Here is a 115343-nt window from a genome sequence, read left to right as displayed (position 1 = left end):
CATCATCTCGCGCGAATGGCGTTTCGCCTCCGCATGAGCAGCTTCCTTCTCCATGCCTTCCTTAATTGCCGTATTATAAAATGCCGCATAATAGCCGTTAGCCTTGCGAGTCTTGTAGCCGTCCACATCGATTCTCGAATCGCGCGGAATCGACACAACTGTCGCCGTCTTGGACGTTGGATTGAATGCTGCAACCATCATGACATCCGTATTCAAGCCTCCGCCGTGAGAGCGCGAATCAAGCCCCATGATCACGAGGCCGACAGGCTTCTCCTTAACCGATTCACCTTTAGGTATGACTACAGTGTTGTTGTCTGCCCCAATCTGTTTGATCGCGTCATCCGTCTTGAACACTAAATAAACAAGAGCCGCCGCAACGAGAAGCAGCAGCCCGAACAGCAGAACGAAAAACGTTTTTAGAATCGAACGTTTCTTCTTCGGTTTCTGCTTTTTAGGTTGATTGGACGGCGTTTGACGCGAGCTCGATCTTGGAGGCAATGAAGTCGATCCTTGACTCATAGTATCCACCTTCAAGCTAGTTGTATTTGGGATTGGATTCGATGTCCGCCAGCAGTTGCTCAGCCGCTTCACGCGGAAAGAGCTGCAGCTTCGAGCGTCCATCCTTCTCGTACCTCAGATGAATCATCGTATCGTCCGTCTTCATGATCTCGAAACGGTCGAGCTGATGATCCTCTACCAATATTTGCGCAAAAAAGGCAAGCGTATCGGCGGCGGCACCATCTTCGGGTCTAGCCGCTGATACGATCTGAATTTGCAGCCAATTGAATAGAGCGTCCTCAAGCTTCATTTGCCAGGCTCCGCCTTCTGCGAGGATGCATCATCCGGCCTGTTGCCTTTCCATTTGTCGTAGAGTTGGCGGCCCCGAAGCATAAGCATCATAAGAACGGCAATACCCATGCATTGAATAATCGGCAGCTTATCCACCTGCAAGATCATCAAGACGAAAGAACCAAATGCAATGAGCGCATAAACGAGTATTTCCTTAAACAACGGCAGCTTCTGCTGTGCCCGGAACACCTTGTTGAAAATATAAATTGTAAATCCGAGTATAAGCAGATAAGAAACGAGTTTATGGTCGCTTAGCCATTCCTGCATAATTCGAACTTCCTCCTTAAGTACAAGCTAAGGTTTTGCATGATGCAAAACCTTAGCTCCATCTTCATTATTAAACGCCTGCTTGAGCTGTTTTGCGGTGTTTCTCCGCACGCTCGCGCTCGCTCTTATTCAAGATCTTCTTACGAAGACGAATCGACTTCGGCGTAATTTCGCAATACTCGTCATCGTTCAAATACTCAAGCGCTTGCTCTAGAGAGAATAGGCGCGGAGTTTTCAGCGTAACGGTATCGTCCTTACCTGCGGAACGAATGTTGTTAAGCTGCTTCACTTTACAGATGTTGACGATAATGTCGTTCTCGCGCGTGTGTTCGCCTACGATCATACCTTCGTAGATTTCAGCACCCGGCTCCAAGAACTGGATACCGCGATCCTCTACGCCCATCATGCCGTAGAATGTCGATACTCCGTTCTCGCTTGCCACGAGTACGCCTTGGTGACGTCCGCCGACATTAGAGCCCGCAAGCGGACCATAGCTGTCGAATGCGCTGTTCATAATGCCGTAACCGCGAGTCATTGTTAGGAATTGTGTACGGTAGCCGATCAAGCCGCGTGCTGGAATAATGAACTCCAGACGAACTTGGCCATTGCCGTTGTTGATCATGTTGACCATCTCGGCTTTGCGAGTTCCAAGGCTCTCCATAACCGCGCCCATGCTTTCCTCAGGCACGTCAATTAGCAAGCGCTCGTAAGGCTCTCTCTTCTGACCGTCAATTTCCTTGATAATAACTTCCGGCTTCGATACTTGAAGCTCGTAACCTTCACGACGCATATTCTCAATCAAGATGCCGAGGTGAAGCTCGCCGCGACCGGATACGATGAACGCGTCCGGGCTGTCTGTTTCTTCAACGCGAAGCGCTACGTCCGTCTCAAGCTCCTTGAACAGACGTTCGCGAAGCTTACGGGATGTAACCCATTTGCCTTCACGTCCCGCGAACGGGCTGTTGTTAACAAGGAACGTCATTTGGAGTGTCGGCTCATCGATCTTCAGAACAGGAAGCGCCTCAGGGTTCGTCGGATCAGCGATCGTCTCGCCGATATTGATCTCACGGATACCTGCGATAGCGACGATGTCGCCAGCGCCTGCTTCAGCAATCTCAACACGCTTCAAGCCTTGGAAGCCGAACAGCTTCTCGATTCTTGCTTGCTTCGTGCCGCCTTCGCGCGTCATAACGGCAACCGGTTGACCTTGACGAATAATACCGCGGTTTACGCGGCCGATCGCAATACGTCCCAAGTATTCGTTGTAGTCGAGCAGAGTTACCAGGAATTGAAGCGGTTGTTCTACGTCTTCCGTAGGCGATGGGATATGGCTGACGATCGTTTCGTACATCGCTTCCATGTTCTCATCTTGTTTCTCAGGATCAAGACTGGACGTACCCATCAACGCCGATGCGTATACGACAGGGAATTCAAGCTGCTCGTCATTCGCGCCAAGCTCGATGAACAGGTCAAGCACTTCATCAACCACTTCAGAAGGTCTTGCGTTCGGACGGTCGATCTTGTTCACGACAACGATCGGAGTCAGCTTCGATTCAAGCGCCTTGCGCAATACGAATTTTGTTTGCGGCATGCAGCCTTCGAAAGCGTCGACTACGAGCAATACGCCGTCAACCATTTTCATAATCCGTTCAACCTCGCCGCCAAAGTCGGCATGTCCAGGTGTATCCACGATGTTGATCAGGTAGTCTTTGTAATTGATTGCCGTGTTCTTCGCTAGAATCGTAATTCCGCGTTCACGTTCCAGATCGTTGGAATCCATTGCTCTTTCTTGTACCGCTTCATGCTCGCGGAAAGTACCCGATTGTTGAAGCAGTTTGTCGACCAATGTTGTTTTACCATGGTCAACGTGGGCAATAATGGCGATATTCCGTAAATTCTCTCTTGCTTGCATAACTTGTAATCCACTCCATTTTGTTTTTATTTATTACCTTACCAACGCCTGCGACTTCCTCTGCCGATCGTCATCCATGCGCCTGCCCCGATCAATACGACAGCAATTGCATAGATTCCCCAGCTCCACATCAATACAAGAACCATAAATACGGCCGAAGCGGCTGCAAGCGCAATAGCCGCCCTGAACACAACCTGTTGCCTGGATGAACCGAACAAATAATATTCGTAAAGGCCTGCTGCTACGCCGAAAATGAACAGCGGCCACAAATATTTCAGATTATCCCATCCAAATAAATTGCAAACGACGAACAACAGGGCATAGACGACAAGCATCCCGCCTGGGACAAGAGCAGCTGCTGGTAGAAGTCTGCCGAAATAAAGCACATGCAGCAGAACTCCAGGAATTAAGACGAGCAGCGGCCAAAAGATAGCCCCCATAAAGCTGAATACTCCTAATTTGCCCAACAAAATAACGACCCCGGCTAACAGCAAAATAATTCCAGCGGAATATTTGTTATTAGGCATTCTCGTTCCGCTCCTTACGAGTCATTCGCAGATGTTGACGAAAGACGACAGTTTTTATCTATACTAGTTTAATGGAACGGCGACGAAAATACCAGTGTGAACAATACCTGTTCACAAAAAAAACCGTTCAAGCCGTCTTTGGCTCCGAACGGTAATGACAACAAAGCCTGTTACCACTGCTTTCTGCTGACGGTTGCGAGTGCAATTACGAGCGGGATACAGAGCAGCGGAATCGCCTCAGCAAGCACCTTCGAGCCGTGGAATAGCAGGTTATTCAGTCCCGGATCATGCATTAGCATGTCGCCTGCCGCATATCCGAGCAGCGCTGCGCCAATGTATGAAAGTGCCGGAAACTTCTGCAGCAGCACGCCCAGCATTTGGCTGCCCCATATGATCATCGGGATGCTGATTGCAATGCCAAGCAGAATGAGAATGAGATCGCCATTCGCAACCGCTGCGATCGCGAGCACATTATCAAGGCTCATAATGAAGTCAGCAGTGACAATGGTCCAGACGGCTTGTCCGAGGTTCCCCGCCTTTTTGACTGTATGTCCGTCATGCCCGCTCCCCGCGTCTGCAAGCAGCTTCACGGCAATATATAGAAGCAATATCGCTCCGGCAGCTTGCAAATACGGAATTTGCAATAGCTTGATGGCCACGAGCGTAATTATAATCCGCAGTCCGACGGCTGCCAGCGTTCCCCACCATATCGCCCGCTTCCGCTGATGAGGCGGCAGCTGTCCGCTCGCCATCGCAATTACAATCGCGTTATCTCCGCTTAACAACACATTTATCAATACGATCTGCAAAAAAATAAGTACGCTGTCCAATGCTCATTCCCCCTCTTATCAGTGGTATGAACAAGCTATGGCGAATATGTCCATGATTGATGAATATACTTTCCACAGGGCTGAATTCAGGCGGCAGACGCCGCAGCAAGATATCAAGTTGGAGGGGGCGGTCAAATGGATCTGTTCTCGGTCGATTTCTGGTCGGCGCTCGCCACGATCATTTTCATTGACCTGATCCTCGCTGGCGACAATGCGATCGTCATCGGACTTGCAGCAAGAAATTTGCCTAAGGAGCAGCAGCGAAGGGCGGTCATTTGGGGGACAGTTGGCGCAGTCGGCATTCGAGTTATTGCGACATTGCTTGTCGTACAATTGCTGGCTGTTCCATGGTTGAATTTACTTGGCGGGCTTCTGCTTATATGGATTGCTTACAAGCTTCTTGTTCAGGAGGATGCACACGAGAATATTCAGGCAGGCAATACGCTGTGGCAGTCGATTCGCACAATTATTATTGCCGATGCGGCAATGGGCATCGATAATGTTATCGCCGTTGCCGGCGCGGCGCATGGCGATACGCTGCTCGTCATTATCGGCCTGCTCATTAGCGTGCCAGTCGTCGTATGGGGCAGTACGTTGTTCATTAAGCTTATTAATCGCTTCGAGTGGATCGTTTATATCGGCTCTGGCGTCCTCGCCTATACGGCAGCCAAAATGATTACGCACGAGAAATCATTCGCCGAATATTTTGATCGGTATCCGCTGATCAACTGGGCTTTCATCATCGCTATTATCGTAATCGTTATAGGAGCAGGCTGGCTTACGAATCGCAGTCAGAGGAAAAAGATCCAAAACCTACAAAGCGATAAATAATCCCGCATAAAGTCAAAGAGCCCCACCATTAGGTGAGGGCTCTTTGACTTTATCGTTACACCTGCGCTTGTGTGTAACGGCGTATTTGAGGATGTGGTAATTAGAACCAGTCGTCCTCGCCTTCGGTATGGACCGTCTGTACGCCGCTCGGGGTAAGAACGAGCACCTCTGTCCCTTCAACGGCAGCATTAATCATGTCCCCAAGCTCCGGAATGAGCGATTCGACTTTTTCTACGATGCGCAAATTCGGATTCGTGCTTGGCGACTTCGGCAGGAACAGCGTACAGCAATCCTCATAGGGCAAGATCGATGTCTCGAAGGTGCCGATCTTCTCCGCTTCGCGAATAATTTCTTGCTTGTCCATCATCACGAGCGGCTTGAGAAGCGGCAGCTCCGTTGCCCGCCCAATGACGTTCATGCTAGCAAGCGTCTGGCTGGCGACTTGACCGAGGCTTTCACCCGTTACGATACCGCCGGCCCCATTCCGCTCAGCCAGCTTGTCCGTAATCCGAAGCATTGCGCGGCGCATAAGGGTAATGATGATATTATCGCTCTTCTGCTGTGCCAGCCTCGTCTGAATGTCGGTAAACGGAACGAGATGAAGCTTGAGCGGCGCGCCGCTGTAATAAGACAACCGCGTTGCCAAATCCACGACCTTATCCTTCGCCTTCTCGCTTGTGAACGGATAGCTGTGGAAGTGAACCGCCTCGATCTCCAGCCCTTTGCGCAGCGCCATCCACCCTGCAACGGGACTATCGATGCCGCCTGACAGCAGCAGCATGGCCTTTCCGTTCGTTGCGAACGGGAATCCTCCGCCTGCTTGAATCACTTCCCAGAAGACATAGGTACCTTCCTCCTGGATATCAACCTTCAGTTCGACCTCAGGCTTGCGGACGTCGACTTTCAGATCTTCCATGGCCCGCAGCACATGGCCCCCTACGAGATGATTCATCTCTTGGGAGCTATGTGGAAACCCTTTCCACGCACGCTTCACGCTTACTTTGAAGGTTGCGGGCGGCTTTTCTATAGATTGCATAAGCGTCAAGGCAGCAGCCCGAATCGCTTCCAGCTCCGACTGTACACTGACGACCGGACTGATCGTCGTAATGCCGAACAGATCCTTCAAGCGATCTGCAACGGGCTCATAGGGCTGGCCGTTCAACAAGACGTACAAGCGTCCGAACGACTTGAAGTACGAGACGCGCTCGAACGGCGTCAATGCCTGCTTAACCTGCTGAAGCATCCGCTTCTCGAACTGATTGCGGTTGCGCCCCTTCATCGTCAAGTCGCCGTAGCGCACAATAATTTGATCGTATAACAATCTTAAGTCAATCTCCTCTCGAGCGGCTTAAGCTCCGCGACAATCTGCCGCAGCGCCTTGCCTACACTATCGATGTCCTGGGTACGGTGTTCATCGCCGAAGCTGAGCCGAATGCCGCTGGAAGCATGCTCCGTGCTCGCTCCAAGCGCAAGCAGCACCTGGCTTGGCTTATTGTCCTTCGACGAACAAGCCGACTTCGTTGAAGCCATTATACCATGCTGCTCCAGCTTATGGATGACGACCTCCGGCTTCATGCCGGGATAAGAGAAATGGACGATGTTCGGCGCAAGCGGCGCGCCGCCATTCAGCTTCAGTTCTGGAATGGAAGCCACGATAGATACCAGCTGCTCTCTTAATTCCGACATGCTTGCTCGTCTTACGGATTCGGTCTCACGGGTCAATCGAAGAGCTTTCGCTGCAGCGACAATCGAAGGTACATTTTGCGTTCCTGAACGCATGCCCTCCTCCTGAGAGCCGCCTGTCAGCAGCGGGTACAGCGTTATTCCGTTTCTTACATAGAGCAAGCCGACGCCTCTCGGCCCGCGGAACTTATGCGCCGATCCGCTGACAAGATCGATACCCCACCGTTCAATTTCAATCGGCAGCTTGCCTATGCTTTGCACCGCATCAACATGGAAGAATACTTTCGGAAATTGCTTCAGCCATTGTCCGATCTGCTCGATTGGCTGAATTGTACCGATTTCATTATTCACATGCATAACACTGACCAGAACCGTATCATCCGTCAATGCCTCTGCGACCTGTTCCGCGCTCACATGACCGCTGGCGCTGACCGGCAAGTACGTAACGTTAAAGCCCTCTTGCTCAAGCTGCGCAAAGGTTTCGGACACTGAAGCATGCTCGATTGCGGTCGTGATCAGATGTTTGCCTCGCCCGCTATATTGTTTGGCGATGCCTTTGATCGCGATATTATTCGATTCGGTACCGCCTGAAGTAAATATCCACTCGCCGCCGCGCGTGCCGAATTGCTCCGACACAAGTGAGCGTGCCCGCTCGATCAGCTTGCCCGCTGCCGAGCCTCTCTGATGCAGTGATGAAGGGTTCGCATAATGCGCCTTCATTACTTCCATCATCGTCTGTATGACCTCTTCATAGGGCGGTGTAGACGCGCAATGGTCAAAATACAGCATCGTTATTCCCTCCTTCTCACGCTCTTCCTACAATAAAAACAAAAAGATCAGCGACAGCCGCTCGCAGCTAGCGATGCGGCAACTGTCGTGATCTCAAGCAGGAGCGACTCCGCCTCCAAGCTGCGGCATGCACAATCGTTCCACGGATAAATTAAATGAATTATTGCATAGCTTGAAGCACTTTTACAACATAACGTTGGGTTTCTTCCGGCAAGCTGTCGATAGCCAATTGAAGCTCTTCGTTCGTTCCGATGCCCAAACGGTCGATTCTGCCCGGTCCGGCATTATACGCGGCAAGCGCGACTTGCTCATTGCCGTTATACTTGCCCAAAAGCAGCGACAAATACTTCGTTCCCCCGTTAATGTTCTGCTCCGGGTCGAACACGTCGCCTACGCCAAGTCCTCTAGCTGTTCCATCCATCAGCTGCATAAGCCCTTTCGCTCCTGAGGAAGATACCGCATCGCTTTGGAAGCCGGACTCGGTCTTGATTACCGCTTCGATCAAGGATGGATCGACGCCGAATCTAGCCGAGGCTTGCTGGATTAGCGAATCATATTGTCCAGAGCCCGTCCATTCTGCATCCGGATAGCTGTCGGAAAGGCCAAGCTCGGATAAGCTGCTTAGACCGCTAAGGCTGCCAAGCGACGATAGCTGCGATAACAGATCAGTCGGGAGCGTCGAAGCAACATCTGTGCCTGTCTCCGTCGCGCCGCTCATATATTGCGATAATAACGTATCGAATAAGGAAGGTGTGCCGTCCGTCTCCGTCTTCGTAAGCGGATTGGAATTCGCTTTAAAGTCAACGCTCGGAGCAAGCTGAAGCTGCAGTAAAGCTTTCATCTGTCGTGGGTCAATGCTCATAATTACCTCCCTAGCTATGTACCTTCATATGTTAAAGGATATTTGCGTATGTCTGTTATATCGGTTTTTATTGTATCGCTTTTTAGAGCGGACCGCCAGTTGCAAATAAAAATCGCCGCTCAAAGCGATCACGCTTCGAACGGCGACTTGATTACTTGAAGATTTTGACACGCTCTTCGATCGGCTTGTATTCCTTCTCTCCTGCAGGTGAGGTTGGTTTGCCGAATGGCAGCTGTGCAACCAGCTTCCAAGAATCTGCAATGGACCATGCCGCCTTGACCTGATCGTCAATGAGCGGATTATAATGTTGGAGAGATGCTCCGAATCCTTCATTCTCGAGCGCTGTCCACACGACAAATTGATGCATGCCGGATGATTGCTGGGACCATAGCGGAAAGTTCTCCGCATAAGCGGGAAAGCTGTTCATAAGACCGTCAATGACTGTCTGATCCTCGAAAAACAATACGGTGCCATAACCGTTCTTGAAGCTCCCCATCTTCTGCTGGGTTGGCTCGAAATTATCGGCAGGAACGACGCCTTGCAGCGTACTCGTCGTAAGATCCCAGAGCTTATCATGGTTTGCCCCGAGCAGCAGAACAATTCGCGCACTCTGCGAGTTGAAGGCAGATGGCGTATGCTTAATGGCATCTTGCACGATCTGAGCGATCTTCTCGTCTGAAATATCGGATTGCTTGCTTATGCCGTAAATACTGCGACGGTGCTTTACGGCTTCCATGAAAGCAGCCGATGTCCCCGTCTCATTCAATGTGGTGTTAGCTGTCATTGCCTCTCCTGCCTTTCGGTTCAATGTTTAGGACGACAATTTATTTTCCCCAGCCTTTTCGCCATTAGTCTAGAAAGGATAAGCATTCCTCACAGGATTAGATCCGAGCTTTAATGCCTTTCAATCTATAAATCCTGCGAACCAATGCCACACCCCATAAGAGCAATACACACAGCATTGCAACAACGATCTCCAGCTGCAAAATATACCAAGGCCATGGCGCAAGCATATCCAGCAATGATGCCGTACCAGGCTTACGCGCCAAAAACATAAAGTTCGTATAGCCCGTCAAATAATTCGTTAACGCTGCCGGAATCGCCAATACGTGCAGCCAGACCCATGCGCGCAAGATGGACTTATATGTCGGCTTGTAACGTTCAATGACAAGGATAAACAATCCAGCGGCAATGATGCCAATATGCGCAATGAAGAAATGGAAGTACCTAAAGTGCGGGAAACCCCAATCGAGATTCGGCGTTATTAACGCTTGCATCGCTCCCAGGATCCCAAGGAAAAAGACGATGTCATACAACCGTTTGCTGCCGGTCAAGAGAAGTACTGCCGCAATAAGCAGTGTAATACTGCACAGCTGAAGCGGAAGCGATCCGAATGACCACTCGTCTTCGATGATGTAAGAAGCCTGGAGCGCGACTTCACAGCTTATAAGCACCACTGCCAACGTAATGCGGAAATATCGGTTAACAACAGGTACGCGAAGCCTCTTGCGCATCAAGAAGATGCTTGCGAAGACAATAATCGCCGACAGCAACGCAGCGTAGTGCGCAGCGGTAAACATTTCGAACGACATGGCACACGATCCTTCCCTTTACGGAACTTATCTTTGTACTTCTTTCCTTATTTTTGCAATATTAGGACAAAAAAAATAGTACCAAGTTTATTTGGTACCATCCTCCTTATTTAACAGCCCTAAATCCTTTACTTTCTTGGCCGCTTCCTTCGATCCGGGCAGGTGCAGCTTCTTTAATATATGGTTGACATGATTTTTTACTGTTCGCAGCGACACGACGAGCTTATCGGCGATCTGTGTCTGCGAATAACCTTGGTCGATCAAATTCAGGAGCTGTAGCTCCGAAGGAGTGATCAAATCTTCAACCTTTTTCACCTCGAACTCACGCTCGACAAGCTTCAGCCTTCGGAATTCCTCCCGCATCTGCTCGGCTGCCGCTGCGCTAATCGTCGACTGCTTCGCATAAGCTGCCCTAACAGCTGCCGGCAACGTCTCAAAGTCCGACTTGATCTGATAATCGATCGCGCCAGCTTGGAATGAACGAAAGATGAGCTCCTTCTCTTCCATGGACGTCAGCATGATGATGCGGGCTCCTGTTCGCCTGCTCGCCTCGTCGGCAAGCTCAATTCCTTCTGGCCGCCCTTCCATCATTATGTCCATCAAGATCACATCTGCGGCATCCATCGTCTGTGACTGAATCATTTGACGAGCTTGCTGCGGATCGGATTCGGTCCATACGACCTCGATATCCTGCTCTTTGTTCAAGAAAGCCGTCAAACCCCGAAGCCAATCCAGATCGTCTTCTATTATCCATACTTTAATCGACGGCATGAGCTTCCTCCCCCTTCTTCATGAGCGATTCTGTCTTCGCTGCCTGAATCGCTTTCTTAGGAAACGCCATAAGCACCGATGTGCCTTGCCCCGGTCTGCTCATCACATGAAGCGCTCCCTTATGCTTTCGCATCACTTGGAACGCATATGGCAAACCTAATCCGAAGTTCGAACCGCTGCCGGCTTTCGTTGTATAGAAAGGTTCAAACGCTTTGGCTATTTGGCTTTTGTCCATTCCCGCACCTGAATCACGGACTTCAATGACAAGCTCGCGCTTCTGCTCGCTTAATGTAATGCGCAGTTCGCCCTCGCCCTTCATTGCCTCCACCCCATTTACAACAAGGTTGCCAAGAGCTTCGCCGATCTGAGCCGAATCAATCATGCCGCTCCAACCTTCCGTAAGTGCAAGCTGGAAGCTCGCGCGGGGATAGAGCGCCTCAATGGGCTTCACCGTTCTGGCCACTACATCGGTAATCAGCTCCCGGTGAGGTTTTAACGTCAAGTCTTCCGTACGCCGATGCACTCTTCCTACCATATCCTGCATATGCTTCGACGCTGACAGCACCGTCTCGATATCGGCCAGCAGCTCTGCTTGATTTGTCTCGATTGCATACGCCTTCATTTTCTCGGAGAACAATCGCATCTTTGCAGCATCGTTCTTGATTGCATGGTTCAAGATCGCCGTGCCTGAAGTGACTGCACGATACGTCGTATCGAATCTTCGCCGGTCAATCAATACTCTCACTCCCATAAAGCCGTAAGTGAACAAACCTACGACAAATACGGTTGCGCCTAGTCCTACGAACCATGTATTATATACCCACATTCGAAGCATCCCCATACTTGGAAGCACGTAATTCATCACCATGCTGAACAAGACGGGCGGCAATACAGCCGAACATACGATCCAATGCTTTCTGGACAAAGCCGCATAAGGCTGACGCTTCAGCAATATGAGCACTGTTCCGAACAAGATATACGGAACGGCCCACCATACAACTAGCTTGAACGTAATCGGATACATTTCGTTGTAAAACGGCGTGAATAGGATACAGCACAAAATGGGGAGTGTAAGGAGCCCTTGCACCAGCTTATATAAAACGAGAGGCATACGAATGCGATGATAGGCAAGTGCGAATAATAGGAAAAAATACGGCAGACCGTAATAAGACGTCAAGGACGATACGGCCTGCACGTAATAGAGCATCTGCTGGCCGCTGACGCTCATTCCAGCCTCTGTCGCTGCCGGAATCCAGCTTAAATCAAGAACGGCCGCCAGCGCACCTGCGCCGCCGGTGAATGCAACGGCGCCTAATCGACGATTAATGTCCGAGCGGCGATCGGATAACCATAAGATGGCCGCTATGGCCCATAATGCGATTAGAACGAACAGCATGCGTTAGCTCCTTTGCGTATCTGATGCTATGAACCTATCTCGATCGTTACCGGCGACCATTCTCCGATAACCGTCTGGCCGTGTACGGAGACGCTGCCTTCAGGCGTGAGATCTTTCTCGGTCATAATCCCGAGCGCGACTACGAATTGATTGAACTTAACCGGAACGTTCTGCTCGCGGCGCACTTCTCTGCCGTTTACATAAAACACGACTTCATCCTTGGCTTGGCTGTATACGATCTTATACGTATTGAACTGTCCGGCATCGAAGTCGGTATCTTCTTTAAATACGCAGAAATACCGCGTTTGGTCGGTCTCAGGCACCTTCACACCCGGAAACGGCAATACGGCATATACGCTTGCATACTTGTCCGGGGATGCGAAGAAATCTAGCGCCCCGCCTGTTGTGAAATCGAGCAGGTTCAAGGATACGAAGCCGTCGTACAGATCGTCCTTAGCCGTATTTTGCGCGCGTGCTCGTATCTGAAGCTCGAAGCTGATTTCTCCGCCCTCCGGCACGATAACCGGTTCTGCCGAGTAATACATATGCTTGGCGTTGTCTAGAATTTGGATACGGTCATGGCTTCGGCTGAGCGGTGCCCGTACATAGAGCAGTCCATTGCGGACGATAACTACCGCGTCAGGCTCGCGATATTGCCAGAAGCTGCCGTCAGGCAATGGAAAACCGCCCATTTTCCAAACTTCGCCTTCGTTTAGAATCGTATGAAAGTCGCCTAATACCCATTGCTTGTCCATGATGTGTACCTCTTTCTTCGTTGTGTAATGATATTATTGGATGATGCCTTGAATGAATAACGAAACGATCATAATAACGCCGCATTGCATAGTTGCCTTCAAAGAGCCGCCCATTAATGGCAAATACGCCTTCGATTCATTGCGAGTTCCCAGCTTACCGTATACGAGATAAAGCGGAATAGCCGTTAGAATGCCCAGCAGAGCATAAACAGGAAGCGCTTCTTGAATGACGCATATTGCGAGTGCACAATAAGCCAAATACATAAGCACCTGCGAGAAAAGCAGCGCTTTGCGCTCGCCCCAAACGACAACTAGCGTCCGTTTGCCGGCTTCGCGGTCAGCCTGCCAATGCAGGAAGTGATGATTGAACAAGATGAGCGTCGTCAAGAAGCCGATCGGCAGCGACAGCAGCAACGCCCGCGTATCGAGCAGCAGCGTCTGTACATAGTACGAGCCTACTACCGGCAAAATGCCGAATGAAAAAAGAATAGCAAGCTCGCTGTAGCCTTTGCCGCGATAACCGAAGCGAATCGGCGGCGCTACATAGAAGTAAGCCAGCAGCGCGCCAAGAACGGCGAACACCATAACTTCCCAGCCGCTGTAAATACTTAGAACGATACCGCACACCGCTGCAATAAAGAACAGCAGCCAAGTGACGAAAGCGAACTTTTTGACGCTCCATGTACCGCCCGTCAAATAACCGGAGTTCGTCGAGATGGCATCCTTGTTAGCATGAGCAGCCTCATCGGTCCCATTGTAGTAATCCCATAGATCATTGATCATATTGGAGAACAGATGCGCGCATGCCGCGCCAATCAAGGTCAATAAGAAGAGCCATGCATCGAACACGCCGTCCCATACATAAGCAGCCAGCGATCCCATAACGATTGGTATGAGCATGACCGGAATTACGCGAATTCGTGAAGCTTTCAAAAATTGTTTCAACATATCGAATCATTACCCTCTCTGCTGTCGTTATTACAATTGAACCACTACCATTCGATTGTCGTCAACAGTCCGATCAATGAGTACGACGCTTCCAAACTTGATTTATCTTTTGCGCTAGCTGCACCTGACAATAATCATTGCCGTTGCGAGTATCGAAAGCCCTTGCCAGCCTTTCACTTTCGGCTTCTACCCATTCGCTTGTGAAAGAATTGTGAACAAGCAGTTTCCTTCTCCGCTTCTTCTCATTCCACAGCGTAAAGAACGCTCTAGCCCCGATCAAATATTGGAATCGATTCCAGTCTGTTTTGTTGCTCAACACATATTCGGCTGTGCTCTCCAACAGTTTAGCCGCTTTGTTCAAGTCCGTTGCAGAATAATAACCGATCAGTCTGCCGTATTCTTCTAAGTAGCCGGGACCATTCAGCATCCGCGCGCCTTTGCGTGCAAGCTTGGCCGCCTCTTCCTGCTGATCGGTCTCGAGCAACGGCATGAGGACATGGCTGTACGTATTTTGCGGGATCGAACGGCAGGACATCTTGCCGCTTAATATCGGCTTCAATGTCTGCAGTCCCCTCTTATAACGACCAGTTGTTAAGTGGAAATAGCCGAATAAATTTTGCTCGCAAGCCCGGCAATCGGACATTTGGTCATATGGCGCTTTTTTCCACTGCTCGTAATACGTTTGGGCAAGCTCGGCATGCCCGCCCGCTAGCGCATAAAGATGAACTTTCGAATAATAAGGCCGCAGGCTGTGTCCGTATTGTAGGCATTTTCGTTTAAAATCATCAAAGATGTCTTCGATCTGGGCAGCTCCAAATTGCGGAAACCGCCATATAATACCGACCAACCACTTGTAATGCCAAATGATCTGGTGATTATCGTATAGATCCGGCTGTTTCTCGAATTGCGATAAGCACCAGGCGAAGGAGACGATGAAGCGTTCCTCGAATCCTGACACTAATGCCGCCTCCGAATACGTCATTCTTGCGTGATAGGCTTCTTCCTTCGACATGTACAGATCGGCGATGCGAACAGCCTCTTCCAGCACCGTCACCTTCTGCTTGCCGTCCGGCAGGCTCCAAGCCTCATTGCGCAGCTCATCGTATCGTTGCTTCATCCCTGATTGCCACCTGCCTGACCAAGTCCGATCGAGAGAGAACGCATGAATGACTCGTTCATCAGCTGCATCTCCTCCGAGCTCATTGGATAATGCCCTAGCAGCAGCGACTGGGTATACAACGTCTCGATACTTAGCTTCTGCATCTCCGGGTTGCCGCATGTAATGGCCTGCTGCACGATCGGATTATTGTAATTAAAGCAAAGCCTTGCATAAGGCACATCGTGGATTTGATGAATGACAACATCTAGAACACTGTCGAACAGCTCATTCGACTCGGCTCTCGTCTGCTCCGCCATCCGCAAGAAGTTGAATTCTTCATTCGTATTATATAGAACGGCAAGCTCTTTGGGCTCGAACCGCTTCACCGCGCTGCGGCATTGGAATCGCTCTAGAAGCTTGTCCGCAAGCGCTAGGAAGGGCGAAGCTAAGCGAAGCTCAAGCGCCGTTAAATCTTGGAACAGATTAGAGAAGTTAATCGGATCAAGGACCCCTACCTGGATCTCCCCGTCATACTCCTCAAGCTTGCGTACGAGTTCAAAGTCATGCACGTAGCCGCCATTAATGACCATTACTTTCTGCGCTTTCGCCACGCGAACCACTTGGCGGAACTCGTCTAAAGTCGACGAGACTACGATATTGGAGCTGTGTTGCAAAATATCTCCCATGCGCATCATGCCGTAAGGCGTCTCGAACGAGAGATGGCGAATGAACAGCTGGTACAACTCGTTATCCTCAACAGCCAAAGCCTTCAACGAAACGTAATGAATCTTCACGATTTTCTCGAACAAATCGGGATCAGTCAGAGCAAGCATCATCAGATGGCGCTTCAGACATTGTCCCAGCTCATCCCGGACGGTATAGAACAGCTCGTTCTCAATAAATGACTCCCGCGATGCGGTAGGCTTCAGCCCCCCCACATTCACGATGCATGTGACGAAAAAAGCCCATTCGGGCAATATTTGACTCATCTGATCGGAGAGCAGCATCCGTTTCACATATACTTTATGCTTCTTCTCTGCTTGCAGACTTACAGCAAAGGGGAGAATGTAGGCCGTGCCTTCCGCTTCGCCAATCAGCGACTTGATCGGAATGGCCTCTAGAAACCGGTGGCCGAGCTGAGCCTCGCCATATTCCAGCGCATGCTGAGCGTCCAATTGCCAAGGCGGCAGCGCACCGTTAATCTTTCGTTCATAGCGGTCCTCGGACAAACTAATCGGCACCGGCAGAAACTCGCCGTAATGCGACATAAGCTGCTCTAATTTATACCATTCATAATATTCCTCGTAGTCTTCCTTGCACGTCAAATAAATCGTTGTCCCGATCGGCGCTTCGCGCTTCAGCTTGCGGATCGTATACGTGCCGTCTTGTCGGCCGCGCCATTCCAGCGCATCGCCCTCCAGCGCAGAACGAGTAATAAGCACGATCTCAGCGCTTACGACGAAGCAGGATAGCATGCCGACTCCGAACTGGCCGATATAGTCGTCATCCCCATCCAACTCCTCGCGTTTAGACGTGCTTCCGATCTGCGAGAGGAAGCGGTGAATTTCGGGCTCCGTCAGGCCGATGCCGTTGTCATGAATCGCAATTGTTTTCGATGCGTATAGCTCGAATAATATTTTCGGCTCAAATTGATGCCCAAGCTTCCTGCGGGCTGTGATAGCGTCGACGCCATTTTGTAGCAGCTCTCTTACGAACACGCCCGGATTCGAATATAGATGCTTGGAGAGCAGTTCAATCATGCCCTGTAAATTTACTTGAAAGTTCATTTCGCTCATCGTATCACCTGTCTCCAATATGTAAGTTAAACTTAGCTCAAAGGCAATGCCGTCTGTATACGTTCATCATTCGCTGTTCTTGAACGTTATCCTTCTTTATCGACATATTGATCGATGTCCGACACTCTTTGCCGCTTATAAATAAAAAGAGTGCAGAGCGGCTATCGCTCTGCACTCCCTGACCTGACTGCCCTGTCCTATATTTTGAATACCGAAGCGCGTTCCTTGAGCGCCTCCGATGATTCCGTCAACCGCTTCGACAACTCGCCCAGCTCGTCGGAAATGCCGTTCTGCATGTCGGACAGACCGCTTATTCCTTCCATCTGGCCGTTCACTTCCGTCGATTTCTCCAGCAGCTTATCGACGGCCGTAACGATATGCGTCATGCCTTGCGTAATCTCATTGATCGCAGTCGATATTTCACTCACTTGATCAGATAATACTCCGCTCTGCGCTTCAATTGCCTGGAACGTTTCGCTGGCCGTTTCCGACGTCTCTCGAGTAGACTTGATGACATCCGAGAATTGGCTTATCGTTCGGCCGCTGGCTGCGACATCCGCTTGAATAAGCGCCAGCTCCTTCGTAATCTGCTTCGAGATCGCGTCGGTCTGCCCCGACATCTTGCGAATTTCTTCTGCAACGACCGCGAAGCCGCGGCCGTGCTCGCCTGCGCGTGCCGATTCGATCGATGCGTTAAGCGATAATAGATTCGTCTGCGTATTAATATCTTGAATGCCTGCAAGGAACTTCGCAACATTGCCGTAGCGTTCATTCATCGATTCGAATGCGGCCGTCAGTTTATCGAACTGCTGTGCCGTCTCATTCACTTTCAGCACAACGCCCGCCATCTGCTCAGAGCCGTTAAGCGATGCTTGCTTCATCTTCTGCATATCGCCATTTATGTACTCACTGGACGCGGCGATCTCTTCCGAGCTTGCCGAGATTTGCTCGGTTACCGCCGAAATCGAAGATGCGTCGTCATACTGGGCTTGCAATGACGTCTTGCCATATTCGATCTGGCCTTTGACCTGCTCGGAAGCATCACGGTTGCTGCCGATCTTCTCCGTCATCTGGTTCGATACGCCTAGCACCGTACCGCTCACATCAATCGTCGCTTTGATCGTCTCGCGCAGGTTGCTGCCCATGTCGGCGAGCGATGCGTCGATATCTCCGAATTCATCGGCGCGCTGCAGCTTCGACTGCTCCGTGAATTGATTGTTCCGGTACGCTTCGATCCGTTTCATAATGCCGGACAAGCCGGTCTTAATCGAACGTGTAATGCCAAATATCATAAAGGCAGGCAATACCGCCAATAGGATGACATTCACGAGAATGATTACATTCGCGCTATCGACGCTTTTGTTAAGCGACTTCTGCGTAGCCTGCGTATCCTCAGACAATTTTTTCTCCATCGCTTCTTTCGAAAAATCAATAATGATCGTATAAACGCTGATCAGATCCGACACGCGCAGCGACTTTTCTTCGGCCGTTAACGCATTGACATCGATAGAAGTCGTGCTCAAATTCGTATAGGCAAGATCCAGCACCTTGATCTGATTCACATATTTTTGAGCATTCTCTTCGGCTGGATATTTAATATCCATAGCTTCAAATTGTTTACTTAATTGCTCTAAGCTAGTCGGGATTGTCGCTAACTCCGTCTTAATCGCAATTGCGTTCTCTTCCTCGGTACCGTTCTCGATCGCATCGATCATTTTCAGCATCGTCTTCAGCAGCTTGCCCGACACCGCTTGGTAATTACGCTCAGCTTCGGACAGCTTCTCGGACTCATCTACCGCGTTTGCTACCGACAAGTTCTGGGTATAGATGAATGCCCCAGCACCTAAGTTAAATAGGGTAATAATGGCGGAGATAATAAACAACTTCGTCGTAATCTTCTTCCCGTTCAACTTTTTCAAGCTTACTTGCCTTACTGTTTGCAGTGCTTTCCCAAGCCATGCTTTTCCTGTTGTTGCCCACGATGCTGCCTTCATGCTGATTCTCCCGCTCCCTCTGTCTACTCGAAAAATAGCAAAAAAGCTATCCAGGCCCCAGTCGGCGGATAGCTAAATAAAGCTAATCTAACCAGCTGGCGGTCTGGCAGCCATAGCGTCTTGCCCCTTAGGCCCATAACTTTGCGTCCTTGCCTTTCGACAAGTTTGCCTTTTTCAGTTTGTCTGTTTTTTACATCAGCTTACATTATAGGACAGATTTCCTCTCATGTACATCCCTTTTTCCTATTTTTTCATGGCGAATTCAGGAACAGGGTCGCATTGCAATACCTTCTTGCGAGAGTATGAAAATAGGACGTTTGAATCGATATGACGGCTACCAGCAAAATATTGCGTATCGCTTCCCGCTGCTTGTCCGTCAATCCCGACAGCCTGTCCGCAAACCGATTGGCCGCTCCTCGAATGACCTCCTCTGTAAGCAGGTCCTGATGCGGCTGCCCCTTCAGATGGCCGGTAATATCGAGCAGTTGGTCGTTATTCGCGTCGAGCTCCTCGAACATCTTCGTATAAGTGGCGTACAGTTCGATCGGACCGACAAGATCTTCGGACTCGTCTTCCGGCTTACCGAGCACGATCTCGAACAGCTTACGAATCGACTCGAAGTCGAGATTCGACTTCAGATCATCGATAATGAACAACAGCGCAGCTTGATTAAGGGAATATTTCTTTCCAGCCTTCGGACAGTCAAAATACGACTTAAAGTCTCTTTTGACCCAATTTTGCATAGAAGTAATGGAAAGGTTCGAATATTCAATGAGCTGGCCAAGCGCCGATATTTCCTGCAGCGAGAAGCCTTTCACCTCACTGCCCTTAATTAACTTCTCTATTATAGGCGGCAGAAGCGTGGCGAGAAAGGCAGGCAATGTCGTCCCCTTCTCCAGATCGTACCGATGCGACTTCGCCCAAGCGCTCTGCAGCACTTGAATCGGCTTCTGACTGCTGCTGCCGCGTAAGGATAGTAACAGCTCCGCCATCTCTTTTCGAGTAAGCGTAAAGGACTCCATATTCCTTCCTCCTCGCATTCACGACTTCGTCAAATTTGCTTACAAGTTCTTATGAACTTATCATATGCTCGCATTAGAGGGTTGTAAAGGGACGATATTCAATGAAAACAAGCTATCGTGCTTTCCAAAATACCGTTTATCGTGCAAAAACGGCGCTTAACGTTTCATACGACGGTTGTCATATGTTGTAATCATTCGGTATAGTTTAATTACCACACTCCTAACGTTAGGAGATGTACAGATTGGTTAACTAAAAAATTCAAAAAACAAAGGGTAGTGAGAAACGAAAATGGGTATAGGATTCAATTTATTCATGGTTGCTCTTCTTATTTTATTAACTGCTTTTTTCGTGGCAACGGAGTTCGCGATTATCCGGCTTCGCTCCAGTAGAATCGATCAGTTAGTGCTTGAGGGCCGGAAGAACGCGCTTGCCGTTCAACGGGTTACGAGCAATCTGGATGCCTACTTGTCAGCCTGCCAACTAGGTATAACAATTACTGCGCTCGGGCTGGGCTGGTTGGGAGAACCGACCGTTGAAAAAATGCTTTTACCCTTATTTGAACGATTTGAGCTCAATAGTGATATTAGCCATATCTTATCCTTTATTATCGCTTTCGTTTCAGTAACGTTTCTACACGTCGTTGTCGGTGAACTTGCACCGAAAACCTGGGCCATCCAGAAAGCCGAGTTTATCAGCTTCCTAACGGCTAAGCCAATCATTTTCTTCCATACCATTATGTACCCGTTCATCTGGTTGCTTAACGGCTCAGCGAACGGAATCGTACGATTGTTCGGCCTTAAGCCGGCCAAGGAGCACGAAGAAGCTCATTCCGAGGAAGAAATTCAGATTATTCTTAATGAGAGTTATCAGAGCGGGAAGATCAACAATACCGAATACGGTTATGTGAGCCGAATCTTCGCATTCGACGAGCTGCTAGCCAAGGAAATTATGGTTCCCCGCACAGATATGATCTGTTTATATACGAACAAATCGTTGCAAGAAAATATGGAAATCATTCGCAAAGAACAATATACCCGCTTCCCGGTCGCTCTGGAGAGCAAAGATAATATTGTAGGCATGATCAATACGAAGCAGCTTTTCCTAGAATATGAATCGAACAGCAACTTTGAATTCAAGAAGCTTGTTCATCCGGTACTTAGCGTATCTGAGGTAACGCCAGTTAAGTCGCTGCTGAAGAGAATGCAACAGGAACGCGTCCATATCGCTATCTTGGTTGATGAATACGGCGGAACGTCGGGACTCATTACAATTGAAGATATATTAGAAGAGATCGTTGGCGAGATTCGCGATGAATTCGATGCCGATGAACGCAAGGACGTAGAGCAGCTGGCAGATAATTGCTACTTGCTGGACGGAAAAGTATCGCTTGATGAACTAGCGGACCTTACGGGAACGATCTTCGAGGACGAGGATGTCGATACGGTGGGCGGCTGGCTATACAGTCAAGTGCAAGATCCGAAGCCGGGCAAGGAGCATCATTACGAGAACCTGATGTTCATTATCCGCGAGACGAGCAAAAACCGCATTCGTAAAGTAGAGATGCTTATTCAACAGAACGAGCCCGTTGTCGAGGGCGAATTGGCCTAATTTTATCCTAATCAGCAAGAGGATGCATTCTCCGTGAATCCAATGGATTCGCAGAGCAGCATCCTCTTTTTTTTGCCAGATTGAACTTGCCATTGCTTCCGGCTAACTCTTAGCCTGGTCGACTGTTAGTCCCGGCTTGTACATCCTACCCTCGGCGGTCGCATTTTCCTTAGCGGTCAGCGTCTCACAGCTTACTTTGTACACATGGGTTGCGCTGCCTTTGGAGGAGCGATAGCGCTCCAGATGCGTTCTCGCCAGCGGATCCTTATAGAAGCCTGGCACATACTTGTCAAGGAGCGCCTGCATCGCCGCGTGCGCCTCTTCCCGCTCCGTTACATGCTCCGCTTTACCGAAGATCATAACGCTCATATACGCGGTATCGGTATGCGCAGGTACTGGATGCGTAATCGTCCCGTAATTTTCGCTAACCGTAAAGCATGCTTCGTTATTGTCCGCAATGATCGTCACCTTCCTCCCCTCCTCGGCTCCGTGAAAATAAATCGCTCCATTCCACCAAACGAAATTAAGAGGTACTACATACGGCAGCTTGCCGTCCGATAGACCAAGAAATCCGGTCTGTGCTTGATTCAGAAAAAAATCGATCTTTGATTGATCGCTGCATGCTCTTACATCGAGACGTACGGTAAACATGTGCTTCACCTTCCCAAGTGGAATAGATATGTGTTACTGTCATGTTATACAATCATTGTCACTGCGAAAAGTGACAAAAACTATAATTTCAAAGGGGGCAGTGAAAGTCGTGACAATGATCGCCATCTCTCCCATACTCGATAAACGAAGCAGCCAGCCGGTTTACATGCAGCTGTACAAATATATTAGATCCCAGATTGAAGCGGGGTCGCTTGCCGAAGGGGTCCAATTGCCGGCTATCCGGCAGCTTGCGCTTCATCTTGGCCTCAGCAAAAATACGATAGAATCGGCTTACCAGCAGCTTCTGTCGGAAGGCTATGTGGACAGCAAGGAACGAGGCGGTTACCGCGTATTACCGCTGGAGGAGCTCGTATGGCCTTTAAAGACCGATAAGACGGAGATGGATTCGGAGCTTGAGAACACGGCTGACGAGCCTATTTTGCCGCGCAAAGTCGATTATGACTTCCAGTATGGGGATATGGAGATCGAACGGTTTCCTCACGAAGTATGGAAAAGCTGTCTCGTCGAAGCCGTCTCGAGCAGGTCAAGCGAGGTGCTTGGCTACGGACACTATCAAGGGGATGTTGAGTTGCGTGCAGAGATTGCCCGCTACGCTTTCGAATCACGCGGAGTCCATTGTCATCCCAACCAAATTATCGTATGCGCGGGAACACAACATGCTGTGAGCATGCTGTGTCAGTTGCTGTCGCTGCGAGAGCAACGCATTGGCATGGAAGAACCCGGCTATGCGGGTGTTAAGAACGTGTTGCGCAATCACGGCTGTTCCTTAACGCCTATTCCTTTGGAGCATGACGGCATTCAGATTGAACGTCTTTATACGGCTGGCGTGCAGGTCGCTTACGTGACTCCCTCCCATCAATTCCCTGTCGGCATGGTGCTTCCTATTCATAAGCGAACAAGGCTGCTGCAATGGGCGATTGATTGTGACGGGCTTATATTGGAAGACGATTACGACAGCGAGTTCCGCTATTACGGTCAACCTGTTCCTGCGCTCAAAGCGCTTGATACGGCCGACAAGGTCATTTATATGGGAACGTTCTCCAAGTCCTTCCTGCCTGCTGCACGCTTAAGCTATCTTGTCCTTCCCCCAACCTTGATGGCAGCCGTTCAAGGCAAGCTTGCAAGTTACAGTCAGCCCGTCTCCCCTATTATTCAGAAGGCGGTTACGCTATTCATGAGTCGGGGACATTTCGCCAGGCATATCCGTAAGATGAGGCGCATCTATCAAGGGAAACATAAAGCAGTTACGGCCGCTATTCAGCGCTGGATGGGAGAACACGTCGAAGTGATCGGCGACCGTTCCGGTCTTCATCTATTGCTACATGTGAAGGGCCGTCAAAGCGAGGACTTGCTTCGGCTTGGAGAACTGGCGGGCTGCCGTGTCTATTCCCCTTCCCGCCATTGGAATCATGCTGCTGATTGTCCGGGGGGTTATATTATGATTGGATTTGGAGGCATGGAGGAGGCCCAGCTTACAGAGGGTATTCGGCTCTTAAGCGAGGCATGGTTCGGCGGCAAAAGCTAGCTTGAGAATTAGATCAAAATTTTTTTAAAAAAAAGCTTGCATAAAGGACGAGTTGTGTGTAATAATACATCTTGTGTCAAAGAGAAAAACGCGCCGTTGTAGCTCAATTGGTAGAGCAACTGACTTGTAATCAGTAGGTTGGGGGTTCAAGTCCTCTCGACGGCACCATCTCTTTCACGGGACGTAGCTCAGCTTGGTAGAGCACCTGGTTTGGGACCAGGGGGTCGCATGTTCAAATCGTGTCGTCCCGACCATAGTGAACCTATGAAGGTACAGCAATCATACATAGCTTTAACAAAGAAAGAGAAGCTTGAGCAATCAAGCTTCTCTTTCTTTGTTATGATGAAGCGGGAGAAACAGCTAAGCTGCCTCTCCTATTCCCGGCTTCAACTTCTCGGCCAGCTCCTCGTAACCTGATTCTAACGCATAGTCAGAAGCATTCCAGCCCGAATCGTCTATCGTAGACGGTTCAGCACCATATTCGAGCAGCAGCATAACCGCACTCTCATCACCGTGTGATGCGGCAGTCATCAGAGGCGTCCATCCATAGCTGTCCTGCAGATTCGGGTCTGCCTGATGGTCAAGCAGCAACCTAGCCATTTCAACATAGCCGCCTGTTATGGCTACCGTCAATGCTGTATTCTCATATTCTTCCTCGATCATATCAATCGATGCCCCTGACTCAAGCAGCGCTTTTGCCATTTCTAAGTTATTCTGATCAGCGGCACTCATAAGCACGGTCCATCCACCATAATCGGTAGTATTAGGATCAGCGCCTGCCTGCAGCAGCTCCGTAACGCGAAGAGTTTCCCCGTTCAATGCGGCATCCAGCAGTTCCTCGTTTTGCGTACTGTCCTCAAACGCGCCAGTCGCCACTTTGAAAAGCGAAGCGGATAAAACAATTCCGGTAATAAACATAACTAAGATCGCAACACAGACGGAGCCAATTATAATGTACGTCATCCTCGACGACCGGTAGCGCGGAGCCAGATGCGGATCGACATACCTCTGAATCGCATCGATTCGCTTAGGAAGCGGAGGATGAGTTGACAGCTTCTCCGCGAGCCATACGAAAAGTCCGCGCTCACTGCTGCTCTGAAGCAAATAATCTTCACGGTCCACCTGTTTGTATAAGCTCTTGCCCACTGCAAGTACGGTTAGTCCGTTCATTGCCGCTTCAGCGTCCTCTGTGAAATGAGCAGCCATTCGGTCGCATGTGTACTCACATGCTCGCGAGTAGGCGTCGCCAAGGAACGGCAGCCACATGGCTGGAATGATGAACAGGTGTTTCGTTAGATGCCTCCGCTGCAAGTGCGCAAGCTCGTGACTGATGACGAACGTCAGCTCCTTGCTCCCGCCTCTGTTCATCAGTTCGAATAAATCCGAATAAAGCACGACCATATTTCGGCCAAAGAACCGGGTTGCGAAGGCGTTCAATACCCCGCTTGATTCCATGATATAGACATCCGGCAACGATGGAAGCCCCATCCGCAAGCTCTGTTGATAGACGATTTCGTATATCTCAGGAAATTGCTTTTGCGTAATTCGCACGCCATTTATTCGAATGCTCGCATTCAGTATCGCTTGAGCAATGAGCGGCACGACGACAATAAACAATAAAATATAAATGCCTATAATCGAAATCAACAATACGAGCGAAGCTATAATACTAAATACGAGCGCTATTACATAGTACGTTTTTTCTTTCTTGTGCACCAACGACGGATCTACATACATCCCTTTAAGCAACCCCTTCTATAAACAATACCAACAGTATACATGAACTGGTAGATTTGGGGTATAGCCAATAACAAGAAAGAGAGCTTGCTTCTTGCGAAGCTAGCTCTCTTCCTATCATTAAACGCATCCAATATATCCACATCTAACGCTATCACCATTCGTTAGCCGCTAATAGCTCACACCTATAGTATTTCATAATCATTTTGTAATCTGACTAGTGAGCACCTCGGAAGTAATCCATTTACGGAATACGAGCAGCAGAATGATCGGCGGCAAACTCATAATCGCGCAATATTGCCAAACGCTTGGATCAGAAAAGTTCGCTGGATCGCTCATGAGCAACCGAAATCCCTTAGCAACTGGTGAGAATCCATCTTCTCGAGCATTGTAAATAATGGAAGGTAAATAAGCATTCCACAATGAAATGAATTGCAGTACGCCAAGCGCCAACAGCGGCTTCCATATCTTCGGAATATACAGCGTGAAGAACGTATGCAGCTCGCCGCGTCCGCCTGCCTCCGCCTGTTCCTTCAGGTCGCTGTAACGGCTATTGAAAATCGACTTCAGCACGAAGACAGAAGCGAGCGCAAAAAATCCGATGAACATTTGAGGAAATATCGTATTCACCATGCTAAGTTCCAAGTAAAACATATATTCACTAATCAGATTCGAGCCGAAGAGCAGCACGAAGAGCAGAAACAGTTTATAGATGCTGCGGCCAGGTAGTCTTTTTACGGTCAGTGGATACGCAAGCGTTACGGTAATGAGCATAAAGACGACAGCAGCAACCAAATAAATAATCGTAAACCCGACTATATTCCACACCGATATATGATCCCATAAACTGACGCCCGAGGCGCTGTTTCTCGTGAAAGGATCCACCAGCAGGAAATACAAGAATAGCAGCACTGCCGCTGCATATATCGCGGAGATAGCCGTCCCCCACCACGAAATCTTCTTATTAGCGTCTTGCTTTGCATTCCGATGTTGGATCCCGCTAAACAAATCGCGCAGAAATTTGCCTCTCACTAGCAGGTAGGCCAGCAGCACAAGAACGAATTGGATAACCGATACAATTGCTCCCGCAGCCGAAGATAAGCTGTATTTAGCCATCATCAGCCCGTTCGTCATGATGTAATTGTCGATCGTGTTGCCGGTTTCCATCGACAAAGGATAGACTAAATTCGCCGTCAGCTCAAGCTGGCCGGATAGAAGGAACGATAGGCAGAGAATCGAATATGCAGCTATCGCTCTTGCTGCAGCAGCAAGATTCGATCTGACGCGCTCTCCTGCCGCTTGTGCCGCGCGATTGGATAAGATGGCAGCAAGAGCGATTAGTACCGGAATGCCTAAGCTTCGGAACACCTCAATCGTTATGATGATCGGCTTCGTCCAAAGCGGGTTTGCAAGAAGCAGCTGATCGGTCAGATTGAGAGGCGAATGATCCGGCGACAATAAAAGCATGGCGATTCCGGCAATAAAGATCGACGGCACCGCGTAAGGAATGAGGAAAATCGTATGAAACACGGCTCTAACCGCCCTTGAAGCTATGGCCCCCAGCGCAAGAGCCAGCAACAAAGCAATAAGAGCGCTTACGAATACGAAACCAAACTGAATGACAACGGTGTTGCGAAGCGTTTGCCAGAAAAAATCTTCCTCGAACAGCGCCTTGAAATTGCCGAAGCCGACCCAAGGACTGCTCCATAAGCCGCGAAACGGCTTATAGTCCACGAACGATAAAATGATATTTTGGAACAGCGGAATTAGCTTGAAGATAACAATAAGCAGTAATGCCGGCAATACGATAAGGTAATGAAACTTGTACTTCCAAATGCGATCCATCAATTCGGGTGCACCCTCGCTCTCTTCCTTATGAATAGGTATAATGAGTATTAACGATGATTAATAGATACTTAAGATTGGGGACTACGAAAATGGATTTCCGCTTGGATTTATTGGATACGAAAATCGAGTTTTTTGAAGCGACGGATTTGAAGTCGCTGGAGCGTATGGTTAATAGTCAGATCGATATGAACAAGGCGCTTATGCTTGATGTCCATTCCATCAGCCATCAGGTTACGTTCCATCCTAAGATGGAAAAAATGGTATACAGCGCCGTCGTACACTTTAAAGTTAAGCGTTAGCCTGCGTTGCAGCAGACCTTAGACGTAACTCTTAAGCGACGGCGGCTTGCGGACGAGCGAGCTTTGCTCGTAATCATAGGCCAGCTTAATAAGCGTCGGCTCGCTGTATGCCGCTCCGGCGAACGTCACGCCGAACGGTACGCCTTCGGATGTGTAGCCTGCAGGTACGATGATACTCGGATATCCGGCGCGTGACGTAATTCTAGCGCCGAAGTCGGCCGGGAAGAGCAAGGCGTCGAGCTGATGTTCAGCAAGCGTCGCATCGATGCCCTCGTCCTTGCAGAGCCGCAGATCGGCGGCGCGATCCCGCAAGTACGGCGTTTCGGTCAACATCCCCGTTGTCGTCGTCTCTGCCGCAAGCAGCGTCGTCTGACCGTAACGCAGCGCTTCAATGGGATGCTCATTATTGAAGGCGATAATATCCTTGAGCGACCTCAGCTTCGCACCTGCCGGCAGCTTGCTTAAGTAAGCATTAAGCGCCGACTTGAATTCATTAAGCACAACCGAGGAATAAACGATTTGACGAGCTGTCTTAATATTGGCGGCATCAACGATAATTGCCCCCTGCCCCCTCATCGCTTCGACGGCAGCATCGAATGTCGCAAGCTGCTCCTCCGTCAGCTCCTCGAAATAATAATCTCTTGGTATACCGATTCTAGCACCTTTCAAACCGCCTCGCGCCAAATAATGCGTGTAATCGCCATGCCCCTTCCACTGCATCGCCCCTGTCGCCGCATCCGATTCATCATAGCCAGTTATGGCGCTCAAGACGATAGCCGCATCCGTCACCGTCCGAGCGATTGGTCCAACCGTATCTTGGCTCGTCGATAACGGGAGAACGCCGGAACGGCTAACGAGCCCCACAGTAGGCTTGATCCCGACCGTCGAGCTCAGATTCGCCGGATTAAGTATCGAGCCAGACGTCTCCGTTCCAATAGAGACCATACAGAAGTTGCACGCAACGGCAACGCCGGAGCCTGCGCTCGAGCCGCCAGTCGGCTTGGAGATGTTATACGGATTGAGCGTCTGGCCACCGCGCGAGCTGTATCCCGAAGGCATGCCGTCTGTCATAAAGTTCGCGAACTCCGTCATATTAGCTTTGCCGAGTATAATGGCGCCCGCTTCCCGCAATTTCTTCACAACCGTTGCGTCTTCTCCCGCATAGGAGCCCGCCAGCGCCAGCGAACCTGCGCTTGTGCTCATCTGATCCTTTGTATTGATGTTGTCCTTAAGTAGAATAGGAATACCGTGCAACGGCCCTCGAACTCCTCGGGAAGCTCGCTCGGCATCAAGCGCCGAAGCAATAAGTAACGCCTCCGGATTAACACACAGAACCGAATTGATCGTTAGCCCATTTTTGTCATGAGCTGCTATTCGGTCTAGATAGATAAGCGTAAGTTGTCTAGAGGTAATCTCTCCTGATGTCAGTGCAGCCTGCATAGACGTAATCGTCGCTTCGATAACCTCAAAGCTCATAGGATCGCTCATCTCCATTAGTACCAAGGTATATTTTGGAATTAATATACCATATCATCCTGCCCGCTACTACTTGAATCTATGAATCTAACTAAAACAACCGCTCACAGAAACTTTTTTCCGCAACTTCACGTCTAAATGGAAAAATATCCAATTTCAAGGGAGAGTTCATATGGATAGTCCTCATCGCCAGCCACAACGGTTACGTATCATTCTCATAGTCATGCTTATCTCCGCTCTTCTTCTGACGATCGGGTGCAAATCAGAAGATCTGCCTGTTGCTTCCCCGTCCACTGACGCGACACCCAAGCCTACTCTTGCGCCGACGGCTGCGCCGCTTCAATTGCTTACGGTAGACGGCCAAGTGACACTCAGCTCCCTAGCACCGATCTTCGCAGGAGAAGCAGACACTACGTCAATCCCGCTTGAAGCCAGTCACTACGGCAAAGCTGGCGATACATTCAAAGTGTCCGAGCAGCGAGGCGAATGGATTGCCTTCACTACCGATGAAGTTGGGCTCATCCGGCTACCGATCTGGTACGGTACAGACGCCGCCAAGGAGATTCGGGTAAGTCAACCGGTCAAGCTGAATGTGAAGCCTGGTGCAAAGTATTCTTTATTCCCCGGCAGCACGTTGGCAACGGACGGCATTCATCTTGGCGAGTCGATCTACAGCGCTATCCGCTGGAACGACTGGTACGGCATTCTTCAATCGCCGGTTAACCCCTATGGTGAATATCAGCCCAATCGTCCTGTGTTGCTATGGATCCCTTCTGCACAGATTGAATCGAGCGAAGGCGTGCAAGGCGGCATCCTTGATGCGAATAGTTCGCTCCCGATTACCGAAGCAATCTCCATTATCGAGGCTGTTATATCCAAAGGAACGGATGCAGAAGCGGTGAGACAGTTGCTGGGCGAACCGAATATGATCGAAACGTCGCGCAATATGAGCACGACGGATGAAGCGATGCGACTTGGCGTTACATGGCGCTATGAGCTGGGAGAAGTCCATTTTACGATTACGTTTAATAAGGAGAAGAAGGTTGTGGAATGGAGTCTGATTCAGACAGCAACCTTAGATGAACATAAGAAATTAAGTAGTTATACGTATCCTGCGGAATACATGCACGAATACCGGGAACTTCCGCCAAGCTCTACCAAAGCTGTGAATTGGACATGGCGCAACGAATACAATCTAGGTTATACGTACTTGCAAGCTGTTACGGATCGCATCCTGCTGCTCAAAGGGGATGACGGCGGTTATAGCGGCATGCATAATAACGGAGGTCTGTACGCGGTCGATCGGAAAACCGGCGAGACGTTGTGGCGGATTGATGCGGGGTTTGGCGGTTTCAACGCTTACTTGGACAGCGATAACGACCATGCCACCGTGTTCATTGACTATGATCCCGTTACACAACAATACGTAAATCGCTTAAGCCGCGTGAAGCTGTCAGACGGCAAGCCCGTATGGACATATGACAGCACAAAGCTGGGTGAGCCCTTCAGTGTGGCCAGAGCGCGAAACACTATTATCCTCTATACCGGATCATCCGTTCCCAATGCCGAAGGCAAGATTATCGCCCTTGATGCTGTGACCGGTAAAGAAAGGTGGACCAAGTCAACGAATGACAGCTATGAGATTATAAACGATAGTGATCGTTATGCCGCCATTATGCTTATTCAATACAATACATTGCAGGCATTCGATCCGCTTACGGGCGAACTCATGTGGGAAGAAGCATCGCAAGGCACACAAGCCGAGCCGGCAAGCTATTATTCGCGCCCGTTCATCGAGTCGCCAATCAACCCCTTCGAGCCGGAGAAGACCGATCAATGGATTATGCTTGGCAATGAGATCCTATTAGTGAATACGAGCACGAAAACAAAGCAGGTTAAAGCGAGGTATACGATACGCGACCATGAATTCGTGTTTGCGCTCGAGGGACAATACCTGCTCATTCAACAGCCTGCAGATGACAATACGGAGGTCGAGCCGACGCAGTATAAGTCAGCGTTATACGACGCGGTAAACGGCAAGACGTTATGGTCTATTCCAGGCAAAGCAGCAGGAGCGGTCTTCGATGGCGATGTCGTCTACATGACCGTGGATGGCATACCAACGGCTGTTAGCCAAGCAGATGGCAAAATGCTATGGAAAACGAAAGAGTCCTCTTTCACGGGTTCGGTATCCTACTACGGAGCAAACAAGTTCATCGTGCTGGATAACAAGCTACTGCTTTCTTACGGCGAAGATCTATTGCTCCTTGACAAGCAAACCGGCAAGCAATTGAACCGATTACAGGACGTCATATTAGGGTATCCCGACTTGCGCTTAAAGGACATTTTGAATGGCTTAATCAATCGTAATGGCGATGAGCTGTATATCGGCTCAAGCAACGGCTACTTCTCGCGAATGAAGCTAGACTTCTAATAACGATTACACATACAAAAAGAAGCTGACTCCTGCACTGGAGTCAGCTTCTTACTTTAATATTACAAATCCTGAGACAGCCGAACCATATCGATAACTTGGATACCGTTCTCGTAGATCGGCTCATGATAGTGGCGGATAAAAAAGTCTCTATCGATGCCGACCATTCTGAAACCGCATTTCTGATAAAGCGCCAGTTGGCCGACTCCCGAATTGCCCGTTCCAATCTCGATTGTCTTGTAGCCAAGCTGCTTCGCGGTGTCAATCGCATGTTTGACCAGCTGCTTGCCGATTCCTTGCCCCTGCTCGCTCTCGGCGACTGCCACATTCACGATCTCGATAGTCTCCGGCCGAGTAGGCAGCAACACATACACCCCTATAATCAAACCGCCGTCTTCGGCAACCATACATTGACCCCGGTTCAAATATTCGTTCACCAGCTTCTCCGAAGGATCGGCCATCAGCAGCAGTTCCATCGGCGGAGGCTCGCGGTAAGCCAGCATTCTAATTTGCATCCTATACTCTCCTTGCCCATTCAGTCGCTATGGTATTCTAGCTTCTCCTATACGCTTGTTATTAAGACGTAGTTGGGAATGGCAAGGTTTCAAATAATTACTGGCAAAGCCTCTCTCAAGCTGCGGCACTATGCGTGAGCTGCTTGCGATAGACGAGCTTAGAGATCGTAATGCTAATCTCGTATAACAGGAATAGAGGCACAATAACGATCAGATCGGATAAAATGTCAGGCGGCGTTATCGTAATCGCAACAATAGCCAAAATAAAATAAGCAAGCTTGCGCGCTTTCGCCAGCCTCGTCGGATTCAATATCCCAAGCTTCGTTAGAAACATAACGATCGCCGGCATCTCGAACAGCAACCCGAACGGGACAGTCATATGGATCATAAAGGTGAAATATTTATCCGCCGTATACATCGTATTGAAATCTCCGGCAGCCATCTGCGTCATGAAATGAAGAACCATTGGGAAAAGGATGAAGTAACCAAAGCAAATGCCAATAATGAACAACAGGCATATGCTGGGTATGAAAAGTAGCGTTGCTTGCTGCGCTTGCTTCGGTACGGCCGGCTGCACGAACTTCCATATTTGATAAGCTGCGATCGGCAGCGTAATTGCGATCGCCACGACTCCCGCAATCATCATATACACCCATACGACATCCGACGGTCCCAGCAATACGAGCTGGTGATCCATATCTCGCACGAGCCAGCGGTAAATATCCTTGACATAAATGAATGCTGCGGCCATCGCAACGACGAATGAGACGAGCGTGCGAATCAGACGCTGCCGCAGCTCGCCTAGATGTCCGATCAGACTTTGCTCATTCGGATTCGCGTTCGCCATTATTTGCTCGATACCGCCTGCGCTTGCGCGTCCTGCGGTTCTCCGTCTTTGCGTTCTTCTGTGCCGTTGTCACCGCTGCCGTTAACAAGTCCGCGCGTAGCACTCTTGAATTCCGTTAGCGTCCGTCCGAAGGCGCGGCCTAGCTCAGGAAGTTTCGAAGGCCCGAACAAAATAAGCGCAATCACCAATATCAACACTAATCCCCCGATACCAATCTGACCAAATGGCATATGAATCTCTCCTTATTATCAGAACTTTAATAACCACCTCAGCCGCAGTCTCGTTCACGTACGGCTGGGTGGCTTTAATCATTGATTAACCAAGCTTGAATCCGCTAATCGCGACGACTGCGCATCTTGCTTTGCTGTCGCCGGCGCGGTGAGGCCATCTGCTCGTCGGATTGTTCAGATCGGTCGTATTCTCTCCCGGATGCTGCACCGACAGGAACAACGTCTGCTCGTCCGGCGTGAAGAACGGACCGGTCAGCTCGCTCTCTACCGGCGCCGATGCGAACTGGAGCGCGATCGCCTGATCAGGTCCGCTCGTCGGAATAACGAACAAGCCGTTATTCTTGAACGGTTTGTGCACGCCTTTATTTTGGCTGCTGCTGGAGATGTCGGTTACGACCCACAGATGCCCGTTGGAATCAAACGCCAGGTTGTCCGGCGAGCTAAAGCCCGATTGGCGGCCGCCGGCGGCGAAAATTTCGAAGTCGAACGTTAGCGAACCAAGATCGTTGTCGGTCTCGAATATACGCGTAATATGCCCATGAATATTGCCATGGTTGTCGTTGTTCGTGTGACAGATGAAGATGGTATTATCGAAAGGAGAGATTTCGATATCTTCCGGACGATCTGTCGGCGTACCGCCAACGAGAAGAGCCGCTTCCTGGCAATAAGTGACGACGTCGCCTTGCGTGACGTATTTCTTAAGCAGCTCAGGCTTGTCCTTCACTGCCTTCTGCACCGCTTCGAGCGTGACAGGCGCCCATTCGCCTTTCTTCAGGTTAGCTACGTATAGCGTGCCTTCTTCAAGAAGTGCGGAGTTGCCGCGTCCAAGCGACTTGTTGTACTTGCCCTTGGATATAAACTTATAGACGCAAGCGTCCTTCTTGTCATCGCCCATATAGACGACTACGCGGCCGTCCTTCGCGATGCCCATTGCCGTGTTCTCGTGATTGAAGCGTCCAAGCGCCGTATGTTTCTTCAAATACTTCTTGTCGAACGGATCGATCTCGATGACCCATCCGTAATGCGTGTCAGGCAGGCTGGAAGCGGCTGCCGTCTCGGCGAAGTTCTCCTCGCATGACAGAACCGTATTCCACAGCGTAACGCCGCCGGAGCAGTTCGCGAACGTGCCAATTGCCGTCGTTGCCCCGCCAAGAGCCGCAGCGCCTTTGGCCGGACCGGTCAGATCAAACTTCGTGTATCCGTTTATTCTGCGAGCGTGGGATGAATTAATGTCCATCTTCCATACGCCTTTATCATCGCGATACACTTCGATAACGGACATGCCTTGGTAATAAAGATTGTTGTGCAGTTGCTCCTTCGTCATCTTGCCGTCCTTAACCGGGCCGATGGAGAAGATCGTGCTATATTCATGGTTATTGACGAGAAGCCCTCTTACATTAGAGCCCTCAAGCGGGAAAAAAGCGTTGTAGTCGCAGCCGGAGCCGAAACGCTCGCCTGCTGCATTGATGACATCGTCGAATGCCGCTACAACGTCATATTTGAAGTTTTTGGGGAGCAGAAGCTTATCTTCCGAGGATGGTGCAATCGGCTCGAAATAGCCGCTGACACGATTCGTGTTGAAGCCAAAAAGGTGATCAGCCGTGGATGACATCGCGGAAGCTTTGCCATTCAATGTTCCGAGGCCGGCGGAAGCTGCCGCCAGGGCAGCAGCGCCCGTACCTAAGTAAGACAGAAATGTTTTACGGTCAATCGTTTTGTTCAACTTGTCCACTCCTTATTCATCATTTGATCTACAAGATCAAGTGTAATAAGGAATTGTTAGTGTAATATCACCTTCATTTGTAACTATTGTAAATTGGCATTATTATTAGCCGATTCGAGCAGCTCGCTTACCGTCACAAACTGGTAGCCCTGCTTCTTCAAATCGATCAATAGCAGCCTTACGGCCCCCACCGTCTGCGAACGATTGCCATACCCGTCATGGAATAGGAGTATGCCGCCTTCCCTCACTTGCTCCATCGTCTTGTTTACGATATGGTCCACGCCGGGATTCGCCCAATCACTCGCGTCCATATTAACGGCGCCGATCATCCGATAGTTCATACCGGCCGATTCTGCAGCTACGTCTTCGTCGAAGTCGATATAAGGCGGCCTGAATGTCGCCGGGCTGCTCCCCGTTAATTCCTTGATCAAGGCATCCGTCCGCTCGAGCTGTTCCTTGCGCTCCGCAGGGGCAATCTTCGTTAAGTGAGGGTGGTTATAGGTATGATTGCCAATCTCATGTCCTTGACTATGAACCTCTCTAGCAACATCCGAATAAGCCTCTATTGAACTTCCTATCATGTAAAAGGTCGCCTTCGCTCCGTACTCCGCCAGCACCTGCAGCAATTGAGTCGTATACGTCTCATCCGGCCCATCATCAAACGTAAATGCAAGCAGACGTTTCTTCGTCGCCACTTCATGAATAATACCGTTAATCGCCATACCACTAACCACCATCCCTATCTTCTAATAGCAGAAATAGCCTGTCAGCGACAGGCTACTCTAACTGCATCTGATATTCTACTATTAACCCTTCACACCGCCAAGTGTCAAGCCTTTGACGAAATAACGCTGAAGGAACGGATATACCATGATGATCGGCAAGCTTGCTACAATCGTCATTGTTGCCCGAATCGAAGTTGGCGTTACATAATTGCCGCCGCCCTGACTGGCATTCGCTGCCGCTCCTGCCGCGTCCCCGGTGCTGACGGCAGCGTTGGAGTTTTGCAGCATTTTCATCAACTCGTATTGCAATGTACTTAGCTCGACATGCGAGGAATTGTACAAGAACACGTCAAACCATGAATTCCAATGATACACCGCTGTGAACAACGAAGTAGTCGCTAGAACCGGCATCGACAATGGCAGAACGATGCGAAGAAAAGTTGTGAACTCGCCCGCTCCATCCATTCTGGCCGACTCCAGGATGCCCTCCGGTAATCCTTCGATGAATGAACGGATAACAATAATATTGAATACGCCGATAATGCCTGGAATGATGTACACCCAGAAGGTCCCCATCAAATGCAGATCCCGCACGAGCAGGAAGTTCGGAATCAAGCCGCCGTTGAAATACATCGTCAGAACGAAAGCAATGGATACGAATTTGCGAAGCACGTATTCCGGACGGCTGATCGTGAACGCGACCATGGCCGAACAGAAGGTCGAGATTATCGTGCCGATCACCGTACGCAGCACCGAGATACCGGTTGCGCCGATGATTGTCGCTTCATTGAATACATACTTGTAATTGTCCAACGACCATACCCGCGGCCAGAAATAGATGCCGCCTCGAACGGAATCGCTCGCATGGTTAAAGGAAACAGCCATCATATTGATGAACGGATAGATCGTGACGATCATGAGCAGGATCATGAACGTAATGTTAGCCGCATCGAACAGCCGGTCTCCCGGCGATTGCAAACGTTTATAGCTTGTTTTTGCGTTAGCCATGATGGATCCCCCTTTCTAGAACAGCCGTTCTTGCCCGAACCGCTTAGCCAGAGCGTTCGCCGAGAACAACAGAATGATGCTAATAACCGTCTTGAATATGCCTGCCGCTACCGACAACGAATAGTTTCCTAAATTCATGCCGTATTTCAGTATGAATATTTCGAGGTTTTCCGAGAAATCGATATTAAGCCCGTTGCCAAGCAAATATTGAGGCTCGAAACCTGTCTCCAATATTTGACCAAGATTCAGAATAATCAAAATAATGATGACGGATTTGATACCAGGCAATGTGACATGCCAGATGCGCTGGAATCGGCCCGCTCCATCTATTTCTGCCGCTTCGTATTGAGCGGGATCGATCGTAGTCATGGCGGCTAGATAAATAATCGTATTCCAGCCTACGTTTTTCCACACTTCGGATGCACCCATAATACTCCAGAAATACTTCCCTACGCCCAGCCATAAGATCGGCTCATTGATTAAGCCTAAACCTAACAATATCTCGTTTATAATTCCGCCGTCAGCAGACAGCACGCTTTGTATGATCGTCGCAGCGACGACCCAAGATAGGAAATGAGGTAAGTAACTGATCGTCTGAACGACCCGCTTGAACATGACATTTCGCAGTTCATTAAGTAATATGGCAAGAATGATAGCCGTTACAAATCCGAGCACGAAGTTGATTAAGCTCATCGCTAACGTATTGCGCAGCACGAGAAAAAAACGCTCATCTTCAAACATAAATTTGAATTGCTTGAGTCCAACCCATTCCTGTTCGCCGAACGACCTTCTAGGCTTATAATTTTGGAATGCTATTGTCCAGCCCCAGAGCGGTACGTACTTGAATACGAACAGCCATAACAGGAACGGGATCGACATGAATACGAGCGTACGCTGCTTCACCAGCATTTTTAGAAATCGGACTGCTTTAGCAGGCTCTTTTAGAGGCAAGCTGACGCTATCGGATGTTTTCATTTCATTGTGAATGGACAATCTAATCGCTCTCCTCTCTCGGCGTCAGGCAGGGAAGAAGGAAGGGGCAAAGCCGTTAACGCTTGGGCTTGCCCAGCTTTGCCCCACTTCTTCATGCTTCATTAACCTTTAATTTTCGCAACTTTTTTCTTAATCTCTTCCGTCATCGTTTTTTCATATTCGGCAACAGTAAGCTTATTGTATTCAGCTACATACTCATCCCATAGCTTGTCGAAATCAGATGCCGGAGCAAGAACGATTTTGGCAAAATATTTGCGAAGCAAATCTGTTTTCTTAACGCCATAGATTTGAGCATCCGATCCTTGCTCCAGAGCGATACTCCATGCTGGGTACCAAGGGCGTTCATCTGGTGCAGCGAACATCTCGGCATACGTTTTCACGCCGTATTTCTCTAAACGTTCCTTCTCCGCTGCCGAATACGATGCTTGCGCCACTTCAGGCTGTCTGCCTGGATCGACTGCATTGCCGTCAGCGAACGACGAGCCTTGACCATACATTGGCCAGTAGTATTCGTAGTAGCCAATACCGCTTTCTCTTTTGTAGTCGTTATTTTGCAATTGAGCAATTTGCTCAGCTGTACGATACAGACGGCCGTTCGCGTCTTTCGTATAATGTTTGCCTTCAATACCCCAACGCGTAAGAAGCTGGTTCTCGTCGGTCAAGAGATTATCGAAGTACTTAATGATACGTTCAGGATCTTTAGCGCTTACCGTAATTCCGATACCGCGGTTGTTAACGAATGATGCCGGTTCCAAATATTGATCTTTGATGCTGCCATCGAATACGATTGGAAGCGGGAAGTACTCAAGATCATCATTGCCGTTAGCCTTAAGCGTTTGCGTAGCTTGGTTGATCTGCCAGCCGTAATCGAAGAAGCCTAGTACTTTACCGCCTGTCAGCTTCGCCAAGTATTGGTCGTAGTTGTCTACGACAGAAGACTTGTCGAACAGCTTCGCTGTATTCAGATCGTTCAGCGTCTTCATCCAACGCTTCGTATCTTCGTTGTTGCCGTATACTTTGGCATCCATCGTAGCCAAATCGACTTGTACTTCGCCGTCGTTCGGGTAACCGGCCATGTGGTTCGGAGGATTCGTAGCCGCGAAGAAGCGCCAGTCATGCGTCAGCGTCGTCATGCCGATCAAGTTCTCGTCTGCATGAGCTGCAGCGTAGTCAGTGATGAGCTTGATGTACTCGTCAAGCGTCTTCACCTTCGGATAACCGGCTTCCTTCAGTACGCGGTTTTGAATCCAGAAAGCGCCTTGATCGATGTTCGGTGCAGGGATGAATTCACCAACAAGCGGGCTGAATGGCAGGAAGTAGATGTTGCCGTCTTCCGCTTTCATCAAGTTGTAGTATTGTTCGTATACACGTTTAATGTTAGGAGCGAATTGGTCGATCAGATCGTTCAGCGGGATTAGCGCTTCCGCTTCAACAATTTTGTCGATGCCTGCGTCAGGCGAAATAACATCCGGGTATTCGTTACTAGCGATCATCGTTCCGATTTTTGTATTCAAATCGCCAACAAGAAACTCCATTTTAAAGTTTACGCCCGTTTGATCTTCAAGAACTTTGCCGACTTCGGTTTTGTTCGAATCGGTGTCTTTGTTCGCAGTTGCGTTAAAGTACGTGAACGTCACTGGCTCCGGTTTCGCTGCCTCCGGTTCAGCCGTTGCAGCGTTGTTTGCAGGGTCATTCGTTGCGGCAGGTGTGTTGTTGCCGCCGTTGTTGCTCGAGCAACCGATCAGCGAGATTGCAATTACGGATGCGAACGTTGCCATCAGCCATCTTTTTTTAGTCATACAAGTTGTTTCCCCTTTCGCTATCTTGTAATTTGTAAGCACTTTCAGTGTATAAGAGGATGGCTGCGCTGTTTACCTAGCAAACTTTATGTTTTACTCTCAAAAACTTATATCATTTTGAAAACGCTGTCACTTTTTGACCATCTGAGGTCAAATGTCATGATTTTCGGCTATCACAATCGTGATTTCGGTCCCTTGACCCGGCTCGCTCTTGATTTGGAAGTCTGCCTTGTCTCCATAAAATCCTTTGAACCGCAAATAGACGTTACGCATACCTACATTGTCAGAAACCGCATCATCCTTATCAAGTCCAGCGAGCATGTGCGCTAGCTTCTCCTGGGGAATGCCTACGCCATTATCCTTAATTACATAGGCAAGCCCCGTTGCCCTTCTCTCGATATGGATGTGTATCCATCCAGCCTCCTTGAGCGGTTCGATCCCGTGAATGCTTGCGTTCTCAACAAGCGGCTGCAGCGTCATCTTCGGAATCATCGTGGAAAGTACACCTTCTTCGGCATGAATCGTATAGTTCAACTTGTCGCCGAACCGGTATTTCTGAATTTCAAGGAAACACGCGACAAGGTCTAGCTCGTCCATGAGCGTAATCCAGTCCTTGCCCCAACTAAGCGATTTGCGGAAGATCTTGGCCATATTATGAATGATCTTCGCCGTCTCAAGCTCGTCCTTCATCAAGCTTCGCATCCGAATCGTCTCCAATGAATTGAACAGGAAATGCGGATTGATCTGGCTTTGCAGCGCATGAAGCTGCGATTGATTGCGGCTCAGCTGAAGCTCTTTCTTCTGAATGTCGGCGATATAGACATCGTCGATCAAAGACTTGATCTGCCGTGTCATCCGATTAAACTCCTCAGTGAGCTGGCCGATCTCATCCGCTGACGGGGGATCGTTGATCGTCTCAAACGAATGGTTCTTCACCCGCTTCATCTGCTTAAGAATGCGGACAAGCCGATCGCTTAGCGACCGAGTGAACCATACGAGTATAAGCGTCGGAACGAGAATATTGGCAATGGACATATACACAACGAATAGCTTCGATTTGTTAACGTCCTCCAGCACCTCGCGCTCCTTGAACTCGCCAACGATTTTCCAGCCATCCAGATAAGTAACATTGCCAAAATCTTTTTCCAGCACGATCATTTCACCGGAGGAATCCGGCTGGTCATAGTGTATGCTTCGTCCACTTCCGTCATTAAGCGGCTGCTTCGGATCCGACGAATATTGAATTTCATTATCGCGAATTAAATAGACCGTTCCCTCGAGCGTAACGTTTTGCAGCATTTCTCTTATCGTTTGGGGATGCATATCGATCTTAATCAGCTTTTCTACCGTACCATTAACACCAGAATCGACCATTTTCCGGATGATGCTCAGCGTATTAGGCGCTAGTCCCGGATACTCAGGATCATTGCGTTCCAGAGCCGGCTGCGCCGACAATTTGCTCATCACGCTTTTGTACCAATTTTGCTCACGAACGTGACTGTTGATTCTTTGCACGCGCCCGCCATATAGAATCGTATCATTGGTGGAATAGATCGTGACCGCCTGAATAGCCTCATACACCGGACTGTATTTATCAAGCAAGTTGATCATATACGTATGGTAATTTTCTACATAATCGGACTGATTGCTATACTGTCTCTCAATATACTCATTCAATAACGTGTCATTGTATAACACGGTCGATATGCCTACCGCCGACTCGATCTGATCATTAACTTCATTTCGTATTTGCTCAAGCCCCCGGTTGATATCAGCCAGCTTCTGCTTCTTCACGCTGCTCGTCGTCAAGTTAAAGAAGATGACGTTCGTCAACACCACCGGGATGAATACGGCAAGGATGAACACGATGACCATTTTATTGCGCAGCCGAATATCGTTCATTCGTTGGAACATGCACTCACCTACCGACTTTATTATGTTTTGCTGCGAGCAATTAACGCTTGCTTATATTCCGTTGGCGTCTTGCCTTCAACCTTCTCGAACTGGGTGACGAAATAATCGGCGTTGCTGAAGCCAACCTTCGCTGCGATCTCATATACTTTGCAGTCGGTCTGTCTGAGAAGACGCTTAGCTTCCTGCACCCTAAGACCGAGCACATAATCATTGAAGTACACCTGATATGTCTTCTTGAACAACTGGCCTAAGTAAACGGGATTCATATAAAAAAGTTTGGCTATACTCTTAAGACTCATATTCTCCCGATAATTCGCATCAATGTACAGCTTGATCTTATGAATGCCTCCGCTTGCCTTCTCGCAGCGCAGCTCGCTTAAATATTCGGCGCTTTCTTCGATGAAGTCGAGGAACAGCCCCTTCACGCCAGCGGCCGTCATCGGACGCAGCGTCCAGTCCAAAATCGGTTTCATCGAACGCAAATGGCTTTCTTGGCCATCCATTCTAGAGATAATCCCGGCTATGCTTAACACGCATTTGGATAAAAAAGCATTAACGGATTGCCCCGCTAAACGATCGTATTGAAAGGAATGAAAGGCGGCGTCCACCGTCTGCTTGACAGCCGCGAGGTCATTCTCCTCTAATTTATCTATGAGGATATCGGCTAATTGAGCGTCGGCATCCTTGTACTGCAAAGTTAGCAGCATCGCTTCTTCCGCGAAAATAATCTTTTGATCCCCTAGCGCAAGCTTGCGCAGCATCGCCTGACGGGTGCTCTCGTATGAAGCTTTCAGTTGCTCCGGCTTGCGGAAGGGGATGCCTGCATAAAGCTGTAATTGTGCCTCATCTGCATACACCGCAAGCTCGCGAATCAACCTGTCCGCGAGCCGCTCCCATGAATGCGAATAAGGACCAAGCAGGCCGGAATGAAGAAACATACCAAATGCATAGCTGCCCCGATCATGGATAATCATATCAGGAGGACTGCTTAAGAACGTTAGCGCCGCAAGCTTCAGCTTCTCCAGATTGGCAATCGCTTGCTGCTGCTCCTCCTCTGGCGCATTATTTCTCTCGACTAACAAATAGCGATACTCATGGCCTCCCTTGCACAAGCCAAGCTCCAGCACAAGCTCTTCATTTCGTTTCTGATCGAGATTCCCATGCAATAACTGATCCAGTAAATCTACCGCATTTCGCTCTCTAATCGCTTCCTTCTGCTTCGAGGATTGCTCCAGCTTGACCGACAGCCGCTTCAGCGTCTCGATCATTTCGTCCTCGTCAATCGGCTTCAGAATGATGTCTTCTACGCCGTATCTCAGCGATTGCTGCGCATACGAAAAGTCGTTATAGCCGGTAATTACGATAAATTTCGCCTGCGACAATCGCTCTTCTTTCACTAGATTGATCAATTTCAAGCCGTCAATAACCGGCATCCGAATATCCGTCACGACTAAATCAGGCTGAATGTCTTCGATTAGCTTCAGCGCTTCTTCTCCATCAGACGCTTCTGCTACAATCGTATATCCGAGATCCTGCCAAGGAATAAGGACTCGCAAGCCTTTCCGCGCAAAAACTTCATCATCGACGAGAATGACCTTTTTCATCCTGCACCACTCCCAGCTAAAGTTATGGATTCATGTAAACGCATACAAAATGTTCGAGCCCCGCAATTCAGAAGCACCGATTATTATAACTTCTAGACGGCATAGGCGTAACCCTAAAATGATTAGTTTTTGGTGCAAAATATTTAGAATCTTTGCTTTCCTTTTCAGAAAGCAGAAAAAAAGCCCAGGAAAGATACTCCTGAGCCGTTATTATTTACTTAATAGATCGTTCTGCCTTGCGTATCGGCAATGCCGGATTTGCGGTAGAAATAAGTGTTCAGCATATCGCGCCATTCCTTTGCATGATCCGCTTGCTCGCAGAGCCGCTCCCACACTAGCTTATAAATTTCCCCATTAACATCAGCTTTTATGGTTTCCCATCTCGCGACTAACAACGCCGCGCGCTCCGCGCCTTCGAAGCGCGTATCATAAATATGCTGGATGACGGTTTTGCCGGAATGAAGAATATGCGTATAAGGGACATGATGGAAGAACAGCAGCAGCTCATCCGGACATTGCTCAAGCGTCTCGTATTTTTCAAATTGACGCGTTGTATATTGCCCCGAGTAACCCGTTCCCGAACGAACGGTTCGATCAACGCCAATACCGTAGCAATCCGCGAAGTGGTATGTGCCCCACTTGGAATACTCATAGCCGTCTACGTTCGGGCCGTAATGATGGTTAGGATTAACCATCCAGCCAACTCCAAGGGGCGCTGTATACGACTCATAGATGGAAATCGAATCAAGCAGCATCTCGGTTATCGTGCGATTCACTTCCGGGTCGTTCCCGAACGTCATGGCCGTCCATTCTGCCGCAATTTCGTCCGCGCCTAAGGAAGGATTCCACGCCAGCCTTGCAAACCCGTACAAATTCGCCCCGGCTAGCGGATGTCCCGTCCAGCAGTCATCATTGCCCACATTGGATACCGCAGCCATGCCCCCGAGCTTCCTGCCGAACAGCGCTCCGCTTGCAGCAGACGCAACGGTTGAGCCTTCGCCTCGCGCGAAGGTATCGAACTCCAATACCTCTTTCCACTGCGGGACGAGATAACATAAATGACGCTGTTGTCCGGTATACTCCTGCGTAATCTGCAGCTCAAGCAGTTGGTTCGTCTCCGCCAACCCGCCGAATAGAGGCGATACCGGCTCGCGCACTTGAAAGTCCATTGGACCGTTCTTGATTTGAAGCAGCACGTTATCGCGGAATTGTCCATCCAGCGGCTTGAAGTGATCGTATGCCGCACGCGCACGGTCCGTCGATCGATCGCGCCAATCCTGCAGGCAATTGTAGACGAAGCAACGCCAGATCACATTCCCTCCGAATGGAGCAAGCGCATCCGCCAGCATATTCGCGCCATCCGCATGATTGCGGCCGTACGTGAATGGTCCCGGCCGGAATTCGGAATCGGCCTTAACAACGAAACCTCCGAACGTCGGCACGAAACGGTAGATCTCTTCCGCCTTCGCAGACCACCACGCGGCCACACCAGGATGAAGCGGATCTGCCGTATCCAGTCCTCCGATCTCGATCGTGCTTGCATAGTTGACGCTTAAATAAAGTCGAATACCGTAAGCGCCGAACAGCTCGGCTACCTTGGCAACGTCCGGCAGGAATTGTTCCGTAATAAGCTTCGTTTCCTCACGATGGACATTGACATTATTGATTGCAACGGCGTTAATGCCCACGGAGGCAAGCAGACGAGCGTAATCGCTAATTCGCGTCATATCGGCTACAAAGCGATTGTCCTCGAAAAAGATACTATTGCCCGCATATCCTCGCTCAATCGTACCGTCCATATTGTCCCAATGATCAAGCATCCGCAGCCCGTTAACCGAACTCTCCCGAATGAGCACCTTCTCTAAAGACTGTCCCGTCTGCAGCAATCGCAGCAAGTGATAAGTACCGTACAACACACCGTTATCGGACGCCGCAACGATCTGTATCGGTCCGCTCTCCTCCGCATAGATCGTGTAGCCGTCTTCACCCGTCTCCTCCAAACGGAAATCCACAGGCAGTGTGCCGACTTCCAGCAGCGGATCACTTCCGCGGACACCGGCGATAATCCCTTTGAAGTCCGAACCCGCTTCAACACTGCCGATTATTCGCGGCTGCTTGCCAAGCAATGCAGCCAGCGCGTGACCAATCTCCTCTCGAGCCGTTCGTATAACAGGCGAATCGCCGATCATTAGCAGCTGAGAGCACCGTTTCTCATAGGCGTCCCGTTTGTAAGCGTCTTCAATATAAGTAAACCGAAGCCATCCCTCATAGCCTCTGCTTCGTCGCTTTGTCGTCATTTGTTTCTTATGCCTCCTATCGATTCGTATTTATTCATAATAACGAAATGTCGATCATACACAACCTGTGAAAGAATAGTTTTCACTTAGAAAATAATAGATCGACAGCTCAGCTGTATGCTATACGATTCTGAATAGCGGCGTTTGCTTCACAAACGATACGGGCACCTGATGGAACTCGCGTTCAAGTATGGATGCCAAATAATGCATTCCTGGTTCCTCACTCTCCGCATGACCAAGCAGCAGAAACGCCTTGTTAGCCCCCTGATGCATGGCGTCGCGCACATACTCTGGCGTCTCCCACTCCTGTCCTTCGCCGGATATGATGAGGTCAAGGGCGTACTGATGGAATAATGGGATGCATACAGCTCCGCCTCCCCGGTAGCCTGCCGAAAGGCCGATCCGCCGGCATGTCGCCGAAGCCTCGCCGACGACCCGCACGTATGACAAGCCGAGCTTGTCTTTCGCGGCGTACGCGATTTCATCTAGCGAACATTCCGCCGGCAGCTCAATAATAGAAGCATACGACAGCACTTCTTTGACGTACTCGCTCCACCCTAATAGCTGGGTAAGCCCTTCCGTAATTCCGTCCGGCCTGTACGCATGCCAATAATCATGGAAACGGTAGATCGCAATGCCCGACTGTTCGATCAAGCGACTCTTCTCCATTACGATGGGATCGTACCGCCACTGTTCTTGTCCGCCGCGATGACTGAAATATTCGCCTTCATGAGTAATGAGCAGATTAGCTCCCCGAGCAATCGCTTTTTCGATCGCTTGCTGCGACGCCATGAAAGTGACGGCTATGCCGGATACTTCCATGGAAGACACCCCAGCATTCAACCCATCCACGGTGTTGTCTATCGTATCAACCGCTCTCTCTAAATATTCGATAACGTCATGAACTTTAATGGCCATTTTTGCATCTCGCTTTCCCATACATAATAAACGCGCATAGACGCTGCTTTCTTGCATCTTACAACAGAACCATCATCCATTCAAAGGGCAAATAAAAAGCGGTCTCTCGCAATATGCGAAAAACCGCTGCTTAGAATGTAATAGCTTAACCTTTACGAACGCGGCGTCAACACGACGTTCATATCGTCCAAATACAAAGTTGTAAGCCCTTCGTATCCGGAATCGCTGCCGATGATTACGAACAGCTCTCCTGCCGCATTCGCCTTCAGTGTTGCGGAATGTTTCATCGGCTTCGGCTGAAAGCCTTCTACCCCGTCATCCGGCTTCACCATATTGCCGACGATCTTCATATCAGCGCCTTCTACCGACTGGTTGCCCTTATCCACGTTTACCTTATAATAGACATTTCCTTCTTCGCCCTCTTGCACGATCTTCGGCTCTTGCGATACGAAGCCAGCCTTGATGCTGACCGCTTCGCCCGGTGCCCCGCCAACCCCCATCATGCCGCCGGCTTGGTTCGTATATAGAGTAAACGATAACGAGGCATCATATGTCGCGTTCGGCTTTAAGCCCGTTATCTTCTTAGTCGCGTACATAAATAAATCGTCGCTGCGATTCATGCCATTCAGCTTCAATCCATAATTCATCCCATTGTCCTTAAGCGGCAATAGTTCTCTTGCGTAGAGAAGCTCGTAGATCTCCGGATCGTAACCAACTGGCAGATCAGCAAATCCGCCTTGCCAGCCTTCATCACCGGCATTGAAATTGTAAGATTCCGAGATGACGCCTGTTTCTTCGCCGTTTACCTTAATGGTTACCTTCTTCGACTTAGCTTCCCATACCGTATCGGCACCTAAAAGCCCTGCCACGCTCTTCGCGGGAACGAAAGCTTGTCCGCGTATGATCGCGACCTTTGCAGGCAGCTTAATGTTCTTCACGAATGTTCCGATGATGGAATCGTCTCCCGCTTTGAGCGAAACGGTTAATCCGCTTCTCTCCAGCCTGATGGACTTCTCGGCGGCATTCCACTCCAGCTGCGCTTCAAGCCCGTCAGCCAGCGCGCGCACGGGTACCATCGCGACGCCTTTCTCGATGTAAGGCGCATTCGTAAGCTTGACCTGTCCGTTATTATTTGCTGCCGTAAGGCTGCCTATTTGGAATTGTACAGTCGGCGCTGCTTGCGCCGCCCCAAAAGCCGCTGTTGCCGGAAGCGTTGCGGTTAGCGCCGCAGCCGCCACTAGAGCAGCGATACCTCTTCGATTACGATGTTTCTTTAGAAATGACATGAGATGCACCTGCCTTATTAGATTCGTATGCGTTCTTCTTCTAAACGCGCCTTCGGCCCATAATGTTGCCGCTCGAATAAATTCCAATAATCGCCTTAACTGCAAGAGGCAGCCCGCAAGATCCGATTGGATTTTGCCAAGCTGCCTCTTATCGTTAAGCTTCAAAAAACTTAGGCAAATACGCCTTATTTTGCTCCAGCATTTCCGTTAGCATCTCTTCCGCCGCGTTCGCGGAATCAACAAGCGGATGGCTGACCAATGCAAGCAGCGCCGTATCGCGGTTGCCAGTAACGGCCGCCTTGATCGCTAATGACTCGTACGTCTTCACCGCGTGAATAAGTCCTTTCACCGACTCGGGAACAATCTGGACCTGCTGCGGAATCGGTCCATCCTTCGTCACTTTGCAGTTGACTTCGATGCAGGCATCATCCGGCAGGAAGTCAAGAATGCCGCCGTTGCGAACGTTCAACGTCTGAATGTCTCCGATGTCGTTGTAGAGCGAGTTCATTAGCTTAACGGCCGCCTCGGAATAATAAGCCCCGCCGCGCTGTTCAAGCTGCTTCGGCTTCTCGGCAAGCTCTGGGTTTTTGTAAATTTCGAACAGCTCATCCTCCAGCCGCTTCACCGTCTCTGCTCGCGATTCGCCTTTCGCGGCTGCTGCCTTCTGCTCAGTGAGCATCTCACGGTGCAGATAGAAATACTTCAAGTAATATGACGGAATCGCTCCAACCGACTTAATCAGACTCTCGTTCCACGCGAACTGCGGCACATTCGCCGCGGTGTATCCGCTGCGGCTGTCCAACAATTCTTCCAGCTTCGATTCGCCGTCAATCGTAATTCGGCTTACCCAATGAAGATGGTTAAGTCCGGCGAACTCGCAATATATGCGGTCAATAGGGATGTTGTACAAACCCGACAGCCACTTGTAAGCGGCGATCGGCGAGTTGCATAATCCTATCGACTTGATCGTCGAATGCTTATGAATCGCTTCGGTCACCATTCCCGCCGGATTCGTGAAGTTCAGCAGCCAAGCATCCGGGCAAAGCTCCTCCATATCCTTGCAAATATCGAGCAAGACGGGAATCGTGCGAAGCGCCTTCATCATGCCTCCGGCGCCTGTCGTCTCTTGCCCGATCATATCGTACTTGAGCGGAATGGACTCGTCCCATCCCCGTGCCTCAAGCAGCCCGATCCGCATCTGGGTCGATACGAAGTCAGCCCCGACCAGCGCGCTGCGACGATCAAGGGTCAATGACAGGTTGATCGGCAAGCCCGATTTCTCAATCATGCGCAGGGCAAGCTGTCCTACGATAGCCAGCTTATGCCTGCCCTCTGGAATATCGACAAGGACTATTTCCGTTACCGGAAATGTAGCGTAGTTTAATATAAAGCCTTCTATAAGTTCAGGGGTATAAGACGAACCGCCTCCTATAACTGCAACTTTCAATCGAGTGCCCATTCCGCGTTTCTCTCCTTTACCGCCAGATTGGCGTTCAAATGATCGTATACCGTAGATTCCACCTGCTGTCCGCTTTTCTCCATCGCCAACAATATCGCTCCCGCAACCGGCTCCATCTCTAGAACGCGCAGCGTGCAATGTGGAGCAACCGCTTTCACTTGCTCCTCGATATAGGGCTTAATATACCTGCTGTCCCCGCGAGTCAGCACACTGCCGACCATGACGAGATCGAACGTATCATGAGTCATGTTCAGCCTGCGAATAACCGCGCTAGCCGAGATGCCTAACTCCATGCCTTGCCTTTGCAATATTGCCCGTGCCGCTTCATCGCGATCCGCTGCTTCGAACAGCAGCTTCGCCAGCGTATGCGGCGCTCTCTTGTAATCATCAAGATAATCATGAAACATTGCTTCTACCGAATCGAAACCAAGCATCTCAAGCGTCAGCTCCGTCAGTGCAGTCGGCTTTTCCCGGCCTTCCCATGAACGGATTACGGTACGGAACGCTTCGACAGCCAAGTCTCCGCCGCCTCCGAAGTCACCGAACGAATATCCGAATCCTCCCACTTGTATCTCTTCGCCTAATGCATTGACGCCATAACAATTCGTACCGCTGCCGCAGATGACGACGACACCGTCCTGCTGCTTCGTGCCTGCTCGTAAGCCGATAACCGTATCGCAAACGATTTGATGGTGTTCGAATCCCATTGCAGCGACCATGGGCCTCAATATTTGAAAGTCGGCTTCGCGGTCAGCTCCTGCCAGTCCGAACGTCGCGAACCGTATATCCTCGTGCTTTACTTTCGCTTGCTCCATGGCCGCATGGATCGCTGCTCGAATGTTTCCGTCAGCAAGCTCTACGCTGATCTGATGATTGCCGCATCCGCTAACGCCGCGACCTATGACATGCCCTGAACGGTCGGTTACGACCGCCAGCGTCTTGCTCCCTCCGCCATCGATTCCCAAGTAATATGTCAAATATGATCTCTCCTATGCGGTTACTAGGCTATTAGAGACCGGCCCTCCGCTCGTGCCGCGCCTCCATCCAGGAGGCGCATGCTCGAGAAGCGATAGCCGGTCTCATCAACCTTATTGTCTCTCTTTCACGCTACTTGCTTAGTTTTGCTACGTTTTCTTGCCATCTTTCCGTTTTGTATGCGAGAAGCTTGTCGTAGCCAGCTTTCTGCGCGTCATTCTCAGCTTTGTCAAGAATGGCGATAACCTCTTCATCCGAGCCTGCATTCATTACCGCTTTCGCCCTTGCTTGCTCATAGATGGAAAGAATGCTTTGTGCGATAATGCCTTCCTCGGAATCGCCTGCCGGATCAAGATTTACATATTCAGTCGTATTGAATTGAGTTTTCCACGTGATCTCCGACTGCCAGTACGTTTCCCAGCTGCGTTTCTCGGCTGGCAAAGTGGATTCGAATTTCGTTTTGGAATTGTCGACATAAACCGTGTTGCCGTTCCATTGGAAGTTGACCGTTGAGTTCATCAGCTCATCGCGGCCTTTCGTGTCGCTTGTGAATTTGTCCGTGAAGAGCGGAGCTTCATCAGCATCTACACCGTCCCAATACAAGCCTTCAGGCCCCCACATAATCGTACGTTGTCCTTCCGGACCTGTGAACCAATCGAGGAATGCGAAGATCGCTTCCGGATTTTTAGCGTTTTTCGTAATGACGTTGACGTTCCAACCCAACTGCTTGTAATCGCCAGGGAAAATTTTGTTTTTGTCCAAGCCTGCTTTATGAACCGGCCATACCATGATGTAGCCTGCTTCCGGATCTTGTGCGCTAAGCTGCGAGTTGCCGATAGAACCGAACTCCGTCGGGCTTGAAGCGACATATACCGCAACTTTGCCGCCTACAACTTTGGACTCCACTTGCTCCAGCTTTTGCGTGAACGAATCTTGCGAGATCAGCTTCTCGCGGTACAGCTTGCTAGTGAATTGCACCAGCTCGCGATACACGGGGTCAGCGAACAAGGATACAAGCTTGTCGCCTTGCGGCACAGCCATCATGGTGTTGAACGTGAACGGACGGTTCTCTGCGAAGGCCGATACCATAACGTCCATGCCGGCAGCCGTCTGACCAAGCTCAAGCGGCACTACATCCGGGTACTTCTCCTTGACTTGCTTCAGGTACGCATACAAGTCATCAACCGTTTCCAGACTTGGAGCACCAAGCTCGTTGTATATTTTTTTGTTAACGAGGTAACCCGAGTTGCCGTTCGGCTGCGTCGTATACCAGTTCGGGAACTGATACAGCTTGCCGTCCGGGGAACGAAGCATATCGAGCGTCGACTCGCCAGCCCATTTTTTCAAATTCGGATATTTATCCAAATAATCGTCGAACGGTACAAGCAGACCTTCTGCGCGAAGCTTCTCTACGTCTGCGCCGCGCTCCATCCACATCACGTCAGGAAGTTCCTTGGAGACGATCATCGTGCTTAGCTTGTTTTTCGCAGCACCGCCCGAACTGATTGGCACGACGTTGACTTTTTTGTTCTCTTTGATCCATTTGGTCGCCAAATCTTCGCCCCAGACAGGCATCGTGTACCAGTCATAGTGGCCATAGAAGGAAAATTCCAGCGGCTCTTTGCCAAGCTCGTACACCTCGCTGACCTGCTCGGAGCCTTCATTCCCGCCGTTGTTGCCCTTGTTAGCCGGCGGCTCATTGTCGGCATTGTTAGAGCCCGAACATCCTGCAAGTGCGAGTGCAGTAACGACTGTGACTGACAATGTTGAAAGAAACGCTTTGTTCACCTTTTTCATGTTATTAAGCTCCCTTCCCCTCACTTATCTATGGTTAAGACTAATGCCTTATACCCTCGCCTATTCCTTAAGAGAACCAATTAACACGCCTTTGACAAAGTATTTCTGAACGAATGGATACACGCACAGGATGGGTACAGTAGCGACCATCATCGTTGCCATTGATAATGATTTGCTCGTTACGGTTCGCATCTTGTTCAATCTGCCTTGCGCCGCCGAGTCCATATTCTGCATTTGCTCGAGCATAATGTTCGAGTTCAGTATTTGGTTCAGCTTCGTTTGGATCGGCAGCAGATCCGTATTGGTAATGTAAATACTTGGCGTGAACCAATCATTCCAATGATAGACGGCAGTGAACAATGCCAATGTAGCGATAACAGGACCCGACAGCGGCAATACGATCCGGAAAAAAATACCCCAGTTCGACGAGCCGTCAATTTGCGCCGACTCTTCAAGTCCTTGCGGAATGCCGTTGAAGAAGGTGCGGAATATGATCATATTCCATACGCTGATAATGCCAGGGATTACCATGACCTCGAAGGTGTCCATCAGATTCAAGCTTTGAATAAGCAAATAGCTAGGGATTAGACCGCCGCCGAAGTACATCGTGATGACGCACATGATCATATAGAATTTGCGGCCGATCAATCCTCGCTTCGTCATGCCGTAAGCGAAGATTGCCGTAGCTGCAATGGATAATACAGTACCTATAACAGTACGCTTGACAGATATGAAGAAGGCGTCAATGAGACGTTTATCCTTGAATACAACCTCATAGTTCTGCAGCGTGAACTCCCTTGGCCAGAACGTTATACCGCCAAGCATCGTATCGGAACCCGAGTTGAACGAAATGACTGCTGCGTTCCAGAATGGATATAGTGCCGTAAAACCAAGTACAGCGAGAACGATATAGATCAATGAGACAAACATTTTATCTTCCATTGCCAGCTTCATGCCGTCACACGCCCCTTCCCTTTACCATAAGCTGTTGCCTGATTTGCGAGCCATATAGTTTGCTCCGGCCAAGAGTCCAACGCTGATCAACGCTTTGAACAACCCGGCTGCCGTAGCATAGGAATACCTGGCATTAAGGACGCCTACACGGTACACATACGTGTCGATAACCTCGCTCACTTCACGCAGTCCCGGATTCGTTGCCAGCAGCAAAATGTCATCAAAGCCGGCATTCAGCAGATTGCCGATTGCAAGGATGGAGAAGACGACAATGACCGGCATGATAGAAGGAATCGTAATCGTCAACATCTGTCTGATTCGGCTTGCGCCGTCAATGGATGCCGCTTCATAAAGATGAGGGTTAATGCCAGCAATGGCTGCCAGATAAACGATGGATGAAAATCCTATTTCCTTCCACACACCCGTCGTTACGAGAATCGACCAGAAGTACTTCGACTCAGCGAGAAAGTTAATCGGCTCGTCGATAATATTCAATGCTTGAAGCAGCATGTTCACACTGCCGTTGTCTGTCGATAGCAGCGAGATGACGAAACCCGAAACGATGACCCACGAGAGGAAGTGGGGCAAATAACTGATCGTTTGAATGAGCCGCTTGAACACCCGCCCCCCGATCTCGTTCAACATGAGCGCTAGCAGGATCGGAGCAGGAAATCCGATTCCAAGCTTCAACAAGCTGATTACGAGCGTGTTGCGCATCACCGTCCAAAACTCTGGTGCGTTGAAGAACATTTCGAAATGTTTCGTGCCAACCCACGGACTATTCATGAACCCTTTGAACAAGCTGTAATCCTGGAATGACATCAGCACCCCGTACATCGGAATGTAGCAGAACACAATGATAAAGATCAGCGCCGGCACGACCATGAGTTGAATATCCCACTGTCTGCCGATTCTTTGGAGCAGATTCGGCTTTCTGTACACTTCTTCCACCGTCTTCATGCTCAATTGCGGCATAACATTCCCTCCCCTTCCTAGTTGCATGTAACACTCGAGTTAGTTTTCATAACATTTGCGGTTAACTTGATATATTCCTATTGTAAAGCCAAGTTATAGCCTATTCCTCGCCTATACGTTTGAAAACTAACACTATCTTACTGGTCAAGAGCCGTGAAAGCGTCTAGACTGCTTAGGCGATGCGCCTATATGTTTTTTGAACAGTCTATTGAAATTCGATAACGTGCGAAATCCGCATTCGAGGGCAACGTCCGTTATTTTCAATTGATTATTTTCGAGCATCGCGACAGCTCTCTCAAGTCGTATATGAATGAGGTATAACAGGGGCGGCATACCGACCGTCCGCTTGAAAATATCACTGAATCGCGAAGGGCTGAGATAGACGAGCGCCGCCAGCTCTTCCAGCGTCCACGGGTGGGCGAAGTTCTGTTCCATCTCGTGAATGACATATCGCATTTTATCGAGCTGGCGCTCGCTGATCTGACTTGCGGCGATAGCAGCCCCTTCGATTCTGAATTCCCGGTTGACGATCGCGAGAAACCGCAGCAGAAGTGCATATACGATCGTCGTGTAAGAACGCAGTCCACTTTCATGCTCTTCCTGCAGTTCTAATAAAAGCGCTCTCATTGTGTGCATTCGCGGATGCTCGCGATCGAGCAAATTCGAGAAATGAACTCCCATTTCGCGGAATGGACTAAGCAGTTCCGGATCGAGGCGCAAGCTGCTGATGAGCCATGAGGGATCGAATGAGGCCACTTGCATAATGAGATCCTTCGTCTCATAAGCGCAGTGCAAATCATTGGAGTTGATAAGCAAAATATCGCCTTCCTGAAACTCGAATTTCTGTCCGTTAATGATATAGTAGCCCGTGCCTGATTTAATGAAATTTATCTCTAGCACATCATGCCAATGGAGCTTCTGATAATAGCTTGTCACGCCTATCGTATCCCCGATATAGAACGGATAATGCTTAGCCATTTTTACTTTTTCCCGCGGAATGTCTCCGCCTTTGAACTTCGTCATGAGCGTTGCTCCTTTACAATGTTTTCAGATTAGTAAGATAATTGTTAGGCTCATGATGTCACAAAAACTATCATTCGACAAGGGGAGTATTTACTAAAATCCGAACACTCTCACCTTTCGCCTTTATTCAACATGTTCTGCGCCGCATTAACGCGGTTATTGGCCATAGCAACAAAAAGGCTAACCCGCCAGGTCTATTAGGACCTGGCAGGTTAGCCTCTATCAGCAGCTCTATGCTGCGAACTAACGTATGCGTAATACAGTGACGGAATGGGCAGGGAACGTTTGGGTAAAGCCGCTGCCGTCGAACGAGAACTCGCTTTGAACGGGTGCAATCTTCTGCGGCTGCTCGAAGCTATTCTCGTCCTGGGGCAAATGACCTGACAATTCGTAACTGACAACATGGCGCACCCCATCCACCGCTTGCAAATCTTCCAAAGCGATTTCTGCACATACTGCCGCTTCCTGCATATTGACGACTTTGACGATCGTATCTCCTGTAGCATCTTCTGTGCTGGAGGAATAGTAGAGCGGCTGGATTACGGCAATCTTGTCCTCCGTCTCGTGCATAAGCTCGCCGTTAATGAAGGCGCGGATCTTCCTTCCCGACACTTCAAGCGCGAGCTTGTAGGTGACGTCATTCTCGACGGTGAACAAGCTTTGGGTTAAGCAGGAACCGCGCCCGTTCACGCGGGAGCTGATCATGGAGTCTTGATTTTGCCAGCCGCTGATTTCCCAGTATAAGCGGTTATCGTCATCCGACTGGCCAAACGATAGGACGAAGCCTTTCGGGCCACCCGTTCTCACTGCCGTCGCATACAGCGTATAGGTCGACCAATCTACAACGTCCAATCGTTCAAAACGCTTATCCGTACCCGCAAGACGAGCTTCCGCGGTATCCGACAGCTCGGCCGTCCAGCCCTCGAATGTCCGCTCCTCTCCGGTATCGTCATTGACGATACGCACATCGGAATAAACAACGCTGCTGCCGTCTGTCCCGAGCTCGATTGCGCCTTGAATCGGCTTGATCTCTGTGGAGTCCAGCTTCTCAAAGCCGCTCGCTTCGATGGCGAGCAGCCGGTCGCCTTGATGGTGCATGAACAGCTTCTGCACGTAATAGTTGGCTGTGCCAAACACCTCATGGTTGTTGAACCAAATAAGATCCGGCTTCCAGTTCACATAATCGACATTGCAGAGCATTGGCGCATAGCAGGCAAGACCGACCGCATGAGCGTTACGCTCTAATCCGGTCATGAATGCCGCTTCCGCGAGCGCATTGTAATACGTATTGCCCCAAGAGGCGTATTCCCCTAGAAACACCTTCGGATCGTTAGCCTTGAATCCGTCATAACGGTCTACATGGGCTAAAAACCATTCCGGCGATTGATAGTAATGCTCGTCAACGAGATCCGAGCCGTTCTCCCGCGCCGACTGCCAGCCTCGCTCGTATTCGCCGCCGGCGGCGAAAGGACCGCTGGAATTGATCACTTTGATAGCAGGATATTTCGCTTTAATCGCTTGATGGAAGTACGTATATCGCTCGAAGAACGGTTCGCCGACCTCCTCGTTGCCGATGCCGATATACTCGAGTCCGAACGGCTCTGGATGGCCAAGCTCAGCTCGAATTGCTCCCCACTCCGAAGCAGCATCGCCATTGGCGAACTCGATCAGATCAAGCGCGTCGTCGATCCAAGGACCAAGCTCGTCTATCGGCACAATCCGCTTATGATGCGGGTCGTACCCGCCCGGCAGGATTGGTATCGCCTTCGCGCCAATATCCTCGCAGAAGAGAAAATACTCGTAATAACCTAAGCCAAGCGTTTGATTATAGCTCCAATTGTTCCTTCTCGAAGGGCGCTGTTCGACTGGGCCAATCGTGTTCTTCCATCGGTACATCGAATTGCGGTCATCTGGATTCAACGAGCCGTCATGCACGAGGCAGCCGCCCGGGAAGCGCATAAACTTTGGCTTCAGATCAGCTAATAGAGTAGCAATATCTTCGCGCAGCCCGTTCGTACGTCCTCTGAATGTGCGAACAGGGAACAACGAGACCATATCCACATATAGATTGCCTGTGCCGCCCGTCGTAACCACAAGCCTGCTGCTATAGTCCGTTTCGCCGGCCGTTATCGAAGCTTCGTACCGTTTCCACTCCGTTGAATTCACGATAACGGTTGCTTTCCCGTGTACGATGCCCTCTTTGCTTTCAATGGCAATGACGACTGGCTCGCCCAGACTCGCGTCACGCCTTGCGTAGAAAGAGAACCGATATTCCTCACCGGCTTGTACCGGAATGCCTGAATTAAAGCCCCTATTCGCGATACCGACACCGTCGCCTGCTTCATGAATCGTAATAACGGCGTAATGCGGATTCCTTCGGTTCATCGGATCCGATTGCTCAATCGATAGCTCCGCCTGTCCGCCGCCTCGCTCTACCTTCCCCCATGCGGTAAGCGCATGGAAATCCCGGTGGTCGATCGGATCGAACTCGAAGGAACGGTTGCGCACCAGTTCCGCATATAACCCGCCGTCGGCTGCATGATTCAAATCCTCGAAGAAAATGCCGAACAAATCGCCAAGCTCAGCTCCCCGCTGCTGCGTGCAAATCGTCAGTTTTCCTTGCGGCTTGCTCATTCCGCTTCTCCTCCATCAGCATTTAACCAGTGATCTACATCAACAACCGGCTTGCCATCGATGAATTCGACTTTGCTTATGCATGTTTCACGCAAAACGCCAGTCGCCGGGTCAATAAGACGGTGGTAGCACAAGTACCAATCGCCTTTATATTCCGCCATCGAAGCATGGCCTGTGCCGAAGTACGTCTCGGATGGACGGGTTACGCGATTATCTTGCGGAATCTCGTAAGGACCATAGATATGGTCGGCCGTTGCGTAACAAATTCGGTATCTTGGATCGCGCGTGTCATAGTTGCTCCATGTAAGCAGATACTTTCCGTTAATCTTCTGCATATGCGGTCCTTCGTTGTAGACGCCGCTGTCGAATACTTCAGGATCTTGGCCGCGCTGCTCATAGAACTGGTTCGACACCAGCACCGGTTTCGACTTGAAAGAAACCATATCGTCGCCCAGCGGAACGATCCAGCACTTGCCTTGCCCCCAAAGCAAATAAGGCTGACCGTCGTCGTCGACGAACAGATCGGCGTCGATGCTTTGGCAAGCATACTCATCCTTCGTGAGTAGCGGTTTGCCTAGCAGATCCTTAAACGGCCCGAGCGGCGAGTCGGATACGGCAACACCGATCTGCGCTTCCGCAGAGAAGTACATATAATATTTGCCTTTATACTTGTTGATGCCAGGAGCCCAAGCACTCGTCTTTGCCCATTCGACATCGTTCAGATCAAGCGCCAAGTAAGGACCGTCCCAGTTCACCAAGTCTTTGCTATGGAAAACATGGAATTTCTCATATACCCATCCTGGGCTGTCCCCTGTCGGGTACATATAATAATCATCGCCATCCCTGAGTAAGAACGGGTCCGCCCACTTGCCTATAATTGTAGGTTGCTGTTGTTTATTCATCCGATTAACCCCCATATGTTTGTAATAACCGATCGTATTCGGACTGCGTAACCGGAATAACCGAGCCGTGGCGCGGCGAAGCCGGCAATGCATAGCCGTTAGGCAACGACCATATGCCTGAGCTTAAATCCGTCGTTTCCAGCGGAATATAACCTCGATCTACATATTCATCAATGAATGCATACCACTTTTCTTCCGTATTTGACTTGAAAATAATCGGACCTTCGCCCTGACGCAAATGCGGCTGTTCTACGCTTTCATTTATAAGTACAAAGCTTGTATCGTGGAAGGAGCTTCCCGACTCTTGCATAATGTTATGTCCTTTGCTTATCCGGTACACGCTGCCCTTGTCTTCAATCATCGTTGTGTCGATAACCGAATACCCGTAATCCATATATACTTTCGGCTTGCTGAACGCAACAAAATCTTTGGTCTCGGACACCATCATGCGATGATACCGCCCCTCCGAATTGCCGCCCACATCACTGCCGTCAAGCATGGAAGCCCAGAACACGCAATACACGTCGGCCCCTTTATCCAGAAAAACCTCCGGCGCCCATGTGCAGCCCGCCCCCTCCGGAGCCAGCTCAACCATCGACTGCTCGGACCAATCTACGAGATTGGAAGACTTCCACACCATGATGGATCGACTGCCCGTGGTCACAGCTCGTCCCCAATCACCGTTGCCGTGAATCCGCAGATCGGTCGCTACCATATAGAACGAATCGCCCTGCGGCGAACGAACGATATACGGATCGCGAACGCCCTTCTCTCCCAGCGTAGATGTAAGGACCGGCCGGCCTCCGTTCAGCTCTCTCCATGCAAGAGCGTTATTGCCTTCGCTAAGCGCAAAATAAACCTGTTCCCCGTCTTCGTACCGCTCGCCCTTGAAATAAGCGAACAAATATCCCGCATACTTCTCTGTGTTCGCGCCCATCTGTTTCACTCATCCTCTTAACTGAAATATCATCCATCCTTTTCGGCTGGTTCAATTCCTATTTTCTATCTTTATTTCATCTTCGTAAATGATGTATGATAGGTATTAACTGATATATTGTCCAGTCACGAACGGAGGAATAGGCTTGATTCAAATTAAACGATGCGGTTATAACATCACCCATGAGAATGGATTTACCGTCGATCGGCCCGACGGCTCAGGGGACTTCCTATTCGTTCTGTTCCGCAGCAAGATGGAAGTCGAATTGCATGGTAAAACCGTTATCACTGAACAAAACAGCTATATTCTTTATGGCCGCAACAGCAAGCAATATTACAAAGTAATCGAGCAGCCTATGGTTCATGACTGGTTCCACTTCGATTCCGATGAAATGGACGAGCTGTGCAGGCAGCTTGGGCTGCCGCTCGATATGATCATAACCGCTCACGACCCTTTTTACATTTCCAGAAAGGTGAACGAGCTTCAAACCGAACACATTCATAACGGCCCTTACAAGCGAGAGATTATGGATGCCACCGTACGCTGCCTATTAATGAAGCTTAGCGAGATGCGTACGCGCATCGACTCCAACCATCACATCAGCAAGCATTATGATCAGTTCATTAATCTTCGGAACGTCATCTACAACTCGCCTTCGGTTTCGTATTCGATCGACGAGCTGGCGACAAGCATGAATATGAGCCGATCCCATTTCCAACAGCTGTACAAGGAAATATTCGGCGTGTCCGTAATGAACGACATCATCCGTAACCGGCTTGAATTCGCGCTGCATTTGCTGGAGAACTCCGTCCACGACATCAAGACGATCGCCGAGCTGTGCGGTTACGACAATGAGGTTCACTTTATGAGGCAATTCAAAAAGAGCGTGCACTTGACGCCGACCCAGTATCGCCGAAAATACCGTTCGCTTGCCAATTGACGCTCTCCTAAAAACAACATCAATGCTTACCCTTTGACCGAGCCTACAAGCACTCCTTTCCTTACTTCAGTCCCCCTTGAACAGGTCCCATCGCACCGATCGCAAACTTGACGTCGATGGAAATGTCGGCATCGGCCAAAGCATCCCCCCAGTGTTCCTGCACCTTCTCGTACTGCCTGAAATGATGGGCTCTTGCATAGAGACCAAGGCCGATCGGATCGATCCGGTGGGATTGGAATTTCACGATCAGCTTCTCCAGCTGTTTTTTGCATTGTTCGTTGATTCTCCTGGCCAGTTCGTCATCGTCGCGATCGATATTGTACGCAAACATTTCCTCCGACAACGTAATAAGCGAGGCGAGAGTAATATCGAAATGAAATTTCCCTTGCTTATAGCCGGATTTCACTTTCACCTTTATTTTCCCCGCGCTGAAGCTGACGATATCCGTATGAAACGGTCCCGTCATCGGTTTATCCGGCATTGGATAGGAAAGGCTTATACCCGCCTTGGCATCGCCTCTAAGAATATTCAGCAAGATCGACTCTTGCGCGCCAAGAGACTCCATATATTTGCCTCTATGGTTTAACAAGGCGCTTCCGAAAAGAATGATCTTATTGTTCTGCATCCTTACTTCGCTGATCGAAGGTGTTATTCCCCTTTCGTATATTTGTCGATGCAGCTCCTGCGCGGTGGTATGAACGGTCTCGGAACGAGAGCTGTTCGAGTCTATCATGCCGCGCAGCAAGATCGGCAGCGGGGGCTGGTCCACTTGATTGAACGCGATGATTTCGGACACGGCCCCGTCATACATGACCATCCGATCGGTAACCGTATTCCGGGCATCGCGGTAAATCACATCCATCATTTTGAACCAGTCGTCATGCTGCAGCATTCGTTTGCCCACGATGATTACTTGATAGTTCCGTCCTTGCGCGGCTCCGGCCAGCTGAGCATCCTGTTTGGCGCGGGATTCGCGCAAGGTAAGAGCAGATCCGCCGGTTTCAACGCTTTTTTTCTTAATATTTTTACTGAACACCGGCGACGAGGAATAGAACTTGAAAGTACCGTTTTGATCCAAATCCATGCCTAGCGCGAGTGGCGTCGCCGCATTCTCGAGGCTTAGCTGATCGGAGCAGCCAGCAAGCAGAAGACAGACGACGCATGTACCGACGAACCTTCTAAAGAGCGTGCTCATTGAACAAGTCTCCCTTTCCATTTCGTATATACCGCTAGAACCAAGAACAAGCATACCGGAAACGCATATTCCAGCCAAAAACCGATCTTTCCGATCCAAGCCTCAAAGCTGTTGCTCCAGCCGAAAGTCGGACGGAAAAAATAAATACCGACAACGATAGCCGCGCATACGATTCGCAAATGGCTGCGATTGTCCGGCTTGTTCAGAAGCCATCTTGAGCAGAAGGTCGCCAAGTAAAGAAACGGTACCCAGGATAAGGAAAACACTAGCAAATAATAGGAAATAAACGGAACCTCGATCCTCTCGATGAATTTGAACTCGATCGATTTTAATATCGAAATCGTCGGCTCGTTGTATTTATTGATTTCGTCCGGACTAAAGTAAAGATAACAAATCAACGTAAAGAACATGTAGGCGGCCGTCGTCAGCGTATTGGCAAGCAAAATGCCCATGGTCGCCTTCTCCTTATGCTTCAAATACGGATAGAAAACGAAAGCGGCCGTTATGCCGAGCGTCGGGTATATCGTATCCTTGACCGCTTGAAGCACCGGCGCGACTCCATGCTTCAAGATCGGAAACAGGTGCAGTACGTTAGCTTCCTTGAGCGTAAACAAATAAACGAACGGTATCCATAAGGACATCAGCGTCATGAGCTCGGAATATCTGCCGACAATGCGCGGACCGTTGCAGGCAACAAGATAGGTTGGGACAAGAATTAAAGCCATGAGCAAATAGATGGGCGTATTGCCGAGCAGCCATATTTTTGTAATGAGGACCGACCTTGTCAAAGTGTCTACGGCTAAGCATAGGAAATAAAGCATAAAAAGCAGCGCCAACGTTCTGCCGACCCACTGGCCCATATAATGGGACGCGAGATCGAATAAAGTCTCTTGCGGCCTTTTTTTCATTATGCCGATGATCGCCAAGCTGACGATCAGGCTGATCGCCCATCCGATCAAGATGGACATCCACCCGTCCGTTCCGGCCGTTTCGGATAAATTGGACGGAATCGAAAGCACGGGCAAGCTTACTTGCAGGCCGGAGATAAGACATATAAACTGCATCGTCGTTATTTCGTTGCCCTTTGTCTTAATCATGGCTTGTCCCCTTTATTTATACGGCTGTCCGCTTGTCTACGCTCTTGCTTAGGGGAGGTGCTTTTGGGCCGTTTGTCCATAAACCACAGCGGTACGCGAATGACTGTATCCTTCCAATCCGCGAAGCGAACGGGAGCAAACGGATGACCGTAAGGCACGCCTAGCGATTGCAGCGAAATCAAGTGCGCCACCATCGTCATCAGGCCGACAATAAGCCCTACGAATCCGAACATGGAAGCGAGGATCATCATCATGAAGCGGATAAGACGGACGGCGGCCACCATGTCGTAGTTTGGCAAAATGAACGAGGAAATAGCGGTAAAGGCGACGACGATAACCATAATATTGCTGATCAAACCTGCTTGAACGACCGCTTGTCCGATGACGATACCCCCGACAATGCCTACCGTTTGGCCGACGGGAGCAGGCAGGCGCACGCCCGCCTCCCTCAGCATTTCCAGCGTAATTTCCATAATGGCCGCTTCCATGAACGGCGTAAACGGCACCTGTCCCCGCGATTGTCCCAAAGTTAGCAGCAGCTTCAGCGGAATAATCTCGAAATGGTAAGAGATTACCGCGATATAGAAGGCAGGCAGAAAAGCCGCAACGAAGAAAGCAAACAAACGCAGCCAACGAATAAAGGTCGAGATCGGCCATCTTGTGCTGTAATCGTCAACGCTTTGAAAAAAAGACATGAACGTGACTGGTGCGACGAGCACGCTTGGCGATCGGTCGACGATCACGATGCATCTCCCTTGCAATATTTGTGATGCGGCCGCGTCAGGACGTTCGGTCGCGATGAATTGCGGGAACAACGAGCGCGGATTATCCTCGATAAAATCGGACAACTCTCCCGTATTGATGATCACATCCGTATTGATGGCTTGGATTCGTTTCTCAAGATCGGCCAGAAAATCGGCATTCACCACGTCTTCCAAATAAACGATCGATATAGGCGTCTGACCTCGCTTCCCTACGAGCAGCCGTTTAATTTTCAGTTCGCGGTTCGGGATGTAGCGGCGCAGCAGGGCAATGTTCTGACCGCCAGTTTCAACGAAGCCTTGATGCGCGCCTTTCAGCGACGATTCCAACTGGGGATCTTCGATGGCCCGTTGCGGCCAGCCTTTCGTATCCATGGCAAACGCTTCGGTTCTTCCTTCAACGAACAAAAGACTGCTGCCCTGCAGCAATTTCTTCTCAATCTCCAACCAGCTAACGACCGGATCGATATAGCCTACCGTCGTAATCAACTCGCCTCCCGGCGTGCCGCTCCCTTCATGCAACTGCAGCGGTAGCAGCACGTCATGGTTAATCGAGTTTTTGTCGGTAAGCCCTTCGAAGTAAACGAGAATGGCCTTCTCGTTCGTCTGTTTAATGCGAAAATGGCGTAAAATTAGATCCGGTGTATCGGAGAAAATGCCGGACAACCGCTCGGCGTGCTGCTTGATGTCCGTCCCTAACCGGTCGTCCTCGCTTCCCTCCGTCCTATTCATTCCTTGATCCGACATCCAACGCACCTCCCGCTCGCATCCAATGGATTTTATACCCGTTCAAAGATCGTGCATATTTTTTCCATTATTTACGGAGATCATGCATGGCATTGATTATTGCAAGCAAAAACAAAGCGACCGCCTCCCATTCGAACATGGAGAAGCGATCGCTATATGAATAACTGCAGACTATCGGCCCTTGCGCCGAATCAGCCGATTAATGGCTTATGAGTTGATTCAAGAAACGCCAATGACAGGAAATGCCCGAAAACGCTGCAGCTTGTCCGGGTTACGGACTACATGCAGCTTTTGCGCCTTACCTCCCTCGACATGAATCATCGCAACGGTATGAACCCCCTCTGCCGAACCAAATATAAGAGCTGACACCCCGTTGACCAGAACGATTTCGATCCTTGCATTGCCCTTGACCATCGAAGCCTGACGCAGCGGACCTAGCAGAAGCTGCGCGACCAGCTCGCGTGTTTCGACCGGCACATAGGAGGCACTTACTTTGCCGCCCCCGTCGGAGACAAGGACGACGTCCTGAGCCAGCATTGACTTAATCTGATTCAAATCGCCTTTTTTGAGCGCTCCCATGAATTTTGCGACCCATTTATGACTGGCTTCTTCGGAATGGATCGGTTCATCCGGCGCAATTCCCATTTTCGTTCTCGCGCGGCTAAGCAGCTTGCGGCAATTCTGTTCGCTTTTATCGATTAGCTCGCCTACTTCGCGATACTCGAAGCCAAGTGCTTCGCGCAGAACGAAGACCGCCCGTTCCGACGGGGATAACCGCTCGAGAAGCACAAGCATCGCATAGGACAACAAATCGTCTTGAACAACCTGTTCGATGGATTGCTCGTCCTCCGAACTCAGGAACGGTTCCGGCAGCCATTCTCCATAATAGATCTCGCGCTTTTTCATTGCTGATTTTTGCAAATCCTTGCAACGATTCGTGACCATCCTGCACAAATAGGCTTTAGGGTGCTCCACCTGTTCCGGCGGCACATCGTATATTTTCAAAAAAACGTCCTGCAGCACATCCTCCGCGTCAGACGCTGATCCCGTTAGCTGATAAGCAAGTTTAAACAAAAGCCCTTTATATTTCCCGTACCACTGCTCCATTCTTCCGCCTCCGTATCATTCATTCTTTCTAGCCTTAGACAAAACGAGGACTCTTTTTGTGACATTTAACGATTCTGCGTTTTTTCGTAAAGCCGGGTCGAATATTGTCACGGAACGGAATAGAGCGTCGTCTTATTTATGCAGCGGTTAAAAATGAGGAGGATTTGTATGAAAATCGTAGTTATAGGCGGCACTGGCCTTATCGGATCTAAACTTGTAAGCCAGCTTTCTGAGATCGGCCACGAGGTGGTCGCGGCATCGCCATCGAAAGGCATTAATGCGGTTACCGGCGAAGGACTTGCCGAAGCGCTTAGAGGCGCCCAGGTTGTCGTGGACGTCGCGAACTCCCCGTCGTTCGAGGACGATGCGGTTTTGGCATTTTTCGAAAAGTCGACCCAAAACCTGTTGGCGGCCGAAGCGGAAGCAGGAGTAAGGCATCATGTGGCTTTGTCCGTGGTCGGTACGGAAAAGCTGCTCGATAGCGGTTATTTCCGTGCGAAAATGGCTCAGGAAAATTTAATCAAGGCTTCTTCGATTCCTTATACGATCGTCAGAGCAACGCAGTTTTTCGAGTTTATCAATAGCATTGCTTACGTGGCTACCGAAGGAAATACGGTCACTTTGCCTAATGCCCTCGTACAGCCAATTGTATCCGACGACGTCGCCGCGGCGTTGGTCGACTTTGCGCTCGAAACGCCGGTCATAGGCATGGTTGAGCTCGCCGGTCCGGAACGGATGCGTATCGACGAGCTGGTCGGGCGTTACTTGCGAGCAGAGAAAGACAAGCGCCAAGTTGTGGCCGACGATAACGCGTTATATTTCGGCACAAAGCTGAACGACCACTCGCTCGTTCCTAGCGGCAACGCGCGTTTGACGACAACAACGCTCGAAGTTTGGCTTAGCCGTACGATCGTTACATCGTAATCAGACAAGCTTTTTTTAAAAAAGGGGCAGTATCCCGCGGAAACCGGGAGACTGCCCCAAAACGCGTTGTCGCGCTTTCAAGATCAAGCATTTTTGTTGCTATTGTCAACCATCCTCGAATCCCCCGGTCCAAGAAGATTCCCTCAACGCTTTGATATCCTGCAAGGGAGGCAGGCCGAACAGCCTCCGGTACTCCCGATTGAATTGGGACGGACTTTCATAGCCTACTGCGGATCCGGCCATTGTCGCTCCGACGGAACCGCTTAGCATCAGGCGTCTGGCTTCCTGCAGACGCAGCTGCTTCTGGTACTGCAATGGCCCCATCGTCGTGATCGCTTTGAATTTATGATGCAACCCGGAGACGCTCATATTGCACATTAACGCGAGCTCTTCCACGGTAAATGGACGTTCTACATTTTGTCTGATCCATTGGATCGCCTTTCCGACGCCATCCGCATTATGATCGAAGATCGTCTTTTGGAAAAACATATGCCCGAAATCGCCTGACAGCAAGGTATATATCATTTCTTTCTTGATCAAATCGGACAGAAACCGAATGTCTTTAGGCTTGTCGATCAAATTCAGCAACCGTAAAAAGATGTCCAGCAACCCGGCATCCGACTTGCCGATAAAAGCTCCGGCTCCGGGACCTCTCCATTTCGACTCCGCGACGATTTCCGCCTCCATCGCCACGGATGCGATTTCTTGCGCCGTAAAATCGATTCGCAGCCCCATGTAGGGCGAATCCTTCGTAGCGCCTATGACTTGGGCAGAAGCCGGCATATCGATCAGCGATGCCAAATAATCTCCCGCCGAGTAACGAAACATGTCTTGTCCAAGATACAGCTTCTTCTGCCCTTGAAGGATCAGACAAAAAGAAGGAGTCAATACGCCCGGATTGCGAACCGTTTCGCGACTATGTTTGACGACGGAAAGAAAGGGAACCACGGTAGGTGTTCGGCCATCCGCGATCGCGATCCGATCCGCCGCAGCAATGAGGCGTTCTAACCGATTTCCTTGTATTTCAGCGGTTTTCCCTTGTTCATTACGATCTTCCATTGTGTGATGCAGCATATGATCCCTCCCCCCGTCCTTCACTGAAATTATAGGATCAACGTCATACATTGTAAAGTGAAGCTTGAGGACAAGTTTTAATAAGAATGCAGCTTTAGGCAATTTTACGACAGGAACGGTCTACTCCCTCCCGGCGATCCCGCCTATACTGTTTCCTAGAAAGATAAACTTTACTTAAGGAAGGAACTTGCTTAATGAATCAATCTAAATGGATCATTTTAGCCATTATCATTACCTGTCAGCTTATCGTCGTACTCGATGCTTCCATTATGGTAACGGCCATACCGGAAATCGGCCGGTCGCTCCGCATGTCGACGACCAGCTTGACTTGGGTCCAGAACAGCTATATTTTGGCGTTTGGCGGCTTCCTGCTGCTTGGTGCCCGGGCTGGGGATCTTTTGGGGCGCAGAAGAATGCTTGTCGCGGGCATTGGATTATTTTCGCTTACCTCGCTGCTGGCAGGTTTGGCGCCGACAGCCGAATTTTTGCTTATCTCCCGTGCATGCCAAGGTTTCGCGGCTGCGTTGGCCACGCCCGCTGCTCTTGCCTTGCTGTCGGCCAGCTTCGTAGAGGCGAAGGAACGTTCGAGAGCGATCGCGATGTACAGCGCGGTATCGGCTGCCGGCGGCAGTGTCGGCCTCATCCTCGGCGGATTTTTTACCGATTTCATTTCTTGGCGCGTAGGGATGTTTATTAATGTACCCATTGGATTGGCATTGGTGTATCTGGTACAGAAGTTTATTCAAAAAACAGATTCGAGAGCCGGGCGGTTCGATCTTTGGGGAGCGTTGACGTCCGTAATCGGCATGACTTCGTTGGTTTACGGCTTAGTTCAAGCTGCCGATCATGGCTGGAGTGGGCTTGAAACGTGGACTTGGCTTGCAACAGGAATTGTTTTGTTGACTGCATTCGTTCTAATCGAAGCCAGAGCGGCAGAACCGATCGTCCCGCTCCGGTTGTTCGCGAACCGCCAGCGGTCCGGTGCTTATCTTGGAAGGTTCTTGGTCGTGTGCGGCAATTTTTCGCTCTTTTTCTTTATCCCGCAATATTTGCAAAACGTCCTCGGCTTCAGTTCGTTCGAAGCAGGCTTAGCCTTCCTGCCGTTTACGGGAGCCCAATTCGGGATGATGTACCTGATACCTGGGTTGGTGCAACGTTTCGGGAATCGAAATGTGTTGACAGCCGGCATGCTATTGGTCATCATCGGCACGCTCTGGACGAGCCAAATCGTCTCGTTGCAAGCTCATTTCTTTCCGCTGATGTTCATTCTATTGGCCGTCATGGGCATAGGATCCGGCATGGTATTCCAACCGCTCACCTTTATGGGACTCTCGGATGTCGAACCTAAAGATAGCGGTGCAGCTTCGGGTTTAATCAACGTCGCGCATCAAAGCGGTTCCTCGTTTGGTTTGGCTGTGCTCATAACCGTATTTAACGCAGCGGACTCTGCGGATCAACCATCGAAGCTGCAATTCGCCAACGCCGTATCCCACTCCATATCGGGATCGGCAGCTTTTGTCGCAGCGGCCCTTGTCGTGTCGCTGCTTTGTTTTCTGCCGGCACGCAACAGGTTTCAACGACATGTCCGCTCTGAATAAGAGCTGACCCTTTCGGATTGGAAATAGACTGCTCGCCTCGGATGCGGCAGATCGGATATGTGCACTTCCCAACAGCTGCTTCTGTGTTCATAATAAAGAGAACGACAAGCAAAAACGATTGCGAATACAGACTATTGATATGAGGAGCCCAAAATATGCTACGAATCCTTCGATCAAATGAGACGCCGATAGTGGGAAGAGATCCTTTCAAGCTGCGCATGATTCGTCCCGGCCGAATCTTCCAGAAAAAGGGGGTTGATCTGGCATTCGGTCCCCTTGGCCGTATCGATCACGCTTTTCTTGACACAGGAACGGTCGTTGGCATGCATGAGCACCGCAATGATGAGATATTCAGTTATTTGTGGCGAGGGACGATGGTTCATGAAGATTCGTCGAACGTCAAAACAGCTAACTCACCTAAGAAGCTCATGATGATGAACGCAGGCAGCAGTTTCTTTCATCAAGAATCTGTGCCCAGCGGACAGGTAGAAATGCTTCAAATTTTCATCCGCCCCGAGAAAAAAGATTTAACGCCAGGCATCCAATTCTATGAACGTCCCGAGTCATTCGCAAATGGCGAATGGAACCTATTAGCCGGACCTCAGGAGTTAAATGCGCCGCTAACGATCCGACAACGAGTGGCCGTTTATGACATACATGCGAACGCTGGCTTGGAAATCAACATTCCTTCTGTACCAGGAATGACGGCTTTGGTTTATGTCATGGACGGAAATGTGACCGTAGATGAGGTTGAACTATACAAGGGCGACGCGATCTCCGACTTGGAAGCAGCGCTGCCAACTTTTCGATCGACTACCGATACGACACTGGTTGCTTTTTTGGTCGACATGGACGCCCCCGCTACCTTGTCGGGATGGTTTAGCGGTTTAGGCGAGGGTTACGAATAATTAAGAATAATATTAACTAGGAGCACAATAATAATGGAAACAATAGTCAACTGGAAGAATGGCGCGCATGGCCATACATTTATAGCTTCTTTTAGCGGTGGCAAGGATAGCATGCTGGCTCTGTATAAATCTATGAAAGTTGGAGAACCGCTCGGACTCATCGTCATGCTGGAGGAAGAAGGAAAACGTTCCAGATCCCACGGCATGCCTCCCGAGCTTATCCGCGCCCAAGCTGAATCGATCGGCTTGCCCGTATATACGGCGGCTGCAAGTTGGGATGATTATGAATCCGTGTTTATTGGCCTATTGGAACAAGCGAAGCGCCAAGGAGCAGAAGTGTTAGTAACAGGGGACTTGGATATGCCTGTTGATGGCTGTTGGCATGACAAGGTAACTCAAAATGCCGGCTTAAAGCTTGCAATGCCGCTATGGGAGATGGACCATTATGAAGCTGTCACCGAATTTATAAATCTAGGATTCGTATCCATCCTGGTCACTGTAAATTTATCGTTAGGGATGCGGGAGGAAGATTTGGGACAAACGCTCACTCACGAATACATAAAAGAACTGCTAGCTCGCGGGATTGACCCATGCGGAGAAGGCGGCGAGTTTCACACTACCGTAATCAATGGCCCGCTCTTTAAACAGCCTATTCCTGTTCAAAGAGGCAGCATTGTTAAGCACGGCGATTATGCCTTTTTGCCTTTGGAGCTGTTATGATTCATTGAAATGTAATTTATTATACGATAATCTGTATCCGATGCCCTCATTGAACGAGCAGGGTAACGGGCAAGTGAAAGCTTACGAAGGCAAAAAAATAGGAGGGGCGTGATCCCCTCCAGATGTCACTATCGCTTGCTCATTCATTTGAGATATTTTACTGGGCGTTCGATCCCCGATATTCAGTTCGTAGTTAGAGGCTTCACCTAGCCTCACTAACTCACCCGTTATCCTATTAACGATAAAATCGTTACGTCCTACTTCACTACTTCTTCAGTAAAATTTGTCCTTGCTCAGTACCCCAAAATCCCGTCTGTACATTAAGGGCTAGATTAGTCGCCGTCGCTACTTCAGGGGCAACGTCGAATGCTATCAGTGCATCATATTGTAAGCCGGGATTGATGGACTGAAAGAACAACGTTTTGTCACCGTTAAGATAGAAGTCCGCTGTCGCATCAGCTTCATATTCAATATCACCCTGCAGTAACTTGAAGAATGACGTATCTGTAGTAATCGCTTCCTTACCTACATTCTTAACGGATAACTTCAGGATAATGTATGTTCCTGCCGCTTCTTGAACCAGGAAATCAGATCCGATCGATTCGGTCGTTTCTATGCCATGAACAGCGAACAGCACGTCACCTACCTGTAGAGTGTCACCGATCTTAGCGAGTTTAGCAGCTTCTTCTTCGGCCTTACGTTTTGCTTCCGCTTCAGCGGCAGCTTTTTCTTCAGCTTCCTTTTTAGCTTTAGCATCAGCATCCGCTTTTGCTTTAGCTTCCTTTTTAGCTTCTTCATCGGCTTTGTCAGCGTCTAGCTTTTCTTGCTTTGCACGAAGCTCATCGCCTGTAAGCTCAGCAGACACCGAGGACGTAGGTTCATCTGGAATAGCAGAAGACGCCGCAATCATTAGAACAAAACATGCTGTTCCTGCAATGACTGTATAACGTAATGAGTGCCGATGATTCTTGAACAACTTTCGACGAAGCGGAGGTACACAAAGGACAACGATTAAGAAAAGCCAAGCAAATGAGAAGATAGTTAGGAAAAACTGTGCCATGAATGATTATCCCCTTCGATATGTAGTTTTACAAAGATCGAATCCCCACCATCAGAACTAGAGATTAGTTCAATTGTCCTAATAAGAATAACCTAAATCATACCGTTTGAGCAAGGTTTTGTATGTATATCACCCAGGTCACCTCGACGTTGAAAATCAGATTTTATGTTATCACCTAAGTCTGGACTCTCTTCTCGGCCGTTTTCACGTCTCTATTATTATTTCATATCGATTTTTGACCTGAACCGCATATATTGTCACGCTAATCAAGTTGGGTTCGGGCTCAAGAATGTTTCTAGTACCACACCGTAAGTCGCGAATGATTTTCTATACGCAGCATCAGTTGACGGTAAGAAATCTAACATTTTTCTAAAGAATTCTTCCGATTTTTTATTCATAACCACCAACTCCCCAGTCTAAACAGTCTTATTGCATTCTCTAAATCATCTTTTAAAGCTTTCGTTGAATAATCTTCCAATATTTGCGAAAATAGAGCTAATACTAGTCGCATATATTAGGAGGAAATAGCTTGAAAAAGTTATTATTCGTTATCTCTACGCTCATCGTAATAACAGCTTGTAGTAATAACGCAGACCCAACGCCGATAGACGCAGCAACGTTAACACCTGTAGCCACGATCGAGCCGACAGACACACTTACCGCAACGCCTACGGAAGCGCCTGTCTCTGTAAAGCCGTACGTTAACGCAAGTGACGTCGCGGATAAGAGTCTGGAAGAAGTCGCTGCCATTCTCGGTGAACCGTTATTCACGGAAAATATTACGTTAGCGCTAGGCCCGGACGCTATCGAAATGTCGATAACTAAGAATTTCTATGTTGAAATGTTAGAAGACGAAGAGGACGCCGAGTTCGGGCGCGTTGAAATCATGTTTATTGATGGTGGGGCGCGTTGGATTCGTGTAAATTTCAGAACCGAAGAATACAATAAAGATGATCGTACATCGAATCTTCCATTTATTGGCCTAAAGCAAACGGAGCTAAATGGGAATGGCCCAATATCAGTGTCCGGACGTGGCGTAGAAGGATTTTATTTCGTTGAGGTGCACGACATCGGGCCAGGCGGCGAGGGAACCGTAAAAGTAATAACGCAGGAAAAGTACAGCCAATAAATCACGGGCACTCAACGTCATCACGACGAAGGGTGTCTGTTTGGTGTACGTCTAATCTCTGTCCAAGCATTTTGAAAGAGTAATATAGCTGCAATAATATGAAGGATCATACCCACTAAAGGAATCCAACCCAATATGCTTACAGCTAGTCCAAACAAATTTGGGGATAGAGGACGTCCGCGTCGCTTTGAATTACGAATCGATACTGCATGTGTGAAAAAAGCAAAAAACAGTAAGGAGTAGCCAGATGATAAGATTAGTGATGCACCAAGGAAGGGAATGCCCAATAACGCTTCAAACGCCCCCTGGCCTAAACGAGTAACAATGATATAATAATTTCTTTGCTTTTGACCTCCGAATAATAGCCGCTTTTTAGAAAATATTCGACTGATAGTTTTAATATCCTCCAATAATTTTCAGCTACATTACTCTAACTTGTCTACCAAAGTAACACGCGCATCGATTCCGTTCAAGAGTTCGGTCAGCCGTTGGCTTCCACTACAACGGGAGACGACGATTATTTTCGGCTCCCGTGCAAAGGACATATGTCTAGTTACACTTGCTATACCCACACGTACTGCACTGTTTGCAGCCCTCTATATTAATAAGAGTGGCCGAGCCGCAAGACGGACACAAATCTATGGATGTCTTTGCTCCACGCTCATCATATGGAGCAGCTTGGATAGCCGGAGCTACTGGAATTTCGACCGTTGCCGCATACTCCTCAGAGCCTTCCGTATGAATCTCCAGCGCCTTTGCCACCGCATCGGCAATCGACTCTACCCGATTAACGCCGAATCCGATTGCACCCGATCCACCGATCCCTTTCAAATGCTTAATAAGCAGTTTCGACTTGTTGCCATGATCGCCATAACGAAGGAACAACGAGCAGACGCGACCTAGAGCTTCCGCCATTGCGAATACGTCCGAACCTGCCTTGCCGACATTTAAGAAAATCTCGGCTGGAGATCCGTTCAAGTCGTTGATCGTAATATAAGCCATACCGAACGGCGTGTTGACCTTATAGGTAGCACCCTTCAACACCTGAGGACGGCGTTTGTACTCGTTATCGAGTACTTGCTCCGTTTTGATAGATTGCGGTTCTACGATCTGAGGCTCAACAACTGCTTCCGTATTCGTAGAATTCTCCTCCTTCTTCGTAGACAGCACCTGCACATCGCGGCTACCGTCGCGGTAGATCGTTACGCCTTTGCAGCCTAGCTCGAACGCCAGCTCATACAGCCGTGCCGTCTCTTCCACGGTAAAGTCGGCAGGACAATTAGCCGTCTTCGAGATCGAGCTGTCCACCCATCGCTGTATCGCGGCTTGTACGCGAATATGATCCTCCGCCGACAAGCTCATCGACGTTACAAAATAATCGGGAAGTTCCTCACCCGGGTGCTCCTCTTTCCAATGCGCGGCAATCGGCACATATTGCTTGTCATGACCAAGTCGGCTTTGCCGGTAGTATTCGAATGCAAAGTACGGTTCAATCCCTGTCGAAGTGCCGACCATCGTTCCCGTGCTGCCCGTCGGCGCTTGCGTGATAACCGTCACATTTCTCATTCCGTTATCCTTAATCGCTTGACCAACCTCAGGGAACTGTTCGGTCATATTGCGCATAAATCCGCTTTGCAGGAAGGGCTCCGTCTCGAAAGCCTGGAACGATCCCTTCTCTCCCGCAATGTCTGCTGATGCCAAATAAGACTCTCTCGCTATAAAACCATACAACCTATCAAGGAATTGAAGCGATTCTGGACTTCCATAACGAATTCGCAGCTTAATCATCAATTCCGCAAGCCCCATTGTCCCAAGCCCAATACGGCGCTCAAGCTTCTGGTTCCGTTCATTTTCCTCAAAATGATACGGCGTCGTATCGATCACATTATCCAGAAAACGAACCGACCATCGCGTCACCTTGGCCAACTCATCCCACGCAACATCATCTTTCTCTTCATCATAAAATCTCGACAAATTGATTGCCGACAGGTTGCACACTCCCCATGCAGGAAGTCCTTGTTCTCCACAGGGATTAGTACTAATAATCGGATTAAAATACCAGCTGTTCGACATTTGGTTGTAATACTCCATGAAGACGACGCCGGGTTCTGCCGACTTCCAAGCCGATTCGATGATTGTCTGCCATACATCGCGCGCGCGAACTGTTTTATAATGAATAACCTTCTTGCCCATTCGGCGCCACGCCTCAAGATCGCCATTCCATAGCTCGTCGTAGCTTTCTTCCTTCGTATCCGGAAAAACAAGCTCCCAATCGAGGTCTTCCTTAACCGCATGCATGAACGCATTACTGACGCAGACGGACAGATTGGCATTCGTCATTTGACCCATTGATTGCTTAACTGTAATAAACTCTATCAAATCCGGATGCCAGTCATTGATCATAGCCATTAAGGCTCCCCTTCGGCTTCCGCCCTGCTCAATCAACCCCGTCGTATAACTGAACAGGCCTCCCCAAGAGACTGCCCCGCTGGATGAGCCGTTAACCCCTGCGACGATCGATCGGCGCGGACGGAGCGAGGATAGATTCATGCCGACACCGCCGCCGCGGGCCATAATTTCCGTCATTTCCGTGAGCGAGTTCATAATGCCGCCCCTGCTATCCTTCGGCGAGGGGATGACATAACAATTGAATAGAGTCAGCTCCTCGCTTGCACCAGCCCCTGCCGCAATCCTACCTCCAGGCACAAGCTTCCAATCGTCTAAAATAGATCGAAAGCGCTCCTGCCACTCCTTGCGTTTATCTTCTGTCAGCTCCGCGGAAGCCATTGCTTTCGCTAGACGATCCCACATTTCCTCCGGTGTTCGTTCTATCGTAAGCGACAGCTTCTCGGTTGTCGTATCGACCACATCGCCACTCCGCAGCCGCACCTTGACGCTGCCTCCGCTGCTTGACAACTCCGTAACCTCTCCTACCTCTTTGGTCGGAAACTTCGTATCATCCTTCGTCAAAACGAGCACCGTATCGCCGACTTTGACTTGACTGGCATCGGCTTGCTTCCATGCGTAACGATCCAAAAATATTTTCTCGCTAAGTCCCTCGAGTCTCGTTCCCTGTTCTGTACTCATTTCCGTCACAGTCTCCTCTCAAGCTCCATTTGCTTCGTCTTCCCTACGCTCGAATCCACCTAAATCACAATATATTGTGCCATAACCTTATTATACTATACTATATGTTGATCTACAGTTTTGTTTTCCTCGAATTTCCTACACGAACTCCGCTTACATGACATCTACCTCGCTCAAGCTTGTCCGCACTCTTTTTTATGAGCCATCTTATTAATCTTTGTTGAAAGGGCCATACTAATGACAACTTATGCCTAATCCATGCGGAAGGGAGCTGATCTCCATGTCATTTACGAACCAGCCACAGATTAGTTCAACCGATACGGGAATCTCTTACGTGACGAAAAAGCTCCATCCGCTAGTCGATCTGCAATACGATCGTTCCTGGTTCGACGAGCTTCAGAACCGCATTGCCAAAGGCGGTCCATGGGACGACTGGACACTCTATCAGCTTGCAATGGAAGCTGAGCAAGCGCGGCGAATTGAAAGCTTCGAACAGCTGCAATGCTTGCGTAGTCTACCCGAGTTCGAGCCGATGCCTCATCAGATCAGTACTGCGCGTAAAGTGCTGCACGAGATGGGAGGCAGAGCGATTCTCGCCGACGAGGTCGGCCTTGGCAAAACGATCGAAGCTGGCCTCGTGCTCAAAGAATATATGGTTCGCGGGCTTGTAAAGCGCGCGCTCATTCTCGTTCCCGCTTCTCTCGTGCTTCAATGGGTGCGGGAGCTGAATCAGAAATTCGGCATTTCTGCTGTTGCGCAGAAACGAGAGCATACCTGGGGTTATGACGTCGTCGTTGCCTCGATCGACACCGCGAAGCGCGACCCGCATCGCGAGCTCGTATTGAACACCGATTATGACCTCATCATTATCGACGAGGCGCACAAGCTCAAGAACAAGAAGACGACCAACTACCAATTCGCGAATCTGCTTCGCAAAAAATATTGTCTGCTGCTGACCGCGACGCCTATTCAAAATGATCTCGATGAGCTGTTCAATCTCATCACGCTGCTCAAGCCTGGCCAACTAGGCGGCCAAAGCGACTTCGCAGCCAACTTTGTTGTCGACAAGCGTCTTCCGAAAAATGAGGATCAACTGCAAGAAGCGTTGTCCGGGGTCATGATCCGCAATCGGCGCGGCGACGGAGGCATTCATTTTACGAAACGGGTCGTCCGCAACATCCCGCTCTACTTGTCCGAAGACGAGAAAGCGCTGTACGATGCCGTAACCGGCTTCGTTAAGGAGCGCTACGACGAGAGCGGAGGCGATCTGACCAGCATGCTGTCGCTCGTAACTTTGCAGCGTGAAGTATGCAGCAGCCGCGACGCCGTTTTCCTTACGCTTGTTAATTTGTTCAAGAAGACGAGCGAGGATTCGCCGATGCGTCCGAAGATTTGGGAGCTCGTCGAGAAAATCAAGAGCATCAAAGCGAATACGAAAGCCGAGAAGACGCTCGAGCTCGTGAAGGCTATGGATGAGAAGGTCATTATTTTCACCGAATATCGGGCGACGCAAGAGTATTTGCTGCAGTTCTTCCGTGCGCATAATATGATTGCCGTCCCGTATCGAGGCGGTATGAATCGTGGTAAAAAGGATTGGATGATGGATCTGTTCCGCGGCCGCGCACAGGTACTGATTGCGACGGAGGCTGGCGGTGAAGGCATCAATCTGCAGTTCTGCCACCACATGATTAACTTCGATCTGCCCTGGAATCCGATGCGCGTCGAGCAGCGAATCGGACGAGTGCACCGTCTTGGACAGACCGAGGATGTGAAAATATATAACTTGTGTACCCAAGGAACGATTGAAGAGCATATCGTGGGCTTGCTCCATGAGAAGATCAATCTATTCGAGCTCGTGATCGGCGAGCTGGATCATATACTAGAACGTTTCGAGAAAGGCGACGGCTCCATCGAGCAACGGCTGGCCCGTATGCTTCTGGAAGCGGGAAATGATCAGGATTTAAAGCGCCAGATGAGCGAGCTGGGCAGTTCGCTTAGTCAAATTCGCGGTGAGGTGCAATCAACGGCAACGGCTGGCGAGCCTCTAACTCCATCACGAACGCAATCGCATTCGCATTCTCATGAGCTGATTATCCACACGGACAAGCTCGGACAAACGGTGGAGGTGCGTCCATGAACGAGAAACAAGTTCATAAGTTCGTCAACCGGTATTTGGAAGCAACGGAATGCTCGATTTTGGAAAAGTCGCCGTCTCATTTCACTGTCAAGCTGTCCCCTTTTGCAGACCGCGAACTGACGAACCGCCCCTATTATTGGAGCTTCGTAGATCGGTTAGGCACGGAGCCGGAAACGATGACCTATCTGCTCGTTACCGATAAGCAGAAGTATGACGCGATGGAGAGCGACAAAGCAGCCGCTCCCCCCGCAGAAACAGAAGAGGATCAAGCGGCGAATGCGGCATTAAGCCGCTCCCTCGGGTTCGTTCACGGCAGCTTAGCGTCGAATGTCCGCGTGCCGCGCGAGGATCTTTATTTCGGATCGCGTAAGCTGGAGCAGCTGTTCGACGCGGCCAAGTCCAAGGGCAGCTTCGTCTATCTGTTCCAGGAGATGGACAAAAAAAGTCCGCATCCGTACAGCTCTTCTCCTTACACCGCTTGGCTAGCGGTCAATATGCGAGTCGAATTCGCTTGCGATCGCAAGCGCGAGGAAATTCATAGCTTTGGGGTATCGCTAGCCACTGGCTTATGCGTGGAGCAATTCCATGATCGTTTGGTGACGATGAAGCTTACGCCGCGTCTGCCTTCCAACATCCACATTACGCGCAACGGACTATCGTACAACAAAGCGATGAGTATCGTAGAAGCCGCGCTGGAACGCAAGCTCAAGAGCTACGATTACGGCTGGGCTGGTGAAGCGTCCGCAAGGCTTGAAGAAGAGCTGGCAAGAATCACAGGTTATTATGAGCCGCTGATCTCGAACGCCCTTGAAGAAACGAAGGCTGCTATCGAGGAGCAATTCGTTCAGCGGCAAGCCGAAATTCGTTGGCAATTCGAACCGCGCGTGACGGCATCCGCCATTAACTGCGGCATCATCCACCTCGAGGGCATCGATTGACAGTATTGTGACCACATTCGCATGGATACGTCAAAAAAAGGCGGTCGGAAGGCCGCCTTCGCCTGACAAGTTGCAACAGTCTTTTTGCTGCATGCAGCGTACAATTCTAGACATAGGACAGGCTTGTCCCTAATCGAGACAATGCGGAAGGGGGATCATTCCTTGCCACTTTTGAAATGGCGGAAAATTTTAGCTTCAGTTGCTTTGATCGGATTGCCGCTCTATTCCTTAGGTAGCTTCACCAATGTAAATTCTATTGTTGGGTTAGAAGGAATTCGTGCTAATGCAGCATCTGTTCAAGCAACGGCAATATCGGATGAAATTAGCGATCAAGCCCGTATCTTTGCCAATCAAATCGCATCAGAGCCACCGTTCACAAGCTGGAATCACGCGGACTTATCGATTACCGCTCTTGGACCGGGTATGCATAGCTGGCTTGTGCTTGTAAAGAATAATAAGCAAACCATTGTCGGATATATGGTATTGAATGCGTTGGAAGAGGGAGGTTATCAATTAGGGGAGTACGGCTTAAGCAGCGAGCCTCTATTCGGCGGACAATCTTTGGAGCATTCTATGCTCCAGCTAGGACTTAGCAAGCCCGAAGGCACCGATAAGGTTAATGCAGACCGTATTTACATTCACCCTCTGCTTGCCGCTTGGAAAATAACGTCCGACAATACCCCCTATTACACCGATGCTGCGACCGGCGAGCAATTGCCCGTTACCGCTGAAGGCTGGGAATCTTCTGCCGAGACCGAACAAGCGCAAGCTGCCCTATTCCAAGCTCATACCGACCAAAAGCTGCAAAAATCACATTCGATCGCTTCGTTCGATCCATACGCCAAGCTGTCTTGGTTAACGAATAAGCCGTTGGACATAAATCCACTCAAATACTCATCTTTGCTCGTCAAAATAAATGGCCAACAACAGCTGCGGTATATCGCCGAGCGGTTCGATGGCCAAATGTTTTATGCCTGGTCTGTTGTCGGCTATCACAGCTGGACAAGCGGGCATGCTTATATCGCTTTGGAAGCTGGCGAGGACAGCGGGCTGCGCCGCTACATTCCGCTACAGCTCTTGTTGGGGCTTGGCTCTTTTTATAGCTGAGACGCTCTGACGCTCCGCCCTTATTTTCCACCAAATCATCAAGCTCGCCGGTCCCCATCCAAACCAACGCGTCAGCCACGGCTCCCTCAATGCTTTGGCTGACGATTTCGTTTGTTTCCGCTGTTCCTTCGGTGTCTCCATATAAGTCACGAATTGCTCCGCCACGAAAGTTGCGAATTCTTTACCGCCTTTGATAGCCATTGCGATCACTCCTCCAGCCCATTTTGTTCATGTTATAAGCTTTCCCCGCCTGCTCCCAACATAAACATGCATGAGTTTTCCTCCGATAAGCCACGATAAGCGTATCACTTTACGCGATGGAGGAATTCCCGTTATGCACCGTTCCCTGCTTATTTGCCTAATCGCCTTATTACTGCTGGCATCCAGTTCTTCGCAATCGGCGGCTGCGATGCCGTTCCAGCCTGTCATATCGGAGTCGGGGTTTGATTGGGCGCTTCCGAACACCGTCGTCATCATCGACGTTGGTCACGGAGGCGTCGACGGAGGCGCTTCTTACGGCGATATGCTGGAAAAAGATATTAATCTCGCAGTAGCCCATAAGCTGTATGCGATCTTGCGGGCGCAAGGCATTGCTGCCGTTATGAACCGTACAAGCGATTATGCGCTTAGCGAAGACAATCGTTGGCATATTAGCCGGTCCCGCCATCGCAAAGACTTGTCCCAGCGAAGGCAATTAACCGAAGAGATCGACAGCGAGCTGCTGGTCAGCCTTCATGTCAACTCAACGAAGAACAAGTCCAAGTACGGTCCGCTTGTGCTGCATCAGACTAGCGGCGAGAGCGCTCTGCTTGCGTTCTGTATACAGGATGCGCTTAATAGACAGCAAAACACTCAGTTTTTGCCGCGCGAGGGTAAGCCCTTCTATTTGCTGCGCCGCGTTCAGCAGCCGTCTGTTATCGTAGAGATGGGCTTCATCAGCTCCGAAAGGGATCGCGTTATGTTAACCGACCCGGTCAAGCAGCAAGAAATCGCCGAAGCAGTCGCTTCAGGGATTCGGCAATATAAATGGATCGCCCGCTGAGCCGCTCACAAGTGCGGACAACTTCACGAACTGCACGTCGGATTGCATGAGTGGAATCGAATGTTTGAGCACGGAAGCCGTCTTCAATCCCGAAGGGCCTACATGACCGATCGTAACGCCGATCGTATGTGATTCCATATGCTTGCGCAGCAGCGATATTTGCTTTGAAATATGCTGTTCCGTATACACATCGTCCAAAAACACGTCATTGGATACGAGTGGTACGCCTAGCTCTCCTGCAATCTTGGGAACAACCGTCTTGTACGTGGTGCGGCTGTCTAGGAAAAACAAGCCGCGCTCCTTGCAGACGCTAAGGACAATACGCATCATGCGCTCGTCAGCCGTCACCTTCGAGCCCATATGATTGTTCATGCCGACTGCATAAGGCACATCGTCGATCGCCGCTTCCACCCGCTTCCGAACCTCTTCGTCGGATAGATCAGTCGTGAGCGCGCCTGGACCCAGCCATTTTTTAAGCCCTTTATTCGGCTCCATCGGCATATGGACGATGACATCATGTCCCATCTTATGCGATTGCTCGGCATCCTGCTTCGTCGTAGGCAGGAACGGCATGATGGCTGTCGTGAACTTCACCGGCAGCTTCATCATTTCCTCCGTGCCTGTCATCCCGTTGCCGAAGTCGTCAATGACGATAGCAACCAACCGTTTTTGCGGATCTGAAGTCTCGGAATCCACTCGATATGCGCTCGCATTTGCTTGCCTGAAAGCTAATGAACATAAGGCTAAAGTGATTATAAGTATACGTATACTTATGCCGTACTTGCGTTGTTTCAACATAACTGTTCCACCATTCTGCTTTTTTACTTCATTGTTTGTGTAAAGGAAGAAAAATATGCTGAATATTATAACTTTAACCAAACAGTTGACTCATGACTGCACGCCATGCTAACATAAGAAACGTAATTAAGGCATGCGGTCGTGGCGGAATTGGCAGACGCGCTAGATTCAGGTTCTAGTGGTGTAACAGCCGTGGAGGTTCGAGTCCTCTCGACCGCACCAACTTTTATAATCAACAAGCTCGCAATATTGCTCTAGCAGCGATTGCGGGCTTTTTTATTTTCTTGAAAAAGCATACAAAAGGGACAAACGCCATTATGGTGAATGTCCCTTTTGTTTGTCGTCCTTCACGCCTTAATCTACTTCACCTGTTGCGGTTGCAATACTCGATCCCAATGGCGATGCTGTGCAACCCCATCAATGAACGATGTAAAGAACGCTGCATCGGCACTCTCTTCGCCGTTGAGCAACACGCCTGCCGGCTGCGCCCCGTTGCTTCCTGCCTCATGTGCCGCACCGGCGGCAATTAGCAGCCGGACACCGTCTCCTACGGCAGCAATCGTCTTATAATGCTGGAACGCTTCGCGGACGAAACCTGCCGAAGCGATATCACTTAGCAGCTCGTCAACGCCCTGTGCTCCTCCAGCTACATAGACGGCGTCGTACAGAACGGAAGCTGCAGTGAGCAGCGATTGCTGCGGCTCGATCAGCGTGCCGTCGTTGCCGCTTACGGGCGCGAGCGTTTTGCTCACAATGTCCGCCGTTACTTTCGCCGCGGTCAACGCCTTCAACAACCCCTGTACCTCTGCCGTATGGTAACCTGTTCCGAGCATCACCGCAACCTTGCGTGTAGCAGCTGACTTCGCCTTTGTCATCATGCTAAGGGCAGGAGAAATGGCTGTTGGCTCTGTCGCAACGCCCTTGGTCGCATTCGCTCCGATGCCTTCGGCTATCCGCTCTGCTAGCTCCTCCGCCACATGGCTGAAGACATCCACAACTCGCTGCCTAACCTGCTTGGACATCACTTTCCCAAGCTCGAAGCGGAAGGCGTTTACGATCTGGTTTTGCTCGATCGGCGACATGCTATGCCAGAACATCGACGCCTGGCTGTAGTGATCCTCAAAGCTATCGCTTCTTGCCTTGATCTTCCGCCCGTCTACCTTCTCCTCATAATGACGGTAGCCGCCTTCGCTTGGCGGTACTGGCGCTGGATCATTGTTCGCTAGGCCATTCTTATGATAGCTCGTCTGTCCCGGATTAATCGTCATCCGGTGCATGCCGTCCCGTTGATTGTTATGTACCGGCGCGATCGGTCGGTTGATCGGAATTTCCGCGAAGTTCGGTCCCCCTAGGCGAAGCAGCTGCGTATCAGTGTACGAGAACAGCCGACCTTGCAGCAAGGGATCGTTCGTAAAGTCAATGCCGGGTACGAGATGTCCGACATGGAAGGCAACCTGCTCTGTTTCCGCGAAAAAATTGTCCGTATTCCGATTCAGCGTCATTTTGCCAACGATTCGTACGGGGACGATCTCCTCCGGCCATAGCTTCGTCGCGTCCAATATATCGAAGTCAAAGCTGAACTCATCCTCTTCCTTCAGTATTTGAACGCCAAGCTCGAATTCGGGATAATTGCCCTGCTCGATCGCATTCCACAAGTCGCGGCGGTTGAAGTCCGGATCCTTGCCGGCGATCTTCTGCGTCTCGTCCCACACTAGCGAATGAACGCCAAGCTTTGGCTTCCAATGGAACTTGACGAAGTGAGACTTTCCTTTCTCATTAATGAATCGGAACGTATGCACGCCGAACCCTTCCATCATACGGAAGCTGCGAGGCAGCGCCCTTCCTGACATAACCCACATAATCATATGGGCGGTCTCCGTATTCGTGCCTACGAAATCCCAGAATGTATCATGAGCCGATGAGGCTTGAGGAATCTCATTGGGGGGCTCAGGCTTTACGGCATGGATAAAGTCGGGGAACTTTACCGCGTCCTGAATGAAGAACACCGGCATATTGTTGCCGACAAGATCGTAATTGCCTTCCTCTGTATAAAATTTCACCGCAAAACCGCGCACATCGCGCACCGTATCGCTTGAGCCGCGAGATCCTGCTACGGTAGAGAATCGGACGAACAGAGGCGTGCGAAGCGACGTATCCGTCAAGAACTTGGCTTTCGTGAACTCCGCAAGCGATTCGTACAGTTCGAATTCGCCATGCGCGCCGAACCCTCTAGCATGCACGACACGCTCAGGAATACGCTCATGATCGAAGTGCGTCATTTTCTCCCGGAAGTGGAAGTCCTCCATTATTGTCGGACCGCGCGGACCAACCTTCAGGGAATGCTCATCATCCTCGATCCGCAAGCCTTGATTCGTCGTTAAAGCCTCGCCTTGATCCGTAACGCGATAGGCATTTAGTTGCTTTTGCTTGGCGTTGTCCTTATCATTCATTTGCACATTCCCCCTCTTCAAGATTAGGCATAGTATCCGCCACATCAGGATCATTTATCCTGTTATTCCCATATGAAGCTCTCTGTCGATAATTCCGATAAAGCTCGCTAGCGAACGATTATACGAGAGCATCGTTTTGTCTATCGATGAGGTTCTCGTTCCAAGGAGCAAGCAAAACATGCAAGAAACTGAGAAATAGCCATTTTAACCCATGAAATCCAAGAGAATGGCCTATAATATTGCCAAATTGAACGAATTTGGATGATAACGATGTTTGCAAGCGCTTTAAACAGCATTATATAATGGGGGCGTAATAGTAAATAGTTAGGACATCAGGAACATGTTATAAGACAATATGAAGGCGATGTTACCTGTTAAGGTACAACCTCGTGCACGCTATGTGTAATCGAGGCTGTGCCTTTTTGTGTTGTCCACCAAAGAGAGGAAGGTGCGCCCGTCAGTATCGCTCCGGCCTACGACAAGCAACGAATCAACCTTCCCTGCCGCCGGATTGATTCGCAATACCTGTTTGCCAAACCTATCGAAGGGGTGTTCTTATGTTAAAAAGATCAAAATGGTTTTCCCTGTTTGTCAGCATGATGCTCGTCTTCGCCCTCGCCGCATGTAACTCAGCCGGCAACAATGGCAATGAAGGCAATCCCGCTCCTGCCACCAATGCGCCAACCAATGAAACGGCAGAGGAAGGCAACACGGATGAGCTAGTGCCGGAGAAAGGCGCAAAGCTGGTCGTGTGGGAAGCACAGGAGCAGCAAGCCTATATGCAGGAGGTCGGCAAAGCGTTCGAAGAGAAATACGGCGTGCCTGTTTCTGTCGAAGTTGTGACAGGCGGCGATCAAGGCGCTAGATTGACGACGGATGGCCCGTCCAAGACGGCTGCAGACGTATTGACTCTGCCGCATGATCAGATCGGTCTGGCAGTGAAAGCAGGCTTGCTCCTGCCGAACGAAGTGTTCGAAGAAGAGACGCGGACGAACAATGTAGAGACGGCCGTCACGGCATCTTCCTTCGACAACGTGCTGTACGGCTATCCGAAGTCGGTTGAGACGTATGCAATGTTTTACAACAAGGACATCCTGCCGGAGCCTCCGAAAACATGGGATGAAATCATCGCATTCGCCGACACCTTCAACGATCCCGCGCAGAAGAAATACGCAATTATGTGGGAATTCGTCGGCTACTATACGTATCCGTTCATCGGCAGCTACGGCGGCTACATGTTCGGCGACAACAATACGAACGCGGACGATATCGGCTTGAACAAAGGCGACGTCGTTCAGGGCTTCGAGTTTCTGCGCAAGTTAAAGTCGATCTTGCCGATGAATGCAGGAGATATAACGTATGACGTCAAAACACAGCTGTTCCAAGAAGGCAAGCTGGCGCTGAACATCGACGGTCCTTGGTCGGTCGCAGCGTTCAAGGACAAAGTGAATTTGGGCGTCGCTCCGCTTCCGAAGTTTCCGAATGGCAACGACTCGATCTCGTTCTCGGGCGTGAAATCCTATTACGTCAACTCCTATACGCCGTATCCTGTCGCTGCTCATCTGTTCGCGAACTTCGCCAGCAGCAAAGAAAACCAGCTCAAAAACTATCAAATGACTGGTGCGATTCCTACGAACCTGGAAGCAGGCGAAGATCCACTCATTAAGGACGACCCGATTACGAGCGGTTTCTTCCTGCAATTCGCCAATTCGGTGCCGATGTCTTCCGTACCTGGCGTAGACCTTGTATGGGAAGCACTGAAAGCTACCTTCATCGCACTGTGGGACGATACGAGTCTTGATATTAAGACAACGCTCGACAATATGGTCCAAACGATTAAGGACGGTATGAGCGCAAGGTAACGAGTATTTAAAAAACGGCCCATTCGCCCGCTCCTGCAATAGGTGCGGACGAGGGGCCGTATCCTGCGAGAAAAGAGGCTGCTGCCCCATGACCAACCGACGCGCGGGCGCGATATTATCGGCCCTGCTGATAGGCTCTGGCCAGCTCTACAACAGGCAATGGCTGAAAGGCTTATTGTTTGCGGCTTTAGGCCTGACGAGCATTTACTTCTTCATCTTCGAGCTTTTTGACCTACTCCGAGGATTAATTACGCTTGGCGACCGTCCGAGCGGATTCATGAAAGTCGGCAAAATGACGCGCCTTGTCGAAGGCGACCATTCGATCTTCATGCTGATCAAAGGACTTGTTGCCTTAATAGCGGCTTTGCTCATTCTTTGCTACTACGTATTGAACATTCGCGACGCTTATCTCGTCGGCAAGCTCCGGGACAACGGCGGCAAGCCGAACCGCTTCAAGGAATCTCTGACGATGCTAGGACAGAAGCATTTTGCTTATTTGGTGCTGCTTCCCCCGTTTATTGCCATCGCTTTCTTGACCGTTCTGCCGCTTATTTTCTCGATTCTGCTCGCCTTCACGAATTACGCGGATCCAATCCTTCCGCCAGCCAATCTCGTCGACTGGGTCGGGTTCGATAATTTCATGAAAATGATCAATATGAAGGTATGGAGCAAAACGTTCGTTGGCGTACTCCAATGGACGATCGTATGGGCAATCCTCGCTACGGTCACGACCTATCTAGGCGGCGTCGTCGTTGCGGTGCTCATCCATCAGCCGGGCGTGAAGTTCAAGAAGTTTTGGCGGACGGCGCTTATTATACCGTTCGCTATTCCGAATATGATCTCGCTGCTCGTTATGCGCAATATGTTCAACAATCAATTTGGTCCTGTGAATGATTACTTGCGGGCGATCGGACTGAATGGCCTCCCTTGGCTGACCGATCCGTTCATGGCGAAAGTAACCGTCGTACTCGTCAATATGTGGATGGGGATCCCGATTACGATGATATTGGCATTTGGCGTTCTGACGACGATTCCCCGCGATCTTTACGAAGCCTCGGATGTCGACGGAGCGGGGTCGCTGCAGAAGTTCCGCTACATTACGATGCCGATGGTGCTGTTCGCTACGGCTCCGGTGCTCATCATGAATTTTGCGGGCAATATTAACAACTTCAACGTCATCTACTTGCTTACGGGCGGCGATCCCGTTAACGTCGGTTATCAATTTGCAGGCCATACCGACTTGCTTGTAACGTGGCTTTATAAGCTGGCGCTTAACCAGTCGCAATTCAGCTTTGCGTCCGTAATCGGCATTTTCATCTTTATGTTCATCGCCTCCTTCTCCATCTGGAGTTATACGCGGACGCGATCCTACAAAGAGGAGGATATGATCCATTGAGACTCTCATCGGCCAAATGGAAATTAGGCGCTACCTACCTCCTATTAACGATACTTACGGTCATCAGCATTTATCCGGCATTATGGATATTGTTATCCTCGCTGAAGACTGGCAACAGTCTGTACAGCGAGTCCTTTATCCCTAGTGAAATGACGCTCCAGCATTATTACGATTTGTTCGAAAAAACGAAGTACGGCACTTGGTTTCTCAATACGCTTAAGGTTGCCGTCTTCTCGACCATGATTGGAACATTTCTTCTTCTTATCACCTCTTACGCCATCTCTCGCTTCCGGTTCGCCGGTCGCAAAACGACGCTTAAAATATTTCTTGTGCTGCAGATGTTTCCCGGCTTCATGGCGATGATCGCGATCTTCGTCCTATTGAATTCCATCGGCTTGCTGGACTCCCATTGGGCGCTCATTCTCGTCTACAGTACGGGCGCGATCATTACGAACGTTTTCGTGGCCAAAGGTTTTTTCGACACGATTCCGAAGAGCCTTGAGGATGCGGCCCGCATCGACGGCGCAAGCCATCTGAGAGTGTTCATGGGCATCATCGTTCCCTTATCAACACCGATGCTGACCTATGCCAGCCTCATGATCTTCAATGGCGCCTTCGTCGACTTCATCTTCGCCGATCTCATCCTCCGCACGGAGGAGCAGCGCACGCTTGCTGTCGGGTTGTATCGTATGGTCAGCCAGCGCAACTCGACGGAGTTCACGATGTTCGCTGCCGGCGCCGTCCTTGTCGCCGTGCCCGTGACGATGCTGTTCCTATTCTTGCAGCGTTTCTTAATTGAAGGGTTAACGGCAGGCGCTTCGAAAGGCTGAATGTGGACGAAAAAAGGAGGTGCCCCAAAAGCATACAGCTTTGGGCACCTCCTTTTGTACTCTTACTCGCTGCCTATTTTCTCAGCGACATCGCCTGCGATCTCGGCTAGCGTAATTTGGCCAAGCTTATTTTCCATCGCTTGCTGCGCTTCGTTGAAGGCTCTTTCCAGCGAGGTTTGAATGTTGCGCCCGACGCCGCAATTCGGATTCGGCTTCTCGTGAATCGCGAAAAGCTCATCCTGAATGGGACTTGTTACGGCCTGATATATATCGAGCAGCGTAATCTGATCGGTTGGCCTCGTAATGACGGCACCGGCTACGCCTGCATTCGTCGTGACGAGTCCGGCCTTGCTTAACATACCGATAATCCGGCGGATAACGACCGGATTCGTATTGACGCTTCCCGCAATCAGCTCCGAGGTCATCCGCTCGCCTTCGCTAACGTCCAATAACGTCATAATATGAACCGCTACCGCGAATCGATTACTAGTCACGTCCTCACCCTCTCGTCGTTACAATATGTAAGCATTATAGTTACACGAGACAGCGATTGTCAATGATCCGCGAACGTTACTTGACCGCCTTCGAGCGACTGAATTCTAGCAAGCGACTCCACCTGATAGCCAAGATCGATCAGCTTCTGTCTGCCTGGCTGGAATGTCTTCTCGATGACGATGCCGATCCCAACGACCTCTGCCTCCGCTTGCTTCACAATACCAGCCATGCCTAGTGCGGCGTCGCCATTAGCTAGAAAGTCGTCAATAATAAGCACGCGCTCCCCTGCCGAGAGAAACTTGCGCGAGACGGACACCTCGCTCACTTCCTGTTTCGTGAACGAATAGACGCTCTCCGTGTACAAATCGTCCTTCAGCGTTAACGATTTTCGTTTGCGCGCGAAGATCAGCGGTACATCCAGCTGCAAAGCAGCCATTACTGCAGGCGCAATGCCGGACGACTCCAGCGTCAATATTTTTGTAATGCGGCTGCCTTCGAAACGTTCGACGAACAGCTTGCCGACTTCCCACATCAATTGCGGATCAACCTGATGATTGAGGAAGGAATCCACCTTCAGTACATTTTCATTTAGGACGATGCCGTCCTGCATAATTTTTTGCTCCAGCTTGTTCAACGCCTGCTCCTCCACCTATCCTCTATTTTTCTAATCCAATACTTGACTATGTTCTATTATACATGATAAGATAAATCCCGTTGACACATTATTTTGCGGTCGTGGCGGAATTGGCAGACGCGCTAGATTCAGGTTCTAGTGGTGTAACAGCCGTGGAGGTTCGAGTCCTCTCGACCGCACCATAATCATCAAAGGCTACAGCTCATGAGCTGTAGCCTTTGTTCGTTTATTATTGACTCCGATACGCCTCATTGGCGCGAATAACCGCCACTGTCCGTTCCGCTAGCTTCGATATCGGCACGATCCCGAACCCATCGACACCGGAACGGATTTGATCCCGAAGGGGTTCGATCCACTTCTCCGGAAGACGAGAAGCCCCGTTTCGCATGCCAATGACAGAGCCCGCCGTAGCCCCGTTGCAATCCGTATCGAACCCGGCTGCAACGGCCTTTCCGATCGTAGACTCCAGCTCTCCTTCGCCGTACAGCAACGCGACGGTGACAACCATCGCATTCGAAATCGTATGACACCAATGATAGGGATGGGATTCATCGTATTTAACGTGAATCCGCTCAATAGCTTCTTCATAAGACAGGCCGTCGCTATGCCATTGCAGCACCTCGGCCAGCTCTGCAGCCAGCCTGCTGGTCGCCGGAATTTGCTCGAGTCCTGCCATGACGATGTCCTCCATCTTTTCCGTTACCGCCGCTGCAGCCAGCATGGCTGCGACCCACATCGCACCGTATATGCCGTTTTTCACATGGGAGACGGAAGCATCGCGCCATGCCGATTCGGCGGCCTTCTCCGGATTTCCGGGATACATATAACCGTAGAAGTCGGCCCTAATTTGGGCGCCGATCCACTCCCGGTACGCATTCCGATAGGAGGCGGAGGCAGGAGGGCCGACTAGATTAAGTAAATTGCGATATGCGATTCTTTCGGCCGTGCACGTACGCAGCGCCGGCAGCAGATTGAGCCAAGCTTCCGCAACGTCATCCGGCGTGAAATCGCAGCCGTATTTCTCCACGATGGCAAGGCCTAAGATCGTATAATTCAGATCATCGTCTTCTACCATATGCACTACGTTGTTGATCCAGCTCACGCGACGGTTTCCGTAGGAGCCGCCTTCATTAATAACGTCATATTTTGCGGCAATCAACGGATCGATATCGGACGAGATATAGTATCGAATCGGCGAATTGTCCGTTTCCCTGATCAAACCATCAATTCGTTCTCTTCGCCAACCCTCTATCGGATGGCCGAGCAGACATCCCGCCGAACGGCCGAGCCATGCCCCATATACCCGATCTTCCATATCGATGCCTTCAAAGGAAGCAGCCTGCTGCTCTATACGGATGCCTCGCTCCCGCCTCAGCGCGCGAATGCCTTCCAAATCCGACGGTTCTGAATACGGATAACCTTCGATAAGCGGCAGTCTGCCCATTGCGTCCAAATATTCGGCCGCCATTTGCTCGCGCAGCGGATCATTCGGATCCAAGCCGGACATTCTAGCGAACTGCTCCTCCAACTGCCCGCCAATCGCCTTGCCTTCATCTATCCCCTGCCGCCGTTCGATTTCGATATGATGCCCGTATTGCAAGTAATAAAGCACCGAAGCTTTCATAGGATTCGATCACCCTGCTTCCCATTGGCACTACAATCGATGAACTAGATTGGCAATATAAAACCGTCATAGGCAACGATAATTTGTTCAGGATCAAATATAGCCTTTAATTGCTCGTGCTGCAGCCCGATATTATGCGAGAAATGGGTAGCGACCACTCGGCTGCCGTCATGCAGGACGCCGTTCGTCCTAAGCCTGTCGCGGATCGCGATAACCGATTCGATATTGAGATGGCCTCCTGTGAATGGCAAATTGCCGTTCGTGCAATCCAAGATGGCTGCATCCACGGTCGTTCGCTCAAGCCATTTCCAAGTCGCATCGGGAAGAAGTCCGGTATCATGACCGTAAAATATGCGCTTCCCATCCTTCTCGATGAGAAAAAGCAGGCAGGTCTCGTCGGGATCATGGTTGGCTGGCAGGGCCGTCACTTTAGCGGTTCCCGTATCCACCGTCTCGAATGGAACGATTCGCTGAAGAATGAGGCGATCCGCATCCGGCCTGCCTACGGCGTCGCGGCATTTTCGAATGACGGCATCGTGGCCGTATACGCGCAGCGGATAATCCAGGCCATGCGCATATACAGGCAGACGCATTTCCAAATCCTCCGCGCGCAAATGATCCAGATGCGTATGCGTCACGAACAAATCCTTCACGAGTCCGAGATCGATTCCGTCACGCAGCACATGATGCAGCGTATCGGGTGGAAAATCGATCTTCAGCACGCCATCTATAATGACAGAGCTCCTCGTTCGTATGTTAGGCCCGCCGAGTCTCCGAGCCTCGGCGCAATGTCCGCACCGGCAGAACATTGCGGGATAACCTTCCGCTGCTGCCGTTCCAAGAAAATGAATATTCACGTCTTGCCTCCATTCCGTTTTTCTAGAGCATTGCTGCGATTCTCGTCACGTTGCCCACCGCATCGATCGAACCGCGCTGGGGTTCCTCGTCTCCCTCGAATTCGACGGACAGCCAGCCGTCATAACCAGCATTTTGCAGCGTCCCGAATACGTATTTCAAATCAACAGCGCCTTCCCCCGCAACTTTGCCCAAGTACAGCTCCCCTGTTAGCGCTCGAATAACCGACCCTGTCGTTCCCTCCGGCACGGGAAGGAAATCCTTGACATGCACATGGCCGACATAGTCCTTCAGTTCATCGACCGCTTCGCTCGTGCTTTGCCCAACAAGCAAAAAGTTGCCCGTATCGAACGTGCTGCGAAGCGCGTCCGAGTTCACTTTGCGTATGATATCCATCACCTGGTCGCTTCGCCCGGCAAACAATCCATGATTTTCGAGGCACAGCGTCACGCCGCTCTGTTCCGCATACTCGGCTGCCTTGCTCAGCCCTTCTACTACATATTCCAAGCCCTGCTCATACGTAATCGAATCATTCGGCAGGTCGCCCGAAAACACGCGCACGACCTTCGCTCCGAAATGGACCGCGGCATCGACGGCGTCCGTCACCTCTTTCACCTGCCCCCTTCGCTGCTCCTCGTCTGCCACAACGAAATTGTTACAGGCGCTGAAGCAGGCCACCTGCAAGCCGTATTCTTGCAGCGCTGCATCTATCAATGGGATATCCTTTTCCTTGTCTTTCCAAAAACAGCTGAGAAGCTCGACGCCTTGGACGCCGACCTCGGATGCGAATTCGAGAAAATCGACGGTGTCCCATTTTTGCTCGTACCAGTATTTATGCACGCTCCACATACTAAGAGCTATCTTCAATTCATTCACTCTCCCGTGTCCGAAGATGGATAGTTTGCGCTGCGATAAATCGCTTCCGTCAATCCGATAACCTTGCTCGCGTATTCGCCGGATACAAGTACTTCATGCTCGTCGCGAATGGCGTCAACGAAGCTTTTATCCTGATTCGTCGTTCGTACGGGCAACTCTACCTCAATCGCTCCATCCTTGTAGGTCATCAACTCAAGCCTGCCATTGTCGAGATAAATGACGCCAAGTTCGCCGCAGAATGAATAATACTCCCGATATCCCGGCACATAGCCGATAATATTTAGCCCCGCGACCGCACCCTCCTTGAAGCGGATGCTGGTGAAGGAATCTATCTCCACAGGCGCCCCCTGCGTGCTTACGGTCGACTTGACCTCCAGAGGCGTCAGTCCGGTCGTCCATAATAGAACGTCGATTATATGGCTGCCTGAATCCATCAGCATACCGCCGCCCGACAGCGCCGCGTTCTGCCTCCATGTACCGGTCTGACTGAGCTTCCAATCCTGGTATAAAGTAGCGTTAATCGACGTCAGCTTGCCGATTACACCATCAGCGATCGCTTGGCGGATGTACAGAAACTCCGGTTGAAAATGTCTCTGGTAAGACACCTGCAGCAGTCTTTCACGCTCCGCAGCAACTTGTATGAGCTGCTCCGCCTCCTCGGAAGAGCAGGTCATCGGCTTCTCGATCAGTACGTGACAGCCAGCGATCAACGCATCCCTGGCCTGCTCGAAATGCTGCGTATGCGGCGAACAGACGATGACCGCGTCCAAGCCGCCCTTGCCGAGCATTTCCCGATGATCGGCATACCGTTCGGTTCGCGCAAGTCCAAATGCCGAAATAAAACGGGAAGATGCTTCCTCGCTCGGATCGGCGACGGCGGCAATTTCCACTTGCGGCAGCGCAAGCATCTGTCCGGCATGAAGATGGGCGATGCCGCCGGTTCCGATAAAACCAAGTTTGATCGTTTCCATATATGGACTCACTCCTTCTCTTGTCCGTCCCATTTCCATCCGCGTCTCGATCCCGGTACGGTTACTTTTGTTTCGGCCGCAACCGAATTGGGCGGTTTCTCCGAGAACAACCACCGGTCCGGCGTATCCTGAATGCCGCTAAGCTCCAACTCGAATGCGCTTTCGGGCAGATGAATGGAACGTAATGTAATCCGATTGCCGTCTACAACGGAAGATTCCCATACGACTCTGCTGGCGCGGCCGTCAATCCAGATCGTACCGCCGCCTTCTGGCAGCGCCTTCCGTGCTTCAATTCGCTTGTTGAACGTTAACCGGACTTCATGTTCACCTAACCGTTCGATTCGCATCGGCGCTGGCTTGTCATCGTACATATAGCCCCCTGTATGATACTCATAGGCCGTCCACGCCGAGAAGCCGAGCGCGAACGCCGTTCTGCTGAACTCCCCAAGCCAGCTTCCGCCCTTGATCATATGCCTAGCCGACCCAATATCGGCTTGAACCGCAAGCGGAAGCAGCGGATGCCTTTGTCGGATTTGTTCGACGAAAGGCCTGTAATCCTTCACGTAATCGGCTGGCAGATCGCCTCGAGTCCAATCCGGCCAATGCGTTTGCAAATAATGAATGTCCGGCCGTACCTTCTCGATCATCGACGGCGCGTCGAGGCCTTGATCCTCCCGAAGCCGCTCCACGCTGCCTAGTCCAGCGTTTATGGCGAGCGACCAGGTCGCTACTAAGATATCAGGCCTCGCCTCGCGAACGCCGTCCTTGCCATTAATCATTTCGTCGATAAATCCGTTCACCGCTTCGACGCGAAAGCTGACCCACTTCCTGTAAGTCATAGGATCGTTGGCATAGTAGCGATCCGAATCGGGATTCGTGAAATCGGGCATTCGGATGCCGTATCGGGAAATAAAGGCCGCCTCCGCATGTGGACCGACATCCCCATAGACGCCTCGCCCGATGCCTCCCCATTCCGGAAAATACGGCTCTGCGATCTCGATGCCGTCGAACGGGTAGTCGGACACCAGCCTTGCCATCGCGGCCTTCTTCCATTTGACGTAGCCTTCACTGAAAGGAGATAACCGTTTGAAGCCGTCATCGACCTCCGTTAACAGCTTCATTTGCCAGGAAGGCCATTCCTCGGGAAACCGTTCCACCGAGAACGTGCCGTTGCCAATGACCATTGCCCACACCGGAATGCCTCTTTGGCGGAACGCCTTGATCAGCCCTGCATCCACGACATGTTCGTTGACTACAAAATAGTGAACGCAGCAAAAACCGGCCAGCTCGATTTCATCGACGATGCTTTCTGCCGAACGTTGCCGATAATAAGCAAAGGAGGGATCGATCTGAATGCTCGGACCGGCAAGCGCCCGTCTTCTTAGCCCCTCATCTATCCACATAGACAATCAACTGCGCCCCCTTTTTCCTCTCCTCTTAAATAGGTATGACTGCACTTCGGAAGAATATATCCGTTATCCGCCGCGATTTAAAAAAATAATTCCAATGACCGAACCTGATGTATAATAAGGGCAAACTTCATCTTATCTGTTCATTTAGGGAGGTCATTGTATGAGTAAAGTCGTGTACGTACCGCTCGACGAACGTCCTTGCAATGCGAAGTTTCCCATCATGCTGGCTGCTATCACAGATCTCAAGCTTTCTTCGCCGCCGCGAACGCTGCTAGGCATTAAGAAACAGCCCGCGGATGTCGAAGGCATCCGCCATTGGCTGCTGAAGGAAACGTCGGACGCCGACTATTTGATCGTATCCGCGGATCTGCTCGTCTACGGCGGAATCGTCCCTTCCCGCCTTCATCAACTGCCGCTTGCGGAATGCGCCGCCAGGCTAGGCTTTCTCCGAGAGTTAAAGCGTTCTCACCCCGCTCTGCGCATATACGCCTTTAATTTGATTATGCGGGCGCCGGCGTACAACAGCAGCGACGAGGAACCGGATTATTACGAGCAGCACGGTCACTCCCTCTTCCGGTACGGCTGGTTGAGCGACAAGCAGTCCTCGGTACCGCTGACGGGAGAAGAGCAAGCGGAATGGGAGTCGCTTCAGACCGACGTTCCGGCTGACATGCTAGCCGATTTTTTGCGGCGCAGAGCTACGAACGCCGAGGTGAACGAGCTCGCTATCAACCTCGTAAACGAAGGGATCATCGAGCATCTCGTTATTCCGCTCGACGATAATGCTCAATTCGGCTTCAGCCCGATGGAACAGCGGAAGCTGCTCTTAACGGCCGAGCGACATAATCTCATGGATCGGGTGCTGCTCTATCCCGGAGCGGACGAGATCGGCTGTATCCTTTTCGCGAGAGTGTTCTGTCGGATCAAGAACTATATGCCTGAGGCGGCGGTACGCTATTCCTCCACGCTGGGACCGACCATTATCCCCAAATACGAGGACCGGAGCTTGAACGAAAGCGTCAAATCCCATCTTCATTCCGGAGGCGCCTACATGAGCGATTCCTCAGCGACGGCGGATTTTGTGCTTATGGTCCATTCTCCTCCCGTCTCGCAGCATGAGGTCGCCGAATCACCGAATCCCTACAAGGATCGCCATCGCTCCTACTTCTCGGAAGTGCATATCCCGGAGTTCGTCTTCGCGCTTGAAGCGCTCGCCGGCAAAGGCAAGCTGATCGCCCTAGCCGATGTTGCCTCCTGTAACGGCGCTGACCATACGTTGATGCGCTTGCTGTCCAAGAAGGAGCTATTACCCCGAATAACGGCTTATGCTGGCTGGAATACGTCCGGCAACACGCTTGGAACCGTCGTTTCGCACGCTATTATCGCCTCTTACTACCGCAACCAAGATTCCCGCCCTGACCATACCGACCGCATGAACAGCTGCTTTTACCTATACCGGCTTATCGAAGACTGGGGTTACCAATCCATCGTCCGCCAAGAAGCCGCCAGCCGTTTGGGCGAATTAGGCGGAACCTACTTTCAGGTCGGCCATATCCGCGAGCAAGTATCGCAGCTTATCACGCAGAGGCTTCACGAGTTTTGTGCCGAATATTTAGGAGAGACGGCAAGCGGCGCTATAGACGGTCTCAAGGCCGACCTCCCTTGGAATCGGATGTTCGAAGTGGATCTAACGCTGCAAATGTAAAAAAGGCGGTGCAGGTGAATATGCCTGCACCGCATTTTATTAGCCTTTTGCATGGATTTCATACAATCAAAAAGCCAGAAACGAGAACAAATCAGCTTTTGATTAGATTTAGTGCAGGTAATAAATAACCTCAGTAAACCTCAGTAATCAAAATGAATTTCTTTGCCCAGAGCCGCCGATTCGTAGATGCCGCACAGCATTTTCATAACCTCCACTCCGTCCTCCACGGGGCTGCGCGTTTCTTTTCTGCCGAGACAGCTGTCAATGAAGTGGTTGATTTCGTTTTGGAAGCCGCCCGTAAAATCGAAAGCCAGCTGGTCGACCTGCGGCGTGACGTTAAGAATCGTGTCATGTTTCTCCGCAACGATGAACAAGCTCGGCTCGATCTCCGCGCCGCCTTTGTCGCCGTACAGTTTGACCGTAATTTCATCCTGCTTCGCATGGAGCGTGAAGCTTACGTCGACCATCAGAGATGCGCCGTTCTCGAAGCGGATGATCGCGTTAGCCAAGTCTTCCACCGTATTTTTGCTGGAATCGTAATCCGATGCTTGATAGAAAGAGAGATTGTTGATATGGGCTCGGTTGCCAAGCTGGGAATAGGTATTGCCGCTAATCGATTTCACCTTCGGCTTGCCCATTAAATACCAGCAAATATCGATGATGTGGACGCCGAGGTCGATAAGCGGTCCGCCGCCGGACCGCTCTTTGTCCGCGAACCAGCCTCCCGGATTGCCTAACCTGCGCAAGCAAGTCGCTTTGGCATAGTAGATTTCGCCGAGCTCTCCCGCCTTAATGAATTGGTTCAAAATATCGGTGTTCGAGCCGTATCGACGGACGAAGCCGACCTGGAGCACTTTGCCGCTCTTCTTCACCGCCTCCTCCACGCGCAGCGCTTCTTCCACCGTCTTGCAAAGCGGCTTCTCCACGAGCACATGCTTGCCGGCTGCCACGGCGGCGATGCTTATTTCGGCATGCGAATTGTTCCAGGTGCAGATGCTGACGGCGTCGATTGCCGGATCGGCCAGCAGCTCGCGGTAGTCGGCGTATACATGCTCCGCGCCGTATGCGGCCGCCTTCTTCTTAGCGCGTTCTTCGTTCAAATCGCAAATGGCATAGATCGTTACTTCCGGATTGCGCGAATAGGAGCCCAAATGAAATTCCGAGATGCTTCCCGCGCCAATGACACCGATATTTACTTTTTTCATACGTCAACATCGCTCCCTCTTCTATAAATCGAATCCGTTCTCGAAGACTTGCAACTGTTCGTTGATGCGCGTTACGAACCGCCTTACGATTTCTTGAGGCCGCGTAATAGCCGTACCGACGACGACGGCATGCGCACCGGCTTCAAAGCAGCGTAAGCATTCGTCGATCGTCCATATTCGCCCCTCCGCGAAAACCGGCACCCTATCGAGCGCGGCCAGCCTCGCTACCAATGCAATATCGGGGACGGACTGCTGCGGACTATGCGGCGTATACCCCGACATCGTTGTCGAGACGACGTCAACGCCGAGCTGCATCGCGGCAATGCCTTCCTCGAATGTGGATACATCGGCCATTATAGGCGTTTCGGGAAAGCTCTTGCGTATGTCCGCGATAAGCCTTTCGAGCGTATCGTTGCCCGGCCTCGTCATCGCGGTGCTGTCGATCGCAACAACATCAGCCCCGGCGCGGACGATTTCCTGCACCTCCCGAAACGTAGGGGTAATGTATACCTCGCTGTCCGGGTAATGTTTTTTGTAAAGACCGATTACCGGAACCGTGCACCTCTTCTTAATAGCGGCTATATCCTGAGGCGTATTCGCCCGGATGGCAGCCGCTCCGCCCGCCTCCGCCGCGACAGCCATCGCAGCCATCATATAAGATCCGAATAAAGGCTCGTTCGCAAGCGCTTGGCATGATACGATGAATCCGTCTTGGAGTCCCGCGATTGTCGGATGGATCATAGAGACACCCGCTTGCGGATCGACCCCGTGTTGTACAGCCATACCTGCGCCGCCGCTCCAATGACGCCGGCATTCGCGCCTGCGGAAGCCGGCATGATCCGGCAATCGTTCCACATGCTCGGCGATGTTCTTGCTTCCGCCTGTTTCGTCAAAGCCGCAAAAAAAGGTTCTCCCGCTTCGGCTACCCCTCCGCCAATAATAATCGCCTGCGGATTAAACGTATGAATAATGCCGCCAATGGCTGAGGCAAGCGCGCGAATGGCCGTATCCATCGCTTTTGCTGCAATCGCGTCGCCTTCCATCCAGCTTGCGATCACCTCCCTGGCGGTGATCTCGTCTCCGTACTTGCCGAAGGCATGCCCGGACTCTCTCGCCAGCCTCGCCAAGCTCGGACCCGAAGCATAAAGCTCAAGACAGCCATAATTGCCGCAGCTGCAGCGAGAACCGTTGAAATCAACGGTTATATGACCCAGCTCCCCTGCCCCTCCGGAGCTGCCCCGCAGCAGCTTCCCGGATTCCACAACAGCGCCGCCTACGCCGGTGCCCAGTGCCAAACATACAAAATGATCAAGCCCTTTAGCTGAGCCAAAGCATTTCTCGGCGACGGATATAACATTCACGTCATTATCGACGAAAACTGGCAGCCCGAAGCTGTTTTCCACGATTTGTTTAATCGGCGTTCCCGTCCAGCCCGGAAGCGTATCGACCGCGAACGAAACGGAGCCGGAGCAAAAATCGATTTGACCCGCGCTGCCAATCCCAATGCCGTCTATCGAGCCGCCGCCGGAACTAATCAACCGGCTTATGCCGCCCAATACATTTTGCATCACATGCTCGGGTCCTAATGCGGCGCCTGTCGCTTCAATATGCTGTTCGGCAATCGTACCTTCCTCGTCAACGATCGCAAAATGGATCTTGGTCCCGCCTATATCTACACCAACTGCATAGCTCATAGCAGCACTCCTCCGTCATATGCCGTCTGGATTGTTCCCGCTAGCCTACCAGGCCCGTGCGCTCCACGCTCTCGACAAAATACTTTTGCGCGAATAGATAGAGAATGAAGATCGGCAAGATGCCGAGTAAAATACCTGTGTTCAAATAGAGCGATGTATGCGAAATGCCCCCTACATATTCAGGCCGTACGGCGCCAGGCAGCAGATCGAGCATTCTGGCCAGCAGCGTGTAGTTTGGAACGAACAAATTAACGAAGTAGCTGTCGTTCCATTGCCAGATGAAAGAGAACAGCAGCACCGTGGCGATGCCTGGCACCGCGTTGGGGAGCATCACCCGGACGAACGTACCGGGAATGCCCGCCCCGTCCACGTAGGCGGCTTCCTCCAAATCCTTCGGAAGCGATCGGAAAAACTGTCGGAAGATAAAGATGTACAAGCCGTTTTTCAAACCCATGGCAAGACCCGACGAGATGAAAAACGGCCAAAAACTTTCGAGCAGGTTCACGCCCTTGCTGCCGGTGAACAGCCCATACAGCCCGAATACGTCGAAGAAACGGTAATGCAAATACGTCGGTACCATAATCGTTTGCGGCGGAACGACGATCGTGAAGATAACGATGCCGAATAGGATCGAGCTGCCGCGAAACCTTAATCTGGCAAAGCCATAACCCGCAAGCGCGCAGGATACGAGCTGGAGCACCGATGTCCCGATGCTGAGCAGCAGCGTATTCGTAACCGCCTCCGGATAACGAAGATAGTCCATGACGGTTTGGATGTTCTCCAGCGTAAAATGCCGCGGCAGCCAGACAACGGTTGCATCGAACATATCCTGTTTATCGCGCAGCGCGATCGATATCTTCGTTAGTATCGGATACATAATAATGAAGCATATGCCGGTGACGAGCACGGAACGGACGATAACCCAAAGCCAATGCTTCGCTTTCTCGACCGGGCTATGGCGGTCATTCCATCTTGCAGCCGTCCCGACAGCAGAGGCAGCTGCTTCTGACAGGCGGTTTCGCTGTGCTTTATTCGACTCCATCGTTCTGCCCCTCCCTAATCGTAATAAAAGACGCGCTTTGAGATCGCATACGTTGAGACCGCCAATAGGAGCGATATGACGAGAAAATAAATCCAAGACATCGCGGAGCTTACGCCGAAATCCAATCTGCCGAAGGCTGAATCCTGAATCATTTGCGTGAGGCTGTTGTCGTAGAAGGAGTCGATAATGGAATACACCACATTCGTCAAAATAAGCGGCGAAATCATCGGGAACGTTATTTTCCAAAAAGATTCGTAGCCTGTCGCCCCTTCGATCTTAGCCGCCTCGTACAGCGAAGGCGATATGGATTGCAGGCCGGCGAGAAAAATAAGGATTTGCACGCCCGACGAGCTGATAATCTGATAAATCCGGTCTACGGCTCCCGTCAAATAGCTGACGATATCCATGCTCAGCCCCGCTTGCAGCAGCAGCGGCCGCAGCTCGATACTGCGCAATCCGGAGTAATTGCCCTCCATATCAGCGGAAGCGGAGCCGATCATTTGCGCCAAGAAGTTGCCATTGTCCAGCTTGGCGATTACCCCCGAGGCGAGTACGACGGGCAGAAATATGATAGCCCTGGCTAACATCCTCCCTCTGAACTTCTGCGCCAGCAGCGTCGCCGTGAATAAGCTGAAAAACGTAATGAGCGGCACGTCGAGCAGCATTCTGGTAACGGCATCGGTTAACGTCCTCACGTACCAAGCGTCGACGAAAAAAATGTTGTGATAGTTTTGCAGCCCGACGAACTGGAGCGAATAACCTTCGGCGTTCAGCGACAGCTTATTGAAGCTGAACAGCAGCGATTGGACAAACGGGATCAGCATGAGCAGCAGAAAACCAAGCAGCCAAGGGGTAACGAACAGCATGCCGTATATAGCCTTCTTTCGCTGCAGGCTATTGGTTCGTTTCTTAGCCATCCGAATCCCCCCTGACCCAATAATCGTTGGCTGCGACCGTTGTTCCCTCATAATCAAACGGCTCGTCGCCGTAATTGACGATGACGCCTATGCCGTTCTCGTATTCGGTTTTGTACACCTGCTCGGCTAACCGCTCGTGGTCCGTCATGCTCTGCCCTTGTACCTTGTTAAGCACGGCGGCCACCTCGGTATAAGCATCCACCGCTTCGTCCAGCCATCGCTCGTAATAATTCGAGTAGAGGTAGCTGAATCTCGTATCCTTCAGAACCGAGGGCTCTTCATAAAACCAGCTGAAGTAAACGTTCGAGCCTGTTTCGAGCGAGCGCAGCACGTTTTCCCGTACATCCTGCTCATCTGCCGTATTGTACGCCTTGCCCGCGTATTCCACATAGCCGTGCAGCGCCAATTGGATGAAAGGAACGGATTCGGCGGCAAGCTGGTATTCATTGCTTTTCTGCGGCAGGTTTACGATATGCGATACGAATGGCAGCGCGTAAGCATTGCCGCCGTTCACCATAATGTCGGGCGATTGTTCCTGGATTTGTTCGAATGCCGCGATTACTTTCCGTTTGGCGTTCTCTCTCGTCACTTCTCCGCTTCTGCGGAAGTCCGAATAGAGCTCGGAGCCCAAGTCGCGCAAAGAAATGGAGCCTGGATTCAGCTTCCCGTAGTCGGTTAAAAACCCTTTTACCGTTGCTTCAAGCTTTGCCGGCGACAGCAAATAATGCGAAAACCGATCGCTGCGGAAATAAGCAGCCCGGTCGAACTCGTATATTTTCGCGTAGCGGCGAGAGATGTATTGCGCAGCGTCCTCGCCTTTGCTGAAGCTTCCGGAATCGCGGTATACGCGCAGCAATGCCGTGTCTGGATAAAAGCCGCCACCGCCTGCCTGAAGCTTCGCCGCTAATTGCTTCCACTCGCCCTTGCTGCCGATGACGCTATCCATATCGATTGACGACGCCCGTTCATGGTTCAATCCTTCGTTGAACCAGCCCTTGTAGCTAAGGCGAACGTTGCCGATATGCTCGGCGTTCAGCTTCTCTACGATCACCTCCGCCTGCTCAAGATCGGTTAGCGTTACAATCGCTTCGTACGGAAAGCCAAGCCAGTTTTTTGTCTTTGGAATGCTGCCCGTCAGCTCTAGATAAAAAGGCGCTTCGCCTCCCTGCTTTAACTTCTGCATCCCGTAAGCTTCCTCTAGGTAGGATCGGTAGCTGGCCGCCATGCCGGCATAATCGGCTTGCTCTCCGCTTAGAAAGGAGTAATGGATTTTGAGCAGGCCGCGATAGGTTTGCACCGGCGTCTTGTGCATAATTTCGTTAGCACTTAATCGCACCTCGTCCTTAGGCAATATCGTAAATTGCGTCGCTACCGTATTAAATTCATGCAGTCTGCCGCTGATGTCCGCGGACAGCTTGGCGAGCGCATCGCCTTCCTCGATGACTGCAAGGAAAGCCGCGTCGTTTTTTTTCATCCCGAATACCGGCAACCGGCTCGGCTCTAGCGTGTTGAACTTCTCCCGCACATAAATCGTCGAATCTTCGCCGTAGACCGGAATCAAGATCGGCTGCGCCAAGCTTTTGCCGCTGTTGAAGCGAACGAGCGTACCTGAGCCGTCAGGCAATAAAATATAACCGTCGTCCCCCGTTCCCGCCGCGCCGAAATTTTCAAGCACATTAATCATATGGATCCGGTAAGGCGGCGTATCTTCCGTAATCGTGTTTGTATCAACCGATGCGATCAGTTGCTTCCCATCGAGCGTATAGTGAAGCGTCACCGAAAATTTCGGATTGGCATTCGCCTCGGCATCTGCCTCGCCCTGTCCGCTGACGCCGCCATTGTCGATGGCTAGATCCTCTTCCGAATATTCCATCTTCTCGAAGAGCGCGAGCAGCTTCTTCACGACCGCCTTCGGTATGTCGCGCCGTTCATACTCGCCCGCCGCTTCATTGAATTTATAGCGGATCTTAAGCTGCTCTTGGTCGGCCGGGTCTTCCAGCCGCGCGAGCAGCCGTTCCTCGAACCGTTCCTTGCTCACCTTCTGCGGGATCGACTCCAGCCCTTTCTCGGGGTTTCCAAAATGATAAGTGACCGAAACGCCGCTATCGGATCCTGTAATTTCAAATTGATTAAACTTTACGCTGTTGTTATAGCTGTCATAGTCTTTGTTCTGCCCGTTTTTGGTCAAATAAACGAACGACAGCTGCGCCGATAACTTTCCCTTCAAATAAGGCGAAGCCAGCTTATCGCCCGAGCTGTCCGGGTTCGAGCGCCATATCTGTCCGCTTTCAAAGTCGAGCACCGCTATCTCCGCCGTCGTCCTGCTAATATACAAACGAAGAGCGCTATTTTCCAAAATGGGCTCGAGACCCTCGATTTGCGGTTCTATGCTCGCGACTGCATCAAGAGCCTTCAGCTTCTCATCCGGTGTACTGTTATCGATTGTGCTTGCGCTGGGTGCAGCGCTGTCTTGGTGTTCATTGCCGTTAGAAGCAGAGGAGCAGGCCGAGGCCGCAATCATCATGGACGTTAGGAACACAACGGCCAAGCTCCGGATTCGATGGTTGGTCACGTCATTATCCCTCCCCTATCCTGAACATCGCCTCTTTGTAAATCGTAGTCACGAACGATACCATTTGCTGCGCCAAACTGAAGAAGAGCAGACCCAAAAATATAATGATTCCCATCACGATCATCGTGAGCAGCATCGTCATTACGGTTTTGGTGACCGTGTATTGGTGCACCGTAAGCATCGCTACAAAGAGCAGCCCGATAAACCATATCAATCCGGCCGATTCCAGCAGACGATAGAAAGACCCTTCTTGCATAGTGATGATATTGGACAAAAGGATGAGCGGAATTTGCATAAGGATGACGGGAACCAATGCATAGGCGCTTGCCGTGACGATTTCCTTGAACTTGCCTTCGCCGTCCATTAAAGTCGTCGTCGACCAATTCGCGATGCACCACAACATAAAAGGCAGAAGGACGAACTTGATCTCGTCGATGACGCTCACGTTATCGGCGCTTACGCTTGGATTAAAGATAAAGCCGGTATATTGCCGTTTGAGCACATAGAGAAGCGACAGCAGCAGAAGCAGCAAAACCGCAAACCAAACCTTCCCTTTTCGCTCGAACTTGAGTTCCCAGAAGCCGTTGAACGGATGAAATATCGTATACCAGGCAAAACCCGCTATCCCAGGCTCGGCTTTATTCCGCTTGATCGCAACTCGCGCTGCGATAAGAAGTATCGCCGCGGCAATCACTATCGCTGCGATTTTGCCGAAATGCTCCCACATGAAGTCTTTGCGGTACCTTTCGAAAGCTCTGGAATAATACTCGCGGTGCATGCCTAACTTGAAATGGTTCATCGCTTCTTTGTTGTTGCCTTGCCTAAGCTGCGCTTTGCCGATGCCCAAATAGGCAATCTCCAAATTCGAATTCAAGCCAAGCGCCTCGCGCCATTTCTCGACCGACTTTTGCTCCTCGCCCGTGTCATTGTAAATAACAGCTTCGCGAATGACCTTGCCGTAACGTGTAGGCTCGAAGACGACAAGCTGGTTCAGCCCTTTGTCCAGCACGACCATTTTGTCGCCGAGCATATCGATATCGGCCGGCGTCTTGAACGTTCCGACCTGTTCGCCGAGCAATCCGTATATATACATCAGCTTGCCTTCCCGGTCATACGTAAATATTCGGCCGCGCGTGCTGTCGAGAATGCTGTAAATGCCGTTTTGATCAAGCGCGACGCTTTGGATCGCGGATGTACCGGGTCTCGTGCCGCCGGTGCGAAACCGAATATCCCCTTTGGGCGGATGATAGCCCGAACGCTTCAATACATCGGCTCCCGATGGGTTTAACCGCTTCACCGGCGCATTCGAGAACGCTTCGCTCGTCGTCGTATAGATGAAACCTTCGCCGTCGATATCCACGTTGTTAAACTCGACCGGAATGAACAACGCCATCTTCGAGCGCTGCTCCTTCGTCATGATCCGTTTCCAGAAAAGGTCGGCGACGTTGACCCTTACGTTGTTGACGCCGATAAAGCCGGAAAATCGGCCGCCGGAATCGAACTGCATAATGCCGTTGAAGACGCCTTTACCTACCACGTACAGCCGGCCGGCCGAGTCGCCGACGAGCTTAATCGGCTCGTAAACGAAACCGGCTCCAAGCACGTCGCTTTGAGGCGCTCCGATGATCTTTACCAGATCGCCGTCCTTCGTCAGTTCTACGATCCGCTTATTGCCCGTGTCCGCAACGAGCAGATTGCCGTTCGTTCGGACGAACAAGCCTTGCGGCGCGAGGAAATGATCACTCTGGCCGTCGTTCATGAATGTTTCGATCGTACGTGCCGTGACAGCTTCTTCATCCAAAACCACGATCCGGTTATTGCCCGTGTCCGCAACGTATATTTGGTTATCCGTTGTGATGAATAGATCTTCCGGTGATCGGAATGGCCCCGTAGACAGCGACTGGCCGGAGATTTGCTTGAACGGCAAATAGGGGTTAGGCGCAGGCTCGGGCTCTCCCCACCAGGAATAGTTGTAGCCGTCGTACGGTGCGGCGGATACCGGAACAGCCGTGCCAACCATAGCGAGCATTAGCGGGAAGAGCAGCATCATTTTTATGAATCGGTTCAACGTAAGCCTCCCCTTTCCCCGTTAATCTTTCATGCCGGAGGTGGACATCGTTTGGATCACGCTGCTTTGCGATAAGAGAAAGATGAGGATCGGAACGGTCAGCAGAAGTAACGTAGCCGCCATGGACGGCCCTGTCCGAATAATACCGCCCGCCAATATTTGCCCGAGCGCGTAATCGATCGTTTTGAGCTGCTCGCTGTAGATGTACATTGAGCCGGCTGCTCCGCCCGCTCCCCACAAGCCTTGGAACGAGAAGATGATAAGCGTAAGCCAAGCCGGCTTGACGACCGGCATAACGACGTTCCAGAAAATACGAAGCTCGCTGCAGCCGTCGATTTGCGCCGCTTCGAGCAGCGAATCGGGAATCTGCTCCATGAATTGCTTCATTAGATAGAGCCCGAGCGAGGAGCCGATCGCCGGCACGATGACCGCCCAGTGCGTATCGAGAAAGCCTAGCCACGACATCGTCATGTAGTTCGTAATTTGCGTGACCGTGGCGGAGAACATCAGCGATAGAACGACGATTCCGAACAAAGCCCCCCTGCCCGGAAATTTACGTTTGGCCAACGGGTACGCCGCGAGCGAAGCGATAATAACATGCCCTACGGTGCCTGCAATAGCGATAAAAAAGGTATTGAAAATATATCTCGTAAAAGGGACCCAAGAGCCGGCCAGCAAATGATAGAGATCCGTGAAGTTCGTTAGCGTAGGCTGATGAACGAAAAAATCGGGCGGAAACTTCAGTATTTCGTTAATCGGCTTAAAGGCGTTGCTAATAACGAACACAAGCGGCATCGCCATGAAATAACCGACCGCCGCCAAAATGAGGAACAGGAAAATGTCGCCCGCCCACGACCGGTTTACTCTCTTTCTTCTTAAAATAGCCAGCATCGCCTCACTCACCTACCTTCGCAAGCAGCCTTCGTACGATCAGGTTGGAGCCTAGCATCATAGCGAATAAGACGGTTGCAATGGCCGATGCGTAGCCCATCTCGAAACGGATCGAGCCGTAATCCATCAGATGCGTAACGATCGTATGGCCGGCGTATTTGACGCTGGGGAATCCGGCGAGCGCCGTCGCCACCTCGGCAACGCCGAACGAAGCCGTTATTTGAATGACCGCGCCGAACATGAGCATCGGTCTCATCGAAGGCAAGGTGATGAACCATAGCTCCTGCCAGCGGTTGCGGATGCCATCGATCGCTCCGGCCTCGAACAAATTTTTGTCCAAACTTTGCAGACCGGCGATAAACGCCAGAAAGCTCGTACCGAGACTAAGCCAAAGCTGGACGATAATGATGATCGCCAAAATGTATTTAGGCGTCTTCAACCACAAAATCGGCTCCAGGATCAGATGCCATTTGAGCAGGAAGGCATTAATATAGCCGTAGGAATCGCTGCTGAACAGCAGCGTCCATACGATAAACGCGCTGCCGGACAATGCCGGCGCGTAGAATACGAGCGTTGCGAAAGCTCTAAGCTTAGGCGGAAATTCATTGATGATCCAAGCGAGCACGAAGCAGGCGATATAGCTGACCGGGCCGGTAATCGCGGCGAATATGAGCGTGTTCTTGAGCGCGATCAGGAAAACGTCGTCCCTAACGAACAACTGCGCGTAATTTCTCCAGCCGACCCATTGCGGAAATTCAAGCATATTGAAGTTCGTGAAGCTGACAAGCAGCGACAAGCAGACGGGAAGGACGGTAAACGTGAAGAAAATAAGGAAGAAAGGCGCCAGCATCGCATAAATCATTTTGTTGCGCCTGACTTCCTTCCACATTTGATGGGCCCGAATGCGCATCGGCTTGTTTCCTAACGAAAGTTTGGCTTTCTTGACAAGCTGGTTCATGCGGACTCTCCCTTCTATCTCGTCGGCAAGTCGAACTCCTGACGCTTGATCGTAATCTCTTGATTGATCGTCCGCACATAGTTTTCCAGCGTCTCGCGCGGCTCGCTTCCTTCGGTGTACACCTCGTAGAACGCATTGTACAGGTGGCGGTCCAGCGAGTAGCCGCCGGGAACGGCAGGCCGTCCGACAACCCATTCGAGCTCATCCGTCAGCTGCTTCATTTCCTTGGCCGACCAAGGCAACCGCGCAAGCGCCTCCAGATTGGCGGCGGCATAACGTGCCGATTCGCCGAGAATGGCTTCCATCTCGCGTCCGAACGTCACCTGCGCTTCCGAATCGGTCCACCATTTCATGAACGCCCAGCCCGCTTCCTTGTTTTTGGCGTTGTCGAACATGACCGTGCCCGTGGCCGAGCTCATCGTATCGTGACGGACCGTTCCGTCCTCCGATATCGTTCCGGGAACCGCAACAAAACTCCACTGTCCTCTAATTTCGGGCGCGAATATGGTCAAGAAATTGTAAGTCGTGTAGTCGGCGATGCCTATCGGCATCTCCCCTGTCCGGAAACGATTAATGAAATCGAATTCGATCGGGAGCTTGTAGTTCGTATACAGCTCCGTCCACTTGCGGAACGTTTCGATTCCGATCTCCGAATCCAAATCCGTTGTGATGCCGTCCTCCTGATAATATTGACCGCCGTTCTGGTAGAGCATCGACTCGAACACGATATTTTGCGGCAGCGCAAGATCCATGTTGTGTTTCTGCAGCTCTGGAATGATTCGGTACATATCTTCCCATGTCTTCGGAACGCCCTGCTTCAGCTCTTCCAAAATGTCCTTCCGGTAAAAGAGCATCGGGAAGGACTGCGTCTCCGGCACCGCATATACGCCGCTCCTGTACTTGAAGCCGGCAAAGGCGCTGTCCTTGAAACGGCTTTGCACCGCCTCGAAGTCGGGGAACACCGTCAAATCCTGCAGCGCGCCACGCAGCGCGAAGTTGATGACATCGCCTTGCGTGAGCGCGATATCCGGGCCTTTGCCCGCGAGCGTCGCCGGCAGGACGACCGCCGGACTGACAAGCTGCAAGTTCACCTCGATCCCAGTCTGCGGCGTGAACGAGTTATCGATCATAGAGCGAAGCAGCTGAGCCTGATCCCTGCCTGCGGCAATCCAGACATTAATGCTCTTTCCATCCTGTTCCCCGTTGCTAATATGGCTGTAATCCTCCGAGAACGATCTTGCGAAGGACATCACTTCATGCACCGATTTGCCGACAATTCCCGTGCTAACCTTAGGGGAGGACACGTCAGGCGATTTGAAATACAAATAGTCGATTTCGAGCGGCTGCTCGTTCACGGTTAGCAGCCAAGTGCCCAGCGCCGTCACATTATCCTTAAAGCTCTTAAGCCGCGAGGTCAGCGTCTCCGTCCGGCTGCCCAAATCGTCCAGCTGATAAGACGTCGTCCGCAGGATCGTCGTGCTCGCGCTCGTTCCTCCAACCATTTCGTCCATCCGGTCGGCAGCTTTCGCCAGCAGCTTGCTCTGCTCCTCGAATACGGCCTGCAGCTCGGGAATTTTTTTCTCAAGCTCGTAATCCCTTAGCGGGTCAGGCGCAGCCGAAGTGATCATAATGATCTTGAGATACAAGGCGTTAAGCTGCTGAATGCTTGTGCGAACCATGCGGATCATTTCCGCCAGTTCGCCCATCGTCAGCTCCAGCTTGATCTGATGTTTGCCTTTCGTGAGATGGTAAAGATAAGGAATGCCGTCTTCCCCGGGCGAGCCCATCTGCCAAGCGCCGTCATAAGGGAAAGGGATTGCCTCCGACTCCTTGAAGGGAATAACCCCGTCAATCGTTAGCTCTCTGACGACATTAACGCCTCTGACCGTATTTTGCTTATAGCGAAGACCGAATTCATAAAGTCCGTCCTCCGGAATATCCACATCCCAGGAAATCCATTGGCCGGGTATTTTCCAATTGACGCCGCCGATCGTATTCATTCTGATTTTGGACACATGGTACGGCTCCGTCCCCGGGCTCGACCGATCGTTCAGCGGGTAAAGGGACGGATTGGATTTGAATGCGGCACTCTCGCCTTGAAACTTAATAAACAAGCCGCTGGTCGGTTCATAACCACGGTTCTTATAGTCAGTCGCTACCTGTTCGTAGGAGGGAGTCTCTTGTTGCTGATAAAGCTTCAAATAGTCTATGATCATCGGTTCTCTTAGAGAAACGAGTGTCAGTCGATGTTGGCCTTTGGTCAAATAAAACGAGAACGGATCCCGATAATAGCCTTCCGTATCTCTTAAGACGCTTTCCTGCCACTGCGGGCTTTCTACCTGTCTCGGTCTCAAATCATTGCCCCTCGCGTCCTGCGTAAATCCGGACGTTTCATTGCGCCATACCCGCGGGAAAACGAGTCTGGATGCCTCCTCGAAAGGCGCGCTTCCGTCTATCAGCAGCTCTCTTTCTATCGGCGAGGTGTTGCCCTCTATCGGAAAATAACGCAAACCCAAATGATATAGGCCGTCCTCAGGCACATCGATATCCCAATGAATAGAGCCCGATTCTTTCGTAGAGACGACAGGCGTAGCAGCTCCTTCATAGCTTTCAAACGTAATGGCATCCATGCCGTCGACAGCCGCATAAGATTCGCCTTCGATAATTTGTTCTACGGCCGGCTTAGCCGCATCCGCATGATCGGATAGATACGCTTCATATCGGTTACCCGCTATGGTTTGGCCTTTGATCGGTTCGCCGATCGGCTCCGTCATCTCCGTAATAGGCGCAAGCACGTATTCGCTTCCTGACGACCGGTTCGCGGGAACGATGAAGACGAGTATCAGAACGATGATTAGGGCCAGCAGGACATAAGCCGATCTCTTGGTTCTCCTGGTTGCCTTCAGCATGCGAACCCCTCATTCCTGTTTACGATGTTGATGAGATGATGTGGAAAGCAGGGAATCCCCAAAGGGATTCCCCTCATGTCCTAATTGAGCTGTTCTGCCCCTATCGGCTATTGCGTCGCGGCCGCGGCAGCCGGGTTATTCAGATCCGCGTCAATCGCATCCTGCGCGACTTGCTTCGTTCTTTCCAGCGCCGTTTCCGGCGATTCGCCGCGATTGGCGATCGCGTAGGATATGTCGCCGAGCGCTCCGCCGAGCGGCAGGAAGATCGGCTCCGCGTATTTCATGGCCTCCAGCATCACTTCGATATCCTGTTCGTCCGCGAGCAGCTGCTTCTCCGATTCCTCGCGGTTGTTCGGCTCAACGCGGTCCCACATTTGAATTTGCTCCCAAATATACGCTTTTTCTTTGGCCCGCTTGACGTTGGCAGGGATATAGAATTGCACGTAGTTTTCGATGCTTCCTTGCCATTTCGTCGCTTTTGGTCCTTTAGGGAAGAACACAAAGCCTTGTTCGTCGGTCATCGTCGTACGGGTCGCGCCTTCCCACAGCTCGCCGGTAACCATAGCGGCTTTGCCCGAGTTGAACAACGTTTGCGATTCGTTATAATCCTCGAAATTTTCGTTTTTGTTCGGTGCTACAACCTTATGCACGTTGAACAAATCGCTGTAGAAGTGGAGCGCCTCAAGCAAGTTCGGATCGTCGTAGGCATACACATGCTTACCGTCTTTTTGCTGGATGATGGCTGAGCCATTGGAATGGATCAATATTCTGGACAGGTTGCTGGCAATGTTCGTAATGCCCCATTGATCGATAACGCCGTCGCCGTTCGTATCCTTCGTTGCCCGCTTCGCGATGTCGAGGAACGATTCCCAGTTCCATTTATCCTGCGCGATCAATTCATGCGGATCGGGCAGACCCTCGCGCTCGAATAGCGTTTTATTGTAATAAATGCCCGACGCGTTGTTGATATTGGAGGTGAAGCCGTACATTTTGCCGTTCACCATGCCGTGCTGCTGCAAGCCTGCTGGCCATTTCGGATCATTAAAGTCGAAGAAATCGTCCACCGGCATGAATAACCCTTGATTGATGGCCGGTATCGCGAAATAGTAATCAAGCGGCACGATGTCGGCTACGGACTCGCCGGAGAGCGCGGCATTGGTTACCATTTTAATGTTTTCGCCCCACGGAACCTTTTCCCAGACGATTTTTACATTGTACTTTTCCTCTGCCTCTTTCCATTTCGCAAGCGTAAGCGCTCCTTCAGGCGTTTCCTCGGAGGGACCGTCGATCCAGTGAATAATTTTGAGCGTTTCGCCGTTCATGTCGATGGCGGGCTCTTCGACGACCGGCGGCGCTTCGGTAGGCGCCGTCGTCTCCGTGACTGGAGCATCCGTTGCTTTGTTATTATCCGGTTCTTCATTTCCGCCGCTGTTTTGGCTGCAAGCCGATACAACAACGAGAACGACCGTCAATAAAACCGTAGCAAACCATTTCATTTTGCGCATAGCTTTACCCCTCCAATGGTCGAAATGTACGCCTTCCCTTTCTAACCCCTCTTAGCGGCGGCCCTTCCGGCAGTCCGGTCATCCCCCCCGATGCGCAGTAAGCTCCAATTTGCGTCGCCGACATGCAGGATTTTTTCTCCACTTATTACTTATATATTAGAGAAAAAAACCTTTATTCTCTTTTGACAGAATAATAAGCGGTCGCATAATATCTCTCGAACACGCTCATTATATATACCGCGCCGATAACGAGGTCCATCTTCAGCGGTATATCAATAATACCGCCGAGAATTTGCAAGAAGCCGGCCAATAAGGCCGTGACAAATAGCCAAGCGATCTCATTATCGCTTGGCTGTTTTTATGCGCTGCTTCAATACAGTTTATCAGCGACGGAACGGGCCGTTTTCTCCAGTGCCTCGGCCGCATTGGTCTTCTTATGGGACAGCAGCGTGCACAAAATGTCCAACAGATGGATTTGCATGATTTTCGTGGAGAGAGAGCCGCCCTCGGTCGGCATTTCCCGCGAGGGCACGAGCAATATCGTGCCGGCATGCGCCGTAATCGGGGAACGCATATGGCTGGTCAGGCAAATAACCTCCGCACCGTTCACCTTCGCTTGACGCATCGGATCGACCAAGTCGCGCGTGCTGCCGGACGTCGATATGCCGAACACGACATCCCCCTCCTTCACGAGCGATGCCGACATGGCGATAATATGCGAATCTCTGTGAGCCTCCGCGTTCATGCCGATCCGCATCAGCCGATAATGGAGATCAAGCGCCGTAATGCCTGAAGAGCCTACGCCGTATATATAAATTTTGTTAGCCGCAATCATTCGATTGACCGCACGGTCAAGATCTCCCGGATTAATAAGGTCAAGCGTATTTTTGAGCATCATTTCGTTGCGGGCCGTCAATTTGCGCGCCTTCGTCATCGTATCGTCCTCTACTTCGATCTCGACGTTCGAGACCGACGGAAGATTAACGAGATCCTGCGCGATCGAAAGCTTGAATTCATGATAACCCCTGAAGCCCAGCTTGCGGCAAAAACGGATGACGGACGTCTCGCCTACGCCTGCTTGCTCTGACAAATCGGTCACCGTTGCCATCACGGCTTCCTCGGGATTGTTTCTGACGAAATCGGCGACTTTTTTCTCCGCTTTCGTCAAGGAGCTATAAATGCTCGATATGAGCAGCAACGTGTTCGATTGAATCATTTTTTGTCCCGCGATCTTCATCATATCCACTCGCTTCTCGATAATATGCCTAGCCGAAATGCCTCGTCCGCCCATTCTGACCATATTTGGACGTCAGCCGTTAACGTTTGCAAGGAAGCAAACGTTAAGTCCGCTTGCTCCGCGCCAAGCTTCCGTTCATCCTCACCGAAAACAGCCGCGTCAATCGAACGCCGCATATTGTACTCCAGCCAATCAAGCATGCTGCCCATGCGTCCGTAGATGGCGTCTTCGATCCGGGTATGCGCCATGCCGCCCGCTTTCGCATACGCTTCGATTACGGCCATGAAAGCGGAGCGGTCGATATTCCCGTCCTCCTGCTCGCTCCAGCTTATAGCCGCATCGATTAATTCCATTGTCGGATGGGTCGGTCCAGCCGATTCCCAATCAATCAAATAGGGCTCGCTGCTGTTCTCCCACAGCACGTTACGCGGATTCAAGTCGCAATGGCTGACAACCGACTTTTGCCGGAGCTGTACGCATGCGTCTTCGTACAGCTTGTTCCATTCAAGCAAAGCTTGACCTCTCGCTTCGATGGACTGAGCCCAAGACATATGGCTGCGTATTCCCCGTTCAAGCAAACTTTCCCAATGGCTCTGCGGATATAGCTTCCACGATGGGCTGGACATATCCGGGAGCTCAAGCTCATGGAGGCGATAAAGCAGCTCTCCGATCGTCCGCGCATGCCGGTTATCCCGTTCGGATGGAGACAGCATACTGCCCGCATTCCACTCGAACAGCATATAAGTCGATCCTGCAATATCGGCTAACGGATTGCCCTGTACGGCTATTGCCAATACGGCGGGTATACCCGCCGCTGCTGCTGCCCGGGCAACTTGCTCTGACCGCAAATAGTTGGGCCTTGCCTCGGGACGCGCTATAATTTCCGGATTCAGCACCTTGAGCGCATATCGGCCGGTTGTCGTATGTATAAGCCGTATTTGATGCAAATAACCGCCTGATATTGGCTCGGCTTCAGCCAATGGGGTGCCGATTCCGTAATACCGGCAAATCTCCCCGATTTTCAGATCATCGACTTCCTCATATGCCTGGTCCATGCTTACGCGCTCCCTTCCGTCACCGTTAAAAAAAAGATATTTTTTTCAATTCGAATTCATAAAGTGGATATTATCTCTATCCTCTACTACGATATAACCTTTGCGCGAAATTTATGCTAGGAAGGCGGGAATGAGATGGCGGAGCATGACAGTAAAGCAGACATTATCGTGCTTGGAGGCGGTCTCGGCGGATGCATGGCGGCATTAGCTGCCGCCAAACTAGGGATGAAAGTCATTATGACGGAGGAGACGGACTGGATCGGCGGACAACTAACGAGCCAAGCCGTTCCTCCGGATGAGCATCGATGGATAGAAAGCTTCGGCTGCACGAAGACGTACCGCGAGTTCCGCGAACGCGTAAGGCGCTATTATAAGGATAACTATCCGCTGCACGCCTCCGCGCAGAGCGATGAACGTCTAAATCCCGGCAACGGCTGGGTCAGCCGATTATGCCATGAACCGAAGGTTGCGCTGCATGTGCTGGAATCGATGCTCGCACCGTATACCAGCAGCGGGCGCATATCCGTCTGGCTCGGCTGGAAAGTCGTTTCCTCTTCCGCCCAGAACGATCTCATCGAGTCCGTCACCGTCAAGCGTACCGCAGACGGATCGCTCCGAACGCTGCGCGGCTTCATTTATATGGACGCAACGGAATGCGGCGATCTCCTGCCGCTGGCCGGAGCCGAATATGTGACGGGTGCCGAGTCCAAGCGCGATACGGGCGAGCCGCATGCGCTGGATGAAGCAGATCCGCTGGATATGCAGTCCTTTAC

General features: G+C 50.6%; 95 protein-coding genes, 4 tRNA genes and 1 riboswitch (2 of these 100 cut by a window edge). Of the genes, 24 read left to right on the top strand and 75 right to left on the bottom strand.

Annotated elements, in window-relative coordinates; all coding sequences use genetic code 11:
- From AC0YN0_RS05605 to AC0YN0_RS05580, 6 genes are all read right to left on the bottom strand, one after another.
- A protein-coding gene (locus AC0YN0_RS05605; RefSeq protein WP_475820378.1) for an LCP family protein crosses the window boundary here: on the bottom strand, positions 1-519 show its start. 531 nt of this gene lie to the left of the window's left edge; 519 of the gene's 1050 nt are visible here — the first part of the coding sequence; the start codon lies at positions 517-519; the stop codon falls past the left edge of the window.
- A gap of 16 nt (positions 520-535) precedes the next feature.
- On the bottom strand, positions 536-808 hold the full coding sequence (locus tag AC0YN0_RS05600) for a hypothetical protein (protein ID WP_475820377.1): 273 nt from the start codon (positions 806-808) through the stop codon (positions 536-538).
- Entirely contained in the window at positions 805-1116 is a 312-nt protein-coding gene (locus AC0YN0_RS05595; RefSeq protein WP_442051902.1) for a YlaH-like family protein, read from the bottom strand. The genes AC0YN0_RS05600 and AC0YN0_RS05595 overlap by 4 nt, the downstream gene beginning before the upstream one ends.
- Before the next feature lie 70 nt (positions 1117-1186).
- On the bottom strand, positions 1187-3028 hold the full coding sequence (gene typA, locus AC0YN0_RS05590; RefSeq protein WP_475820376.1) for a translational GTPase TypA: 1842 nt from the start codon (positions 3026-3028) through the stop codon (positions 1187-1189).
- A 38-nt stretch (positions 3029-3066) separates the two neighbouring features.
- The gene (locus tag AC0YN0_RS05585; protein WP_337098594.1) at positions 3067-3555 is read right to left on the bottom strand and encodes a hypothetical protein; all 489 of its coding nucleotides are present in this window, start codon (positions 3553-3555) and stop codon (positions 3067-3069) included.
- A gap of 170 nt (positions 3556-3725) precedes the next feature.
- Positions 3726-4385 (bottom strand): TerC family protein, encoded by a 660-nt coding sequence (locus tag AC0YN0_RS05580; protein WP_475820375.1) that lies wholly within the window; start codon positions 4383-4385, stop codon positions 3726-3728.
- 135 nt (positions 4386-4520) lie between these two features.
- Between AC0YN0_RS05580 and AC0YN0_RS05575 the strand changes: the two genes are divergently transcribed.
- Positions 4521-5216 (top strand): TerC family protein, encoded by a 696-nt coding sequence (locus AC0YN0_RS05575; protein ID WP_475820374.1) that lies wholly within the window; start codon positions 4521-4523, stop codon positions 5214-5216.
- A gap of 100 nt (positions 5217-5316) precedes the next feature.
- Here the strand turns inward: AC0YN0_RS05575 and thiI are convergent, their stop codons facing one another.
- The 13 genes from thiI to AC0YN0_RS05510 form a co-directional block, all read right to left on the bottom strand.
- The gene (gene thiI / locus AC0YN0_RS05570) at positions 5317-6537 is read right to left on the bottom strand and encodes a tRNA uracil 4-sulfurtransferase ThiI (protein ID WP_475820373.1); all 1221 of its coding nucleotides are present in this window, start codon (positions 6535-6537) and stop codon (positions 5317-5319) included.
- Between the two features lie 2 nt (positions 6538-6539).
- Complete coding sequence (locus tag AC0YN0_RS05565; RefSeq protein WP_475820372.1) at positions 6540-7688, bottom strand: cysteine desulfurase family protein; 1149 nt, start codon at positions 7686-7688, stop codon at positions 6540-6542.
- A 160-nt stretch (positions 7689-7848) separates the two neighbouring features.
- Positions 7849-8550 carry a lytic transglycosylase domain-containing protein gene (locus AC0YN0_RS05560; RefSeq protein WP_475820371.1) on the bottom strand — a complete coding sequence of 234 codons (702 nt, stop codon included), beginning with the start codon at positions 8548-8550 and terminating at the stop codon, positions 7849-7851.
- A 151-nt stretch (positions 8551-8701) separates the two neighbouring features.
- Positions 8702-9334, bottom strand: coding sequence for a nitroreductase family protein (locus AC0YN0_RS05555; protein WP_475820370.1), 633 nt, complete (start codon positions 9332-9334; stop codon positions 8702-8704).
- 97 nt (positions 9335-9431) lie between these two features.
- Complete coding sequence (locus tag AC0YN0_RS05550; RefSeq protein WP_475820369.1) at positions 9432-10142, bottom strand: YwaF family protein; 711 nt, start codon at positions 10140-10142, stop codon at positions 9432-9434.
- Positions 10143-10229: 87 nt separating this feature from the next.
- Positions 10230-10913, bottom strand: coding sequence for a response regulator transcription factor (locus tag AC0YN0_RS05545; protein WP_475820368.1), 684 nt, complete (start codon positions 10911-10913; stop codon positions 10230-10232).
- A complete protein-coding gene (locus AC0YN0_RS05540; RefSeq protein ID WP_475820367.1) occupies positions 10900-12309 on the bottom strand; it encodes an ATP-binding protein in 1410 nt (469 codons plus the stop codon). The genes AC0YN0_RS05545 and AC0YN0_RS05540 overlap by 14 nt, the downstream gene beginning before the upstream one ends.
- Positions 12310-12335: 26 nt before the next feature.
- Positions 12336-13064 (bottom strand): DUF6081 family protein, encoded by a 729-nt coding sequence (locus tag AC0YN0_RS05535; RefSeq protein WP_475820366.1) that lies wholly within the window; start codon positions 13062-13064, stop codon positions 12336-12338.
- Between the two features lie 33 nt (positions 13065-13097).
- Positions 13098-14012: a UbiA family prenyltransferase gene (locus AC0YN0_RS05530; protein WP_475820365.1), complete on the bottom strand. Its 915-nt coding sequence runs from the start codon at positions 14010-14012 to the stop codon at positions 13098-13100.
- 73 nt (positions 14013-14085) lie between these two features.
- Positions 14086-15129, bottom strand: coding sequence for a hypothetical protein (locus AC0YN0_RS05525; RefSeq protein WP_475820364.1), 1044 nt, complete (start codon positions 15127-15129; stop codon positions 14086-14088).
- Positions 15126-16907: an HSP90 family protein gene (locus AC0YN0_RS05520; RefSeq protein WP_475820363.1), complete on the bottom strand. Its 1782-nt coding sequence runs from the start codon at positions 16905-16907 to the stop codon at positions 15126-15128. Before AC0YN0_RS05520 ends, AC0YN0_RS05525 begins: the two co-directional genes overlap by 4 nt.
- A gap of 197 nt (positions 16908-17104) precedes the next feature.
- Positions 17105-18901: a methyl-accepting chemotaxis protein gene (locus tag AC0YN0_RS05515; protein ID WP_475820362.1), complete on the bottom strand. Its 1797-nt coding sequence runs from the start codon at positions 18899-18901 to the stop codon at positions 17105-17107.
- 94 nt (positions 18902-18995) lie between these two features.
- Positions 18996-19081, bottom strand: a riboswitch (cyclic di-GMP riboswitch).
- Positions 19082-19152: 71 nt separating this feature from the next.
- Positions 19153-19923, bottom strand: coding sequence for a DUF1836 domain-containing protein (locus AC0YN0_RS05510; RefSeq protein WP_475820361.1), 771 nt, complete (start codon positions 19921-19923; stop codon positions 19153-19155).
- 289 nt (positions 19924-20212) lie between these two features.
- Here AC0YN0_RS05510 and AC0YN0_RS05505 point away from each other — a divergent pair, with 289 nt between their 5' ends.
- Positions 20213-21532, top strand: a complete 1320-nt coding sequence (locus AC0YN0_RS05505) for a hemolysin family protein (protein ID WP_475820360.1) — start codon at positions 20213-20215, stop codon at positions 21530-21532.
- Between the two features lie 102 nt (positions 21533-21634).
- Here AC0YN0_RS05505 and AC0YN0_RS05500 read toward each other — a convergent pair whose 3' ends face one another.
- Complete coding sequence (locus tag AC0YN0_RS05500; protein ID WP_475820359.1) at positions 21635-22183, bottom strand: pyridoxamine 5'-phosphate oxidase family protein; 549 nt, start codon at positions 22181-22183, stop codon at positions 21635-21637.
- Positions 22184-22298: 115 nt separating this feature from the next.
- On the opposite strand from AC0YN0_RS05500, the gene pdxR reads away from it, so the two are divergent.
- The 3 genes from pdxR to AC0YN0_RS05485 all read left to right on the top strand — a co-directional run bounded on the left by pdxR (position 22299) and on the right by AC0YN0_RS05485 (position 23983).
- A complete protein-coding gene (pdxR, locus tag AC0YN0_RS05495) occupies positions 22299-23729 on the top strand; it encodes a MocR-like pyridoxine biosynthesis transcription factor PdxR (protein ID WP_475820909.1) in 1431 nt (476 codons plus the stop codon).
- A gap of 92 nt (positions 23730-23821) precedes the next feature.
- A tRNA-Thr gene (locus tag AC0YN0_RS05490) sits at positions 23822-23897 on the top strand.
- Between the two features lie 9 nt (positions 23898-23906).
- Positions 23907-23983, top strand: a tRNA-Pro gene (locus AC0YN0_RS05485).
- Between the two features lie 106 nt (positions 23984-24089).
- On the opposite strand, the gene AC0YN0_RS05480 is transcribed toward AC0YN0_RS05485, so the two are convergent.
- On the bottom strand, positions 24090-25466 hold the full coding sequence (locus tag AC0YN0_RS05480) for a M48 family metallopeptidase (protein WP_475820358.1): 1377 nt from the start codon (positions 25464-25466) through the stop codon (positions 24090-24092).
- A 201-nt stretch (positions 25467-25667) separates the two neighbouring features.
- Complete coding sequence (locus AC0YN0_RS05475; RefSeq protein WP_475820357.1) at positions 25668-27314, bottom strand: hypothetical protein; 1647 nt, start codon at positions 27312-27314, stop codon at positions 25668-25670.
- Between the two features lie 89 nt (positions 27315-27403).
- Between AC0YN0_RS05475 and AC0YN0_RS05470 the strand changes: the two genes are divergently transcribed.
- Positions 27404-27613: a YrzA family protein gene (locus tag AC0YN0_RS05470; RefSeq protein ID WP_337098573.1), complete on the top strand. Its 210-nt coding sequence runs from the start codon at positions 27404-27406 to the stop codon at positions 27611-27613.
- Between the two features lie 18 nt (positions 27614-27631).
- On the opposite strand, the gene AC0YN0_RS05465 is transcribed toward AC0YN0_RS05470, so the two are convergent.
- Positions 27632-29089, bottom strand: coding sequence for an amidase family protein (locus tag AC0YN0_RS05465; protein ID WP_475820356.1), 1458 nt, complete (start codon positions 29087-29089; stop codon positions 27632-27634).
- A 172-nt stretch (positions 29090-29261) separates the two neighbouring features.
- Here AC0YN0_RS05465 and AC0YN0_RS05460 point away from each other — a divergent pair, with 172 nt between their 5' ends.
- Positions 29262-31523, top strand: coding sequence for an outer membrane protein assembly factor BamB family protein (locus AC0YN0_RS05460; RefSeq protein ID WP_475820355.1), 2262 nt, complete (start codon positions 29262-29264; stop codon positions 31521-31523).
- Positions 31524-31585: 62 nt separating this feature from the next.
- Here AC0YN0_RS05460 and AC0YN0_RS05455 read toward each other — a convergent pair whose 3' ends face one another.
- The 22 genes from AC0YN0_RS05455 to AC0YN0_RS05350 all read right to left on the bottom strand — a co-directional run bounded on the left by AC0YN0_RS05455 (position 31586) and on the right by AC0YN0_RS05350 (position 59038).
- Entirely contained in the window at positions 31586-32038 is a 453-nt protein-coding gene (locus AC0YN0_RS05455; protein ID WP_475820354.1) for a GNAT family N-acetyltransferase, read from the bottom strand.
- Between the two features lie 115 nt (positions 32039-32153).
- Positions 32154-32885, bottom strand: a complete 732-nt coding sequence (gene tatC, locus AC0YN0_RS05450) for a twin-arginine translocase subunit TatC (RefSeq protein WP_475820353.1) — start codon at positions 32883-32885, stop codon at positions 32154-32156.
- Positions 32885-33115 carry a twin-arginine translocase TatA/TatE family subunit gene (locus tag AC0YN0_RS05445; RefSeq protein WP_475820352.1) on the bottom strand — a complete coding sequence of 77 codons (231 nt, stop codon included), beginning with the start codon at positions 33113-33115 and terminating at the stop codon, positions 32885-32887. The genes tatC and AC0YN0_RS05445 overlap by 1 nt, the downstream gene beginning before the upstream one ends.
- An 85-nt stretch (positions 33116-33200) precedes the next feature.
- Positions 33201-34838: a PhoX family protein gene (locus AC0YN0_RS05440; RefSeq protein ID WP_475820351.1), complete on the bottom strand. Its 1638-nt coding sequence runs from the start codon at positions 34836-34838 to the stop codon at positions 33201-33203.
- A gap of 83 nt (positions 34839-34921) precedes the next feature.
- Positions 34922-35560 carry a polysaccharide deacetylase family protein gene (locus tag AC0YN0_RS05435; RefSeq protein ID WP_475820350.1) on the bottom strand — a complete coding sequence of 213 codons (639 nt, stop codon included), beginning with the start codon at positions 35558-35560 and terminating at the stop codon, positions 34922-34924.
- 84 nt (positions 35561-35644) lie between these two features.
- Positions 35645-36571: a carbohydrate ABC transporter permease gene (locus AC0YN0_RS05430; protein WP_475820349.1), complete on the bottom strand. Its 927-nt coding sequence runs from the start codon at positions 36569-36571 to the stop codon at positions 35645-35647.
- Positions 36572-36586: 15 nt separating this feature from the next.
- On the bottom strand, positions 36587-37480 hold the full coding sequence (locus AC0YN0_RS05425) for an ABC transporter permease (RefSeq protein ID WP_475820908.1): 894 nt from the start codon (positions 37478-37480) through the stop codon (positions 36587-36589).
- A 185-nt stretch (positions 37481-37665) separates the two neighbouring features.
- Positions 37666-39363 (bottom strand): ABC transporter substrate-binding protein, encoded by a 1698-nt coding sequence (locus AC0YN0_RS05420; protein WP_475820348.1) that lies wholly within the window; start codon positions 39361-39363, stop codon positions 37666-37668.
- A 150-nt stretch (positions 39364-39513) separates the two neighbouring features.
- On the bottom strand, positions 39514-41277 hold the full coding sequence (locus AC0YN0_RS05415) for a sensor histidine kinase (protein WP_475820347.1): 1764 nt from the start codon (positions 41275-41277) through the stop codon (positions 39514-39516).
- Positions 41278-41297: 20 nt separating this feature from the next.
- The gene (locus AC0YN0_RS05410; RefSeq protein WP_475820346.1) at positions 41298-42881 is read right to left on the bottom strand and encodes a response regulator transcription factor; all 1584 of its coding nucleotides are present in this window, start codon (positions 42879-42881) and stop codon (positions 41298-41300) included.
- 218 nt (positions 42882-43099) lie between these two features.
- Positions 43100-45178 carry an alpha-glucuronidase family glycosyl hydrolase gene (locus AC0YN0_RS05405; protein ID WP_475820345.1) on the bottom strand — a complete coding sequence of 693 codons (2079 nt, stop codon included), beginning with the start codon at positions 45176-45178 and terminating at the stop codon, positions 43100-43102.
- A gap of 120 nt (positions 45179-45298) precedes the next feature.
- Positions 45299-46096, bottom strand: coding sequence for a Nif3-like dinuclear metal center hexameric protein (locus AC0YN0_RS05400; RefSeq protein ID WP_475820344.1), 798 nt, complete (start codon positions 46094-46096; stop codon positions 45299-45301).
- Positions 46097-46248: 152 nt separating this feature from the next.
- Positions 46249-47382, bottom strand: coding sequence for a copper amine oxidase N-terminal domain-containing protein (locus AC0YN0_RS05395; RefSeq protein ID WP_475820343.1), 1134 nt, complete (start codon positions 47380-47382; stop codon positions 46249-46251).
- 154 nt (positions 47383-47536) lie between these two features.
- Complete coding sequence (locus tag AC0YN0_RS05390; protein ID WP_475820342.1) at positions 47537-48841, bottom strand: 6-phospho-beta-glucosidase; 1305 nt, start codon at positions 48839-48841, stop codon at positions 47537-47539.
- Positions 48826-49818, bottom strand: coding sequence for an N-acetylglucosamine kinase (locus AC0YN0_RS05385; RefSeq protein WP_475820341.1), 993 nt, complete (start codon positions 49816-49818; stop codon positions 48826-48828). Before AC0YN0_RS05385 ends, AC0YN0_RS05390 begins: the two co-directional genes overlap by 16 nt.
- 130 nt (positions 49819-49948) lie before the next feature.
- A complete protein-coding gene (locus tag AC0YN0_RS05380) occupies positions 49949-51613 on the bottom strand; it encodes an extracellular solute-binding protein (RefSeq protein WP_475820340.1) in 1665 nt (554 codons plus the stop codon).
- 60 nt (positions 51614-51673) lie between these two features.
- Positions 51674-52567, bottom strand: a complete 894-nt coding sequence (locus tag AC0YN0_RS05375; protein ID WP_475820339.1) for a carbohydrate ABC transporter permease — start codon at positions 52565-52567, stop codon at positions 51674-51676.
- Positions 52568-52588: 21 nt separating this feature from the next.
- On the bottom strand, positions 52589-53542 hold the full coding sequence (locus AC0YN0_RS05370; RefSeq protein WP_475820338.1) for an ABC transporter permease: 954 nt from the start codon (positions 53540-53542) through the stop codon (positions 52589-52591).
- Between the two features lie 144 nt (positions 53543-53686).
- A complete protein-coding gene (locus AC0YN0_RS05365; protein ID WP_475820337.1) occupies positions 53687-54565 on the bottom strand; it encodes a helix-turn-helix domain-containing protein in 879 nt (292 codons plus the stop codon).
- 243 nt (positions 54566-54808) lie between these two features.
- The gene (locus tag AC0YN0_RS05360; protein WP_475820336.1) at positions 54809-57199 is read right to left on the bottom strand and encodes an alpha-L-arabinofuranosidase C-terminal domain-containing protein; all 2391 of its coding nucleotides are present in this window, start codon (positions 57197-57199) and stop codon (positions 54809-54811) included.
- Entirely contained in the window at positions 57196-58101 is a 906-nt protein-coding gene (locus tag AC0YN0_RS05355) for a family 43 glycosylhydrolase (protein WP_475820335.1), read from the bottom strand. The genes AC0YN0_RS05360 and AC0YN0_RS05355 overlap by 4 nt, the downstream gene beginning before the upstream one ends.
- A gap of 4 nt (positions 58102-58105) precedes the next feature.
- Complete coding sequence (locus AC0YN0_RS05350; RefSeq protein ID WP_475820334.1) at positions 58106-59038, bottom strand: glycoside hydrolase family 43 protein; 933 nt, start codon at positions 59036-59038, stop codon at positions 58106-58108.
- 145 nt (positions 59039-59183) lie between these two features.
- On the opposite strand from AC0YN0_RS05350, the gene AC0YN0_RS05345 reads away from it, so the two are divergent.
- Positions 59184-59978, top strand: a complete 795-nt coding sequence (locus AC0YN0_RS05345; RefSeq protein ID WP_475820333.1) for a helix-turn-helix domain-containing protein — start codon at positions 59184-59186, stop codon at positions 59976-59978.
- A gap of 61 nt (positions 59979-60039) precedes the next feature.
- Here the strand turns inward: AC0YN0_RS05345 and AC0YN0_RS05340 are convergent, their stop codons facing one another.
- From AC0YN0_RS05340 to sigJ, 4 genes are all read right to left on the bottom strand, one after another.
- Complete coding sequence (locus tag AC0YN0_RS05340) at positions 60040-61173, bottom strand: Ger(x)C family spore germination protein (protein ID WP_475820332.1); 1134 nt, start codon at positions 61171-61173, stop codon at positions 60040-60042.
- Positions 61170-62270, bottom strand: coding sequence for a GerAB/ArcD/ProY family transporter (locus tag AC0YN0_RS05335; RefSeq protein WP_475820331.1), 1101 nt, complete (start codon positions 62268-62270; stop codon positions 61170-61172). Before AC0YN0_RS05335 ends, AC0YN0_RS05340 begins: the two co-directional genes overlap by 4 nt.
- Positions 62267-63778, bottom strand: coding sequence for a spore germination protein (locus tag AC0YN0_RS05330; RefSeq protein ID WP_475820330.1), 1512 nt, complete (start codon positions 63776-63778; stop codon positions 62267-62269). The genes AC0YN0_RS05335 and AC0YN0_RS05330 overlap by 4 nt, the downstream gene beginning before the upstream one ends.
- A 219-nt stretch (positions 63779-63997) precedes the next feature.
- Positions 63998-64885 (bottom strand): RNA polymerase sigma factor SigJ, encoded by an 888-nt coding sequence (gene sigJ / locus AC0YN0_RS05325; protein WP_475820329.1) that lies wholly within the window; start codon positions 64883-64885, stop codon positions 63998-64000.
- 168 nt (positions 64886-65053) lie between these two features.
- Here sigJ and AC0YN0_RS05320 point away from each other — a divergent pair, with 168 nt between their 5' ends.
- A complete protein-coding gene (locus tag AC0YN0_RS05320; RefSeq protein WP_475820328.1) occupies positions 65054-65809 on the top strand; it encodes an SDR family oxidoreductase in 756 nt (251 codons plus the stop codon).
- 105 nt (positions 65810-65914) lie between these two features.
- Here the strand turns inward: AC0YN0_RS05320 and AC0YN0_RS05315 are convergent, their stop codons facing one another.
- Positions 65915-66883, bottom strand: a complete 969-nt coding sequence (locus tag AC0YN0_RS05315; protein WP_475820327.1) for an AraC family transcriptional regulator — start codon at positions 66881-66883, stop codon at positions 65915-65917.
- Between the two features lie 194 nt (positions 66884-67077).
- Here AC0YN0_RS05315 and AC0YN0_RS05310 point away from each other — a divergent pair, with 194 nt between their 5' ends.
- From AC0YN0_RS05310 to AC0YN0_RS05300, 3 genes are all read left to right on the top strand, one after another.
- A complete protein-coding gene (locus tag AC0YN0_RS05310) occupies positions 67078-68481 on the top strand; it encodes an MFS transporter (protein ID WP_475820326.1) in 1404 nt (467 codons plus the stop codon).
- Positions 68482-68636: 155 nt separating this feature from the next.
- Entirely contained in the window at positions 68637-69389 is a 753-nt protein-coding gene (locus AC0YN0_RS05305) for a pirin family protein (protein WP_475820325.1), read from the top strand.
- Between the two features lie 33 nt (positions 69390-69422).
- Positions 69423-70109, top strand: a complete 687-nt coding sequence (locus AC0YN0_RS05300; RefSeq protein WP_475820324.1) for a Dph6-related ATP pyrophosphatase — start codon at positions 69423-69425, stop codon at positions 70107-70109.
- 265 nt (positions 70110-70374) lie between these two features.
- Here AC0YN0_RS05300 and AC0YN0_RS05295 read toward each other — a convergent pair whose 3' ends face one another.
- Positions 70375-71169 carry a DUF4352 domain-containing protein gene (locus AC0YN0_RS05295; RefSeq protein ID WP_475820323.1) on the bottom strand — a complete coding sequence of 265 codons (795 nt, stop codon included), beginning with the start codon at positions 71167-71169 and terminating at the stop codon, positions 70375-70377.
- Positions 71170-71698: 529 nt separating this feature from the next.
- Between AC0YN0_RS05295 and AC0YN0_RS05290 the strand changes: the two genes are divergently transcribed.
- Entirely contained in the window at positions 71699-72298 is a 600-nt protein-coding gene (locus AC0YN0_RS05290) for a hypothetical protein (protein WP_475820322.1), read from the top strand.
- A 549-nt stretch (positions 72299-72847) separates the two neighbouring features.
- Here AC0YN0_RS05290 and AC0YN0_RS05285 read toward each other — a convergent pair.
- On the bottom strand, positions 72848-75385 hold the full coding sequence (locus AC0YN0_RS05285; RefSeq protein WP_475820321.1) for an adenosylcobalamin-dependent ribonucleoside-diphosphate reductase: 2538 nt from the start codon (positions 75383-75385) through the stop codon (positions 72848-72850).
- 280 nt (positions 75386-75665) lie between these two features.
- Between AC0YN0_RS05285 and AC0YN0_RS05280 the strand changes: the two genes are divergently transcribed.
- From AC0YN0_RS05280 to AC0YN0_RS05270, 3 genes are all read left to right on the top strand, one after another.
- Positions 75666-77522, top strand: a complete 1857-nt coding sequence (locus AC0YN0_RS05280; protein WP_442049161.1) for a DEAD/DEAH box helicase — start codon at positions 75666-75668, stop codon at positions 77520-77522.
- Positions 77519-78460 (top strand): YqhG family protein, encoded by a 942-nt coding sequence (locus tag AC0YN0_RS05275; protein ID WP_475820320.1) that lies wholly within the window; start codon positions 77519-77521, stop codon positions 78458-78460. Before AC0YN0_RS05280 ends, AC0YN0_RS05275 begins: the two co-directional genes overlap by 4 nt.
- A gap of 162 nt (positions 78461-78622) precedes the next feature.
- Positions 78623-79567 carry a hypothetical protein gene (locus AC0YN0_RS05270; RefSeq protein ID WP_475820319.1) on the top strand — a complete coding sequence of 315 codons (945 nt, stop codon included), beginning with the start codon at positions 78623-78625 and terminating at the stop codon, positions 79565-79567.
- On the opposite strand, the gene AC0YN0_RS05265 is transcribed toward AC0YN0_RS05270, so the two are convergent.
- Complete coding sequence (locus AC0YN0_RS05265; RefSeq protein ID WP_475820318.1) at positions 79529-79768, bottom strand: YqzE family protein; 240 nt, start codon at positions 79766-79768, stop codon at positions 79529-79531. The genes AC0YN0_RS05270 and AC0YN0_RS05265 overlap by 39 nt on opposite strands.
- A gap of 133 nt (positions 79769-79901) precedes the next feature.
- Here AC0YN0_RS05265 and AC0YN0_RS05260 point away from each other — a divergent pair, with 133 nt between their 5' ends.
- Entirely contained in the window at positions 79902-80609 is a 708-nt protein-coding gene (locus AC0YN0_RS05260) for an N-acetylmuramoyl-L-alanine amidase family protein (RefSeq protein WP_475820317.1), read from the top strand.
- Here AC0YN0_RS05260 and AC0YN0_RS05255 read toward each other — a convergent pair.
- Positions 80574-81407, bottom strand: a complete 834-nt coding sequence (locus AC0YN0_RS05255) for a divergent polysaccharide deacetylase family protein (RefSeq protein ID WP_475820316.1) — start codon at positions 81405-81407, stop codon at positions 80574-80576. The genes AC0YN0_RS05260 and AC0YN0_RS05255 overlap by 36 nt on opposite strands.
- A 135-nt stretch (positions 81408-81542) precedes the next feature.
- Here AC0YN0_RS05255 and AC0YN0_RS05250 point away from each other — a divergent pair.
- Positions 81543-81629, top strand: a tRNA-Leu gene (locus tag AC0YN0_RS05250).
- Positions 81630-81766: 137 nt separating this feature from the next.
- Here AC0YN0_RS05250 and AC0YN0_RS05245 read toward each other — a convergent pair.
- On the bottom strand, positions 81767-83857 hold the full coding sequence (locus tag AC0YN0_RS05245) for a catalase (protein ID WP_475820315.1): 2091 nt from the start codon (positions 83855-83857) through the stop codon (positions 81767-81769).
- A gap of 557 nt (positions 83858-84414) precedes the next feature.
- Here AC0YN0_RS05245 and AC0YN0_RS05240 point away from each other — a divergent pair.
- The 3 genes from AC0YN0_RS05240 (at position 84415) to AC0YN0_RS05230 (ending at position 87945) form a co-directional block, all read left to right on the top strand.
- Positions 84415-85719: a sugar ABC transporter substrate-binding protein gene (locus tag AC0YN0_RS05240; protein ID WP_475820314.1), complete on the top strand. Its 1305-nt coding sequence runs from the start codon at positions 84415-84417 to the stop codon at positions 85717-85719.
- An 88-nt stretch (positions 85720-85807) separates the two neighbouring features.
- Positions 85808-87115: a carbohydrate ABC transporter permease gene (locus AC0YN0_RS05235; protein WP_475820313.1), complete on the top strand. Its 1308-nt coding sequence runs from the start codon at positions 85808-85810 to the stop codon at positions 87113-87115.
- Positions 87112-87945: a sugar ABC transporter permease gene (locus tag AC0YN0_RS05230; protein ID WP_475820312.1), complete on the top strand. Its 834-nt coding sequence runs from the start codon at positions 87112-87114 to the stop codon at positions 87943-87945. The genes AC0YN0_RS05235 and AC0YN0_RS05230 overlap by 4 nt, the downstream gene beginning before the upstream one ends.
- A 62-nt stretch (positions 87946-88007) precedes the next feature.
- Here AC0YN0_RS05230 and AC0YN0_RS05225 read toward each other — a convergent pair whose 3' ends face one another.
- The gene (locus AC0YN0_RS05225; protein ID WP_475820311.1) at positions 88008-88439 is read right to left on the bottom strand and encodes an Rrf2 family transcriptional regulator; all 432 of its coding nucleotides are present in this window, start codon (positions 88437-88439) and stop codon (positions 88008-88010) included.
- A 59-nt stretch (positions 88440-88498) separates the two neighbouring features.
- A complete protein-coding gene (locus AC0YN0_RS05220; protein WP_475820310.1) occupies positions 88499-89074 on the bottom strand; it encodes a xanthine phosphoribosyltransferase in 576 nt (191 codons plus the stop codon).
- Positions 89075-89169: 95 nt separating this feature from the next.
- Here AC0YN0_RS05220 and AC0YN0_RS05215 point away from each other — a divergent pair.
- Positions 89170-89256: transfer RNA gene (locus AC0YN0_RS05215), tRNA-Leu, on the top strand.
- Between the two features lie 47 nt (positions 89257-89303).
- Here AC0YN0_RS05215 and AC0YN0_RS05210 read toward each other — a convergent pair.
- From AC0YN0_RS05210 to AC0YN0_RS05190, 5 genes are read right to left on the bottom strand one after another with little or no spacing between them, the layout of a single operon-like run.
- Positions 89304-90698, bottom strand: a complete 1395-nt coding sequence (locus AC0YN0_RS05210) for an ADP-ribosylglycohydrolase family protein (protein ID WP_475820309.1) — start codon at positions 90696-90698, stop codon at positions 89304-89306.
- Positions 90699-90742: 44 nt separating this feature from the next.
- On the bottom strand, positions 90743-91555 hold the full coding sequence (locus AC0YN0_RS05205) for an MBL fold metallo-hydrolase (RefSeq protein WP_475820308.1): 813 nt from the start codon (positions 91553-91555) through the stop codon (positions 90743-90745).
- A gap of 22 nt (positions 91556-91577) precedes the next feature.
- Positions 91578-92420: a sugar phosphate isomerase/epimerase family protein gene (locus AC0YN0_RS05200; protein WP_475820307.1), complete on the bottom strand. Its 843-nt coding sequence runs from the start codon at positions 92418-92420 to the stop codon at positions 91578-91580.
- A 5-nt stretch (positions 92421-92425) separates the two neighbouring features.
- Positions 92426-93400: a Gfo/Idh/MocA family protein gene (locus AC0YN0_RS05195; RefSeq protein ID WP_475820306.1), complete on the bottom strand. Its 975-nt coding sequence runs from the start codon at positions 93398-93400 to the stop codon at positions 92426-92428.
- A gap of 8 nt (positions 93401-93408) precedes the next feature.
- Positions 93409-94803 (bottom strand): N-acyl-D-glucosamine 2-epimerase, encoded by a 1395-nt coding sequence (locus AC0YN0_RS05190; protein ID WP_475820907.1) that lies wholly within the window; start codon positions 94801-94803, stop codon positions 93409-93411.
- A gap of 169 nt (positions 94804-94972) precedes the next feature.
- On the opposite strand from AC0YN0_RS05190, the gene AC0YN0_RS05185 reads away from it, so the two are divergent.
- Positions 94973-96517: a DUF4127 family protein gene (locus tag AC0YN0_RS05185; protein ID WP_475820305.1), complete on the top strand. Its 1545-nt coding sequence runs from the start codon at positions 94973-94975 to the stop codon at positions 96515-96517.
- A 140-nt stretch (positions 96518-96657) separates the two neighbouring features.
- Here AC0YN0_RS05185 and AC0YN0_RS05180 read toward each other — a convergent pair whose 3' ends face one another.
- From AC0YN0_RS05180 to AC0YN0_RS05120, 13 genes are all read right to left on the bottom strand, one after another.
- On the bottom strand, positions 96658-97722 hold the full coding sequence (locus AC0YN0_RS05180; protein ID WP_475820304.1) for a Gfo/Idh/MocA family protein: 1065 nt from the start codon (positions 97720-97722) through the stop codon (positions 96658-96660).
- Between the two features lie 21 nt (positions 97723-97743).
- Positions 97744-98505: an N-acetylmannosamine-6-phosphate 2-epimerase gene (locus AC0YN0_RS05175; protein ID WP_475820303.1), complete on the bottom strand. Its 762-nt coding sequence runs from the start codon at positions 98503-98505 to the stop codon at positions 97744-97746.
- Complete coding sequence (locus AC0YN0_RS05170; protein ID WP_475820302.1) at positions 98460-99416, bottom strand: ROK family protein; 957 nt, start codon at positions 99414-99416, stop codon at positions 98460-98462. The genes AC0YN0_RS05175 and AC0YN0_RS05170 overlap by 46 nt, the downstream gene beginning before the upstream one ends.
- A 40-nt stretch (positions 99417-99456) precedes the next feature.
- Entirely contained in the window at positions 99457-100458 is a 1002-nt protein-coding gene (locus tag AC0YN0_RS05165) for a carbohydrate ABC transporter permease (protein WP_475820301.1), read from the bottom strand.
- A 14-nt stretch (positions 100459-100472) separates the two neighbouring features.
- Complete coding sequence (locus AC0YN0_RS05160) at positions 100473-101375, bottom strand: carbohydrate ABC transporter permease (protein WP_475820300.1); 903 nt, start codon at positions 101373-101375, stop codon at positions 100473-100475.
- The gene (locus AC0YN0_RS05155; protein ID WP_475820299.1) at positions 101368-103947 is read right to left on the bottom strand and encodes a DUF5696 domain-containing protein; all 2580 of its coding nucleotides are present in this window, start codon (positions 103945-103947) and stop codon (positions 101368-101370) included. Before AC0YN0_RS05155 ends, AC0YN0_RS05160 begins: the two co-directional genes overlap by 8 nt.
- A gap of 4 nt (positions 103948-103951) precedes the next feature.
- Positions 103952-106015, bottom strand: coding sequence for a YIP1 family protein (locus AC0YN0_RS05150; protein WP_475820298.1), 2064 nt, complete (start codon positions 106013-106015; stop codon positions 103952-103954).
- 21 nt (positions 106016-106036) lie between these two features.
- Positions 106037-106906 carry a carbohydrate ABC transporter permease gene (locus AC0YN0_RS05145; RefSeq protein WP_475820297.1) on the bottom strand — a complete coding sequence of 290 codons (870 nt, stop codon included), beginning with the start codon at positions 106904-106906 and terminating at the stop codon, positions 106037-106039.
- Positions 106907-106910: 4 nt separating this feature from the next.
- Complete coding sequence (locus tag AC0YN0_RS05140; protein ID WP_475820296.1) at positions 106911-107864, bottom strand: carbohydrate ABC transporter permease; 954 nt, start codon at positions 107862-107864, stop codon at positions 106911-106913.
- A gap of 14 nt (positions 107865-107878) precedes the next feature.
- The gene (locus AC0YN0_RS05135; protein ID WP_475820295.1) at positions 107879-110773 is read right to left on the bottom strand and encodes an extracellular solute-binding protein; all 2895 of its coding nucleotides are present in this window, start codon (positions 110771-110773) and stop codon (positions 107879-107881) included.
- Positions 110774-110880: 107 nt separating this feature from the next.
- Entirely contained in the window at positions 110881-112278 is a 1398-nt protein-coding gene (locus tag AC0YN0_RS05130; RefSeq protein ID WP_475820294.1) for an ABC transporter substrate-binding protein, read from the bottom strand.
- 370 nt (positions 112279-112648) lie between these two features.
- Complete coding sequence (locus tag AC0YN0_RS05125) at positions 112649-113515, bottom strand: MurR/RpiR family transcriptional regulator (RefSeq protein WP_442049241.1); 867 nt, start codon at positions 113513-113515, stop codon at positions 112649-112651.
- Positions 113515-114570 carry a phosphotransferase gene (locus AC0YN0_RS05120; protein WP_475820293.1) on the bottom strand — a complete coding sequence of 352 codons (1056 nt, stop codon included), beginning with the start codon at positions 114568-114570 and terminating at the stop codon, positions 113515-113517. The genes AC0YN0_RS05125 and AC0YN0_RS05120 overlap by 1 nt, the downstream gene beginning before the upstream one ends.
- Before the next feature lie 135 nt (positions 114571-114705).
- Between AC0YN0_RS05120 and AC0YN0_RS05115 the strand changes: the two genes are divergently transcribed.
- Positions 114706-115343, top strand: partial view of an FAD-dependent oxidoreductase gene (locus AC0YN0_RS05115; RefSeq protein WP_475820292.1) — the beginning only. It continues 946 nt past the right edge of the window; only the first 638 of its 1584 coding nucleotides appear in the window; its start codon is at positions 114706-114708; the stop codon falls past the right edge of the window.

This window comes from Paenibacillus sp. J22P218 (genome assembly GCF_056269195.1).
Note: the sequence above shows the minus strand (reverse complement) of the source record. Positions and strands in the feature narration are given on the sequence as shown.

Bases quoted from the DNA above. Each gene is read 5' to 3' on its own strand.
- AC0YN0_RS05600 (WP_475820377.1), bottom strand. From the start codon at position 808: ATGAAGCTTGAGGACGCTCTATTCAATTGGCTGCAAATTCAGATCGTA.
- AC0YN0_RS05595 (WP_442051902.1), bottom strand. From the start codon at position 1,116: ATGCAGGAATGGCTAAGCGACCATAAACTCGTTTCTTATCTGCTTATA.
- typA (WP_475820376.1), bottom strand. From the start codon at position 3,028: ATGCAAGCAAGAGAGAATTTACGGAATATCGCCATTATTGCCCACGTT.
- AC0YN0_RS05585 (WP_337098594.1), bottom strand. From the start codon at position 3,555: ATGCCTAATAACAAATATTCCGCTGGAATTATTTTGCTGTTAGCCGGG.
- AC0YN0_RS05575 (WP_475820374.1), top strand. From the start codon at position 4,521: ATGGATCTGTTCTCGGTCGATTTCTGGTCGGCGCTCGCCACGATCATT.
- AC0YN0_RS05565 (WP_475820372.1), bottom strand. From the start codon at position 7,688: ATGCTGTATTTTGACCATTGCGCGTCTACACCGCCCTATGAAGAGGTC.
- AC0YN0_RS05560 (WP_475820371.1), bottom strand. From the start codon at position 8,550: ATGAGCATTGACCCACGACAGATGAAAGCTTTACTGCAGCTTCAGCTT.
- AC0YN0_RS05555 (WP_475820370.1), bottom strand. From the start codon at position 9,334: ATGACAGCTAACACCACATTGAATGAGACGGGGACATCGGCTGCTTTC.
- AC0YN0_RS05550 (WP_475820369.1), bottom strand. From the start codon at position 10,142: ATGTCGTTCGAAATGTTTACCGCTGCGCACTACGCTGCGTTGCTGTCG.
- AC0YN0_RS05545 (WP_475820368.1), bottom strand. From the start codon at position 10,913: ATGCCGTCGATTAAAGTATGGATAATAGAAGACGATCTGGATTGGCTT.
- AC0YN0_RS05540 (WP_475820367.1), bottom strand. From the start codon at position 12,309: ATGCTGTTCGTTCTAATCGCATTATGGGCCATAGCGGCCATCTTATGG.
- AC0YN0_RS05535 (WP_475820366.1), bottom strand. From the start codon at position 13,064: ATGGACAAGCAATGGGTATTAGGCGACTTTCATACGATTCTAAACGAA.
- AC0YN0_RS05530 (WP_475820365.1), bottom strand. From the start codon at position 14,012: ATGTTGAAACAATTTTTGAAAGCTTCACGAATTCGCGTAATTCCGGTC.
- AC0YN0_RS05525 (WP_475820364.1), bottom strand. From the start codon at position 15,129: ATGAAGCAACGATACGATGAGCTGCGCAATGAGGCTTGGAGCCTGCCG.
- AC0YN0_RS05520 (WP_475820363.1), bottom strand. From the start codon at position 16,907: ATGAGCGAAATGAACTTTCAAGTAAATTTACAGGGCATGATTGAACTG.
- AC0YN0_RS05515 (WP_475820362.1), bottom strand. From the start codon at position 18,901: ATGAAGGCAGCATCGTGGGCAACAACAGGAAAAGCATGGCTTGGGAAA.
- AC0YN0_RS05510 (WP_475820361.1), bottom strand. From the start codon at position 19,923: ATGGAGTCCTTTACGCTTACTCGAAAAGAGATGGCGGAGCTGTTACTA.
- AC0YN0_RS05505 (WP_475820360.1), top strand. From the start codon at position 20,213: ATGGGTATAGGATTCAATTTATTCATGGTTGCTCTTCTTATTTTATTA.
- AC0YN0_RS05500 (WP_475820359.1), bottom strand. From the start codon at position 22,183: ATGTTTACCGTACGTCTCGATGTAAGAGCATGCAGCGATCAATCAAAG.
- pdxR (WP_475820909.1), top strand. From the start codon at position 22,299: ATGATCGCCATCTCTCCCATACTCGATAAACGAAGCAGCCAGCCGGTT.
- AC0YN0_RS05480 (WP_475820358.1), bottom strand. From the start codon at position 25,466: ATGTATGTAGATCCGTCGTTGGTGCACAAGAAAGAAAAAACGTACTAT.
- AC0YN0_RS05470 (WP_337098573.1), top strand. From the start codon at position 27,404: ATGGATTTCCGCTTGGATTTATTGGATACGAAAATCGAGTTTTTTGAA.
- AC0YN0_RS05465 (WP_475820356.1), bottom strand. From the start codon at position 29,089: ATGAGCTTTGAGGTTATCGAAGCGACGATTACGTCTATGCAGGCTGCA.
- AC0YN0_RS05460 (WP_475820355.1), top strand. From the start codon at position 29,262: ATGGATAGTCCTCATCGCCAGCCACAACGGTTACGTATCATTCTCATA.
- AC0YN0_RS05455 (WP_475820354.1), bottom strand. From the start codon at position 32,038: ATGCAAATTAGAATGCTGGCTTACCGCGAGCCTCCGCCGATGGAACTG.
- tatC (WP_475820353.1), bottom strand. From the start codon at position 32,885: ATGGCGAACGCGAATCCGAATGAGCAAAGTCTGATCGGACATCTAGGC.
- AC0YN0_RS05445 (WP_475820352.1), bottom strand. From the start codon at position 33,115: ATGCCATTTGGTCAGATTGGTATCGGGGGATTAGTGTTGATATTGGTG.
- AC0YN0_RS05435 (WP_475820350.1), bottom strand. From the start codon at position 35,560: ATGGCGATTAACGGTATTATTCATGAAGTGGCGACGAAGAAACGTCTG.
- AC0YN0_RS05430 (WP_475820349.1), bottom strand. From the start codon at position 36,571: ATGGCTAACGCAAAAACAAGCTATAAACGTTTGCAATCGCCGGGAGAC.
- AC0YN0_RS05425 (WP_475820908.1), bottom strand. From the start codon at position 37,480: ATGCTGGTGAAGCAGCGTACGCTCGTATTCATGTCGATCCCGTTCCTG.
- AC0YN0_RS05420 (WP_475820348.1), bottom strand. From the start codon at position 39,363: ATGACTAAAAAAAGATGGCTGATGGCAACGTTCGCATCCGTAATTGCA.
- AC0YN0_RS05415 (WP_475820347.1), bottom strand. From the start codon at position 41,277: ATGTTCCAACGAATGAACGATATTCGGCTGCGCAATAAAATGGTCATC.
- AC0YN0_RS05410 (WP_475820346.1), bottom strand. From the start codon at position 42,881: ATGAAAAAGGTCATTCTCGTCGATGATGAAGTTTTTGCGCGGAAAGGC.
- AC0YN0_RS05405 (WP_475820345.1), bottom strand. From the start codon at position 45,178: ATGACGACAAAGCGACGAAGCAGAGGCTATGAGGGATGGCTTCGGTTT.
- AC0YN0_RS05400 (WP_475820344.1), bottom strand. From the start codon at position 46,096: ATGGCCATTAAAGTTCATGACGTTATCGAATATTTAGAGAGAGCGGTT.
- AC0YN0_RS05395 (WP_475820343.1), bottom strand. From the start codon at position 47,382: ATGTCATTTCTAAAGAAACATCGTAATCGAAGAGGTATCGCTGCTCTA.
- AC0YN0_RS05390 (WP_475820342.1), bottom strand. From the start codon at position 48,841: ATGGGCACTCGATTGAAAGTTGCAGTTATAGGAGGCGGTTCGTCTTAT.
- AC0YN0_RS05380 (WP_475820340.1), bottom strand. From the start codon at position 51,613: ATGAAAAAGGTGAACAAAGCGTTTCTTTCAACATTGTCAGTCACAGTC.
- AC0YN0_RS05375 (WP_475820339.1), bottom strand. From the start codon at position 52,567: ATGAAGCTGGCAATGGAAGATAAAATGTTTGTCTCATTGATCTATATC.
- AC0YN0_RS05370 (WP_475820338.1), bottom strand. From the start codon at position 53,542: ATGCCGCAATTGAGCATGAAGACGGTGGAAGAAGTGTACAGAAAGCCG.
- AC0YN0_RS05365 (WP_475820337.1), bottom strand. From the start codon at position 54,565: ATGACGAAGTTCAAAGGCGGAGACATTCCGCGGGAAAAAGTAAAAATG.
- AC0YN0_RS05360 (WP_475820336.1), bottom strand. From the start codon at position 57,199: ATGAGCAAGCCGCAAGGAAAACTGACGATTTGCACGCAGCAGCGGGGA.
- AC0YN0_RS05355 (WP_475820335.1), bottom strand. From the start codon at position 58,101: ATGAATAAACAACAGCAACCTACAATTATAGGCAAGTGGGCGGACCCG.
- AC0YN0_RS05350 (WP_475820334.1), bottom strand. From the start codon at position 59,038: ATGGGCGCGAACACAGAGAAGTATGCGGGATATTTGTTCGCTTATTTC.
- AC0YN0_RS05340 (WP_475820332.1), bottom strand. From the start codon at position 61,173: ATGAGCACGCTCTTTAGAAGGTTCGTCGGTACATGCGTCGTCTGTCTT.
- AC0YN0_RS05335 (WP_475820331.1), bottom strand. From the start codon at position 62,270: ATGATTAAGACAAAGGGCAACGAAATAACGACGATGCAGTTTATATGT.
- AC0YN0_RS05330 (WP_475820330.1), bottom strand. From the start codon at position 63,778: ATGTCGGATCAAGGAATGAATAGGACGGAGGGAAGCGAGGACGACCGG.
- sigJ (WP_475820329.1), bottom strand. From the start codon at position 64,885: ATGGAGCAGTGGTACGGGAAATATAAAGGGCTTTTGTTTAAACTTGCT.
- AC0YN0_RS05320 (WP_475820328.1), top strand. From the start codon at position 65,054: ATGAAAATCGTAGTTATAGGCGGCACTGGCCTTATCGGATCTAAACTT.
- AC0YN0_RS05315 (WP_475820327.1), bottom strand. From the start codon at position 66,883: ATGCTGCATCACACAATGGAAGATCGTAATGAACAAGGGAAAACCGCT.
- AC0YN0_RS05310 (WP_475820326.1), top strand. From the start codon at position 67,078: ATGAATCAATCTAAATGGATCATTTTAGCCATTATCATTACCTGTCAG.
- AC0YN0_RS05305 (WP_475820325.1), top strand. From the start codon at position 68,637: ATGCTACGAATCCTTCGATCAAATGAGACGCCGATAGTGGGAAGAGAT.
- AC0YN0_RS05300 (WP_475820324.1), top strand. From the start codon at position 69,423: ATGGAAACAATAGTCAACTGGAAGAATGGCGCGCATGGCCATACATTT.
- AC0YN0_RS05295 (WP_475820323.1), bottom strand. From the start codon at position 71,169: ATGGCACAGTTTTTCCTAACTATCTTCTCATTTGCTTGGCTTTTCTTA.
- AC0YN0_RS05285 (WP_475820321.1), bottom strand. From the start codon at position 75,385: ATGAGTACAGAACAGGGAACGAGACTCGAGGGACTTAGCGAGAAAATA.
- AC0YN0_RS05280 (WP_442049161.1), top strand. From the start codon at position 75,666: ATGTCATTTACGAACCAGCCACAGATTAGTTCAACCGATACGGGAATC.
- AC0YN0_RS05275 (WP_475820320.1), top strand. From the start codon at position 77,519: ATGAACGAGAAACAAGTTCATAAGTTCGTCAACCGGTATTTGGAAGCA.
- AC0YN0_RS05265 (WP_475820318.1), bottom strand. From the start codon at position 79,768: ATGGCTATCAAAGGCGGTAAAGAATTCGCAACTTTCGTGGCGGAGCAA.
- AC0YN0_RS05260 (WP_475820317.1), top strand. From the start codon at position 79,902: ATGCACCGTTCCCTGCTTATTTGCCTAATCGCCTTATTACTGCTGGCA.
- AC0YN0_RS05255 (WP_475820316.1), bottom strand. From the start codon at position 81,407: ATGTTGAAACAACGCAAGTACGGCATAAGTATACGTATACTTATAATC.
- AC0YN0_RS05245 (WP_475820315.1), bottom strand. From the start codon at position 83,857: ATGAATGATAAGGACAACGCCAAGCAAAAGCAACTAAATGCCTATCGC.
- AC0YN0_RS05240 (WP_475820314.1), top strand. From the start codon at position 84,415: ATGTTAAAAAGATCAAAATGGTTTTCCCTGTTTGTCAGCATGATGCTC.
- AC0YN0_RS05235 (WP_475820313.1), top strand. From the start codon at position 85,808: ATGACCAACCGACGCGCGGGCGCGATATTATCGGCCCTGCTGATAGGC.
- AC0YN0_RS05210 (WP_475820309.1), bottom strand. From the start codon at position 90,698: ATGAAAGCTTCGGTGCTTTATTACTTGCAATACGGGCATCATATCGAA.
- AC0YN0_RS05195 (WP_475820306.1), bottom strand. From the start codon at position 93,400: ATGGAAACGATCAAACTTGGTTTTATCGGAACCGGCGGCATCGCCCAT.
- AC0YN0_RS05190 (WP_475820907.1), bottom strand. From the start codon at position 94,803: ATGTGGATAGATGAGGGGCTAAGAAGACGGGCGCTTGCCGGTCCGAGC.
- AC0YN0_RS05185 (WP_475820305.1), top strand. From the start codon at position 94,973: ATGAGTAAAGTCGTGTACGTACCGCTCGACGAACGTCCTTGCAATGCG.
- AC0YN0_RS05180 (WP_475820304.1), bottom strand. From the start codon at position 97,722: ATGAAAAAAGTAAATATCGGTGTCATTGGCGCGGGAAGCATCTCGGAA.
- AC0YN0_RS05175 (WP_475820303.1), bottom strand. From the start codon at position 98,505: ATGGCTGTACAACACGGGGTCGATCCGCAAGCGGGTGTCTCTATGATC.
- AC0YN0_RS05170 (WP_475820302.1), bottom strand. From the start codon at position 99,416: ATGAGCTATGCAGTTGGTGTAGATATAGGCGGGACCAAGATCCATTTT.
- AC0YN0_RS05165 (WP_475820301.1), bottom strand. From the start codon at position 100,458: ATGGAGTCGAATAAAGCACAGCGAAACCGCCTGTCAGAAGCAGCTGCC.
- AC0YN0_RS05160 (WP_475820300.1), bottom strand. From the start codon at position 101,375: ATGGCTAAGAAACGAACCAATAGCCTGCAGCGAAAGAAGGCTATATAC.
- AC0YN0_RS05145 (WP_475820297.1), bottom strand. From the start codon at position 106,906: ATGCTGGCTATTTTAAGAAGAAAGAGAGTAAACCGGTCGTGGGCGGGC.
- AC0YN0_RS05140 (WP_475820296.1), bottom strand. From the start codon at position 107,864: ATGAACCAGCTTGTCAAGAAAGCCAAACTTTCGTTAGGAAACAAGCCG.
- AC0YN0_RS05135 (WP_475820295.1), bottom strand. From the start codon at position 110,773: ATGCTGAAGGCAACCAGGAGAACCAAGAGATCGGCTTATGTCCTGCTG.
- AC0YN0_RS05130 (WP_475820294.1), bottom strand. From the start codon at position 112,278: ATGCGCAAAATGAAATGGTTTGCTACGGTTTTATTGACGGTCGTTCTC.
- AC0YN0_RS05125 (WP_442049241.1), bottom strand. From the start codon at position 113,515: ATGAAGATCGCGGGACAAAAAATGATTCAATCGAACACGTTGCTGCTC.
- AC0YN0_RS05120 (WP_475820293.1), bottom strand. From the start codon at position 114,570: ATGGACCAGGCATATGAGGAAGTCGATGATCTGAAAATCGGGGAGATT.